This is a genomic window from Corynebacterium sp. HMSC074C11, from assembly GCF_001809455.1.
Classification (GTDB): Bacteria; Actinomycetota; Actinomycetes; order Mycobacteriales; family Mycobacteriaceae; genus Corynebacterium; species Corynebacterium amycolatum.
Window position 1 is genome coordinate 115,344 of sequence record NZ_KV797722.1, and the last position, 82,752, is coordinate 198,095.

Here is an 82,752-nt window from a genome sequence, read left to right on the forward strand (position 1 = left end):
CCGCGGTGCTCGACTGATTGTGCTGTCTGACCGTGAGTCCAACGAGCGCTTTGCGCCCATCCCATCACTGCTGCTGACCTCTGCGGTCCACCACCACCTGGTGGAGGAACGCACTCGCACGCGTGCCAGCCTCATCATTGAGGCTGGCGACGCCCGCGAGGTGCATCACATGGCCATGCTGTTGGGCTTCGGTGCCGATGCCATCAATCCGTACATGGCCTTCGAAACCATCGATGAGCTGCGCATGAAGGATCAGCTCGGTGATTTGACGCTGGATCAGGCCTGCTCAAATTACTGCAAGGCAGCCTCCAAGGGAGTGCTGAAGATCATGTCCAAGATGGGTATCGCCTCGCTGCAGTCCTACCGTGGTGCTCAGTTGGCTGACACCGTCGGTCTGTCGCAGGAGTTCTTGGACGAGTACTTCACCGGCGCTGTTTCTCCGCTGGAGGGCATTGGCCTCGACGAGGTCGCAGAAGATGTTGCCGCTCGCCACCGCAGCGCATTCCTGCCGCGTCCGGAAGAGCAAGCACACCGCGAGCTGGATCTCGGCGGCGAGTACAAGTGGCGCCGCGAAGGCGAGTACCACCTATTCAACCCGGAGACCATCTACACGCTGCAGCATGCGACCCGCACTGGTCAGTACGCGGTCTTCCGAGATTACACCAACAAGGTCGATGAGCAGACCAAGCAGCTGGCAACTCTGCGCGGCATGCTCGAGTTCGTCTCGGATCGCGAGCCGATCGACATTGGAGAGGTTGAACCGGTCTCCAGCATCGTCAAGCGTTTCTCCACCGGCGCGATGAGCTACGGTTCCATCTCCGCGGAGGCGCACGAGACGCTGGCTATTGCCATGAATCGCCTGGGTGGCATGTCCAACTCCGGCGAGGGCGGCGAGGACCCGGACCGCTTCGAGATGGAGGCCAACGGCGACTGGAAGCGCTCTGCCATCAAGCAGGTCGCATCGGGTCGCTTCGGCGTGACCAGCCACTACCTGTCCAACTGCACCGACATCCAGATTAAGATGGCCCAAGGCGCAAAGCCCGGCGAAGGTGGCCAGCTGCCACCGAACAAGGTCTACCCGTGGATTGCGGAAGTCCGCATCACCACCCCGGGCGTGGGCCTGATTTCGCCGCCGCCGCACCACGACATCTACTCGATCGAGGATTTGGCGCAGCTCATCTACGATCTCAAGAACGCCAATCCGCGCGCCCGCATTCACGTGAAGCTCGTCTCCGAGCAGGGCGTGGGTACCGTCGCCGCTGGTGTTTCGAAGGCGCATGCCGACGTCGTGTTGATCTCCGGCCACGATGGCGGCACTGGTGCCTCGCCGCTGACCAGCCTCAAGCACGCCGGTGGTCCGTGGGAGCTGGGGCTCGCTGAAACCCAGCAGACCCTGATGCTCAACGGGCTGCGCGACCGCATCCGCGTGCAGTGCGACGGTCAACTCAAGACCGGTCGCGATGTCGTGGTCGCGATGCTGTTGGGCGCTGAGGAGTTCGGTTTCGCCACCGCTCCGCTGGTGGTGGAGGGCTGCGTCATGATGCGCGTCTGCCACCTGGACACCTGCCCAGTCGGTATTGCCACCCAGAATCCGACGTTGCGGAGCAAGTTCACCGGCCGTGCCGAGCACGTGGTCAACTTCTTCACCTTTATCGCCCAGCAGGTCCGTGAATACCTCGCTGAACTGGGTTTCCGTACCATCGATGAGGCGGTCGGACATGCCGAGTGCCTGCGTCCGCGCAAGGATCTGGGCAACCTTCCGCGCGTCGCAAAGCTTGACCTGGAGCGAATCCTGCACGTTGCCGAAAGCCCCTTCTTTGCGGACCAGGATTCCTACTGCACGAAGACGCAGGATCATGGCCTCGAGGGTGCGCTGGACGAGCGTCTCATCGACGAAGCGCAGCCGGCCCTGCGCACGGCGCGCGCGAATGGGTTGGCGCCGACGCCAGTGGCGCTGCACCACGCCATCAGCAATGTGAACCGTTCCGTGGGCACGCGGCTCGGGTACGAAGTCACCAAAGTCGCAGGTAAGCATGGGCTTGCCGACGACTCCATCGTCGTCAACCTGCTCGGTTCCGCCGGTAACTCGCTGGGCGCGTTCCTGCCGGCCGGTGTGACTATCAAGCTGGAGGGCGATGCTAACGACTTCGTCGGCAAGGGACTGTGCGGCGGGAAGATTGTGGTCCGACCTTCACGTTCGGCTCCGCCGACCGCGGATCTGGCTACCGACACCATTGCCGGCAACGTCATTGGTTTCGGTGCCACCAGTGGTGAGATCTTCGTCCGCGGCACTGTCGGTGAGCGCTTCTGCGTGCGTAACTCCGGTGCTACGGCCGTGGTCGAGGGCATCGGTAACCACGGTTGTGAGTACATGACCGGTGGCCGCGTCGTAGTGGCGGGTCCGGTAGGTCACAACTTCGGCGCCGGTATGAGTGGCGGTATCGCCTATCTGCTGGATAACGAGGCGACGCGGGCGAACATCAACACCGAGCTGGTCGACATCGTGCCGCTGGGTGATGAGGACATCAGCTGGCTGGAGGCCACGCTGTCGAAGCACCGCAAGCTCACGGGTTCCAAGACTCGGTTCCCGGCTGCACAGTTCATCAAGATCATGCCGCGTGATTACGCCCGAATTCTCGACGTAGTCGCGAAGGCAAAGGACAACGACGCTGACATCAACGAGGCAATCATGGAGGCAGTAAGCAATGGCTGATCCGAAGGGTTTCATGAAATTCCAGCGCGAAGAGCCTGCTCATCGCCCGGTTCCGCTGCGTCTGATGGACTGGAAAGAGGTCTATGAGGAGGCTAGCAACGGGCAGGTGCAACAGCAGGCGACCCGCTGTATGGACTGTGGCGTGCCGTTTTGTCACTCGACCTGCCCGCTGGGCAACATCATTCCGGAGTGGAATGACCTGGTTCGTCAGAACCGCTGGCACGAGGCTTTCGAGCGCTTGCACGCCACCAATAACTTTCCCGAGTGGACCGGTCGCCTGTGTCCGGCTCCGTGCGAGGGCGGTTGTGTGCTCGGCATCAACGACGATGCGGTGACCATTAAGAGTATTGAGCTGGCCATCGTTGAACGCGGCTTCGATGAGGGCTGGGTGCAGCCGATTGTGCCGACTTTCGACACCGGTCAGCACATCGCTGTTATCGGCTCCGGTCCGGCGGGCCTTGCTGCAGCACAGCAGCTGACTCGCGCCGGGCATGATGTCACGGTCTTCGAGCGTGACGACAAGATCGGTGGTCTGATGCGCTACGGTGTACCGGACTACAAGATGGAGCAGCGCTTCCTCGACCGTCGCCTTGAGCAGATGGAGATTGAGGGCACCGAGTTCCGCACCAACGTCTCACCGACCGCCGCTGACCTGGCCGAATTCGACGCGGTTGTTCTAGCTACCGGTGCGTCACTTGCCCGTGACCTACCTGTCGATGGTCGTGACCTCGAGGGCATTCACCAGGCTATGGAGTACTTGCCGGGCGCCAACCGCGTTGCCGTAGGCGAGCTCGACACCCCGCCAATTGATGCCAAGGGCAAGAAGGTTGTCGTCATCGGTGGTGGCGACACCGGCATTGACTGCTTCGGTACCGCGCTGCGCCAGGGAGCGGTGTCCGTCACGCAGTTCGATATCCGTCCGCGGGCTCCGAAGTCCCGTGCGGCGTCGACTCCGTGGCCGATGTATCCGCTGGTCTGGCGCGTAGCTACTGCCCACGAAGAAGGTGAGTACACCATCACCGGTTCCGAGCCGCCAGAGGTTACCGAGGCGCTCGGCCTTAACGCTCGCGTCACCGGTGAGACGCTGGGCAAGCGCGTCTTCAACGTCAACACCGTCTCCTTCCACGGCGAGGACGGTCACGTGACCGGTCTGTCCGCCAACGAGGTCGAGGTCATCGATGGGAAGCGCGTGCCCATGGAGGACACGGATTTCGAGCTCGATGCCGACCTAGTTCTCATTGCTCTGGGCTTCTCCGGCCCGGAGCGCGGGGGCCTGCCGCATGAGCTGGGGATTCAGTTCAATGATCGCGGTGTGATGATGCGTGACGACGACTACCTCGCCGTGCGCAGCGACATCGAGCAGAACTTCGACGGTCCGGTGTTCGTGGCCGGTGACAATGGCCGTGGTGCCAGCCTAATCGTGTGGGCTATCGCCGAAGGCCGCGCCTGCGCCGAGGCCGTGGACCAGTACCTGATGGGCGAGTCCAACTTGCCTCGCGCGGTGGAGCCAGAAGACGCTCCAATTAAGTTGTAAACCCTGGTTTAGTTCACCACTATGTCGCCGCGTGCTCCCATTTCGGCATGCACCATCTGGTGGTCAACAAAGCGGTACGTGCCCGGCTCCGGGAATTCGGCCTCAACATAACCACCCTGCGCGGCACCGAGGTCAAGGGCTTGGGCGCCGCCCACGCCGTCGTCAAGCAAAAGCGTTCCCTCTTTGTACACGCGATGGAACTGCGTACCGACGATGTGGAAGCTCGTGCCCTTGTTGGGGCCTGCGGCCAGTAACCAGAAACGTACCGTCTCACCTGCGCGAATGCGGATGGGGTGGGTGAGATACTGGTCGGGGTAACCGTTGAACTTGTAGATATCCGGATCCTCGGCCATGACCTTGTCGGCATCGGGGCCGGCTTCGCCCCAGTAGCTTTCGGACTGCACCAGAAGAACTTCGTGGTCGACTTCTGCGAGGCTCGGCGGGTCAATGATGACCGCACCGTGCATGCCGGCAGCGATGTGCATGGACATGGGCATGGTTGCGCAGTGGTACATCCAGATGCCCGCCCGGTCGGCGCGGAAGCGGTACTCAAGCTTCTCGCCAGGGGCAATGTCTCGCATCGGCTCATCCGGCGAGACAATGCCCGCGTGGAAGTCGATGGAGTGACTCATCGTGCCATCGTTAATGAGCGTGACGACGAACTCGTCGCCCACCTTGCCGCGCAGGGTTGGCCCCAGCGGTTTGCCGTTGAATACCCAATGCTGCTGCTCGACGCCAGGGGCAGCGTAGCCGGTGAACTCGCTGGCTCTCAGGGTGACGTGGTGGACTGTAGTGTCCTCGGCGGGCGCCAATATTGGATTAATGGTAGGGGAGTCTGGGCCGGGTTGCTCGCCGACATTCCCGAGCGCACCGGGAGTGGCATGGTCAGCGTGGTTGCCACGTCTGGTGTGGTGTGAATGATCAGTGCTACCTGTATTGACCGTGAGCGTCATGCCCATCTGGCGGTGACCAGCAATGGTGCACCAGCCGTCAATGTCACCGGGAACAACCGGCACTTCAATGGTGGCGGAGTTGCCAGGGGCGACACGTCCGGTGTCCTCGCCGGTGGCCAAGCGCAGATCGTGGACCTGGGAATCAGCGTTGACCATGGTGATGACCAGGCGGTCACCGGGGTTGACCTCGATGATGTTTGGGGTGTACGTCATATCGTTGGCGGTAACCGTGACCTCGACGGTCTCGCCGGTGGGTGCGATATCGCCGGTGGTTTCAATGCTGCCCGTTCCGCCGCCACCGCTCAGCGCAACACCAATAGTCACTACCAGGCCCAATACAGCCAGAGCGGCGGTAGTTTGAGCACCGAGTCGACGTGCAGTTGCGTGCAGTTCGACCGGCTTCGGCGTTGCTTCTTTGTTGGCCCGTGCCTTCTGACTTTCTTTCAGCGCACCAATCTGAGCCTTCGCGGCACGACCGACAAGTGGCAGATAAGACACCAAGGCAAGGGAGACCATTGCGGAGACCGCCACTTTGGTCCAGGAAGGCAGCGGCATTAGCCACAGTGCCAGACCAATATTGATGATCGACCAGCGGAATGCGCCCGCGCGGTCAAGTTCCTTCATACCGGCAGAGACTGGACCAGCACCTCCGCCGATGGTGGCGGGCAAGAGTTGGCTCATCATGCCGATAAGCAATTGTGCGCCGAAACCGAATACCAGCGGCAGCGTAAGGGATGAGATTACGAAGCTGCCGTCAAGCGCCTTGACTGTGGCAACTGTGAGTGTGCCGATCAGCCAGACGGCCGCAGCCGCAACAGACAGCGCCGGGTAGCTGAGGCGGTCGCGGGGGTCTTTAGCGACAGTCATGACGTTGTGCGCCCACGGAATGGCGGCTATAACCCAGCCGATAGTGATGATGCCAAGGCCGACGGAGGCGAACCAGTTGAAGCTGGTCAGTGCACCGATTGTGGTAGTCGCGATACCTATGAGCTGTACTGCTAGTGCCAGCTTCGGGCGGGAATGCGGCGACATCTGGGTTCGCCACAGCGCTGGGAACATGGTGATGAGCGTGCCGCAGGCCGCGAGCCCGAGGAAGCCAATAAGGTTGATGGCTTCATGTGCCAGTAGGAGGTCGTCGTGAAGCGCTTCGCCCTTCGGAGATGCGAGGATGGCGCCGAGCGTGGCGCCGATCGGCAGTAGGCATGCCGACGCGACGTAGTACGCAACGGAGATGGCGAATGGTCGATCGCGCTTCGCTACCAGGTCGCGTCCGAGGGAAATCGCATGCCATGCGACGGCGACGCCGACGACCGCCGCGCCGGCCGTGGTCACTGGCCACCAATCGCCCAGCTTGCCGACGACCGTTGCGACAATGCCCGCGTTGAGCAGGTAAATGTTTGCTAACTGAATGTGCCGATTGCCATCGGGCACATCGATTTTCAGTAGTTTCTCGGTGAAGTGGCGGCCCCAGATAAGGATGGAGTTAGTGACGGCGCCGAGGGTAAAGAGGTGCACCAACAGCCAGCGCCCATCGGTGACAAATGGGTGGACTAATGCGGCCACAATGATGGCAGCGAACCACCAGCGCACCGGCATACCGGCCTTGCGATGCCAGGACATGCGGTGACTCTTGCCAGGTTTAGAAGGGGGTTTGGTTGTGGGGGCTTGGGGCTCTGGTGTGGCGGGCGACGACATATATCAATAATACGCATACCGGTTGCGCATTTAATAGGGGTGCATGTAAGAGTGCTTTTATTTGGGCAGGTCTTCGCCGTTTTTTTGTAGGCCTGTCAGAACTGTGTGGTCTGCTGTGTCTGACTCATCCGGTTTTGAATCAGCATCAGGGTAGCAAGCAATAGCGTCATCACCGTTAGAACTGAAACGGCAGTAATCAATGCAGCAAGGAAGGGCTTCCGGATGATGAAAGCGCGTGCCCGACGCGTTGATGATGTGCTCACGGGGGAAGTGTAACCCTTTTGTCAAAAACGATTGTTTGAGTATTCACGCAAATACTTCCGTGAATAAGCATCTCAATAAAGAGGTGATTTTGCATTAATTGGAATCGTCGGGAAGTGGTTACGTTAGAAGTTAGTTTGTATAGCTAGTTATATGAATGTAAACAGATTGAAGCTTCGGTAAATAGTTGGCGAAACATTGTTTTACCAGGGAGGATGACGGGTGGAAAGGGTGGCTTTTTGGCTACCCGAACGATGGGGTAGCCCTTTGGAGTAGAGGGCTGTAAATGTAGTTCATATCGCATAGTATGCCAAGCCTGTGGAACGCATTGTGCGTAGGAAAATTTAACCAGCAATAAAAGGCATAAGAATGTTTATCCGAGACTGGAAGCAGCTCGCCTGGTGTGTATTTGATGTACTCGCCTGGCTGGTTGCGCTGTCCGCCGCTAATGGAATCGTCCGCGGTGAATTGGTATCTTTCTCTGAAATATCAGGCACTAATTTTTTGGTTGTCGCTGTCGCCGTGGTAGTCATCGTCCTGCTTGGCCTGCTGCTCGGGGAGTACACCAACCCGCAACGCGTATGGCCCGGCAGTCGAACTGAAGATATTGTTCTGCTGAGCATCAGCATGGGCGGCGCTACCGCAGCCACTGGTTTGGCTCAAATTCTGAAGACCTTCCCGGAAATTGCGTGGTACGTTCCGTTCGCCGGTGGCTGTGTCGCAACTTTGGCAAGTATCTATACCCGAACTCTCGCTCGCTGGATTACCGATAACTTTGGCACCCGCCAGACGGATGATCGCTTGATTGTTCTCGGTGCAGGCCGTCGAGCCAAGTTTTTTATTAACAGCCTTACGGATTCCGGTATTTCCCGTGAGAACCGCTTCCACTTGGTTGGAATCGTCGATCCCGAAGAAAGCGGTGAGAACCATATTTCTCGTATCCATGGTCTCCGCGTGATTCGTGGCATTGATCAGTTGGGCGAAGTCGCATCGCGCACTTCGGCGCAGTCGGTCATCATTGCGACTAATGAGCCACTGTCCACTGAGTGCATCAATGTCCTCAACCACATTTGTGAGGAATCGTCCCTGCGCCTGCTTATTCTGCCGCCGGTGGAGGAGTACTCGCGCCACCGTGGTGCTGTCGCTACCTCGCAGGTGCGCGAAATTAACATCGCCGACCTCATCGGCCGCCAGCCGCTGCACCTGGATGAATCCAAGGTCGCTTCGATAATCCGCGGTAAGAAGGTGCTGGTCACAGGCGCTGGCGGTTCTATCGGTTCCGAGATCTGCCGACAGGTTCACCGCTTTGAGCCGGCAGAAATTATCATGCTGGATCGCGATGAGGGCGGCTTGCATGCCACTCAGCTGTCGCTGACGGGTTCGGCGCTTCTCGACGGCTCCGATACCGTCTTGGCTGATATCCGTGACGCGGAAATGCTGACGCAGATCTTCACCGAGCGCAAGCCCGATGTTGTCTACCATGCTGCAGCTCTCAAGCACCTGCCGCTGCTGGAGAGCTACCCTGCAGAAGCAGTGCAAACCAATGTCATCGGAACCCAGAACGTCCTGGATGCAGCCGCTGCGGCCAATGTTTCAACCGTTATTAATATTTCCACGGACAAGGCTGCGAACCCAGCCTCGATTCTGGGTGAATCCAAGCGCGCCGCAGAACGTCTGACTGCGCACATGGGGCAAACTCACGAAGGTGTCTGGGCATCTGTCCGCTTCGGTAACGTGTTTGGCTCGCGTGGCTCGGTCATTACGACTTTCCAGCGTCAGATTGAAGAGGGCGGCCCGGTTACGGTGACGCACCCTGACGTTCAGCGCTACTTCATGACCATTCCGGAGGCATCGCAGCTGGTGCTGCAGGCTACCGTTATTGCAGAGTCCGGTGAGACTCTGGTGCTGGAGATGGGTGAGCCGGTCAAGATTGCTGAGCTGGCGGAGAACCTTATCAGGCTCCATGACGCAGACGTAGAGATTGTCTACACGGGTCTTCGCGAAGGTGAGAAGATCTCCGAGGACTTGGTTGATGACCGCGAGGTTCCCAAGATTGGTGATCGTCATCCGCTGATTACTGAGGTACGTGTTGAGCCGGAACGGCTGAATTCGCGGATTCTCCCGTGCACACATAATCACGATGCTGCACGTCGTTGGCTTGCAGAGCACGGTGGGGCGCAAAGCAGTATTGCGGCGTATCCCGCTGGTGCACAATCACTTGCAACCGCTAGCTCGAAGGCAAAATAGTTAGGATGACTCCCCACCGTGACAATCACCAGCTCCTCTAACTCCGGGCAGCTGGCGCAAAGAGTTCGAACAGTTGCGACGATTTCGGCAGCTTCAGCGCTGGCCGCAATCGTCGCTTTTGTGGTCAGTATTCTTTCCGCGCGAGTGCTGGGGCCCGCCGGTCGAGGCGAGGTCGCTACCGTTTTGCAGTTCGCCTATATTGTGGCGCCCTTCGTCGGCTTTGGGGCCGATCGGCTTTTGCTGCGCCGCGATGATTACGACCACGGTCTCATTCCGAGTGGTTTCGCCATGACTGTGGTCGCTCTGATTGCCTGTGCCATCGCAGGTGTCGTCTACGGACCGTGGACGGCAATGGCCGGCGTTGTCGCCTTGGTTACCGTGTCATTTTCCATGGTTCGTGCGATGGCTATCAGCCGCCATCGAGTGTCTTTCTTTGTCGCAGTATTCGTCGGTTTCCAGGGCTCAGTACTGCTGATTAGCACTGCATTGTATTTTGCAGGAGTCGAGGACTGGCGCTGGTGGGCTGCGGCCTATATCTTCCCGGCGCTGCCCCTGGCAATCTGGTCGCTAGCGAAGTCACGCAAACACACCGATTCCCGTGTTGGCGGAGTGGTAGAGACGGCTCGAACAAATGCCCCATTCATCGCATCGGGCCTGGGACCGCTGACGACGACACGCTTGGGGCGCGTTTTACTGCCGGCGCTGGCCTCACCGGCGTCGTTAGGCCTTTTCGTGGTCGTGGCTACGGCGACAGAGCCGCTGTATTGGGTCGCGCAATCGGTCGCCGATCAGCGCACCAGCGACCAGAGGGGTCGCGAACTCACCCCGTCTCGTGTGCTCCGACACCTTGGCATAGTCACTGCAGCGTACGGCGCGCTTGGTGCGCTCGGTGGTGTGGCACTCTACTTCCTCATCGTGCCGGTATTCGGCCATGAGTTTGAGCCTGCCCGGGAGTTGGTGCTGCCACTGACTATCGCGGCCGTGGTGCTCGGCTGCTACCGACACCTGTGCGGTGAAATTCTCGGCAGCGACAATCCCCGTCGAATTGGCCGAGTGGAGCTCATTTCCGCCGTTATCGCTGTCATTTGTTACCCGATTGGCATTCTTCTCGGAGACGCCCTCGGCCTCGCGTGGACTAGCGCAGTTGTCTATTTTGCAGCAGCCGTGGTTGCGGCAGTGGCGCTAATGCGGCCAACCGGAGGCCAGAAGAATCCATCAACTACCACCGAAGAACTCCCCGTCGACGTAATCGAGGAAAGCTAAACAATGCGAATCACTTATATCCACCAGCACTTTGTTCTCCCCGGTGAGCCGGGTGGTTCCCGACCCTACGAGTTTGCCCGCCGAATGGCCGCTGTAGGCCACGAGGTGACAATGATCTGTGGTCGCGATGAGGCCATGGATAAAACTGTTGATGGCATCCACGTGCGTCGTCTAGCGATTCCGTACCGCAATGAAATGTCGAAGCGCGAGCGCATCGTCAGTTTCTTCAACTTCCTAGTGCGCGCCTCCGCGGTTGCTGCCCGTGTGCCTGCCGACGTGATTTACGCGTCCTCGACTCCGCTGACTGTGGCGGTTCCGGGAATTGTGGCGAAGTTTACTCAGCGTGCACCGTTGGTGGCGGAGATCCGTGACCTGTGGCCAGAGGTGCCGATCAAGTTGGGCTATCTCAATAATCCGGTCGCGATTTTCCTGGCTAAGCAGCTGGAGAAGGCATTCTATGCGGCATCGAGCGAGGTGGTGGCGCTGTCGCCGTCGATGGCCGATGGCGTCAAAGAGGTAGCTCCGAAGAAGCGCGTGACCGTCATTCCAAATGCGTCGGACTTTGAGCGCTTTGATATCCCGGCCGAGCAGCGTGCGGCTTTCCGCAAGGAGCAGGGCTGGGGCGATGATGTGGTGGCCGTCTACGCCGGTGGTTTTGGCATGTCCTACCAGCTGGAGTGGCTTGTGGATTTGGCGGCGCAGCTGCGTCGTGATGGCGTGGAGAATGTGCGCTTTGTCCTGCTGGGGCAGGGAAGCGACTCGGATGCGTTGTACCAGCGCGCTGAGAACGCTGGCCTCGATGCCGATGCGATGTTCCTCGGCCGTCAGCCGAAGGAAGATGTCGCCAAGTACGTGTCTGCCGCCGATATCGCGCTATCGCCGCTGCGTGATGACCCCTGCCTGGAGGGCAACTCCCTGAACAAGGTCTTCGATGCCATGGCCGCATCGCGTCCGGTGGTGTTCAACCACGGTGGCTGGCTGGAGGAAGCCGCAACCGAGCACGATGCCGGTTGGCGTCTCTCGCGCGATATTCCGACCGCGGCCAAGCGATTCGCTGAAATCATCTCCGACCGCGATGAGATGCGCGCAGCGGGACAGCGAAACCGCGAACTGGGTGAGAAGCGTTTTGCTCGTGACAGCCTGTACAACCAGCTCATCGAGGTACTCAACCGCGTCCGAAAGGTTCAGAAGTAATGACTAACGCCGACGCTAACAAGCCCAATGAGCGGATCTTTCTTTCGCTCGCGACAGTCACCGAAGCAGAAGAACAGGCCGTCGTTCGTGCACTCCACTCTGGTTGGGTGGCTCCGTTGGGCCCCGAGGTAGACGCGTTTGAAGCGGAGATTGCCAAGCGCTGCGGTGTTGAGCACGCGCTCGCACTGTCGTCTGGTACTGCTGGCCTGCACTTGGCGCTGCTCGCGCTGGGGATTGGTGAAGGTGACTACATCCCGGTTTCCACCATGACCTTCGCGGCCACGACCAACGCCATCGCTTACGTCGGCGCTACGCCGGTGTTTATCGATGCCGCAGAGGACGGCAACATCGACCCTGAGCTGCTGCTCTGCACCGTCGATGAACTGCTTGCCGAGGGCAAGAGCGTTCCCGCCGTGATGATTGTGGACCTCTTCGGCCGCTGCGCCGACTACCCGGCCTTCGCGCCACGCCTGGAAGAACTCGGCATCGCGCTCATCGAGGACGCCGCCGAGGCGCTCGGTGCTAGCGTCGATGGTCAGCCGGCCGGCAGCTTTGGCCGTGCCGCCGCGCTGTCGTTCAACGGCAACAAAATCATGACCACCTCCGGCGGTGGCATGCTGCTGTCCAACGATGCTGATCTCATCGCCCGCGCGCGCTACCTGTCCACGCAGGCGCGTCAGCCCGTCGCTTGGTACGAACACACCGAAATCGGCTACAACTACCGTCTTTCCAATCTGCTTGCCGCGCTGGGGCGGGCGCAGCACTCGCGTCTGGACGACATGATTGCTCGCCGTCGCCAGATTCGCGACGCGTACCTAGATTTGCTCGCCTCGCTTGACGACGATGCCCCTGGTAAAGGTGCCCGCTTGCTCTCTGACTCCGACGAGCGGTTCACCGAGAACTGCTGGCTGACCTCGATTGTGCTGCCACAGGATGCCGTCGATAAGGGCGTGCTGAGCCCGGACAGCGTGATTGCGGCGCTGGGTGAGTCCAACATCGAGGCTCGTCACCTGTGGAAGCCGATGCACCTGCAGCCGGTGTATGAGGGCGCGCGAGCGACCATCAACGGTACCGCTGAGAATCTTTTCTCCCGCGGCATTACTCTTCCTAGTGGTCCGGCGCTGGACGATGACGACGTCGCGCGGGTGATAGGTGTTTTGAAGGAAGTGCTGGGATGACTTCTACTGAGGTAGCTGGAGAAGCTGTAAAACAGCGAAAACCAATACTGCAGTCCCTATTTATTGTGGTGGCCGCAGGAATGTTTGCTGGTGTTCTCTACGTTGGCGACACGACGATGAAGGATGTCTCCGCAGCGCTTCCTGATTTATCTTTGGCATTGCCGATTTTGGTGATCGTTGCAATCCTTACCGCCGTTGGCACGCCTCAATCTCAGCGCCAGAGTTGGTTGAACGCGATGAAAGGCGCTGGCAATGTAAAACAGTGGCCGATTGCAGCGTGGGCATTAGTGGCGTTCTATGTCTGGCTGTTATGGATGATGCTGTCCGGACTATGGGCTCCTGAAGCTGCCGAAGTCGCTCCCGTCGTTACTGCGTTGATAACGCTCGGACTCATCGCCACGATGTCAGCGATACTGTTCTATTTGCATCCTCAGGCACTGGTGTGGCTGTGGTTAGCAATAGCCATTTGCTCGCTTATTTTTCTCTACGGCGGCATTACTGGTCCGAAATATGTCGGACGTATGACTGCGTTCGGCGGTGGCCCGAATGTCTTTGCCCGTTTCATGCTGTACGGCATCGCGGCAGCTGTGTTTTTTATGCTGTGGCGTAAGTTCATGTGGGCAGCTCTCTTGTTCGCTGCACCATTTGCTTACGGTCTCGTTGCGTCGGGAAGCCGCGGTGTACTGGTTGCTACCACCGTGGTAGTCCTCTTTACCGCAATAGCTGTGTTTTTTCACTGGGGTTGGAAGTGGGCGACTGTTTTTTACGTCGCTGTCGCCGCAGCGGTCGCGTATGGATACTCGCGATTCATCGCAGGTACCGAGATTGAAGAGTACTTTAAGACGCGCTTTATCCAGTTGACCTTCGAAAAAGAACATGATTCTGGGCGTAGTTATCTTCACGATGAAGCTTTCCGAATCATGGGTGAACACCGCATCTTTGGTGGTGGTCTGCACAGCTTCGTTGTGCTGTCGACACCGAGGTCTTCACGTCCACTGGAGCATCCGCACAATATCTTCTACACAGTCGGATCTGAAGCGGGTGTCATAGGAATCGGTCTGTTTGTGATTGTGCTGGTTGTGTTGGCAATCGCTTGTCGCCACCTATTCAAGTTTCTTCAAGCTGGTCTGACCGCAGCTGTGGCGTTAGCGGTTCTTGTGGCACAGGTTTTTTCCGGCTACTACTACGATTCCCGTTCGCTATGGCTATTTGGCTTTGCAGCAGCATTTGCAATGCTGAGCCTACGGTGCCGCGCGCAGGACACAGCATCGGTAGAACCAGAGCTGGAGCCGCAACCAGAACCCGCAGCCGAGCCCGAACCAGTCATGGTCACCGATACCGCGGAGCCGGTTGTGCCGGAGCTGGAGCCAGCGGTGGCCGTCGTCAAGCAAAGTGCGCCTGACAACAAGAATGACAACAAGAAACTGCGCGTTGCGGCAGCGTCGTTTGCTGCGGCTGGTGCAGCGGGTGCGATCGGTTGGTTGGTCAGAAACCGTTCAAATGCGGAAGTCGATGCGCGTGCCGAAAAGCTTCTGCGCGAAATGTTCAACGAAAAGTAGGAGATGACCAATGGATTCACTAAGCATCCGCGCGCAACGGGTAATTAAGCGTGGCATCGACGTCGCGGCGTCTGCAGCAGGCCTGATTGTGCTGTCGCCAGTTATGGGTGCTACGGCGCTGGCAGTACGGCTTTCCATGGGGAAGCCAGTCCTATTCCGCCAGGAACGCCCGGGCCAGGATGGTGAGCCGTTTAATATCCTCAAGTTCCGGACGATGCACCACGTCAATCCGGCAAAGGGGTTTGTCGACGATGCGTCCCGCCTCACGGAGGTAGGAAAATTCCTTCGGTCCACAAGCTTGGATGAGCTCCCGGAGCTCTTTAACGTTCTGCGTGGCGATATGAGCCTCGTTGGTCCGCGTCCGCTGCGCATGAAGTATCTAGAACGTTATTCGCCGCGCCAAGCACGCCGCCATGAGGTGCCACCGGGAATTACGGGGCTTGCCCAGGTCTCGGGCCGCAATGGCATCACCTGGGAAGAGCGTTTCGAGTACGACGTGCAGTACGTGGATAATTGGTCGCTACTGCTCGATGCAAAGATCCTGCTCGACACGATCTTGGTGGTGCTGAGGCGCGAAGGCATCTCAGAAGAGGGTCAAGCGACCATGACTGAGTTCACCGGTTCGTCGAACAATGGGTCGTCGGATAAGGACGTCTCCGCTAACGAAGATTCTTAATCACACTTGCGGGAACACCGGCGACAACGGAGTAGTCATCGACGTCTCTGGTAACTGCGGCTCCGGATCCGATGTACGCTCCCTCGCCGACGGTGAGGCCGGGGTTGATTACGGAGTTGGCGCCTAGGGTGCAGGCTTCGCCAAGCGTGACAAAGCCCGACACGGCATTGAGCGGGAAGATTGTGCAGTAGTCTCGCAGCACCGCATCGTGGCCGATCGTGACATTCATATTGATTTGGGCGTGCTTGCCTACCTCAATATTGCAGGTCAGACGTGTTCCGGGGCAGATGACCGTGCCCTCGCCGAGCGTGACCAGCGCACCAATGCTGGTGTCTGGGTGAACCAGAGTCGCGGGCACGAGTTCCGCGGCATCTGCGCGTTGCGCAATCGAGCGTCGAGCAGCACCGCTGCCGATTGCGACTGTGTAGTAGACCCCCTCGGGCAAGTCCGCGAAGATGTCGGTCTTACCTAAAAACTGCACGCCCATTTTGTGGAAAAATGTCATGTCCGGGGCGCCATCATCGATAATGCCTAGGATTTCCCACTGCGCTGGTAGGCCGTTGGCTGCTGCGTAGTCATTGATGTCCTTGATGAAGCTGACCACGTTGCGCCCAAAACCACCAGCGCCGACGATGACAATCTTTTCGGTCGTCGTGTTGTTAATCCACTGCTTTGGCATGAGTGTCATTATCCCACTGATAGCCGTATTTAGCCGGAGTGCGTGCCCCAGAATCCGCCTACCACCAGTACGTCGGATACCGAAGGCGGCGCAGCCGGTTGGCGAGAATCCCCAACGCCACAATCATGATTGAAGAGGCGAAAACGAAGCCAAGGAGACGGAAGTCGTTGCTGATGCCGGGGCCGTGTGGCATCAGCGCGGTGACAATCGCGGTAGCGGTCGCTGGGGAGTGAGCTGCCCGAGCAATGAGCATAAGTGCGAATGCGATACCGGCGGCGATTGCTGCGGTGATGATGGAGACACCAAAAAGTCGCGAGAGCAGGATGCCAGTGATGCAGCCGATCAGGTGTCCAACCACAACATTTCGCGGTTGTGCCAGGGGCAAGTTCGGTGCGCCGACGATAAGGGCCATGGCGGCCCCAATAGGGGGCAAAAACAGCAGGTCGGAAATGGAGTTTGAGATGAGCGCCAAGGTCATAAGCGGCAAACTCACAGCCACTGAAGCGGCGACAATATGACGCAGCGGCGGGCGGGGTGGCGCTTCGCTGGCGATCCGGGGCCACTTCGGAGACCGTGAATTAGACATGAGAACGATGTTAGGGTGCGCTGCCTCATCTCCGTAGCGGTTCGAGATTATTACCGGATATGACACACTTAAGGGCATGGAGCCTATCGATGTCGCAATCCGGGATGAGTCCATCCGTCTCGGGCAATTCCTGAAGTTGGCAAACCTGGTGGAAACGGGCGGTCTGGCCAAAGAACTCATTGCTGAGGGCCAGGTCAGCGTGAACGGTGAGGTCGACACTCGTCGTGGCAAGGTGCTGCGTCCAGGGGACGTCGTCTCTGTTGCTGGTATGTCGGCACGCGTGGCCACTGCCGATGAAGTCGATGATGACTACTTTGATGAGGCCACCGCCGATGATGACTTTGATCCTGAAAAGTGGAGGAACCTGTAACTCATGCCCGCATTTCCCGCCGAATTTGGCATGCCCCTGCGCGTAGATTTGCTCTCCGCCGCACCGCGTAAGACCGAGCGCTTCTACCGCGGCGTTCTCGGGTGGGCTTACCGCAACACTGCGCCAATCCATGAGGATGCTCGCGAGGCATCCGCTGGTCGCCGTGTTGCCATGCTGTCCGGAATGCCCGTGTCGGTACTGCTCGAGGCCGATAAGGACGCTGAGGATGCCTTCGTCAACCAGTGGCGTGTGAACTTCCATGTCGACTCCGCCGCTGGTGCCGTCGACAAGGCGCGCGAGCTCGGCGCCGAGGTCTTCCAGGAACCGACCCCGCTTGTCGACGGATCCACGATGGCCGTCGTTTCCGACCCCGCTGGTGGCCTCATTGGGCTGCTGGAACAGCCGGGTGAACAGGCCTTCATCGCAGCGGGCGAGCCCGGCACCCCGGTGTGGTTCGAACTGGTTGCAGGCCCGGAGGAGACCTTTGAGCAGGTCGCGGACTTCTACCACAACTTCTTTGGCTGGGAAATTGCAGTGCGCAACAAGAACGAGCACGGCACTTTCGCAGTCGCGATGGAAGACGGGGCGCCATTCGCTGGCTTGGTAGCCAGCTCGGTTGCCGCACAGACCGATGCTGCCGATAAGAGCTTCGTCGGCTGGCTGGCCTACCTCGGCGTGGAGAATATCGACACCGCTGTCGCCAAGGCTGAGGAACTGGGCGGTTCCGTGCTCGTTGCCCCGCAGGCCACCGAGTTTGGTCCGCTGGCAACCGTGCAGGACCCGTGTGGCGCGGCAGTTGTGCTCTGCGAGGTGCCGCTGCCACCGGAGGAAGACATCCGCGAGTCCGACCCGCTGGAAGGCATTGACCTCAGCCAGTTCCAGTAGGAGCTAGAGCTCTTCTTCGTCGTCCTCAGGGTCCTGTTTTCCGGTGTAGTTAACGTGTAAAGGATCGTCTTCGTTAGTGATTTCACGTAAAGGCACAGCCTGCGCAGCGTTATACCTGTTTTTACTCATACTTCTTGACCCTCCCCCTATGAGTAATCCCAGTCATCGGCGCTCTCCTTATTGGCGGAGGGTCAACGGCTGGGATTGATAGCGACCACTTTAATTGCGCTTCTTAATTGAGTCAATGCCTACAACCCCAGCTCCGCCCGCACCGCAGCCACAAAGTCGCTGGTAGTTGCGGTGCCGCCGAGATCCAGCGTCGGCGCGGTGCGAGTCGCGGCGTAGACGGCCTGGCGCAGCTTGGCGGCCGGTGCGAGCTCTGAGGTCGGATGCCCAAGATGTTCCGCGCACATTGCCGCTGAGAGCAAAAACGCAGCCGGGTTAGCAACGCCGCGACCCGCAATGTCAGGTGCCGAACCGTGCACCGGCTCGAAAACCGCGAAGTTATCGCCCACATTCGCCGACGCCGCCAGCCCCAGCCCGCCAATCAGCCCAGCGCCGATGTCACTGAGAATGTCGCCGATAAGGTTCTCCGCGATGATGACATCAAAGCGCGCCGGGTCGGTCACCAGCTGCATTGCCACGGCATCCGCATTGGCAAAATCGAATGCGACCTGCGGATACTCCTCCGCAACCTGCTCAACCGCCCCGCGAATCACACGCGCAGAGTCCCGCAGGATATTCGGCTTGTCCGCCACCGTCACCGTCGGCGTGGCCTCCGAATCGGGGTTTGCCGCCTGCCGCGCGAGAGCCAACTTAGCCGCCTGTCGCGCAAGGCGGTGCCACGCAAAGGACGTCGTCACGCGCAAAGAAACCGCAACTTCGCCATGCTTATCGACGGCGCGAGCCACCGTCGAGTCCTCCACCACCTCTGCCCACAGGTGGTGGTGCGAGGAGTCGGCCGGGGCGTCGTGAGGCGGAAGGAGATAGTCGTGACTGTAGAGGCCCTCGGTGTTTTCGCGGACGATGGTGAAGTCGGCAGCCGCGCCGGGCAGGGTGACCGGGCGGATGTTGGCGAAGAGATCGAGGCGCTGGCGCAGCTGGAGAACAGGGGAGCGGTAAGTCAGGCCGGTACCGCTCAGATGCGGTGCTAGTTCTTCCTCGGCCTCGCGAGCGGGCTTGGAGGTAATCGCCGCGAGGAGAGCGGCATCGCTGCGCTCTAGTGTTTCCCAGGTCTCCTGTGGGATGGGATTGCCGTGCGCGCACCATTGTGACCAGCCAATATGTGCCTCTTTCAGTTCCCAGTGGGGGAAGACGCCGGTGATGAGTCCTCGGCAGGCATCGGTGATTTCGGGGCCGATGCCGTCGCCGGGCAGGAGTGTGATGCGGCGCGGTGCCGCCTCTTTGGCAGTCGCAGGCTGGTCGGTTTCCATGGCTCTTAGCCTAGGTCTGCGACACCTGCGCGTGTGTGGTTTGGCTACTTTGCGAAAGTAACCGGGATTTCGGTGATGTCCTCGAAACCCTCGCTGTGGTCGCCGAAGAGCTTCAGCACGCACTCCTGCTGAGTACAGTCCACGGCCTCACCGGTGGGGACGACGCTGAGCTCGAAGTGCGCAGTGTTGTCGTCGGCGATGGTGGTGGTGCCACCGGACTTCTTGGTAATCCACTGCTGCGACTGGGTGCCGGCACTGCGGTCACCGGTGCAGTCCGGGACGGGGTTGCCTGGAGCCTTCTCTGCGGCGCAGAGTGCGGCGTAGTAGCCGTAGTCGGGGTCGAGGCCAGCGAGGTCGACGGTGATGACATCGCCCTCGGACAGGTCGTTGACCGGCTCGGCCTCCATGGTTACTTCACCGGCGGTGGCGTCGGTTTCTTGAGCCTCAGCCGAACTGGTGGTTTCCGAGGCGTTGGCAGCATCCTGCGCGGCACCGTCTGGGTCATCTGAGCCACAGGCGGCGAGAAGTGGAAGTGCGGCGACGGCCGGAATGGCCAGGAGAGCTGCGCGACGCTGGAGCGTACGGGTAGTCATAGGAGGTAACGTCCTTCCGAAAAACTGTTAGAAATTACTATCTTTTTTTAAGGATAGGCTAACCTAGAACCAAAAGATAGCCTAAGATTCTTTGGGTGAGTAGAGCAAAGTCCTTTCTAAGCTCTTTGTTACTAGTGTTAGTCGTTATTTAGTCATTCTTTTGTCGTCTATCTCCGTGCAGCGTCAGCTCACAGAGGGGGAATATGTTCACCGTGCCTGCCTGTCGCGTTCGCAGCCTTGCCGGGACACTGTTGAGTGTTGTCCTGGTCGCAGGACTAGTCGCCTGTGGTTCCGATGATGCCGCGCCGCAGGGGGCGTCGTCGTCAAGCGCTGGCGTGACGACGGTACCGCGCGCCGACAACATTTCCGCTCACGGTGGCGCGCATGCGAACCTGCCTTCGGAAAACCCCGAAGTGCTGCTAAAGGATCCGAAGCCGGCAGAAGGTAAGGACTACCAGCGTATTCTCACGCTTGACCGGGCGGGAGCACTCAGTCGTTCGGTCTACACACTTGGTCTTGGAGACCGTTTGGTGGGGCGCGACTCTGCCTCCGATTTCCCGGCGGTAAAGGATCTGCCAAACCTCACTATCGGCGGGCATGCGGTCAATGCTGAGTCGGTGATGAAGCTAAAGCCGGAGCTCATCATTACCGATGGCTCGATTGGCCCCAGCCGCGTGTTCGACACGTTTGAAAAAGCGGGGATCACCGTCGTCCATGTGTCGGACGAGCGCACTCCCGAGACCATCAACACGCTTATCGACGAAGTTGCGGCCGCAGTCGGCCTGGCTGACCAAGTTGGCCCAGTGAAGGAGCACCTGGACAAGGAGCTGGCGGCTGCGACCGAGTACGCGCACGCCAAGGCCGATGGCCGCAAGATGATGATCCTCTACGTGCGCGGAACCGGTGTGGCCATGATTGCAGGGCCGGACTCGGGTGGGCGTTCTCTGATTACTCGTCTGGGCGGTGTTGATGCCGGCGAGGGCGTTGGTATTCAGGGCGCGTTCACGCCGATTACTCCGGAGTCCCTGATCGCTGCGGCTCCCGACACCATCTTGGTGATGACCGGTGGCCTGGAGTCCGTCGGCGGGATTGAAGGTCTGAAGGAGATCCCGGGCATCGCGCAGACCCCGGCGGGCCAGAATGAGTCCGTTGTGGATGTGCCGGATTCGCAGCTGCTGTCCTTTGACTCGCAGTCGCCGCGTGCCATCCGCGCCATTGCGGATGCTCTCTACGGTGGCGGTGCTGGTTCTGGTTCTGGTGCAGGCTCTGATGCGAGTGCTGATGCGAGTGCAGACAAGACTGCGGGGAAGTGACTGGCTGAGCAATGCAGACAACCGCGAACAAAACTATTCCGTTCAGACAGGCGACCGTTTTCATCGGGCTCGCCCTAGCGCTGGTGCTGGCAATAGGCTGGTCGGCCTCCGTGGGGCAGTTCGGCGCCACCATCGGCGAATCACTGAGCTCAATGGTGAGGCTAGTGTTCAATGGCGGTCTCGGTGACGCGCCAGAGCCCATCGACACCGTGCTGTGGCAAGTGCGACTACCGCGCATCGCGCTGGCCTGCCTCGTAGGCGCGGGGCTAGCCCTCGCGGGTGTGGCGCTGCAAGCGGTGTTCGGCAACCCGCTCGCTGAACCCGGCCTCATCGGTGTTTCCTCCGGCGCTGCCGTCGGCGCTGCTACCGCCACAGTTTTGGGCACCGCCGCCGGGCTTTCCGGGGTGCTTGGCGGAGTGTTGAGTGTTTTCGCCAGCAGCTGGGCTATTGCGGTCTCAGCTTTTATTGGTGGTGCGGTGGCCACGGCTATTGTGGCCGCCAATGCGCACGGTGGCCGCGACATCGCCCGAATCATTCTGGTCGGTGTGGCTGTGAACTCCATCTGCGGTGGTCTGGTGTCGCTCCTGACATTCGTAGCCTCCACGGCGGCCCGCGACCGCATTGTGTTCTGGCAGATGGGCTCGTTTGCCAGCGCCACCTGGACGCAGGTTGTCATCATTACGCTGGTGACAGTTCCAGCCGTAATTGCCATGTGGGTCAGCTACCGCAAGCTGGACATTCTGAGTCTTGGTGAAGCGCAAGCCCGTCACCTGGGTATTAACGTCGTCACGCTGCGTCGCGCCATCATTTTTGGCACGTCCCTGGTCGTGGCGGCTGGAGTGGCATTTTCCGGCATCATCGTCTTCATCGGTCTGGTCGTGCCGCATGCTGCACGACTGCTGTTGGGACCAGCGCATCGCACGTTGATTCCCGCATGCATCCTCGGCGGCGCGCTGGCCACAACGCTGGCCGACCTCGCGGCTCGCACCATGATTACCGGTGCGGACTTGCCGCTGGGAATGCTCACCTCGATTGTCGGTGGCCCGCTGTTCTTCTGGCTGCTCCTGCGTTCGAAGAGGGCGGTGCACTAATGGAAATCCACTCTGGTCTGGGCATTTCTGCCGAAAATGTCAGCATCACCCTGGATGGTCACCGCATCCTCAACGATATTTCCGTGGTCGCCGAGCCCGGAAAAGTCACCGCGCTGGTCGGCCCGAATGGTGCCGGAAAGTCGACACTGCTCGCAGCGCTTTCCGGCGACCATGAGCTCAGCGGCGGCGACGTCCGGATCGGCGAGCACTCCATTGCCGAGCTCTCCATCGCTGACCTGGCCCGCTACCGCGCTGTCCTGGTGCAGAGCCAAGAGCTGTCCGTGCCATTCACCAGCCGCGAAGTCATCGACTTCGGACGCAACCCCTGGGGCTGCCCGAACGAGGAGCTGCTCGCGGAAGTCATCACTGAATGCGACGTCGCGCACCTCCTTGACCGGGAAGTCCCGACCCTCTCCGGAGGTGAGCGCGCCCGCGTCCACAGCGCGCGCGTGTTCTACCAGGACACTCCCGTCGTGCTTCTCGACGAACCAACCGCGGCCCTGGACCTCCACCACGCCGAAAAAATCATGGGAATGATGCGCGCCCGCGCGGAGGCGGGCAAAGCCGTGGTCGTGGTCCTGCACGATTTGTCCGCCGCAGCGGCGTATGCCGATCACGTTGTGGTGGTGGCGCAGGGGCGCGTCGTAAAGCAAGGCCCGCCTGCGGAAACCCTGGATGCACAGACCGTCAGCGAAGTCTACGGCATCGGTGTGGAAGTGCTTCAGGACTCCGCGGGCAACCCCGTACTGGTGCCTCAGCGCGGACAATACCTCTCACCCTAGTCTCCGAAAAGCCCACAGAGAAAGAAGAAAACCATGGTTGAAAACGCGATTAAAGAAGGTGACAAGCTGGCTGCTCAGCCCTTGGCAGAGCGGCTCAAAGTGGAGACTTCCGGTGTCCACAGTGAAGCGGAAAACTCCGACTTCATGTCGAGACTGCTCGCGGGTGAACTGGATGCGCAGGCGGCCATCGATTTAACCGGTCAGCTCTACTTTGTGTACGAAGCGTTGGAGCAGGCAGTGCGGTCCACTGCGGAGTCAGAGCAGGTCAGCGCGGTCTACGATGCGCAGCTGGAGCGCCTGGAAGCACTGGCAGCCGACCTTGAGCACTTGGTGGGGCCTGATTGGCGGGAAAAGATCTCGCCTGTGGAGGCGACAAAGAACTACGTGGCCGAGCTTCGTGAAATCGAAAGCAACGGCAACGCCAACGCCGCATTGGCGCACCATTATGTTCGCTACTTGGGTGATCTTTCTGGTGGTCAGGTGATTGCGTCCATGCTGGCCAAGCACTACGGCATCGGTGCGGAGGGAACCCGATTCTATGACTTCTCCGCGATCGGAAAAATTAAGCCCTACCGCGACGGCTACCGACGGAGTCTGTCTGAGCTGGGCATTTCGGATGCCGATAAAGATGCCGTGGTCGACGAGGCGAAGAAGGCATTTCGTCTCAACCGAGCGATCTTCCACGACCTAGCTGGTGGTCTGGACGACGTGGTGGCGTAGGTTGCGGCGTAGGGCGCGAACTGGAGTGTTGCGACTGTGGCTGCGGGTGGTGTGCGTTAGCCGATGTACACCACTGCGTTACGGCCGCCCGTGCACTTGATGTTGCCGCCAGCAGGACGGCACCACATGTTGTAGGTCAGGCCAGTCGTTGGGCTGTAGGCCGTGATGGTGCCGGATTCCGCACCAGTGGAATTGCGGTAGCGGACGTAGGCTCTGTGGACATTTCGAACGAACGGATCGCTCGTTGAGGACGTGCCCTTCCACGCACTGGAGAGGTTGCCGCCAGCCAGGCCACGTGACGAGCCCGAGGACCCAGCAGAGCCACCAGAGTTCGCGGAGTTTGGAACGACCACGGTCTCAGTCTGCGTGACCGGTGGGTTGGGCTGGCTCGAAGCATCGGCAGCGACCTGTGTAGTGGCAGCCGTCTGTGTGTCGGCCGCAGTCGCCGAGTCATCTTTGTCTAGGGTGACATAAAGTACCGCGCCAATCAGACCTAACAACACCACACACAGCACTGAGATGAGCGCAATCATGGCGCCGGAAGTGCGTGAGTTCTGCTGCGGATACGCCGGGGCTGCGTAGGCGAAAGTTGGTGCTGGTTGCGCAGCGAATTGGGGCTGCGGTTGAGGTTGGGGTTGGGGCGCCTGGTTTGGGTACACGGGACCGAACGAGCCGGTGGAAGGATTCGAACTGTAGTTGGGGTCTGAGCTGGGGAACTCGTTATACGACATGCTGGACGTACCAATCGCGAGGAGGAAGTGTTCCCCCTGTGATGGGCCTAACCCGCGTAGCGAATGGTGTTCCATCCCCCTGGGGACACGGTTAACGTCTTTTATTGTATTACTGGGAAAACTGTAAAGCATATTAGGAGACGCATGTCGTCCGCAAAATGCGGCAAGGGCGGGTTTAGCTAGACCCGAAATGAGGTGGTGAGCCTCAAATGAGGGCGCGGCCATCGAGAAACTGCTTAAGTTTATGGCAGTTTCGGCACTAATTTCTGCTTGTTTTTGTCATAAACCTAGTCAGTAACTCATGAGCCGGCCCAAGACTCCGGGCTGCACATGCGAAATTGGGGTGCGCATGAGACTTCACGGCCTTTTTGACCGTTTCGTTCATGCGCACCCCAGTTTGTTGCGAGGTGTAGCTAGTAGCTGCTCAGTGGCTACATCCCCAGGATTTCCTTGAGCTCGGCCTTGATCTGGTCGAGGCGTTCGGCAGCGGCGGCGTGTGGAATCGCAGCCGGCGCGGCCGGCAGCACGACCTCCAAGTAGCACTTCAGCTTCGGCTCCGTGCCGGAAGGCCGGGCAATGACGCGGTCGTTGGCCTCGGTGAGAATGAGAATGCCGTCGGTAGGCGGGATGTGATAGCTCTCGCCCTTGGCGTCGACCATGTCTAGGCCGTCATTCATGTCCGTGACCTGCGTGACCTCCGATCCGGCCAGCTGTGCAGGCGGGTTGGCGCGTAGAGTGTCCATGCCCTTGGTAATCAGCGAGCGGTCCTCGACTCGGAAGGTCAACGGGGCGGTCTTGTAGAGGCCGTGGGCGCAGGCGACCTCATCCAGCAGGTCCTGAATGCCCAGCCCCTGGCCCTTCAACCGCGCCACCGCGTCGGCGACACGCACCGCCGCAGATACGCCGTCCTTGTCTCGCACGACTGCCGGATCGGTGCAGTAGCCAATGGCCTCCTCGTAGCCGAAGATGAGCCCATCCACACCAGCAATCCACTTAAAGCCGGTCAGAGTAGCGCGATAATTCAGTCCGTGACCTGCGGCAATCTTACCCAGCAGGCGCGAAGACACAATCGAGTTAGCCATCGTGGCCGGAAACTCCGCGCCCTCATCATTGGTCACGGTCGCAGTCCCACGGGCCTCGGCGTCCGCACCGATGACTTCACCCAGAAACGCACCGATGTCATCGCCGGAGAGCTGTCGCCAGCCACCGTCGACGCTGCTATCCGGAATAGCCACCGAGCAACGGTCCGCATCCGGGTCAGCCGCGATGATGACATCCGCGTCTTCGGCACGAGCCAGCTCAAACGCAAGATCCAAAGCACCGGCTTCCTCCGGGTTCGGGAACGATACCGTCGGGAACTCCGGATCCGGCGCGAACTGCTTCTCGACCACGCTGACATTCGAGAAACCTGCCGCGTTCAGTGTGCGCACGATGGTCTCGCCGCCGACGCCATGCATCGGGGTGAGGACAATCTTCGCTGCCTGCTTCTCTTCGCTTGACGACGTCGTTGCGAGCGCAGCCGCCCGTTTCACATAGGCATCCAGCAGTTCAGGACCAACCTGCTCGACGGCATCGAAGTCGCGCGGGACCTCATTCGCCGGGGGAGTAGCGGCAATGGCTTCCGCAATTTGTTTGTCATGGGGCGCGATAATCTGGACGCCTCGGCGGGAATCCGACTCCACCGCGCGGCCACCGAGGTAAACCTTGTAGCCATTGTCCTTTGGTGGATTGTGGCTGGCCGTGACCATGATGCCGGCATCGGCATTGAGGTGGCGCACGGCAAAGGCAGTCACCGGTGTGGGCAGCTGCTGTGGCAGAGCCAGGGCCATGCCACCGGCTGCGGCGACAACCGCTGCGGCATCGCGGTGAAAGTCAGCGGAGCCGTGGCGGGCATCGCAACCAATGACCACGGTGAAGTCATCGCCCACAATGTTCTTCAGATGCGCAACCAAGCCAGCGGTGGCACGGATGACCGTGGCACGGTTCATGCGGGACTGGCCAGCTGCAACGACACCGCGAAGACCTGCAGTGCCGAATTCGAGTGGCCCGGCAAAACGGCTTTCCAGCTCGGCAATCGCATCGGGGTTGGCGGCCTTGGCTTCGTCGTAAAGCGAGGAGAGTTCGGCGGCGGTGGCCTTGTCCGGATCGTGGGCGATCCAATCGGTGATGGTGGCTTGTAGCTGTTCGGAGAGCATCGGTGTTCGCCTACTTCAGACCATCGAGGACAGCGGCGGAGGAGGAAAGGCCCAGGCGGGAGGCGCCCGCAGCAATCATTTCCTCGGCGGCAGCGGCATCGCGGATACCGCCAGAAGCCTTGACACCCAGGCGGTCGCCGACGGTTTCGCGCATGAGCTTCACAGCGTGAGCGGAAGCGCCGCCGGCCGGGTGGAAGCCTGTGGAGGTCTTGACGAAGTCTGCGCCTGCGGACTCGGAGGCCTTGCAGGCTGCGATGATTTCCTCATCGGTCAGGGCGGCCGACTCGATGATGACCTTCAAGATCTTGCCCGGAATGGCATCGCGAACAGTCTTGATTTCGGCCTCGAGGTCGTCGAAGCGGTGCTCCTTGGCGAAGGCGATGTTGATGACCATGTCGACTTCTTCAGCACCATCGGCCACAGCGCGAGCAGCTTCAGCAGCCTTGACCTCGGCCTTTACCGCGCCGGAGGGGAAACCGACGACAGTGGCGATATGCAGGCCCTCTGGCACCTCGACTGGGAGCTGCGAAGGGGAGATGCAGATGGAGTAGGTGCCGAGCTTGGCGGCCTCGGCGATAAGAGCCTTGACCTGGTCAGAGGTGGCTTCTGGCTTGAGTAGGGTGTGGTCAATCATCTTGGCAACATCAGCGCGGGAAGTCATGGGAGAAATCAAGTCCTTTCGGAAATTTGGGAGAGAGCTTAAAAGTAGGTGCTTAAAAGTAGGGAGGTGGCGGGCTAGGACACGCGATCGAGGATAATCTCGCGCTCGGCTGTCGGCGCGGTGTCGCCGATTTCAATGCCCGGCTCGATGGACTCGAGGGCGCGCTCGAACTTATCCGGAGTTTCAGTGTGCAGCGTGAGCAGCTTCTGGCCCTTGACCACCTTGTCTCCCGGCTTGGCAAAAATCTCAATACCGGCAGTGGCCTGCACCGGATCATCCTTACGAGCACGTCCCGCGCCCAAGCGCCAGGAACCAACGCCGAGAGCCAGTGCATCCAGCTTGGTCAGGTAACCGTCAGCCTGCGCAACCACATCGTGCGTGTGAGGTGCCACCGGCAAAGCGGCATCCGGATCGCCGCCCTGAGCGCGGATCATCTTCTTCCACGAATCCATTGCGCGGCCGTCCTTCAGTGCCTTCTCCACGTCGGCATCGTGTACGCCGGCCAGCTCCAGCATGTTTCGGGCCAGCTCACAGGTCAGCTCCACGACATCTGCGGGGCCACCACCTGCGAGAACTTCCACCGATTCGCGGACCTCGAGGGCATTGCCGATGGTCAGACCCAGCGGAGTGGACATGTCCGTCAGCAGTGCGCGGGTGTTCACACCCGCGTCGTTGCCCAGGTCAACCATGGTGCGAGCCAGCTCACGAGCCTGATCCAGGTCCTTCATGAAGGCGCCCGAACCGACCTTGACATCCAGCACCAAGTTGGAAGTGCCCTCCGCAATCTTCTTGGACATGATTGACGAGGCAATCAGCGGAATGCAGTCCACCGTCGAGGTGATGTCACGCAGCGCGTAAATCTTCTTGTCCGCAGGTGCCAGGCCCGCACCGGCTGCTGCGACGACCGCACCGGAATTCTCCAGAATCTGCATCAAGCGATCATTCGGAACATCCGCCTGCCAGCCTGGAATGGATTCCAGCTTGTCCAAGGTGCCGCCGGTGTGTCCGAGGCCGCGACCGGACAGCTGTGGGACGGCCACGCCGTAGGAGGACACCAGTGGGCCCAGCGGCAGCGTGATCTTGTCACCGACACCACCTGTGGAGTGCTTGTCCGTGGTGGGCTTGCTCAGCGATGCGAAGCTCATGGTCTCGCCCGAGTCAATCATCGCCTGAGTCCAATCCACAATCTCGCGGCGGTTCATGCCGCGGATGAAGATGGCCATGTTCAGCGCCGCCATCTGCTCATCGCCCACGACGCCGCGGGTGTAGGCGTCAATGACCCAGGAAATCTCCTCCGGATTGAGCTCACCGCCATCACGCTTTACCTTGATGACGTCAACTACATCGAACTTTTCAGCCATTGTTCGCTCCTTTTATAGGCGATTGTGCTTAGCGATATTGGTCTTGTGAACTCTGCTGATTCCGATTATCATCAGCACTAGAACAAATGTCAATAGGTAACTTTCCATTTGTACCCACATAAGTATGTTTGCATAAATACCTCGAACAGGTTCGGAGAGGGAGAGCACAATGTCCCACATCTCAGACGAAGAACTGCTGGCTAAGGCCTACGCAGCCACGGAAAACTCGTACGTCCCCTATTCAGGTTTTCCGGTCGGTGCCGCACTTCTGCTTGACGACGGCACGGTGGTCACAGGCTGCAACGTAGAAAATGCATCCTATGGGTTGACCAACTGCGCAGAGCGCACAGCCGTATTCCGCATGGTCGTGGAGCATGGCGGCAACCATAAGATTGCGGCCTGCGCCATCGTCGGGCGAAAGGCGGCACCGTGCCACCCCTGTGGCGCCTGTCGGCAAGTCCTGCACGAATTTGGGTGCAAGCGCGTCATAGTGGAGTCCGAGCGCCCGGAAAATGGTGGTTTGGGCGCTCCGTCCAGCATTGACTTCGAAAAAATTCTCCCTTACTCCTTTGGTCCCGAGGACCTGTAGGCATCATCACCACAGCCTCTTTTATCAAGAAAGAAGACCTTAGTCATGGATAGACTGCAAGGCTTACTGGGCATCATCCTCGTCATCGGATTTGCCATTGCTATCTCAAAGAACAGGAAAGCCATTAACTGGCGCACACTCGGCGTTGGCCTGCTGCTGCAAGCGGTATTCGCGCTGGTAGTGCTGAAGTGGGAACCTGGCTTCCAGGCGCTGAAGAGTGTGGCCGGTGCCATTGAGAAGATGATCGATTTTACAAATGAGGGCACCTCTTTTGTGTTCGGTAATCTTTTCGACGACACGGGTAAGAACTTCGTCTTCGTGCTTAACGTGTTGCCAGTGATCATCTTCCTGGGCGCAGTCCTCGGTGCCCTCTACTACCTGCGGGTAGTGCAGTACTTCGTCGAATATGTGGGCTCCGCACTGAAGTTCATTATGGGTACCTCGAAGGTGGAGTCCGTCTTCGCTTCCACGGTGATTTTCCTCGGGCAGTCGGAGGCTCCACTCGTCGTTAAGCCGTATATTCCGAAACTGACCAAGTCGGAGCTGTTCGCATGTATGTCGGGCGGTTTTGCGTCGGTGGCCGGATCGACCTTGATCGGGTACTCCCTGCTCGGTGCGCCGTTGGAATACCTGCTGGCGGCATCGGTAATGAACGCGCCGGGCTCGCTGCTGATTGCGAAAACTTTCTGGCCGGAGACAGAGGAATCTGATCTGGATGCGTCGGTGAAGGATGTCCGCGATACCGAGTCGAAGAACGTCATTGATGCGCTTGGATCGGGTGCGCTGGCCGGCGGTCGTATTGCTGTGGTTGTGGCATGTCTGTTGATTGCGTTCATCGCTGTGATTGCGATGCTGTCGGCGATGATCGGCGGCATTGGCGGCTGGTTCGGTCAGGATAACTGGTCTCTGGAAGGACTGTTCGGCCTAATCTTTGCGCCAATTGCATGGCTGATTGGTGTGCCGTGGGAGAACGCAGGGCTGGTCGGTAGCTTCATTGGTGAGAAGACGATTCTGAACGAGTTCGTCGGCTACACCTCGTTCTCTGAGCACGTCGACTCGCTGGATCCGAAGTCCATCATGCTGGCGACCTTCGCCCTGGCCGGCTTCGCTAACCTGTCGTCCATTGCGATTCAGATTGGTTCCTTCGGCGCGCTGTCGCCGGAGCGCCGCGGTGAGATTGCCAAGAACGGTCCACTGGCGCTAATCGCGGGTCTGTGCACCAACCTGCTCAACGCAGCAATCGTGGGTGTGATTGCGCTATAGCTCTTCCTCAGTTCGGAATTCGGCCGCCTGCTTTTCTAGATTCTGATGGATTTTCTGCTCGCCCTCGGCGGCAGCGGTAGCCCGAGGCGGAAGCTGGATGTATCGCTCTGAGGGCAGGCCAGCGCGCAGTTGGCGCATCCTCTCAACCTCGGCATCCAGCTTAAAGCCGAAGACCACGACCACATTAATGCTCCAGAGTGCGGTCATCAGCGCGATAACCGCACCCATGGCGCCATAGGGATTCGAAGCCGCAAAGTTGAATAAGTACAGCTGGAGCGCCTTGCCGATGATCAGCGAGCTAATAATTGCCAGTGCCGAACCTGTGCTGAGCCAGCGGAATTTGCGCATGCGCACGTTCGGCGTGAAGTAGTACAGCGAGCCAATCAGAATCATCGACATGACGATAATCACCGGCCAGCGCAGCCAACTCCAGACGGAGATGCAGAAGTCAATGACCTGTCGCGTGGTCGATTCAATACCCAATGGGCGGGCAACCGGTTCGACAATGGTGATAACTAGCTGGTCATTGACAATAATCGCAATAAGTAGCACCACAGTGCCGATTAACAGCTGCAGCGTAATGGCGACCATGAGCAGGTGGTAGCGAATCAGCGTGCGACCTTCGGAAACGCCGTAGATGGAGTTTGCCGTACGCGAAAAAGCGCGCGTGTAGGCCGAGGACGAAATCAGTGCAAAGACAATACCGATAGTCAGTGCGACAAGACCGCCCGTGGCGGAGCCGATAATCGTTGAAATGACATTGCGGATCGGTTCGGCATACTCAGCCGGAATGTAGCTGCGGATGAAATCCTCGGTCAGACGGTTGAGGTCTTCTGTATAGCCGGCCAGCATCAGCGTGGCAATTGAATAAATCGCAAGCAGTGCAGGCGCGAAGGTCAACACCGTGTAATAGGTCAACTTCGCGGCAGCGTCGAAACCGAGCTCCAAGAAAAACTCAATACCCGCACGCTTGAGAGCGTAGAGCGCTCCTTTCCACCCCACGGGTGGCAACTTCTTTGCGGACTGAGCAAAAGATGCGTCTGCCGACTCGTAGGCCTGGAGTGTGTGCCTGATTTGCTGTGCTGGTGACACCTAAACAATCGTCCTCTCCGACCGGACAGCGGCTGCAACATATATGCGGACATGTGCGCTCGCTTAAGTCTATCGGTCGAAGAGGACAAAGACGCTTCTCGGGCCCGGGTGTCAGTTCTTTGTACTGATGCGTTCCGGGACGGTTATTCCGTGGCAGGGGAAGGGGTGGAGCTATCAGGGGAGTCTGGCGAGCCCGGTGCAGCCGGTGCAGCCGGTGCAGCCGGTGAGTCCAGCGCAAGCAGGCGTTCAGCGGTGGCATCGTCGATGACCAGGTGAGTAGCCAAATTTGTTCGAAGGGCCACGTCGATGGCCGCGGCCTTGTGTGCGCCACCGGCCACAAGTACCCGAGTGGGGATCCGGCGCAGGTCAGAGAGGCTGATACCTACCGTGCGGGCATCGACCTCTGGCAGCGCAATGCCACCGTCAGCGCGATAGAAGCGTGAGCAGGCATCGCCCACTGCGCGCTCCACGAGCAAGTCTTTTTCGGTTGCCGACAGCTGTCCCAAGTTCAAGGCCAGCGAATCATGGTCGACGGCGCCGACGGTGAAAACTGCAATGTCCACCGTCCGGCCAAGAGCCAAAACGCTGGCAATGAACCGATCCTGTTCCACGATGCGCTTGGTCTCGACCGAATCGAAAATCACCGGCAGCGGCAGTGTGCGGGCATAGGCGTGGAAAGCGTGGCAGAAAGCGCCAATAGTGCGGATGTCGTTCGTGGACTTATCGGAGTGGCTCATTCCTCCCTTGAGCTGCACAATTTCCACGCCCGAGACATCCTTGGACTTCAGTTGCGTGGATACGGAGTACATGGTCTTACCCCACGAAACTCCGAGAAGGGTACCGTCGACCACCAGCTCGTCGAGAAGCTCGGCGCCCACGCGCCCCAACTCGCGGAGCAAGACTGCGTTGCCAGCGCGAGCCGGTTGCGCCAGCCGCACATCGTTCAACTTGTAGCGATCCCGCATCTGCGTAGCGGTCTCTGAGGCTTCCTCGCGCGGATCATGGATCTCAATGCGCACGTAACCGCGCTCACGGCCAAGGTTGAGCAGTTTAGAAACCGTTGGGCGGGAAACCCCGAGTTCGGTTGCAACCTGAGACTGTGTGAGCCCCTCGCCGTAATAGAGTTTGACGGCGGTGAGTGCCTGGATGTCGCGACTGTCCACAGCGGCCTCCTCCAACAAGAGCACTTAGCAAGCGCACTTGTAACAGGAACCTCGCTTGATTGTGGCCCTGCCCGACTTGATCATCGGGAAAGCGTGCGCCTCACCTGTGATTTTAGTTCCACGTTTGCAAAAACAAAAAGCGAGCTTTTGCATTTGTAGTAAATGGTGAGACGTTGGCTGTCCCCGGAGGCTGCGGAAGACCTCGGAGGGCCCCAGAAGACGTTGTAGGGTATCGCAGCGCAGGCTGGGGCCCGCAGAATTACCAGATATTCACGCGCTCATTCGGCTCACGCCACATGCCGTCGCCCGCTGAAGTGCCGAAGGCCTCATGGAACTCATCGATGTTGCTGGCAATGACGTTGCAGCGGAATTCCGCCGGCGAGTGCGGGTCGATGGCAAGCAGCTGGCGTGCAAACTCCGGACGAATCTTGGAACGCCAGACCAGTGCCCACTGCTTGAACAGGTCGCGGTAGGTCTCTGGGGTGTCCTCCAATCCGAGCTCCTCACCGCGGGCAGCGAGGAAACGTCGGAAAGCGACGACGGCAATACCAAGCCCGCCCAAGTCACCGATGTTCTCGCCCAGGGTGAAGCGACCATTGACGCCAGGCAGGTCAGAGCCCTCTTCTCCCTCCTCGGCCTGCTCGCGCAGGGCCTGCGGAACCAGGCCCTCGTACTGGTCCACCAGCGCGGCGGTCAGCTTCTCAAAAGCTGCGCGATCCTCATCGGTCCACCACTGGTGAAGGTTGCCGTGACCGTCATACTGCGAGCCCTGGTCATCAAAACCATGCCCAATCTCGTGACCAATAACCGCACCGATGCCACCGAAGTTCTCCGCCGGGGAAGCGTCTGGTGAGAAGAACGGCGACTGCAAAATCGCAGCCGGGAACGTGATGTCATTGACCACCGGATTGTAGAAGGCATTGACCGTCTGCGGAGTGCCATGCCACTCATCACGATTGGCCGGGGTGCCCAGCTTTGCCACCTCATAATCATGCGCAAAAGCGCTGGCAGCGCGAGCATTGTCCATCAGGGAATCCCCGAGCTCCATCGCCGAGTAATCACGCCAACGCTCCGGGTAACCAATCTTGGCCTTAAACAGCGACAGCTTCTCCAGTGCCCGCTGCTGCGTCGCCTTCGTCATCCACGGCAGCTCCGAAATGCGCTCCCGGTATGCCGCCAGCAGGTAGTCCACTAGTTCCAGGACCTGCTCTTTGTACTCCGGCGGGAAATGCTTTTCCACATACAGCTTGCCGACGTCGTGTCCAACCGCCCCGTCCGCAAAGGCAACACCACGCTTCCAGCGTGCACGCTGCTCGGTCGAACCCTGCAAGGTGCGGCCGTAGAAGTTAAAGCTCTCCGCAGAGAAGTCATCCGACAGGTAGGCGGCGCGCTGGTGGAGGACGCGCCACAGTGCCCACAGGCGCAGATCTGCCAGGTCAGTGTCCTGCCACAGCTTGCTCAAGTGCTCGAAGTACGACGGCATCATCACCACGATGGTGTCGATGGCAGTCTGGTTCGTCTCATTCACGCCGGTGGCCGCGAGCCACTCCGCGACCGGGAAGCCGGTGGGGAGGTCAGCAATGGCCGTCTTGTTATAGGTCTTCAGTGCATCGTGGGTATCGACCACATTCCAGTGACCAGCGGCAATTCGCTTTTCAAAAGCCACGATGCGCGCCGCCGCAGCGGCCGGGTTCACCAACTCGAATGCAGCAAGCGCGGTGGAGAGGTTCCCCGCGCCGTCGTCATGCGAGGAGAGGAGCTTCAACATAGCGGCAATATGCTGCTCATAGGCGACGAGGGTGTCGGCGTGACCAGGCTCGCGGTAGTAAGCCTCATCCGGGAGGCCGAGGCCCGACTGCAACAGATAAAGAGCATCCAGGTCCGAGCCGGAATCCTTCTCTACCCAGTACCCGAGCGCACCACCGACACCGAGGCGGTCGAGGCGGCCGAGCGCCAACGCCAGCTCATGCGCGTTCTCGGCGGAGGCGATCATTTCTAAATCCTGCGCGAGTGGGGCTGCGCCGGCGTTATTAATAGCGGCTTCGTCCATAAAAGAGTTGTACAAGCGAGCGACGCGGGAATTCGGATCCGCATCGGCGGCCGTGGTGATGAGCTCGCGGACGTTTTCCTCCGCCTCATCCCTCAGCTTGTAAAAGGCGCCATCGATGGGGCGGTCAGCCGGGATGACGTGATTGCTAATCCACTCGCCGTTGGTGGCCAAGTAGAGGTCATCCTGTGGGCGAGGAGTCGTTGAGAATTGGGACGTTGCGGACTGGGTCTCAGTATTAGTGCTATTCGTCATGCCGCCAGTCTAGGGGCAAGGGCGGATTGGGTCTGTGACTGGAGGGGTGAGATAAGTTTAGGCTTACGAATGGGGCTGAAGTGATTTAAGGGGTAAGGTGCAAACCATGAATTTTCTTCCACTCTCCGCGACCGCGGTGCTGAAGCGACGCCCGGGCCGCGCCACTTTGGCGGGTATCGTGGCCGTTGCGCCGCTGACCTTGGGCGTTATTGCACCGGCTGACGCGCAACCCCAGGATGCATCTGCACACTCCAACCCGTCCGCTGCTGATTCCAAGGGGTCGCTCGACTTTTTGACTGAATCACCGAGCATCACCGATGCGCCGCTTGCGTCGGATGTTCAGGAGTCGCAGGGCTCTGATGCCAACGGTTCGTCAACCGGTTCAGCCACCAGCGCATCGTCGAACTCGGCGCGCACCGGCTTCTACATGGGGCCGACTGGTGTGGACGTCTCCAAGTGGCAGCGCCCAGGTGGTGTCGCGCTGAAGTGGGACGAGGTCGCAGCCAGCGGCCAGAAGTTCGCTTTCATCAAGGCCACTGATGGTGTCGAAGGCGACCAGAAGTACTTCCTCGAGGACTCCATCGCCGCAGCTAAGGCCGGTCTGTACGTGGGCAGCTACCACAAGGCGCATCCGGATCGCTCCGCAACCGAGCAGGCCGATCAATATGTGGAAGCACTGCAGCAGCGCGATGAGCAAATCTCCACGGACAAGACATTGCCACCTGTGCTGGACATCGAGCTGGACAACGGCCTCAACCCGACCCAGCTGCAAAAGTGGACCAAGGACTTCCTCGAGCGCGTCGAGGAAAAGACCGGCGAAACCCCGATGATTTACACCTACCGTTGGTTCTGGCAGAACCCAATGGGTAACTCGACCGACTTCACCGACTACCCGTTGTGGCTCGCCGCCTACCAAGACAGCGCTCCGACCTCGCTGCCGGGCGGTTGGGAGAGCATGACCTTCTGGCAGCGTTCCTCCACCGGCCGCATCGATGGCATCCCGACCATCGTCGATGAGGATGTCTTCAACGGCACCGAAGCCGAGCTGCAGCAGCTGGCTGCTGCTCACTAGTGATGTGTTGTGGGGGGGGGGCTGGGAACAGGCTAAAACTTCGTCCGCCCCGCACGCCACGCAATCAACGCAGGCAGGAGTTTGTCGACGTCGTCGACGACGATAAGCGCATCGAGAAGCTCCGGCCGCACAAAGCCCGCATCCACAACATTGCGCAGTAGCACCAGCAGGGGCTCCCAGAAGCCCGAAGGTCCCAGCAACGCCACCGGCTTGGCATGAATCCCCAGGTGCTGCTGGGTCCACACCTCGAAGAACTCTTCCAGTGTGCCCGCACCGCCGGGGAGCGCAACAAAAGCATCGCCGAGCTCATACATGCGCGACTTTCGATCGGCCATAGTCGCAACAGTTTCCAGGTGAGTCAGCCGCGGATGGGCGATTTCCTTCTTGACCAGGACCTCGGGGATGACACCGGTGACACTGCCGCCGTCGTCAAGCGCTGCGTTAGCAACCGTGCCCATAAGACCAATCGCCGCGCCACCGTAGACGAGCTCCACTCGATTTTTCGCGAGTGTCTGGCCGAGGCGTTCGGCGGTGACGCGCCAGGCGGGATCGTTGCCGAAACCGGAGCCGCAGAAAACAGTCAGTGATGACAGTGCGCGCTGTGGCTGTTCACGGCCAGCGGCAAGCTGCGGCAGCTCTTCACGGAGCTTCGGCAGAGTGGTCTCGGCCAGCATAGGGGCGATTTTCCCGGTCGGCAGCCAGGGGTCGAGCCAGCGGACCTCTTCAATCTCGGCATGGGGCTGAACGTTCGCCAGTTCATCGGTGAACTCTCCGACATAGCGCACATGGTGGCCGACGACCTCGAAGCCCGCCTCGTTGGCGGCGGCTGCACGGGCGATATTCCACGGACGCAACAGCGAAAGGTCGATGTCCACGCCGAGTTCCTCGGAGACCTCGCGAGCGGCGGTGACCTCCGGGGCATCGACGGACTCACCCGGCTCGAACTTGCCGCCGGGCAGCATGAACGTATCCGTACCCCGCTTACGAACGCACAAAACCCGCCCCACCGGGTCAGTCACAACCATTGCGGCGACAACGATGGAACGGGTTTGTGCAGTCACGCGGGCTCCTTAGGTGAAGGAAGCGCCGAGGCTCTTTCGCCTAGGGATCCTTCACAATCATCTTCCCGGGCGAGTATAGACCCGAGCGAGTGATATCTTCATACTCAATTTCGGCGACATCCGGCTTGACCTTGTCCTTATTCGGACGCGGCGAGAGCTTCTCGACGGAACCCCAGTCGCGGCGCCAGTCGTTCTTGAGGTAAGTCGGTACAGACGTAGCCTCATTCACAGCGTCGGAGAATCCGAGCGGACCACCGCCATCGACCGACTGCCAGACATCTGCGCCGACGACCTTCAGACCACGGTCCGGAGTGATGCGGTACTCCGGAAGTTCCGCGACACCGGCGTAGTGGTCGAACGGACGCTGGCACGGGAACTGGAAGGCAACCGGCCAGTCCGGGATAGTCGCAGTTTCCGGTGAGATGACATCAGTCATCGACTGCAGTTCGGCCAGGCGAGGCGGGGTCAGCGCCAGCCACTGATCCTCGGAGACATCATTGTCCTCCGCGACCAGTCGCACAGCGGTGGCTCCCTCTGGGATCTCCTCGGTCAGGAAGCGCAGGTTACGCCAGGTCGGAGCAGGACCGATATCAATCGGCTCCGACTCGGAGAGGACCTCGAAGCCGCCCTCGTCGCCGCCCTTGCGACCGTACTGTGCCACCAGCTTGCGACCCGGCTGAGCCACACCGTTGATGTCGTGGTGGAAGATACGGCCGGCCGCCGATACGACGAGTAGCGGGTGGTCCTCGTCAATCTCAGGCAGCTGGAACCAGGAAGTTTCCAGGCTTGCCGGACGCTGAATGTCCTCGGAGTAGGAGCCAAGCACCGGCACCTTATCCGGATTCAAGCCAAATGGCAGCTCGACCTGCGAGCCGTTGACACCCTTGTCGGCGCGCTTACCGCCGTCGGTGCCCGACGCGGAACCGCCCTCAACTGTGGCTTCCGGATCAGAAGATTGATCATCAGTGTCGGCAGTACTTGCCTGGCTCTGGCTGGTGTCCACAGCTTCGGCCTTCATGTTTGACGGGACGCCGTTCGGGTCGAAGCCACGGCTCTTGCCGCCACCGCGCAGCGATTCCGCTAGCGGCTTGCCATCGACGGTATTTAGGAAGCCATCGTTCGGATCGGTTTCCATCAGCACATCGCTCGCTAGATTACATGTCTGACCAGTCAAGGAGCGGATATTACCCGCGGCGACAGAGTAGGCCGGGTACTGCGATACTGCGCCCTTGCCCAGCGAAGCCACCATGAACATCGTCACCAACAGTGTCGTCACCGCAATCGGGGACGATGCAACTGCATTGATGCGGCGCACGCGTGCCGACTTTTCCTGCGACTTCGACTTGGTACGGAACTCCTGGACGAAGTTCATTACTGCACCAGCCAGCAGCAGTAGCAAGGCCAGAGCCAATACTGCTGAACCCAGCTGGTGGCCGCGCAGCTGAATGGTCTTGTCGAACCACGGCACACCGTAGGACGACACATACCACCAGCCGTTAATACCCATCAGCGAGAAAGCGAGGATGAAGGTGAAACCACCGGCAAAGAACAGCTGGTTGCGCGGGTTACCTGCTACCCAATGGCTAATGGCCATGGCGGCAAGTGCTGCCAGGGAAGCCGCGATGCCCGCGTATACGCCGAAGTGGTGCGTCCACTTTGTCGGCGTGAAGGTCAGGAAGAACATGGTGCCGATGAACATGAACACCAGGCGTGCCGACGGACCGGCCAGAGCCCCCGGAACGGTGCGGTGACGAAGCAGCGCGGCAATCGTGATGCTCAAGCACGCCAGTGCAATCAGAACCGGGAAACGACGTGGGAAGGCGCCGTCGACCGACTGCAGCACCAGCCAGTAGTAGCGGACGTACTCGTTGTACCAAGGCTCCGACGGGCCGATGATGCTGCGGACGCGAATGGACTCGCGGACCGTGGCCAAAGTCTGGTCGCCGAAGACACCGACCAAGATGGCGGTGCCCGCGGCCAGGAATGGTGCAATCTGCATCAGTGGGGCCTGCCATCCACCACCGAGAGCCTTATGGCGCTCAACGACAATGCGCACCAGCATCGGGATGCCTGCGAGCAGGGCAGCAACTGCCATTAGGCCCGTTGGGCCCGAGCCTAGGGCCAGCGTGGCGATAACCACGGCAACTGCAGCCGGCAGTAGGCGTCGAGTCAGAATTGCGCGCTCGATGAAGACCCAGGTCAGCAAAGAACCCAGAGCAATGACCGGCTCCGGGCGCAGTCCGTTGTTGTACGGCAGCCAGAAGGCCAGCAGCACACCGGCAGCAGACCAGTAGGCCACCCGGCGCTGGGCAATCTGGTCGCCGAGGCGCGGGATAACCATGCGGGAGATAATGAACCACACCAGCAGTGCGGACAGCAGCGCAGGCAGGCGCATCCACAGAGATGAGGTGGACACCTTCACCATCAGCGACAGCAGGTCGTAGTAGGGGCTGCCGAACGGTGACTCAGGAGCGCCGAACCAACGGTAGTAGTTCGCCATGTAGCCCGACTCGTCGGAGACGCGCGCCATGGTGAAGATGTAACCGTCATCGGAAGTGTTGCCACCGATGAAGTGCCAAACAACCAAAATCGTGCCAACCAGGATGTCCAGCGGAGTCGGCTTCAACGCACCGCGCTTGAACAGCGGAGTGAAGGAGGAACCGTCGATACGGTCAATGCGAGCTAACGCGACCAGAGAAGCCAGCGTCAGAAGCAGACCCAAGTACATGACGATGTACTTCACCACTGTCGGGTGTGAGGTGTAGCGGGAGTCGATGTTCATGTGGACATCGAGTCCATCGGCTACGGCCTTGGCCGCGTCGCCGTCAGCGGGCAGGTCAGTGTAGATACCGGTGACCTGCGGACGGTAATCGCCGTGTACGACCGCGGTGAGCTTCTCGCCATCGGCATTCTTACCACCGTCGATGTTGACGGTGGTCTCATGCTCGTTTGAGCGGATCTCCAGGATCTTGCTCTTGTTGCTGGCAAGCTCCTTCTTATCCAGGCTCATCACCACGCTATCGCGCAGAATGACGTCGAGGCCGTCCTTGCCCGAACGCACCATCAAGCCCCGTTTGGTCGGCTTATCCGCGGTCGGCGGGATAGTCGACAATAGGGTTGTCCGCTTGTCGGAAAGCTCATCCGTCAGCGACAGAGGCAAATCGACGCTCAGGTCCAACGGTGCCTGCGCCATGAGTGGCGCATCCACTGAGTTCAGTGTGTCGCGCTGAGGCCAAGACACGGAGGACTGAGTATTCACGACCGGGAGGAACGGTGTGATGACAAAGCAAATGAAACCGACGATTCCAGCGATAATCGCTGTCCAACGAGTCAGTGTCGTAGGAGAGGGGCCGTCCATAGGCGGTCTCTCCACGCGGTCGATGGTCACTTCGGGTGAACCGTCGACACTTTCTTTGATTTCTTTAGTTTCGGCAGTCACAAGGAAAGATACTACGGTAATTGGCCTTTTTCTTTGAGTTTGCAACGCGAAAGTTACATCACAGTTTCCACATTAGTAACAGGAATCACGTTTGCGGCAGGGGATAGCCGCTCAATATCGACTTGCCAATACCTATTTGCGAACCGCCACTACAAACGGGCCGACCTGGTTTAGCTCCCAGTGCTTCTCAAATGCAGAGCGGGCAAAATTCAGGCTTCGGAAGACCACATTCGGATTGTTCGGATAGATATCATCCGCGATGTCCAACGTCAGCGGAGCGGCATCCTCGCCATCAGGCGTCTCAACCTCGCCCCGCAGCACAATGGCATCTGGTCCGCGCCACGGCGTTTCGTCCATTGCCTGCACGAGCTCATCGGGGTCGCGAATCTCCGACCATTCCTCCAACGCCTGATTACGGCGGTCAAACTCACCCAGAGGGTTAGCGTAGTGGCTGGTCAGTGCCTGGAATCCGTACCAGGGATAGAGTGCCTGGAAATTCTTCTCATCCGTCAGCACCACTGTCTGGGCCGGATCGAGCCCAGCCTCCTTCAGCGTTTGGTCCACCGCTGAGTACCACGCCCCGGCATTCGGTGGGAATCGGTCCGCGCGCTCGCCGTTACCGTCGGTGTCGGTATGCGCCAAGTCGATGGAGCCATGCAACTTATTCGGAATCGACTGTGCGTAGCCAATGCCCGCCAGCAACAAGACTGCCGCCATTACCGCGGAAACACGCTTGGCAATGTGAGCTGGTGCCGTCTGCGGCCAGTACTTCTCGATGCCGTTGAGACGGGCGTCGGCAAGCGCGACCACACCAGCCGCGATCAACATGAACGTAATCGGTGCGGTGAGGCGAAATCCCAGCAGCGTGCGTCCGAGCAGTGTCGCCACCATCGAGGCCACTACCCAGCCGTAGAGCACCAGCGTGCCCAGGCCGAGCGCGCGCGCATCCGGTTCTGTGGCGCTGACCAGCATGCGCACGACACCGATGAAACACAGCACACCGATCACGCTGGCAGCGAGCATCGGCAAAGGCAGCTGCGCGCCCTCTGGCGGCAGGTAATGCGTCGCTGTCGCGCCCGAGCGCGGTGCCCCCGCCGCAACCGCCAGCATGTACGGACCCCACACCGTCGCCGCAATCAGCATCGATCCCACGCCCATTATGATCAGGCGCACTACAGGCATCCACGAGCTTGACGACGTCCACGCGATCACGGCCAACACGACCACAATAAGCGCGCCTACGGCAGTGTAAAGAGTGTAGAAAGTCGCAGAAATACCCAGGAAGACGAGCACGCCAAACATGGCGGACCAAGCGCCGGTGAGACCGCGCCAGGCCATCACGGTCATCGCCGGAAGACCCATAGCAACGACTGCGGCGTAGGGCTCATCGGCGACAGTGGCCAGGGCGACGGCCGTGGTTGTCAGCGCAATGCCAGTGGCTACTGGCAGGGAGCCACTCAGGCGTTGCCACACCGGAACCAAAACACAGCCAGCAGCGGCGAGTGTCATCAACGCCCAGGGCTGGAAGACCTCCCAGCCGGCAATGCCCAGGATATTGGCCAGGCGTCCGCCCAGGAAGAACCAACCAGCGGGGTAGAAAGACGGGATGTCGATGTACGACATGTCATGCAGGCCAGGCTCCGCGGCCATCCTGGTGAGGTATTCAGTGCGGAACTCCTGGTCGACAGACAGACCGTCTAACCACAGCTTGGTCGAGCCCAGCGGCAGGCCGACGGCAGAGACCACCAGAATGGCCGGTGACATGTAAGCCATCAGGTACGTCAACCACGTTAGCCACCTGGGGCGATTGTCTTTGCCCTTGGTGGCGAAGAAATACAGCAGGACGGTGGTGAGCGTCAGCGTGATGACAATCAGCGCTGTTGCGACCGCTCTGGTCAGCTGCGAGCCGCCAAAGGCCGGCAGTGACAGGCGGTGGAACACAAACCAGGACGCTAGAGCGATAACCGAACCGCCCACAAGCGCTGCGACCAGGTAGAGGAGGGCAGCCTTGAGGGAGAGCTGGTCATCATTGAAGATCTCGTAGCGATCTTCGTCAACCAGCTCACTATAGGATCGTTCGCCCGTTGTGTTGGCGCTAGTGTTGTCGGCACCCGTGGTGTCAGCGCTCGAGGTTTCGGCCTGCTTGTCTACCATGCCCTCAAGTTTTGCACAGGAACCGGACTCCGACGAACGGCGGAGCTAAAGGTGGGTACGTCAGCCCGTCAAGCCCTGCCGAGTTCTATCGAGTCCCTCGAACCCCACTTTTAAATCGGCAGCTTCTTGAAGATCGGGCGCGGGATGTGCTTCAGCACCATCATCACTAGCTGGAATGCCGGCGGAGCCCAGACCAGGGTCTTACCGGCCTCGACGGATTTCACTGCGAGCTTGGCGACATCTTCCTTGTTCACGGTCAACGGAGCCTCGTCCACGTCAGCGGACATACGGGTACGGACCTGACCAGGGCGGATAACCAGGGTCTTGACACCGTACTCCTCCAGGGCCTCACCCAGGTTCAGGTAGAAACCATCCAGACCGGCCTTGGTGGAACCGTAGACAAAGTTGGAGCGACGCACGCGCTCACCAGCAACGGAGGACATGGCAATGAACTGGCCATGACCCTGTGCCTTGAACTTCTGACCAACCAGAACACCCATCGACACCGCGCCGGTGTAGTTGATGTTCGCAGCCAGGACAGCCTTGCGCTGGTTCTGCCAGAGCTCCTCGGCGTCGCCAAGCATGCCGAACGCGACGATGCAGATGTCCACGTCGCCGTCGGCAAATGCCTTATCGACGACCTCCGGGTGGGAGTCGAAGTCCGTTGCGTCGAAGTCGAGGGTGACCACCTCGGAAGCGCCGGCGGCCTTCATCTTCTCAGCGGAGGCCTCGCGCAGCGGATCGTTTGGCAGGGAAGCCAGGATGACCTTGGCCGGGCCCTTCTTCAGGAACTCGGCGGTGATCGCCAGACCGATTTCACTGGTGCCGCCGAGCAGCAGGATGGACTGGGCAGCGCCTACAGCATTAATCATTGGGGCTCAAATCCTCTCGGTTGTCTTAGTGCAGTTCCAGGCGACGAGACATGTCAGAGGCGAAGACACCGTGCGGGTCGATCTCATTGCGGGTGTCCAGCCAGCTCTGCATCTCGGGGTACATCTGGTGGAAGTTAGCGGCGGAAGTGCGCGACTCCTTGGCCAGGTAGAGGCGGCCACCGAACTCCATGACGCGACGGTCGAGGTCGTCCAGGAACTGGCCGAGACCCGGCTTGATTGGGAAGTCCACGCAGACGTTCCAACCCGGCATCGGGTAAGACAGCGGAGCGCGGTTACCCTCGCCGAACAGCTTGAACACATTCAGTGCCGAGTAGTGGCCGGAGCGCTGGATATCGCGGACAATCTCCTTGAACGGCTCGACGGCCTCGCGCGGAACAACGAACTGGTACTGCAGGAAGCCCTTGGAGCCATAGCCGCGGTTCCACTCACCGATGAGATCCAGTGGCTGGTAGAACTGCGTGAGGTTCTGCACCTGGTTCCGGTAGGTACCGGACTTCAGCCACCACAGCTCACCAATGCTGATCATGGTCAGCTTGTTCATGGTGAAGGACGGGAAGATATCCGGCACGGTCACCAGCTGCGGAGCGTTGAACTTCAGCGGGTCCTTGGCCAGCTTCGGGGCGTATTCCTCCAGCTGAGCCAGGGTTGCCAGCGAACCGCGGGAGATTGCGGCGCGTCCCAGCTTCGGCTCCGGCGAGATGGCATCGAACCACGCGGAGGAGTAAGTGAAGTTCTCCTCGGAGCCATCGGAGTGGAACTCGATGGTCTCGTCCAGAGTGTGGGTCATGTCGCCATCGGCGATGAAGTAGGCCGTCTCGGTCTTGGTCATCTTGATCCGAGCGCGGACAATAATGCCGGTCAGGCCCATGCCGCCGACAGTTGCCCAGAACAGCTTGCCGTCCGGATCATCTGCGGAGCCCTCCGGCTCGAGGTGCAGGATGCGGCCGTCAGCGACCAGCAGCTCCATCGACAGCACATGGTTGCCGAAAGAACCTGCGGAGTGGTGGTTCTTACCGTGAATATCCGGACCAATGGCACCACCGATGGTCACCTGGCGAGTACCCGGCAGTACCGGTACCCACAGGCCGTAGGGCAGTGCAGCCTTCATCAGCTGATCCAGCGTGACACCGCCGTCGACATCAACAATCGCCGACTCCTGATCAATGGAGTGAATCTTGTTGAGCTTCTGCATGTCGATGACAAGACCGCCCGAGTTCTGGGCGGGGTCGCCGTAGGAGCGGCCCATACCGCGGGCAATCACACCGCGGCGCAGGTGGGCAGGCTTGTCGGAGTTCTGGTCTGCGACAGCCTTGACGGCGTTAACGATTTCATCCAAGTCCGGCGTCGACAGCACCTGGGACTTAGCGGGGGCAGTACGACCCCAACCGGTTAGGGTCCTGGCTTCTGTGTGTACGGCTCCGTAGGCACCGTTCGAAGCATCGGTGCTGGACTTGCCGTTAGTGTTAGTGGACATCAAGGCTAGGCTACCCCCTTGCACCGGCTCCGTCGCCCGTGACGCTCCGAGGTGTTGGTCACGCTTGAGGCCGCGCACGGGCCGTCGGAAAGCGAGCGAAATGTACGGAGGGGCTATAGATCCATAATTTTTCGGATCTCTTCCGGCAGCATTTCCTGCGAGGTGATCTGCGGGCCGTCGTAGGCCTCGAGTGCGCGGTAGACCTGTGCGCGCTCTGTGCTGTCGAGGATGGGCAGTTCCTCGGCGAACAGCATGACCATCTGGTTCGACAGCGGGGTATTGGTGTACTCGGCGGCCATGTTGATGGTTTCGCGCGGCTTCTTCTTAAAAAAGTCGAACATGCGATACAGGCTACCCCGCTTCGAATCCGTCACTCGCGATACCATCAACCTCATGACGTCCACGCCCGCTGCTACTCCGCAGACCCTTGCCGTATGTAGTTCCACATCGCCCGTTGTCATTTGGCATGTGGAGCTCTCGCCGTCCTTTGCAGGCGAGAGGTTGTCGGGTGCATGGCTGGTGGATCCGCTTGACGACGGAGCCCTGGAGACCGCCACCAATCTGCTCACCGGTTGCTTTGTTGCAACTGTGACCGCGGGCGATGGTGACGGTGACGCTTCAGCTGAGAGTGCTGAGGGGGCTGAGGGGGCGGACCTGCTATCGCAGGCGATTGAGCAGGCGGGGGCCACGGTGGTGGACCTGCCAGCATCGGTGGCCGGTATTCGTGACCACATCGGACAGCTGCGCGCCGCCGCGAAGGAAGAGAAGGCCAAGCCCGGCAAGGGAAATCTGACGGAGCCGCGGTTTCCCAAGGTCAACGACGTGGAGGTCATTGATTTTCCGCATGTTGGCGAAAAAGTCGCAGGACCGGTGCTGGGGCTTGCCCGCGGGGTAGAAGAGCTGGTGGCGCAGTGGATGGCTGTGGAGTCGCAGCGCCTGCGTCGCAAGTACTTGGCAGAGCCGTGGGGCGCGGAGCCGCGCCAGATTCCGCTGGTAAAAACGCGCGCATTGTAGCGAGTTTTTGCTATCCAGGCCACCTTGTTTTTCCTGCGTACGCTGTGAAGTATGGCAGCACAGACCGATAACGTAGTCGCCTTCCCAGGCGTTCGCGTGGCCACGGAACCGGCCACGCTCATTATCGGTGCCTCTTTAGAGGAAGAACCGTGCAGTGCCCACCGCGTCTTCGGGGTCAATGACCAGATGGATCTGCGAAGCCTGTCCCGCGTGTTAGCGGTCATCTTTGGGTGGGGCGACGAAAGCGTGCCGACGAAGTTCCATTTGCCCGGCTCTGCGGTGGAGTCTGTGGCGCAGCTGGTGACTGGCGGCAGACCCGCAGCGGGCGAAGTCGTCGATGTTCCCTTATCCACCACAGTTGCCGAGGTGCTGCAAAGTCCCGGCGATACCCTTATCTGGCAGTGGGGCCTGTGGGAACATACCTTGCAGGTCAGAGAAGCTTTTGCCCGCGATGAGGCCACACCGGATGCCCTGTGCATCGGTGGCTCGGGTGCTATCCGCGCACTGGGGGATGTGGACGCGGAGGAGCCGGTAGATATTGCCGCAATCAATAGGGAATTGACCGGACGGGACTCTATTCAAAATACGTTGGCCACCGCTCGTGCCGATGTCGTGGACATCATCGAGAGGTCGGGGGTGTTTGAATTCGTGCCCCTGTTACAGGCTCTGGACCTGCAGAGGTCGGAATCAACCGCGCTGGAATTGACCGGGGAGGCGGGGGAGAGCGTCGTCAAGCGATTGCGTGCATTGCCTATAGAGGACGCCGAGAAAGACCCAGCCGGGCACGATGCGGCGTTGGTGGAGCTGCTGTGTTTGGCGGCGCTGACCTCGGATGAGCTGCGGCATGATGTGGCGGCGCATGTCATGGAGCGCCTCGGTTGGGAGAGCGACGAGGGCATCCCGCTATCCGGCGAGGATGTGGAGGAATTGGCGGCGGCTAGCTGGGCGGAGATGAGTGCGTTGGGCCTAGCTGGGGAGGATGCGCTCTCGCCAGTGGAGCGGCTGGATCTGCTGCGTGAGGCGCTGCGGCGTTAGTTCGTTTCTCCTCTTTATTGCCTCTTCATGTTCGCGCTGGCTGTTTGTTAGCTGGCCGGTGGCCTAGAATTTCTAGGCGTGTCAGCGAATGAAACAGCAAATGAAAACACGAACCGTGAAAACGGCAAGCTCGGAAACGGCTCCCACGAAAATGGCTTTGTCGTAGAGGACTCGGCCGCAGTGCCGATGGCGACGGAGACCAAGGACGAGCACGGACTGAAAGTGCAGATGATGCGCTTTATCATCTCCGGCGTCATCGCGGCGGTGGTGGACTTCGGCCTGACGTTCATCATGCTCAACGTCTTCGGGGCGACCAACTTCTGGGGCAAGACGGTCGGCTGGGTTTTCGGCACGATTACGGCGTACATCATTAACAGCCGCTGGACCTTCAAGGCGAAGTCCTCGGCGAAGAAGGTGCTGGCAGTTGCGGTGCTGTACCTGATCACTTACGCCACGCAGGTCGGTATTTTCAACGTGTTGCAGCCCTGGCTCGTCGAATCCTGGGGCTGGAACGCGCAGTGGGCACAGTTCGGCGCATTCGTTGTCGCGCAGGGCGTTGCGACGGTAATTAACTTCATCATTCAGCGTGTATTCATCTTCCGTGTGAAATAGCGCGATACGCTGGGGGACGTGACTTCGACTGCTTCTAATAAGGAATCCACTCAGCTGACCGCCGAAACCGATGTTGACATGCTGACTATTCAGCGCGTGCTGTTTGCTCCGCCCGCAGACTGGGTGGAGCCGGATTTGTACTACCGAGTCGAAGGCGTTGGCGCCTACGACAGCTCGGTGCAGGCCACCCGTAACTCGATCACGCTCGGTCGCCACACCGTAGTGCGCACTGACACCTACTTCGGTCGCTTCAGAGCCTCTTACTGGCAGCGCTGGACCTCAATTAAGCAGGTCGAAATCCGCGCGCGCGTGGTCGGTTCCGCGCGTGTGCTGGCCTACACCGAGGATATTGGGGGCCACCTCCGCTTGGAGGACTCCTGGGCAGCGGGCGGCTCGGATGCCGACGGCAACTGGACCGGTGAACACTCGCCGATGTCGGGTTCTGCCAATGAAGAGGTGCGCCTGACCGTCCCGCTGGACCGCTTCGCCGATGGCGGTGCCATTCACCTGCGCTTCGACACCGAGGACGCAGGCGCAAAGATTTCCGATGTCCGCTATGTTGTGCCCAAGTCGGCTATCAAGCGTGATATTCCGACTGACCTGGTCATTTGTTCTTACAACCGACCGGTTGACTGTGCTCGAACCGTCGCCACGCTGGCTGAGGACCTGCCAGCCCTTGAGCGCGTTCGCACCATCCGTGTCGTTGACCAGGGCGAACAGCACCCAGCCGACGAAGCTGACTTCATCTGGGCCAAGGAGATCCTCGGCGAGCGCCTGAACGTCGTCCACCAGCCGAACCTCGGCGGCGCCGGCGGTTTCTCCCGCGGCATGCGCGATGCCACCGCTGCGGGCGACTGCATGGTGCTGCTTACCGACGACGACATCCGGCCCGAACCCGAAACCACCCTGCGCCTATCCGCTCTGGCCGTGTGCGCGGAAAAGCCGATGCTGCTCGGCGCGCAGATGCTCTTCCTGTTCAACCCGACCAGTCTCTTCCGCACCGGCGAGACCTACAACTGGAAGGCGCTGACCGTCGAGGAGAACGACCCCAAGTTCGGTTACGCCGACGTGGACGTGCGCAAGTACCACCAGCTGCGTCGCCTGGGTGTTGACTACAACGCCTGGTGGACCTGCCTGGTGCCGTCCGAGGTCATTAAAAAGATTGGCCTGGCGCTGCCGCTGTTCTTCCAGTACGACGACATCGACTACGGTTTCCGTGCTGCCAAGGCCGGTTACCCGACCGACACCATTCCGGGCGCAGCCGTCTGGCACGCCGATTTCTATTGGAAGGACATCGAAAACGCCGCCCAGTACTTCGGCCTGCGCAACTCCCTCATCGCCGCCACCATGCACGGCGACGTCACCGCGAAGGACATGGTCAACGTCGCTTCACGACGAATCCTCTCGAACCTGGTCTCTATGCGCTACGGCCTGGCCTGGACGCAGATGGAAGCTGTTCGTGACCTGCTGCGTGGCCCGGAGGTGCTGAAGAACGCATCGCAGGGCGACTTCGCACGCATTTCTGCTGGTCGAAAGAACTTCCCGGAGACCGAGCTGCTGCCGATGCACGAGATGCCGGGTGGTCTGACTCCGGTTCGCCCACCGTCACACGAAATCTCCAGCGAAAACAAGACGATGGCAAAGCGGCTTGCGTACACCCAGATGGGCAAGAAGCGCCCGGGTCCGGTGGCTGTGGCCTTCGAGGACGCCTTCTGGTGGCACATTTCCACCTTCGACGATGTCTGGGTCACCGATGCTTCCCAGAACGGTGTGCGTCACCTGGTCCGCGACCTGGATAAGGAAAAGTCCATGCGTGCCGAGACCATCAGCCTCATGCGCGAACTGTCCTCCAAGTGGGACGACCTGGCGAAGCAGTGGCGTGCTGCCGTGCCATCTTTGACCAGCGAAGACAACTGGGAAAAGTTCTTCCAAGGCGAGTAGCTTTACGGTCATGACTATGCCTTCGCCCACGTCTAACCCAGGTGACAAGACGCGCAAACAGCTCATCGCCATATTGGTGTTGTTGGTCCTAATTGTCCTGGGGTTGGCGCTGTTCCTTTCCCTCCAGGTCTCCAGGGATCGAAATAGTGGTGCGGGGGTTGCCGAGGGCAGTGTGTCGTCGTCAAGCGAAAGCAATGCCGTGGCTGCTGATGACAACGGTGCTGGCGGCAGTGTTGGGGACGATGGTGGCCCGAATCCGACGTCGGGGCAGCAGGCCTCGGGGTCTGGGTCTGATTCGGGGTCTCATTCGCGAGCGTCCGGGACTTCGGACTCGGATTCTTCGGCGACAACGTCTGGAGCCAATTCGCTCACGGGAACCGTGAAAGTGTTTCAGACCAGAGCGGAGGTTCTTGCCTATGAGCAGCGACAGGACCCAAATCCTGGTGCGCAGGATAAAGGCCCCTATGCCATCTTGGTTTTGGATCAACCGACCGAGGTAACGGCGAAGCTATCTGGGCAAGGCGGGCCGGATACGCGCGAGATTAAGACAGCCGTGATTAATCCCGCTCTGCACAACGATGGTGAGCGCACAACAATTACCTTCGCCGATGACGAATACTACTGGCCATCTGACCCGGGAGTTCCTTCTGGAATCGTCCTCGAGAATGCGCCGCGGAATTAGCCTGAATTAGCTTCTACGCAGTTATCCACAGTCGCCAAATTGTCCACAGATAAGGGCAATTCGGCGGCTTTTCTGCTGCCAATTTTCACGGAGTCGGCCATAAATGAAGGCACTAATTCCAATGTGTGAATGCCTGTAGCCGACCTCGGGGAGTGTGTCCAAACCAATGCCTACCTGGACTTACGATTCCGATGGCCTTATTCAGGCCGCTGCGCAGAAGCAAATCAAGCATCCTTGTGAATATGTCAGTGCCAAGTCAGAGCTGGATAATCTGCACGGGCACGTCGAAAGCACAAATATTCGAGATAAATCCCTGCTCAGGCTGGCGTATGGCACCTACATTGATTGCTCTCGCTGGAATGCTTTGTCAGCATTCGAACGTTTTCAACTGCAGATAAAGGCACTGGTCAAACCGGGCTCCGGGACAGTTATCACAGGCGAAGCAGCCGCTGCGCTGCATGGCATCCCGTTGCTTGTTCGAAATGCCACAATCGCGCTTGCCAATTCCGGCCTGCGCCGACCCGGCGGCGGATTGCGCCATGTCGGTGGCAAGATTCTCGAACAAGACATCGTTCGCATTGGTGGGCGCTACGTTACCGATGTGCCGAAAACCGTCATCGATATCTGCCGCTCCGCCGAGTCCGAAAACGGGCCAATCATCGTTGACACCGCACTACGGCAGTGGTGTGAGCTCGAAGAATTGCATACGGTCCTCACAAATTACCCACGCTCGCCGGGAACCCGTCGTGCCCGTGAGCTACTCGGAACTGCCAGTGAACACAGCGAAACCATCGGTGAGTCAATCACAAAGAAATGCATAATCGACTCAGGAATTGCCACGCTTTACGACGAAAAATGCGTGCTCATGCAGCAAGTCGAGTTCTATGACAGTGAAGGATTCATTGGGCGCGTCGATTTCTATGTGCCTCATCTGAATTTGATCATTGAGTTCGATGGGCTGACTAAGTATTCCGGTGGTGGGGTAGCGGCTACGGAGACTGTACTTCTGGAGGAGCAAGCTCGTGAGAAGCGTCTGAGGAACCTCCACTTAGATGTACTCCGCTTCCAATGGTCACAGGTCATTAATGGGGACTGCGTGGAGGTCTTGCGACAGTTCGCTATTCGGCAGAGGCAGCGCATTCAGGCAGGTGGGTTGGTATTTTCGTCCGAAGTTGGGCGTTTTCGTCAAGCCACTGTCCCGTATAAAGATCGGCAGCTCCGTGAGTCCAGAATCCAGCAGCGTAAGCAGCGTTTGCAGCTTCTGGAAAATGCACCGACCTCTCGCGACTCCAGCTAGGTTCAGTTGCTGACCTGTCGCAATTGTGCTGACCGGACTTGGAACGATTTCGAGCGGGCTGGCTCGGATTTCCAGCGACTTATAGCCAGTTTCACTTCACTCATCGACGGTTTTCAAGACTCATCGACGCTTTTTGGCCGTCGTGCTCACTTATGGCCAACTTCCCGCCACTTGTCGATGACATTTCAGGACTTATGGCCACGCTGTTGTCCTGGCCCGCGCACTTATCGTAGGACTATTCACTTATGCGCAGGCTGTAGCGCATCGATGAGTGAATACCTCATCGATATGTCAGTGGAGTAGAAGGGAACCAGGGGTTAGGTAACGCTTTTGCGAGCTGAGCACTCGAAATGCGGACTAGATGACCCGGGCGAGGTCAAATATGCAGGCCAGCGCAACCTCGGCCCCACCAGCCCCAGCGCCGCAACGCCAGCCAGCCCCCCAGCCAGCCCCCCAGCAAGCAGCCCCAGCGCCCTCCCCAGCGCCCCAGCCCGAACTACTTCGACTTCGGATCGAAGCGCTCGAAGTTCTCTGCGCGCCCCTGCTTTAAAAGCTTGAACCAGCGGTAGAAGCCGCGGACATCGCGACGCTGGACCAGGAAGAACCAGCCGAAGCGCAGGAACTCCTGTGGCATGAGCTTGCGCATGCCGGGCTGGCTCATCAGGTAGCCGCGGTTGCGGTAGGTGAAGTAGCGCTTGAAGTCATTGGTCGGGTACTGCGTGTGCATCTTGCCGCCGAGAATGGGCACAAATTCACCCGAGCCGGAGGGGTGCAGGTAGGCCGTCGTCAAGCATGTGCCGAACCGGAGGCCGGAGCGGACCAGGCGGCGGTGGAATTCGACCTCGTCGCCGCGGATGAATAGGCGGTAGTCGGGAACGCCGAGCTGTTCCAGCGAGCGGGCGCTAAACAGCGCGCCGTTGAACAGGGATGCGATGCCGGGCAGGAGGTCGTGGTTGCCGTCGATGGTCTCGAGGTCGCTAGGCAGTTCGAGCCCGGTCGCAGCCTTCTGATCTGCGAAGTTGGTGAACCACTTCGTGCCCTCGGAGTCGCGTACTTCCGGGAGTTTGGGGTTGATGCCGCTTTCGAAAAGCTCTTCGCGATGACGGCGCCACACCAGCCCGCGGCGCAGGGGGAATGCCAGCTTGTTCGGGGCCTTAATGTCGCAGACCACCGGCGAGACAGCGTCGAGCTGGTGACGTCGCGCGCAGCTGTGCAGCGCCTTCAGCACGTAGGAGTCCTCCGGGCGCCCGTCATCATCGGCGCACCAAATCCACTCCGCGCCCAGCGACAGCGCAGTCAGCATGCCCAGTGCGAAACCACCAGCGCCGCCCAGGTTCGTCTTGGAGCCGAGGTAGTGAATTTCCGGCGCCGATCCGCTTTCCGACGACTGCTGCGCCGCCACCTGCTCAGCGAGCTCCTTGACCTTCGGGTCGTTGCCGTTGTCGACGATGATGAGCCATTTCGGCATGTGGGTCTGGCTGGCAACGATGGGAAGCGATTGACGCAGGTCCTCGATGCGGTTGTGAGTCACCACGATTGCGGCCGTTGCTGCCTCATCGTGCTTTGGGTGGTCAGCCGAGTTTTCGCTCACTTCGTTCTCCATCGGGGACGTACCGTTTATTACTGTTTTTATTGCTGTCTATCTTGCCATGTTGCTCCGGGTGAGCAATTCGCCAACCACCCGCTCCGCCCGCAATCTGCTCGCGAGCCGCCCGCTTGGCCACTATGGACCCGCGCCCAGCTCCCCGCGAAGCTGCTACCTGCGCTGCGCGAGCACGTTGCGCACCTGGTCGGCGGCCTCTTTACCTTCGTAGGCTTCGACCACTTCGTCGACAAGCCCTGCCTGTCGAACCGTACCGTGATCAATCCACAGTGCCGTGTCACACAGCTGCGCCAGGAATTCATTCGAGTGCGACGCAAACACCAGCAGACCGGAGCGGTCGACCAATTCGGTCAACTTCGTTCGGGCCTTCGCCATGAATGCGGCGTCGACGGCTCCGATGCCTTCGTCGAGAAGCAGAATCTCCGGCTCAATGGACGTGACCACACCGAGCGCCAGACGCACGCGCATACCGGTGGAGTAAGTGCGCAAGGGCATGTGCAGGTAATCGCCGAGTTCGGTGAATTCTGCGATTTCGTCGAGCTTGGATTTCATCTGCTTGCGCGTCTGCCCCAGGAACAGGCCACGGATGATGATGTTTTCCAGGCCGGAGATCTCCGGGTCCATGCCGACACCGAGGTCGAACACCGGAGCCACACGCCCGCGCACATCGGCGGCACCGCGCGTGGGCTCATAGATTCCCGACAGTAGTCGCAGCAGCGTGGACTTACCCGCTCCGTTGTGGCCTACCAAGCCGACGCGGTCGCCCTCACACAGATGGATGTTGATGTCCTTCAGCGCCTCAATGACCACGACATTGGAGTCATTGCGGCCAATCGCACCACCCGCGGCGCCGAGGAACGCCTTCTTCATCGACCGCGATTTGGCGTCGAAAATGGGGAAGTCAACGCACGCGTTGTAAGTATCAATGCTGACCATGCTTATCCCTTGCTAGTTCTATTCGCTTTACGACGGCCTTTGCGGCCTAAACCCAGTAGCTCACGCGGGAGCGCCACAGGCGCATGGCCCCGAGTGCCAGCAGCAGGCCAACTGCGGTGCAGGCAAGGACGACCCACCAGTGGTAGGTATCCACCGGCTGGCCGGTCAGTGGGGCGCGGATGATTTCCAGGTAGTGGAACAGGGGATTGATCTCTGCGATGCGTGCGCGTTCGGCGACGGCACCGCCCTGTTCCTCCAGTGTCTTGGTGGTCCACACAATCGGAGTCATGTAAAACACCAGCTGAATTAGGGAATCCAGCAGTGGTGCCACGTCGCGGTAGCGCGTAGCGATGATGCCGAAGAACATCGTCACCCACACACCGTTGACCACCAGCAGCGCCATCGCGGGGATGACCAGGAAGAAGTTCCAGCCCAAATCCGGACGGAAGACCAGCACGAGAATCAGCCAGATCACCATGTTGTGGGCCAGGAAAAGCAACTGACGCCACACCAGCCTGTAGACGTGAACACTCAGCGCACTGGGCAACTGTTTGATGAGGCCTTCATTTTCAATGAAGACGGTTGCGCCCTCGCGCACGCAGCCGGAGATGAAGCCCCAGATAATCAGACCAACGGTCACGTGCGGCAGGAAGAACGCCAGGTCCTGCTGGAACAGCAGCGAGTACAGCAGGCCGAGAGCCAGGGCCATTGCGCCGGTGGCAATGGTGATCCACAGCGGGCCAAGCGTGGAGCGACGGTACCGCTGCTTGATGTCCTGCCAGCCCAGTTGCAGCCACAGTTCGCGCTGGCCAAAGCCGGTAGCCAGATCCCGCCAGGCAGCGCCCATGGTACGGGAACGCGACTTGAAAGCCGGTGCCTCACCCGTTGCGTCAACCATTCGCGCAATGTCGCGGCGGAGGGTTTCCTCCGTGCGGAGAGCGGAGCCATTGCGCACAGTATCGGCAGACTGGTCGGCTGCGTCTGCGGATTGGCAATCATTTTCTGCGTTAGTCACGTCTCCAAACTACTAGCAAGGGCGGATTAGATTGAATACCGACAGCGCCGGGCGAGCCATTATTCCACGTCATGACGGCGAACGACGGTCGCGTGGGATGGTTGTCATTGGTGGTTACGTGGTGCTTCTGAGGCTGGTTTCACAACTGGTTATGTGATTGGTTATGTGACTCTGGAAAACTTACATACAATCGCCGCTGTAACTGCTTTATGGTCTGCGGCTGGTGCATATGATTCACGCATCGGGAGTGCTTGCGCATGGCTACAGGCAGGAAAAGTTCAGCCAATTTTAAGCAACTACTAAAAAGGGATAAAGATTATCCTATAGGGGGTTGCTTCGATAGAATTGGCTCCAACTAAGATGTGCAAGCGATACACGGTTCGAGGCATGGACACTCGATTCGTGGGTGATTGCACGGTTAATTCTGAAATAGATATCGCAGCTTGAATTCAAAACCGGGAAAGGGTTTTCATGGCCTTCGATGTGCCTACAACCAGGGGTGCTTACTCGTCGCTTTCCGACGGGTGGACATACCTCAATGCGGGTCAACGCACCCAGGTGCCCGAACGTGTTCAGGCTGCGATGATTTCTGCATTTCGCAATGCGCAGAAGTCCCTTCCAGGTGAGACTGGGGCGGGGGCTCATGGCCAGTCGCGCAGCTCGGGGGTGCCCGCTGCAGCGGAACTAACCGCCAGTGCGCGCCGGGCTTTTGCAGACCTCACTGGCGGTCCGGTCGCCGGTGTGGTGTTGGGTTCTTCGCGTGAGGTGCTCATGGAGCAGTTCACCTCCGCAATGAGTCGACGCTTGACGCTCGGCTCTAACCTGGTGATTTCTCGCATCGGTTCGCAGGTCGTACACGCACCACTACGCCGGGCAGCCAATCTCTACGGGGCTCAAGTCCGCATTGCTGAGGCTGACTTGTCCTCGGGTACGTTGCCCTCCTGGCAGTTCGACGAACTTGTAGACGAGGGCACTCGCCTTGTTGTCGTCCCGGCCGCGGATCCATTCGTTGGCACCATTGCGCCGGTAGCTGACATTTCTCGGCGGGTGCATGAGCACTCCAACGCCTGGGTGTTGGTCGATGTCTCGGATATTGTTGCCTACCGCGACGTGTCGATGAGCAAGCTGGGCGCCGACATCATGCTGGTTGACGCCTCCGTGCTGGGCGGGCCTGAGGTCGCAGCTTTGGTGTTCAAGGATCCCGAGATGTTCGAGCGCATGACGTCGTTAAGCTATGTGCCGAATGCGCGCGGCGTCGAGCGGATTGAGGTTTCCCCGGTGTCGCCGGCACTGCTCGGTGGGGTGTCGGAATCGGTGCTGCACCTGGCATCGCTGGATAGCACGGCGAGGGGGTCGCGTAGGCACCGCATTGAAACGGCGATGCCGCAGGTTTCTCGCTACTTGACGACGTTGTCGGAGCGCCTGATTGCGGCGCTGATGACCCTGCCGCGGGTGTACATCATCGGCATGGATACCGAAGATGATTCTTTCGCGAGTGTGTCGCGAGCACAGCACATTCCGCGCGTTAGCTTCCTCGTCGATGGGGTGTCGGCGAAGGTGGTCGTGGATAGGCTGCTGGATAATGGCCTGGTGACCAGCATTGTTGATGCATACGAATCGCCACTGCTGGAGGCCATGGGCATCGCTGAGGCTGGAGGTGCCGTGAGAGTCGGCCTCCAGCCGTTCAATACACCGCACGACATTGACCAGCTTGTGCGCGCAGTTGCCTCGCTCGGTTAACTAGGCGGTCAGCTAACTAGACGGTCAGCACAATCTTGCCGCTGACCGCGCCACTGTCGAGCAGTTCGTGGGCCTTGGCCGCGTCGCGCATATCCATGACCTCATGAATTTGAGGGGTGACGGTGCCGTCGGCAAGCATTGGCCAGATGGTGTCCTCTGTGGCGTTGACGATGCGAGCCTTGTCAGCTAGATCGCGGTAGCGCAGGCCGGTGGCGGTAATGGAGCCGCGCTTGCTCAGCAGGCGGCCGATGTTGAGCTCGCCCTTTACGCCGCCCTGCATGCCGATGATGACCAGGTGGCCGTCCTTCGCCAGGGCCTTGACGTTTCGGTCGAGGTACTTTGCGCCCATGATGTCCAGAATGACATTGGCACCGCCCTCAGCTGTGACGATTTCCTCGAAGTCCTCTTCTTTGTAATTGATGAGGATGTCGGCGCCGAGCTCTTTGCACTTAGCCAGCTTCTCCGCCGACCCGGCGGTGACTGCGACGCGAGCGCCCAGCTGCTTGGCCATCTGAATAGCGAAAGTGCCGATGCCACCCGCGCCACCGTGAACCAGTAGTAGATCGCCTTCCTTTAGGCCGGCAATCATCACGACATTCGAGAACACCGTGCAGGCAACCTCGACGATAGATGCGGCCTCGGTGAAGGAGTAGCCATGTGGCAGTGGGAGAATCTGGCCGGCCGGGACTGCGACCTTTTCGGCGTAAGCGCCACCGGAGAGAAGGCAGCAGACCTCGTCGCCGACTTTCCAGCCCTGAGAGTCGCCCTTGACCTCTTCAATGACACCCGCGCACTCCAGGCCGAGGGTGTCGGTCACGCCTTTCGGTGGCGGGTAGTGGCCAGCGGCCTGCAGCAGGTCAGCGCGGTTTACTCCAGCGGCCTTGACCTTGACCAGCACCTGCCCATCCTCGAGAGTCGGTTCCGGAGCATCGGCCCATTCCAGGGCGCGGGGGTTGGAAAGATCAGTCTGAATGATTGCCTTCATAGTCTTCAAAGGTAATGCAAAAACTGGTTATGCACGCGGTATTTCAAGCTCTTTTGCAATTAGCAAAAATAGTTATGTCTGTAGAGGTGGATGCTTGGGGTGTGGTTTGGGATGAGAAGACTAGCGAAAGGTGCTGGCAAGGGGTGTTATGAGGGCGTTTGCTGCCTCACGGCGGTATGCGGTTATGATGTTGTCGTTGGAAGTATGGCAGAGCGGCCGAATGCACTGGTCTTGAAAACCAGCGAGGGTCACACCTCCGGGGGTTCAAATCCCCCTGCTTCCGCAGATGGAAACCCTCGGTAGTTGTTCTACTGGGGGGTTTCTTCATTTGTCTTCAAAATTGGCGTATGTGGTGGGGTCAGCGACGGATAGTCGTACCGTACGTAACCGCGGTATTGCGCGCATTGCTGCATTCTCTCCGGCCGCAGGTATGACATGCGCGGACATGTGCGGGATTCGGCAGTATCGCACATGCTCAGGAACTGGTGGTCAATGACACCATCGCCAAGGGGGCGCCGACGCGATTGCCGACGGTTCGTTGAATACAGGAACTGAAATCCACTTCAACCCGGGGCACTCGGTGGAAAAGCTGCATGACATGGACCCGAAACCGTTGTGGCCTGAAACAATACGGGCAATTTGCCAAAACCGGTAAGCTCGGTCTTGCTGTAATACAAACCCAGCGTCAAACTGGCGGACGGTATTGAGGGAAAAGGTCGAACAATGGCAACGAATCGGAGCAACCACTCGGACGACTCGTTCGGTGAGTGGAGCATAAATCCGGACGCGTCAGATGATCAGCCCTCTGCAGATACGCCGGCAAATGCGTGGAGCGCTGTGGATGGGGCACAGTGGGAGCAGGCTGAGGGGCAAGCGCAGTATCTGCAGCAGTATCAACAGTCCCAGCAGCCTGAACCGTACCGCCCCGCCCCCTATGTCCCTGGCCCGCAAGCTGGGCCGGCTGCTGCACCGAGCAATGACAATAAGGGGCTGACCATCGCGGTTATTGTCCTGGCGCTCGTTGCGGTTTCCCTCCTCGCCGGCGCAATGGCCTTCTTCTACTTCTCCGATTCGAAGGGAGTGAATTCAGCCGGCAGCAACTCATCCCAGTCGGTTCAGTCCGCTAGAACTGAGGATTCCTCCACGTCGTCGACCGCTGAGAAGAAGCGTCGCGCTGAGGGATTCCAGCCGCCATCGAGTTGGCGCCACTGCTCCGGCTCGGGTGATTCGGGTGATTTGAACTTGGTATATGCAGAAAATGTCGGAGGTAACACGACAACCTGCCCGTTTGCCACCAACGTGCGCAATTCCTTCGTTGAGCAGTACCAACTTACGAAGAAGCTCAACGGTACTGTCACCGCTAGCAGCCCAACAACTGGCAAGACTTACACCATGACCTGCCGCGATAACGGTGAGGTTGTCACCTGCACCGGCGGTACGAATGCGACGGTGCACATTGTCTAAACGTCTCCGAGTAGCTCTGGCCGCAACCGCCGTCGTCACGCTCGGTCTTAGCGCCTGCACCATCGGCACCAACTCCGACTCGTCGATGCCCTCGCCGACGCTGTCCAATTCGCTTGACGACGGCCCCGGAGGCGCATCCTCCGGCGGGAAAGTTGTGCCCGGTGAGATGCCTCGCGAAGTTGTCGAGGCCGTGAAGTCCGCGCAAAAGGAATTCGGTGGTTTGGCCGGCGCCGCTCTGGCAACGCCGGATAAAGATTCCGAAGTGGTTTCCACGGGGGATTTCAAAACTGGTCCGGCCTGGTCTACCTCCAAGGTGCCAATCGCAGTGGCTTATGTGCGCCAATTGGGCGTGGACGCGCAGGTGGAATCTGCAATCACGGTTTCCGACAACGACGCGGCTGAGTCCATGTGGTACTCCCTGGGAGATGACGCGACCGCAGGCGAGACCACCAATAAAATCCTTCGAGAGGGCCACGACACCCGCACCGTCATGGGCACTGACCGCATCCGCGCGCAATACACCGTCTTCGGACAGACGCAGTGGGATTTGCGCGACCAAGCCGTTTTCGGCGCCAATTTGCAGTGCATCGAGGAGGGCCCAAAGGTTGCTGACCTCATGGGGCAGATTGCCGACGAGCAGTCCTACGGCCTCGGACGCATCCGCGGTGCCCACTTCAAGGGCGGTTGGGGCCCCGATGATGAAGGCGTCTACCTTGTGCGGCAGTTCGGCTATCTGCCGGGCAAGAAGCCGGGCACCTTCGTTGGTGTCGCTATCGCAGCCCAGCCTGACGACGGCACCTATGAGACCGGCCAGCAGATGCTCGACCGCATCGCAAAGGCGATTGAGCGCAGTGGTGGCGCAACCACTGGCCGCGCCGGCACCTGCTAGCTGAGCGATAGCTGCTAGTGCTCAATTCCTAGCGCAGCCAGCAGCTGCGAGGTCTCTTCCTCGGTAGTGATGGTGATGCGAGCACCTTCGCCGGCAAAGCAGCGGATGAGAATGTTGCGCTGCGCCAAGAAGTCACCGAGATCCGTGGTGGTGGCCACCGAGACGTCGTCAAGCAAAGAGAGATCGGCAATCCGATCCTCACCAATCCAAATGAAGTTGGCCTGCGAGTTCGGCAGCACCGTCTCGCGGCCGGTGGCGGCGTTGATGGCCTCGGTGACAGCGACGCGCTGTGCGCGGACCTCGGCGATGCGGGCGGTGAGCTCTTCCTGTGCGTCTAGCGAGGTGAGCGCGGCGATCTGCGCAAGAGTGTTTACGGAGAAGGGGATAGCGACCTTATTCACGGCCTCCACAAGCTTCTCCGGACCGAACATGTAGCCCACGCGGAGCCCGGCCAGGCCGTAGACCTTGGAGAATGTGCGCAAGCCAACCAGGTTGGGGTAGGTATCCAGCAGCTCATGAGCCAACGGGGTAGCGGCGTGAGTGGCCTCGTCCACCAACTCGATGTAGGCCTCGTCGAGAGCAACCACAACATCGCCCGGAACCTGCGCCATAAATTCCGCGAATGCCTCGCGAGTGACGGTCGTGCCCGTTGGGTTGTTGGGGTTACAGACGAAAACCAGACGTGTGCGGTCGGTGATAGCGGCGGCCATAGCTGAAAGATCATTGCGACCCTGCGCATCCAGCGGCACCGGCACCGGAGTAGCCCCGGCGACGCGAGCGAGAATGGGGTAGGCCTCGAAACTGCGCCACGGGAACACGACCTCATCCCCATCCGCACAGGTGGCCTGCACAAGCTGCAGGCACAGAGCGGAGGAGCCGCAGCCGACCGCGACCTGCTCCATGGGCAGGCGCAGGTGTTCGCCGAGCTTAATGCGCAGGTCAACCGCGCCCATGTCCGGGTAGCGGTTCGGACTGGTAGTTGGGTCAGAGATGGTCTGCGAGATGGCCTCCACCACCGAGGGCAGCGGCGGTTGGGTCATTTCATTGGATGCAATCTTCAGCGCGCCGGGCACAGTCTTGCCCGGAACATAGGCCGGAACCTGTTCGAGGTCGGCACGGGTTTTGGGCTGAACTGAAGATGCATCGTTGGTCATAGGCCTAACTGTAGAACATGGTCCGGATTGGGCAGTACAAAATCCCCGCAAAATCCCAAGGTGTGGTCGCTATTTGTGGTGCCGTATTCGGTGGCTTCGCGGGTGTTTTGCTTTTCAATTCTTGTGTTCTGTAGGATTGGCTGCGGTTATTTGGTCTTGTCAACGCAATGGCGAACAGCTTTGCTGAAGCGGGATCGATGCCAGTGGTTTTGGAGGCGTGCCAGAGCGGCCGAATGGGGCTCCCTGCTAAGGAGTTGCCTGTCTTGCGACGGGCCGGAGGTTCGAATCCTCTCGCCTCCGCCACACGCGCCCGTAGCTCAACGGATAGAGCATCTGACTACGGATCAGAAGGTTAGGGGTTCGAATCCCTTCGGGCGCACCATGTAGACCCGCACCTTGTAGGTGCGGGTCTTTTTGTTTTTATTACCTGGCAGTGCAGCGCGAGCCGAGGCATTGCGGGGCGGGGCAGCGCGATCCTTCACTTGTGGCCAGGGTTCGGTCACTTATCGATGGTTTCTCGTGACCTGTCGATGGTTTTGCGCCACTTATGCGCGCGCTGTGGGTGCTACGTGTGCACTTGTCGATGCGCTGTTCACTTGTGGCCAGGCTATAGCGAATCGATGGGTGAACTATGCATCGATAAGACAACGAACCAGCTCCCTTGCTTCAGCAACGCGCAGCAACAGGCACCAACCCGGACCTGCCGCCCGACTCACCACCTCCCTGAGCCGCCACGGCCGTACCTCCAACACCCCCGCGCAGCCTTTGCCTGGCCGAATCCGATTAGCCTGGCCTTGTACTTGGTCAATCGGGGCTTCCGCCCCGCGCCGCCTCGCACACCGGGGGACATTTTCCTATCCTGAACAGTTGCAATAGACTTAGACCCCGGTTGCCCTCCCCGTATTTCGATAGGAGCCTTGATGGACGCCCGTCTAGCCGTTCGCCGTAAGCCCGAGTTCCGCAATGAGGAAGCTACGCTGCTGTCCTCGATCGGCCAGGACGGTGAGGTGGCAATCTACTATCTCTACGATGCTTTCGATGCGACGGAGGAGGACCTCGTCGCGCTGCGTGAGTCGGTAGTTGCTGATTCGCGTGTCGACGAGCTGGTCGAGCTCCCGGCCCCCGCCGAGCTGGGGAACTACCTTGCTGTCGAGCCTCTTCCTGGCCAGTACGACCAGCGTGCCGATGCCGCCGAGCAGGCCCTGCGTCTACTCCGCCCGGAAACCCGCGCGCAGATCACCTCGGCAACGCTGTATGTTTTCGACTCTCCGGTGAATGACGCCGTACGCTCCTTCCTCATTAACCCGGTCGAGTCGGGGGAGAAGAACCTGAGCGTCCTGCGCCGTCCGAGCATGGGCGAGATTGAGCCGCTGAAGGAGTACCCGGGCTTCACAGAGCTGGATGACGAAGGCCTGGCCGAGCTGCTCGCAGCCGACGGCATGGCCATGTCGCTGGCCGATCTGAAGACCATCCAGGACTACTTCCGCTCCGAGGGCCGCACTCCGACCGAGGTGGAGCTATCCGCACTGGATACCTACTGGTCAGACCACTGCCGCCACACCACCTTCAACACCGAGCTGACCTCCATCGAGAACAACGAGCCGCGCTTTGCCGCGCAGTTGGATCGCGCGCTGCGTCGCTACGACGAGCTGCGTGAACTCAACGGCCGCACTCACAAGCCACGCACCCTGATGGATATGGGCACCATCATGGGCCGCGAACTGCGTCGCACGGGCGTTATGGATGACCAGGAAGTTTCCGAGGAAATCAACGCCTGCTCCGTCTATGTCGACGTCGAGGGCGATGACCGCAAGTGGCTCCTCATGTTCAAGAACGAGACCCACAACCACCCGACCGAGATCGAGCCGTTCGGTGGTGCCTCCACCTGTCTCGGCGGCGCGATCCGTGACCCGCTGTCAGGCCGTTCCTGGGTCTATCAGGCCATGCGTCTGTCCGGCGCAGGTGACATCAACACCCCGCGCGAGCAGACCCTCGAGGGCAAGCTGCCACAGCGCGATATTTCCTCTCGTGCCGCAGCCGGCTACTCCTCTTACGGCAACCAGATCGGTCTGGCCACCACTGGTGTGCGCGAGCTGGTCCACCCGGGATACGTCGCTAAGCGAATGGAACTCGGTGCCGTCGTCGCCGCTGCCCCGGCAGACAACGTCAAGCGCCTTGAGCCTGCGCCGGGCGATGTGGTGATCATGCTCGGTGGCCGCACCGGCCGTGACGGCGTCGGCGGTGCGACCGGCTCGTCGAAGGCCCACGATGAGGACTCGCTGGGCCGCTCCGGCGCCGAGGTGCAGAAGGGTAACCCGGTCAACGAGCGCAAGATTCAGCGCCTGTTCCGCCGCGAGGATGTCGCTACCAAGATTGTCCGCTGTAATGACTTCGGCGCTGGTGGCGTGTCCGTTGCGGTCGGTGAGCTGGCTGACTCCATTGACATTCACCTCGAGCGCGTGCCACTGAAGTACGCCGGTCTGAATGCTCGCGAGATTGCAATTTCCGAGTCCCAGGAGCGCATGGCGCTGGTCGTGCGCCCGGAGGACGCCGACTTCATCATCGCCGCCGCTGCCGAAGAGAACATCGAGGCAGTCGCGCTGGCAGATATCACCGACACCGGCCGTCTGCGCATGTTCATGGGCGACGAGGTTGTCTTCGACCTCTCCCGTGAGTTCATCGACACCAACGGCGCTGACCGCGCCCAGAACGTCGAGATGGTTGCTGCGGAGGGCGGCGTCGTAAAGCAGGCACCGGCGAGCGTGCTGGAGTCGCTGCGTGCGGCGACGGCGGGCTCCCAGGAGGGCATGATCGAGCAGTTCGACTCGACCGTCGGCCGCTCCACCGTGCTCATGCCATACGGTGGTGCGACGCAGAAAACCGACGAGCAGGCGTCGATCCAGACGCTGCCGGTCGATGGCGGCACGAGCACCGCGTCCGTCATGACTTGGGGTTACTCGCCATCGCTTGCCGACGAGTCCCCGTACCTCATGGGCTCCTACTCCGTCGTGGAGGCACTGGCTAAGCTCGCAGCGGCCGGTGGCGATCCGCGCGGCGCCTGGCTGAGTGTGCAGGAGTACTTCCAGCGCCTGGACCAGGATCCGCAGCGCTGGGGCGAAGTTGCGCAGGCTCTGCTCGGTCTGCTCGAGGCTCAGGATGGCTTCCAGGTTGCGGCCATTGGCGGTAAGGACTCCATGTCCGGCACCTACGGCGAGGACCTGCACGTGCCGGCGACACTGGTGACCTTTGCGGTCGCTGCAATGGACGAAACCGACGCTGTGTCCGCTGCAATCCCGGCCGGTAACTTCGACCTCTACCTGTTTGCGCACAAGCCGCTCGAGTCCGGGGAACCGAACTACGAGCAGCTCAATGAACTGTTTGCTGCTGTGCGTGAGCTGCGTCCGGCTGCGGCCTCGGCTGTTACCAACGCGGATCTGGCCGCGACTCTGGTCAACATGGCTGTGGGCAATGGCGTGGGCCTTGAGGTATCGCTGACGGAGGCTCCGCTGGGTTCCATCGTTGTGGCTGTTCCGGCTGGTCAGGCTGTTGAGGGTGCTGGTGCGGGGGCTGGTGCGGGGGCCGTGAAGATCGGTGCCACCGACGAGTCGGGCACGCTGCGCTTCGGTGCGGAGTCCTTCACTGTTTCGGAGGCCCTGGAGGCGATGGAGTCCGGTTACCGCGAGGTCTTCCCGCTCAATGAGTACGAGGGCGAGCCCCTGCCGGAGTTCGCCAACCAGGTCAACGAGACCGAGACCGACCTGCAGAGCCCGGGCAAGAAGGATGTCCACGTACTGCTGCCGGTCTTCCCGGGTACCAACTCCGAATACGACATGGCCGAGGCATTCGTCGCAGCTGGCGCTACCTACGAGTTCCACGTGATCCGCAACCTGACCCCGGCAATGCTGGCGGAGGACACGAAGGCGTTCATCGAGAAGCTCAAGGACGCTGACATCCTGGCGTTCTCCGGTGGCTTCTCCCTGGGTGATGAGCCGGACGGATCGGCTAAGTTCATCGCCGCGTTCCTGCGTTCCGACGATGTCGCAGCCGCCGTCAAGGAGTTCGTGGCCGGAAACGGTCTCGTGCTCGGTATTTGTAACGGTTTCCAGGCGCTGGTCAAGTCCGGTTTCCTGCCGTATGGTGACCCGGCGCAGCTCCGCGAGGACTCGCCGACCCTGGCCCACAACCGCCAGCTGCGCCACGTTTCCCGCATCGCCACCACCCGCGTGGCAACCGTGAATTCCCCGTGGCTGCGCGGTTTCGAGCCGGGCCAGACCCACCTCATGCCGGTTTCTCACGGTGAGGGCCGTTTCGTGGTTTCCGAGGACGAGGCTCGCCGACTGTTTGAGGCCGGTCAGGTCGCTTTCCAGTACGTCGATACTGATGGCGATGCCGACGGTGGTGCCGAGGGCGTGCCGACGATGGCAGCGCCAGCCAACCCGAACGGTTCTTCTTACGCCATTGAGGGCATTGTCAGTGCTGACGGCAGGATTCTGGGCAAGATGGGCCACCCGGAGCGTTTCCGCGAGGGCCTGATGCGCAACATTCCGGGCATCGGTGAGCAGGATATCTTCGGCAACGCTGTCCGCTGGGTCCGCGGCGAGTAGTTCCTCGGTTTCTCCGGTTCGCGCCGGTGCTGGCCTCCGGGGGCCGGTTAGACCGGGGTAACCGCAACGAAACCTGTTGTTAATGTGCAACGAATATGTACTTGAATAAGTGCCCAAAAAGGTTGCGTGAACAGGCGATTTTGTAAAACTTCGCAGGATGAGTAAAGTATCTATTCGTTGCAGGGGCCGAGGGAATTACCCCAGAGCCGCTGAATAACAACAAAATGCGCCCGTAGCTCAACGGATAGAGCATCTGACTACGGATCAGAAGGTTAGGGGTTCGAATCCCTTCGGGCGCACAAAGCAGACCCGCACCGATAAGGTGCGGGTCTTTTTGTCTGCCCGACTTGTCGATGGTTTTCGGGCACTTATGCGCGCGGTATTGGCTCTGCCTGCGCTCATGTCGATGAGCTATTCACTTGTGGCCAGGCTATAGCTCATCGATATGTGAATATCTCATCGACAGGTGAGGGGCGGAATTGACAGGTGAGGGGCGGAGCGGAGAATCAAGCAGGGAACTAGAATATTCGTGCCTTTTTCGTAAGTGAAGTCGACACGAAGTTCGCATTTCCGCCCACCTGCATCCGCAAACCGCACCCGCCACCCGCCATCCGCACCCGCACCCGCAAACTGCCACCGCCACCCGCCATCCGCACCCGCACCCATGTGCCCGCAAACCGCCACCGCCACCCGCACCCATGTGCCCGTCCACCCACGAGCCACCCCAAACCCCCAAACCCCCAAACCCCAGCGCCTCAGTATTCGAAACATCTCAAACTCGCAATATCTGCCTAACGGTCTAGACTGTGGAACCATGATTCGTACTGAGTCCATTCTTGACCTTGCTACCGTAGCCTCGGGGCAGTCCCACGCCGACGCCCTACAGGGCTCCATCGATTTGGCGCAGACAGCGGAAAAGGCCGGTTATCAGCGTATTTGGTACGCAGAGCACCACAATATGAACTCCATCGCATCCTCGTCGCCGGCCGTTCTTATCGCAGCCGTGGCTGCAAAAACTGAGAGCATCACCCTCGGCTCCGGCGGCGTCATGCTGCCGAATCATGCACCGCTGACGGTCGCGGAGCAGTTCGGCACGCTCGCGAACCTGTACCCGGATCGCATCGAGCTGGGGCTTGGCCGCGCGCCGGGCACTGACCAGGCCACTATGCGTGCGCTGCGTCGTGACCCGCGCTCTTCCGATTCCTTCCCGCAGGATGTGCAGGAGCTGCGCGGTTACCTTTCCGACGAGTCGCTGATCAAGGGCATCAACGCGATTCCGGGCCGCGGCACCCATGTGCCGCTGTACATCCTGGGCTCCTCGCTCTTTGGTGCTCAGCTCGCGGCGGCGCTCGGCTTGCCGTACGCATTTGCTTCGCACTTCGCGCCGGACGCGCTTCGCGATGCCATCGCGGTCTACCGCGAGCAGTTCCAGCCTTCTGAGCAGCTGGATAAGCCGTACGCTTTTGCGGCTATGAATGTGATTGCGTCGGAAAGCGAAGAGGATGCGCAGCAGCAGTACTTCGCTACCCGCAGGAACATGGTCAGGCGTTTCCTCAGCCGCGGTGGGCATCATCTCACTGACGATGAGGCGGAGATTCTGATGGATACTCCGCAGGGGCGCCAGGTGCAGAATATGTTCCGTCATATGGCAGTCGGCACGGTGGCGCAGGTGCGTGAGCAGATTGCGCAGTTCGGTGAGTACTCGACGGCGGATGAGCTAATCGTGGCTCATCAGTCGTTGAAGGTTCCTGACCGACTGCGTTCGGTAGAGCTCACCGCGGAGGCCGCGGGGTTGACCGCGTAAGGCTCCAGGCCCCGGCGCCTCGAGGCGCGGGGCTTTAGCTTTCCGCTTACTCCACCGCAGCCAGCGGTAGCGCTTTTTCGCTGGCAAACTGCATTATTTCGGCATTGGTGCGCTCGCTGAGGAAGGCTGCGAGTTCCTCGCGGTTGCTCGCGCCAGTGGCCTCGGTCAGGGCGGCGGCAAAGTGCGGCTCCAGCGCTGCCACGGCCGCGTAGCCATCGGCGCTGGGGTAGAGGCCGTACGTCCACAGGCCGCCACCGAGTAGTCCGCCGGGCGCCGTCATGCCGTACTTCAGCGGCGCGGTACCGGTCTCACCAGCCTGCTTCAGGCCGATGCGGCAGTGCAGTCCAGACTGCTTTACGACGTCCGCCCCAGCACCTGCCCGCTTAATCAACCCGGCAAGGGCAGCGGTGACCGCAAAGTGTGCGCCCAGAATGTCGCCCAACAGCACCGGGGGCATGGCCGGAGGCGTGAGGGTTCCGGCCTCCGCCTGGTAGGTCAGGTCATGGCCAGGCGTTTCTGGAGCTTCGGTATCACCGACAATGTCGATATGTACCGGCCCATTCGGGCGCTCGTGGAGGCCCGCCAGCCCCATGCGTTCCAGCGCGGAGGGGCGAACCGAGGTGATGACCACATCGGCCTCATCGATCAGCGAGCTCAGCTGTGCGCGACCCTCATCGCTCTTCAGATCCGCCTGGATAATCTCGTGACCTGCGGACATAGCTTCATACCAGGAGCGGCCGAAGGAACCGAGCGGGTCGCCTGTGGGTGGTTCGACCTTAATCACCCGGGCGCCTAGCTGGCCCAAGTGCTGAGCGGCCAGTGGTCCCGGTACGTTAATGGCGAAGTTGACGACAGTGATGCCTGCGAGGCTGGTGTGCAGCTCGGGGGAAAACATAGTTCCACACTAGAACACATCTATCTGCCCGCCGACGCTTTCGGCCAACTTCAACTGGTTGATCCAGCCGCCCTCGCCGACGCGCAGTCGGAAAATCGGGCGGTGAGCAGGGCGGGCCTCGTAGCGGACACGGGCAATCTGACCGGTTTTGGCCAGGTCCATAGCGGTTCCCTCGGTGGCCAACTGGGTGCGCGCGGCGGTGAGGCGCTCGATGACGTCGTCAAGCGCGGTGAGCACGGGTTCGGTGTTGTTCTCACACCAGGACATGACCATGTCAGGAGCAGCGGCGGCGACGCGGGTGCAGTCGCGGAAAGAGCCGGCTGCAAGCGAAATGGCCAGGGGGCCACCGGCTTCACCGGCGGCGGCAATTGCGTAGGCCGCTAGGTGTGGCATGTGGGAGATGCGGGCGACGCTGGCATCGTGGTGATCGCTCAGCGCTGGAATGAGTTGACTGCCAAGAGCTGCTCCCAAGTTGGCGACCTGCGAAAAGACTTCAATCCAGCGCTCCGGGACGGGCTCGCCCGCAGCATCGGTAGCAGCTGCCAGGTCGTAGGTGATGACCCAGGGGGCGCCGTCGAAAAGCCCTTCGAGCGTGGCGGACCAGCCCGCCTGCGCAGAACCCGCCATCGGGTGCGCGCCGACGAAGCGTTCCTCCATGCCACGCGCGGCGACCTCGGCGGCGACGGCGGCCTTCACGGAGACCACATCCGTGATGCCACAGCTGGGGGCGTGCTCGTTGATGGCATCCAGCATCGCGCCGACGACCGTCATGGGGGTGCCGATCACGATGAGTGCGCCGCTGGCCTCAGCGCGTTCGAGAGTGGCCTGAAAATCCGTGCTGGCATCGAATCCCTCCTTCGTGGCTTCCTCGACCGTTGCAGACGAGCGATTCCAACCGAAGCATTCGACGTTATGGGCCCGCAGATCGCGCATCATGGAGCCACCGATGAGGCCCAAACCGAGGATGCATACCGCGGGTAGTTGTGCAGCTGACAGGGAGGACGAAGCAGGGGAGGGGGACTCGAAATTGCTCACCTGACAAGCATGACATACAGCGACTAGCGTTGTGGGTTATGAGCACGACCTTTTCCGGAGGGTACACCTCCGATGACGACCGCTCCTTCGCGGTTGCCGTAACTATGGGGGAGCGCGGTTGGCGCGTCGTCGATCTTGGGGACGACGCCACCGATTCCCTCGCCGACGCTGCACAGGCGCTGCGCAATCTGCGTTCGGAACGCGCCGCTGTCGGAATGCTCAATATCGACGACGATTACTTTATTCTCGTGCGCCAGGGCGTTGGGTCGCTGCGCGTTGTGCTTTCCGACGCCACCGCCGCCGTCACCGACGACATTGCGGCAGATGTGTTCGACGAGCTGGATCTGGATATCCCCGACCTCGACGAGGACGAGCTCGACGATGTCGACGCCTGGGCCGAAGGAGATATGGATATCCTCGCTGACCTGGGCTGTTCGGAGGAAGCCCTGGAGTCCATCTGTGACGATCAGTCGCTGTGGGCGTCCGAGCAGATCTTGGCCATTGCCGAGGAACTGGGGTGTGCCGAGGAGCTCGCCGATGTCGCCGACCTGGATTATGACGGCGATGACGACGACTACGACCCCTATGACGACTAACTCTGAGAAAGGTCATCTGACCGAGCGACCAACCGACCTTGCGGCCGGCCAACCAGCTGGTCGGCCAAGTGCTCTTCCCCGCCGCGAACAGGACATTCTCGACGAGGAGTGGATGCGCCTGGCTATCGCTGAAGCTGCTCACACGGCACCCGGGGATGTACCTGTGGGAGCAGTGGTCGTGGATGCCGAGGGCAGGGTTGTGGGTCGGGGCTCGAACCGTCGGGAAGCGGATGGTGACCCGCTTGCCCACGCCGAAGTCATCGCACTGCGCGAGGCCACCCGTGCCGTCGGTGACGGCTGGCGTCTGGAGCAGTGCACGTTGGTCGTCACGCTCGAGCCGTGCGTGATGTGTGCCGGCGCGTGCGTCATGGGGCGCGTGGGGCGTGTGGTCTTCGGCGCGTGGTCGCCCAAAACCGGCGCGTGCGGCTCTATCGCCGATGTCATCCGCGATCCCGCCCACGCATTCACGCCACAGGTGCGCGGGGGTGTGCTTGCCGACGAATGCTCTGTTTACCTGCGGGAATTCTTCGAAAGGCAACGGCAGTTGGATGAGTGAACGGAATCACAGTTAGGTCACAATTCCCGCTGTGGCCGTGCCGGACCTTCATTTTCACGTACTGTCGAAACCAGTGGAGCTGCTAGACGGTGGCTCTATAGAAATAGATTAAGTCGTTTACATAGGAGGCTTACATTATGAGCGAGCTGCAGAACAAGGCCGACGAGTTGGGCGGCAAGGTTAAGGAAGCTGCTGGCGACGCCGTTGGCAACGAGGACCTGGAGAACCAGGGCAAGGGCGAGCAGACTGCTTCGAAGGTCAAGCAGGGTGCTGAGGACCTGAAGGACAAGGCTACTGAGGCCCTGGGCAAGCTGACCGACAAGTAAAGCTTTTAGCTCTCGGGAAGAGATAACCCCAACCATTTCCGCTTCTGATATGCGGAGATGGTTGGGGTTCTTTGTGTTTCGCTGGCCGGCTGTCAGCGTTGGGGCTGGCTACAGCTTCTGAGCTACCAGGTCATCCAGTGGTTCGGCGGACAGAAGGTACGGGGCAATCTCGAAGACGGTGCGGGCACCAGTCTCGCCAGCTTGCTTCAGGCGGTAGGCAGCGCGACCGTAGGCAACCTGGACGGCAGCGGTGAAGTCGGGGTTGCGCTCCAGTTCGAGACCGAACTCGATGACGTGACCGGAGGTACCGGCCTGGCCACGGGTAATGACCTGGCCGCCGTGCGGCATGCCCTGGTGGTCGCGGTCGAACTCCTCTTCAGAGATGAAGTCCACGATGGTCTCGTATGGGGCAAAGTAATCCGGCATGGTCACGATAGTTTCGCGAATCTGCTCCTTGAGCTTGGCATCCTCGTCGGCGTCGCCGGTTTCCTCAGCGACGACGAAGCAGTGGCGCAGGTGGCACTCGTTACCCTTCAGGTCTGCACCCTCGCCCTTCTTTACGGCCTCGATGGCTTCCGGGTTTGGCTTGGTGTACTGGACACCCTTTTTCACTCCCGGCACGCGACGCACGGCGTCGGAGTGGCCCTGTGACAGGCCCGGTCCCCAGAAGGTCATCTGGTCTGCTCCCGGCAGGATGGCAGCGCCCAGGACGCGGTTCAGGGAGAACAGGCCCGGGTCCCAACCAGTCGAAATCATCGCGATGTTGTCACCTTCGCGCGCGGCGGCGTCCATGGCCGCACGGTGCTTCGGAATCTCGTGGTGGTTGTCGTAAGTGTCGACCGTCGTAAAGCTCTTTGCCAGCTCAGGGGCCTGCTCCGGGACATCGGTGGCCGAGCCGAGGCACACGAACAGGACATCTACCTCGTCCTTGTACTTTTCGACATCCGCCGCCGGGAGTACGCGGGCCTCCGTGTCCAGCGAATCGCGGCGGGAGAAGACACCGACGAGCTCCATGTCCGGCTGATCAGCGATAACCTTTTCGACGCTACGGCCCAAGTTGCCGTAGCCGATGATGGCGGAACGAATCATGAGGGAGAACCCTTTCTGTGAGGCTGTACTTGTGTATTCAGTTTCTAGATTTCAAGCTACAGACTATTCCTTCATATCTCAGCCGGCTTTGGCTGCCCCGAATAGCGCGGTGATTTAAGTGGATAGTGCAGTAGATGGAGTGATTTGGGGTGGCGGGGGTTGTGGTTCTGTGTGAACGGCTTGGCGAAGGACCGGCGGTGTCGACTGTGCGGACAGCTGAGCCTTTTGACCTGGGGATTTGGTAGATAAAGGGGCTACCTGTAACGTTTTCTAGCGGTGACGTGTCCGAGCGGCCGAAGGTGAAGCACTCGAAATGCTTTGTGCGGTAACCCCGTACCGAGGGTTCAAATCCCTCCGTCACCGCCAATGAGACCCCCGGTGGTTCCTTTAAGTAGGAGCCCCGGGGGTTTTGCATTTAATCGGCCCAGATTGCCTGGGTGTGGCGGGGGTGCAGGAGGTGTCCGTCGTAAAGCGGTAAATGGCGAGGCGTCTGACCTGGAGCGCCGAAATCACAAAAATAACATCAGTAACACGCACCCCATTGTTCACGTTTATCCGGGAAGTCCGCTACTCTTAGCAAAAGTATTTCCGGTTTTTATGTCGTGCCCGCCCCCAGTGACTACGCCAGCGCCAGAGTTGACGTCGGTCAATCCGGGGTGGTCGCTAGCATCGGAGTAGCGAAGAGGCTTCGAACTGCAGGTGAAGTCCGAGGGAGTGCTTGGTTAGCGCGAACTCGGGGGAAGCGGCAGTTGGGGCGGTCCAGGCGAATATTAGACGTAAGGGAAACTTGACATGGCAAAGGCCTTGTTCAAACTCGGCAGGTTCTCCTACCTGCATAAATGGACTGTGATCATCGCGTGGTTGCTGATTTTGGCGGGGCTGGGCGGTGCAGTTGCCGCATTCCAGAAGGGGTTCATCGACCAGTTCTCGATCCCCGGCATGCCGTCGGCAACGGCTTCTCACGTGATTGAGGAAAAGTTCCCCGATGTTCCGAACCCAATTCGAGAGCAGCGTGTCTATGTCGCCTTCGAGGCTCCCGAGGGGCAGAGGCTCGATGACCCACAAAATAAAGAAGCTGTTGACCAGGTTATTAATGGCATTCGCGACAATGTCGGCCAAATCTCCGATGATTTGCAACTCCACAACCCGGTAGACCTCAATCCGAAGATGCAGGCGATGGTCAAGGAACAGGGCATGGCTGCCGGCCTGCCCAAGGATGTTGCCGAGGCCGACGCCAATGCCCTGCGTACCGTGTCCGAGGACGGTCGCTACGGCATTTCCACCTTCGTTTTCGACGCCAAGATGCCGCAGGACATCGAACCGGAGAATATGCAGGCGCTTCTCGACGCCATGCAGGCCGGTCGTGACGCCGGTATCAAGGTCGAGGCCTCTGGCCCGGGCATGCAGCCCCCGATTGAAGTAGCCCCGACCTCAGAGATCATCGGTGTGACCGTGGCGTTTATCGTGCTGGTTGTCACCTTCGGTTCTTTGGTGGCTTCGTTCCTGCCCATTGTGACGGCGGTAGTGGGCATCATCATCGGTGTCTTCAGCGTGACGCTGATGACCGCATTCACTGACGTCAACTCGATTACCCCGGTGCTGGCCGTGATGTTCGGACTGGCAGTCGGTATTGACTACGCGCTGTTCATCCTCTCTCGCTACAGAGCCGAAAGAGCCCGAGGGATGACCAACGAAGATGCCATCGGCATGGCTACCGGTACGGCGGGCTCCGCCGTGGTTTTCGCTGGCCTCACCGTGATTGTCGCGTTGGCAGCGCTGACGGTTGCCAAGGTGCCGTTCATGTCCCTTATGGGTATCTCGGCGGCAATCACGGTGGCCTTCACAGTGCTGGTCTCTCTGACCCTGCTGCCGGCAGTTATGTCTCTGCTGGGGGACAGGGTCTTCGCTGGTCGCGTGCCCGGTGTTGCTGGCAACCCCTCGCGTAATCCGCGCAAGGAACGCCGCTCTTCCTTCTTCGGTGAGATGACGATGGGGCGACGTTGGGTCACTTTCGTGCACAAGGCCCCAGGGTTGTTCTTGGTCGGCTGTATCGTCCTGTTGTTGGCATTGGCCTACCCGGCCATGCACTTGAAGCTGGCGCTGCCGTCCGACTCTACTGCGGCTAAGGACAGCACGAACCGCAAGGCCATCACCATGATTGAAGAGGGCTTCGGTGCGGGACGTAATTCTCAGCTCATCATTATTGCCAAGTCGGACGATGTGAAGCCCGATGCACCGGTGCTCAAACCACTTATCGAGTCCCTGAGGCAGACCAACCCGGAACTCTCTGACATCGAGGCTGCCCGCAAAGCTTCTTATAGTTACGCTGTCGACCAGTTCAAGTCCAACATCGGTGTCGAGCACATCCAGATGATTGGCATGAATCACGACGGCACTGCGGTCAAGATGATTATGACCCCGAAGTCGGGTCCGCTCGATCCCGCGACCAAGCAGCTGATGAACGCGGTGCGCGATCAGCAGAAGCAGATTGAGCAAACCACCGGCCTATTCACCGGTGTCACTGGCCTGGTTCCTATTGAAATTGACATCACCGACCGCCTCCAGGGCGCAATGCCTTTGTACCTGAGTGTTGTCGTGGGCCTCGCCGTGATTCTGCTGCTGATGATTTTCCGTTCCCTGATGGTGCCGGTAACTGCCGGTGTGGGCTTCTTGCTCTCTGTCGCTGCAGCATTCGGTGTCACCGTGACATTTTTCCAAGACGGCCTCTGGGGTGTGATTAGCACGCCGGGTCCGCTGGTCAGCTTCGTGCCGATCTTCCTCATCGGCGTGACATTCGGCCTGGCCATGGACTATCAGGTCTTCCTAGTCTCTCGAATGCGCGAGCACTACACCCACAACAAGGGTGAATCCTCACCAGAGTCGAAGTACAACGCGGTCGAAGAATCGGTCGTTGAGGGCTTTACTCTCGGCGCTCGTGTGGTCACTGCCGCTGCGATTATTATGATTTCCGTCTTCGCAGCTTTCGCCGGGCAGCCCCTGGCGATTATTAAGGTATTCGGCTTCGCGCTGGGTGCCGCAGTGCTTTTCGACGCCTTCGTTATTCGCATGACGTTCATCCCGGCATCTATGTTCCTGCTTGGCCGCGCTACTTGGTACATGCCGAAGTGGCTGGACAAGGTGTTGCCGTCTGTGGATGTCGAAGGTTCTGCCCTGGAAGAGATTTCCGAGGAGCTGGTGGAGAAGGGCCGCCGCGAGCGTATGGCTCGCGGTGAGTCCCTGTTGCCCGAAAGCGAAGGTGCTGGGCGTGGCTTTGGCGACACGGACGCTGACGAGGACGAAACAGACAGTGCCGATGGTGAAGTCGGTGCTGGTGCAGAGGGGGCAGCCGCTGCAGCTGGTACAGGGGGTACAGCGGGCGGCACTGCTGTGGCTGTCGCGACCAAGAAGCGTAACCGCTGGATTCCGAAGCGGAAGAAGGCAAAGCTGGAGGAAGTCGAGCAGGCTGACCAGGCTGAGCAGAGTGAACAGGCCGAACAACCTGAGCGCTCCGAGCAGGCCGAACCGTCCGCCCCGACGGCACCAGCTGAGCCGGAGCAGGCCGAACAGCCGGAGCCGACAGAGCAGCCGGAGCAGGCAGAGCCGACCGAACAGCTCATGCAGGCAGCGCCAGCTGAACCAACCGACGCCCAGCCGAACCCGGAAAATGCCAAGGATATCGAGGTCCGTCCGTACTACAGCCCGGCTCGTAAGCGAAAGAAGATTACGGTTGCGGAACTGATGAAGCGCGAAGGACTCGAAGAGGAAGCGCCACGTCGTAGCCGCGCCGTGTGGGACCCGGAAAACGCTATTCAGCCCGAGGAAAACGACAGCGCTGAGTAACTTGCGAATAGTACCCAGGTAACCTCAATGCATTAGCACTGGACCACAACCAAGGAGCTTCATGTCGCAGTCGAGGACGACGGGCTTTGACGTCGTAAAGCAAATCGAAGGCGCGCGCGGACGTGCTGGCACCATCCACACCCCGCATGGCGATATTGCTACGCCGGCGTTCATTCCGGTCGGCACGAAGGCGACCGTGAAGACACTCACGCCCGAGCAGGTGCGATCCACCGGCGCGCAGGCGATGCTGTCGAACGCGTACCACCTGTACCTGCAGCCCGGCGAGGAAATCGTCGACCAAGCCGGCGGATTGGCTAAGTTCTCCAACTGGAACGGTCCGACGTTCACCGACTCCGGTGGATTCCAGGTGCTCAGCCTCGGCGCGGGCTTTAAAAAGACCCTCGCGATGGACGTCACTGGCATGCAGAAAGACGACATCGTCGCCGAGGGCAAAGAGCGCAACGCGTTCGTCGATGAGGACGGCGTGACTTTCCGCTCGCACATCGATGGCTCCGAGCACCGTTTCACGCCGGAGGTGTCCATGCGTATTCAGCACGCGCTGGGCGCTGACATCATGATGGCATTTGACGAGCTCACCACGCTCATGAACACCCGCGGCTACCAGGAGGCGTCCGTCGCGCGCACGCACCGCTGGGCGCGCCGTTGCCTGGAGGCTCACAACGAGCTGACAGTTTCGCGCGGTCAGGTCGACGGGCACGTCCATTCGCTTGACGACGGCCAGTTGCCCATCCAGCAGTTATTCGGTGTCGTGCAGGGTGCGCAGTACGAAGACCTGCGCCGCAAGGCCGCTCGTGGGCTAGTCGAGCTCTCCCGCGAGTTCGAGGACGCGGGCCAGCTCGGTTTCCACGGCTATGGCATTGGTGGGGCGATTGAGAAGCAGAATCTGGGCCTGATCTGTGGTTGGGTCAATGACGAGCTTCCCGACGACCGCGCCCGCCACCTACTGGGAATCTCCGAGCCGGACGATATTTTCGCCGCTGTCGAGGCTGGTGCCGACACCTTTGACTGTGTGGCTCCGACCAGGCTTGCCCGCCGAGGTGGTGTGTACACGCTCGATGGCCGGATGACCTTGACCAATGCCCGCTTCAAGAACGACTTCCGCCCCGTGGACGCGGAGGTGCCCTCCTACACTTCGCTGAATTACTCCCGGGCCTACCTGCATCATTTGTTGAAGGCCAAGGAGTATCTGGCCGGCACGCTGTGCACGATTCACAACCTGTTTTTCATGGTCAAGCTGGTGGAGAACATCCGAGAGGCGATCCTGGAGGACCGGTTCTTCGAGTATCGCGATGAGTTTATGGGCCGCTACTACGCCAACGGTGGTCGTGCGGTGGGGAATTAGCGGCTGAGGACTGGGGTGGGGCTAGGCTTCTACCTTTTCGCACTTCACGACAGCCATGTCACCTCGTGCCAGCTATGGAGGTGGCATGAGGTGACACCCGTGGCGTCAAGTGGAACTTGGGCCCGGGGACCTCAAAACTAGACCTAGCTCTACTGCGCGAGGCAGTCTCAACCGGCATCATGGAGGGCATGATCACGGTTGAGCGACTCAGCAAGAAGTACGGCTCGAAATTAGCCGTCGATGACCTGTCCTTCACCGTTCCCGACGGTGTAGTGACAGGTTTTCTCGGCCCAAACGGCTCCGGCAAGTCCACCACCATGCGCTGCATGCTGGGCCTCGATGCCCCGACCACGGGCCAGGCCTTGTTCACCGGGACGGATTCACAGGGCAACACCTACAGCAACCAGCCCTTTTCCACGCTGAAGAATAAGCCCAGCGTCGCGGGCGCAATCCTGGATGCGACGTGGCACAACAAGGCTCGTTCGGGTCGTGCTCATCTGCGGGCCCTCGCCCGCGGCGCCGGCATCCCCGACACCCGTGTGGAGGAGTGCCTCGAGCAGGTCGGTATGACCGAGGCGGCGAAGGACAAGGTCGGCGGCTATTCGCTGGGTATGAAGCAGCGTCTGGGAGTGGCGGCGGCTCTGCTCGGCAAGCCGCAGCATCTGATCTTGGATGAGCCGGTCAACGGCTTGGACCCGGAAGGCGTCTCGTGGATGCGCCACACCATCAAGGCCCTGGCAGCACAGGGCTGCGCTGTTCTCGTGTCGTCGCACCTCCTTTCCGAGATGCAGCTCACCGCCGACCGCATTGTCGTCATCGGTCGCGGCCGCATGATCGGCGAGTACACCATGGACGAATTCCTCGCCGACGGCACGGTCGTCGAAGTTGAGGTCGATGATCCGGCTCGGCTGCTGCAGGCGTTGGGGCCGGTGGCGCGTGGGGTTGACGTCGATAAGCAATTGCGCATTCCGCTTTACGACGGCATCAGCGAGCAGCAACTCCGCCGCGACATCGCAGCCGCTGCCCTGCGTGAGGGGCTGCTGGTGACGCGGTTGAACACGAAGCGCGACAACCTAGAGGAAAAGTTCCTGGCTGCGACCCAGGAATCGCAGGAGTACCGCGCGCAGGCGATTGGGCAGTAGGGGAGTGACTGAGATGAGTTTTGGAAATGCTTTGCGGTCGGAATGGACGAAGCTAGCCAGCCTGCGCGGTACGTGGGTGTATGTGGTGCTGTTGGTCGGCTCGATAGCTGGGCCGATGGTGGCTTTCAGCATGGCGGCCGACGTTGGTGCGACAGCTGATTGGGAATTGCTGCTGTTGGGGACGGTGATCTTCAACATGATCGTGATTGCCTTTGGCGGCTCCACCCTGGCGGGTGAGTACAACGATCAGATGAATGCGCATGCGTTCTTGACGCAGGATCGAAGGAGTTTGTGGCTGGCCGCGCGGATGACGCTGACGCTTGTGTTGATTGCTGCCTGTTGGGTCATCGGTGTAGCTATTGCCTGGTTGGCAGTGACAGTTTCGCCGCGCGTGGAGTTCGAGGGCGGTGACGCTGCCACGGACATGCTCGCCGGAGTGCTTGGCTTTGTCGTGTTTGGGCTGATCGCGATGTCGCTGGGAGTGTTGACGCGCTCGCGTGTGGCCGCGGTCGCCATCCCGCTGGTGTGGATCCTGGTGGTGGAAAGCATGCTGGAGTTCGCGGCGCTCGCGTATGCGATTTTCCGGCCACTGTGGCTGGTCACGCCGGGGGCGCGCATTCAGCAGTTGTCAACGCAGCTGGGCGGTCTGATGGCAAACCCGGAGAATCCACGTACTGGCTTTGAAGCCGGGATGACGCAGCCGATGTGGTTCAACATCGTGGTGTTGGTGGCCTGGATTGTTGTGGCTGTTGGCGTTGCTCATTGGGCCAATGCCAAACGGGATGTGAAGTAGAAAAACAAAAAGTGCCGCGACTACTCGCATCTCAGGCGAGGTCGCGGCACTTTTTTCGTCGTTAAGCGGGAACGTGAGTGTCGTAGTAGCCTTCGCGGCGCTTGACCCACGCGATGACGGCGTAGGTGATTGGCATGACTACGATCTCGACGGCGGTCTTCCAAATGAAGCCGACGATGACGTAGTTGACGAAGGTGCCCCAGGTGTCGATGCCGATGGCGGTGGCGGCGATGGAGCAGAAGATGAGCGTATCGACGAACTCACCAACCACAGTCGAGCCCATCAGGCGCGCCCAGAGAGCCTTTTCCCCAGTGCGCTTCTTAATTGCGTTGAGCGACCAGGCGTTGAGCAGCTGACCGACGACATAACCGGCCAGACCTGCGAGGACAAGCTGCGGGACGGTGCCAAGGACGGTGGCGAATGCTTCCTGGTTTTCGTACCACGGTGCCGCCGGGAGCTTGATGGCGGCAAAGAAGCAGAGCATTGCGCCGGCGAGGATGGCAAACCCGGTCCACACGGTGCGGCGGGTGGCTTTGTAGCCGTAGCACTCGGAAAGCACGTCGCCGATGACGTAGCTCAAGGGGAAGAGGAAGAAGGCACCGTCGGTGGCCAGGCCGAAGATTTCCACGCCCTTGGTGGCGGTGATGTTGGAGACAATCAGCACGCCAATGAAAATGGCCGTGAACATCGGGTACAGCGATTTCGGTACCGGGATGTGGCGTGGCGTGGTTGCTGCGGATTCGGACTTGGTTGCGTTCTCGGGCGCGTGCGAGGTGCTCACAGCGGCAGCCTCGGCGTTGCCCGGCCCAGACTTGGGCAGGTTTTCGTTATTTGTCACGGGAGGGAATGTTACCTGCCGGCTAGGGCTCCAAGCGAGCGCCGATGAAGTCTTCGAGGCCGACTTTGCCTTCTGCCGTGAGTTCGAGTCCGCGGGAATTGGGGATTGGGGTCAACCAACCCTTTGAAATGAGGCCACGCAGGAGCGCGGCGCCGAGCGATCCGGCCAGGTGAGAGTCGGCGTGTGTCCAGTCCTTGCAGAGGAACGCTGTCTTCCTGCTTGCGTCGAGGCTGGATAGGCCAGTGCCGAGGTAGGCGAAGCATTTCTCGGCGTTGGGGCCAAAGGTGACGTCCCCGGCGTCGGTGATGAGTGCTTCTTTGGCGAAAAGGGCCCGAGTGAGTTGTACTCCGAGGGATCCTGCTAGGTGGTCGTAGCAAGACCGGGCGAAGGTAACTGCTGGTTGGTGCTCTGGGATGGGTGCGGCAGTGTCGGCGCCGGCAGCCTGGAAAAGATTGGCAATTACCTGGCGTATTGAGGGGTTAGCGATGGAGTAGGTCGCGCTCTTCCCTTGTCGCTCGACATCGACAATTTCGGCTTCGCGGAGGCGTCGAAGATTGTTGGACAGCGTCGATTCGGCGATGTTGGTGGACTCGGCGAGGCTGCGCACGCGAGTCGGACCATTTTTGAGGAGATACTCCAGGATTGCCAGGCGCACGGGAGACGAGCATTCCGCGGCGATTGCGGCTGCCTGCTCGAAGTACGTGCGCTGTTTCATGGTGTTAGCGAATCACTTTGCGGTGTTCGAAGCAAGTTACCGTACGCGGAAGAATGGACTGAAACGGAGTTTTAGTGCTGTTTCAAACGTGAGGCTAGATTGATTTCACCAAACCTCTAGCCGTACAACACATTCTGTGAAATCATACTTTTCATGAACAGAAAGTATGGACGGAGGTGGAAATGTCGGGTGAAGTTCAAGCTAATGTTCGAGATGGAGCAGCGCTAGCGCTTGGGCTGGTCATCGTAGTAATTGGAAGTACGATGCCCTCCGGTCTATATGCCTTATACCAGCATGATTGGGGTTTGAGCGCCAACAAAACGGTAGTTGTCTTTGCATGCTATGCGGTGGGTGTAGTGGTCACGCTCACATACGGACATTTGTCAGACTCGCTGGGGCGAAAGCCGATCGCACTAGTCAGTATGGCGCTGTCATTGGCATCAACCCTGATGTTTCTGGCGGCGGGGTTAGTCGATTCACATGAAATGGTTCTATATGCCGCTCGAGTGATTTCAGGATTCTCAGTCGGTCTCGCAACGGGATCATTTACTGCCTTGTTGCAGGAGAAATTGCTCACGCATATCGGCGCGCTCACAAGTACGGTGGCGGTCTCTGGGGCATTAGCTTTAGGTCCGTTGTACTCGGCTGTGGTAGCCAGGTTCTCATCGGCACCACTACAAATGCCGTATTGGATTTACGCAGCGCTCACCGTGGTGTCGATGGTTGGTGTCGCGCGCGTGCGGGAGCGTAGCTGCGAGAGAAATTCGGTGAGCTGGCGGCCGCAGTTTGGTGTGGCTCGGGATGTGATTCGAGTTTTCATTCCGGGAGCGTTAGCGATTGGCTGTGCGTATGGAGTCAACGGTCTCTTCCAGTCCGTAGTTCCGCTGGCTGCGAAGGATATGGGCTTCGATACGCAGCTAAAGATTGCGTCGATTACGGCCTTGATGCTCGGAGTATCGGCAGTGACTCAGGTGATGCTCGGGCGGAGGGCGCAGCGGGTCTCGTATCCGGTGGGGTTGGTGATTCTCGCGCTCGGGCTGGGTGGCGTAACACTGAGCTTGTTTAGCTCAACTGCTGTTTTGCTGGTTATTGCAACCGTTATCTGTGGTGTCGGCCAAGGACTCTCTTTCAAGTACTCTCTGCTGCGGGTTTCGGAAGCGGCACGTGGAAAAGATCTTGCTGCGACTGTTTCCAGCTACTACATCGTGGGCTACGTGGGAACGGCAGTTGGCCCGCTCGCAGCGGGGCTAAGCGGTGGAAGTAGAGCGATAGTCGGAATCGTGTGTATTGCATTCGCGGTCGTAGCTGTAGTGGTTGCGGTGATGGGTAGTCGAGAAGTCAGATTGGAGAAAAATGAAGTCGTATGAAATATTCCTTGAACGAGCAACCGAAGAATTCGGCAATATAAGCTGCAAAGAAAGCTCGATTGAATTTTCGAGAGAAGTATGTCGAATAGTAGGACGCATGGGGTGGGCTGGGCTTTCTATTCCTGTAGATTTTGGCGGTGCGGGTGCATCTCATGTAGAACGTCTATTTTCAATCCAGGCTTCGTCTCACTGTGATCCAAGTATCGGCGTTTTAGTGGCTCTTCCGTTTTTAGAGTGCGTTGATCTT

Annotated in this window: 66 protein-coding genes, 5 tRNA genes and 1 pseudogene (1 of these 72 cut by a window edge); 42 read left to right on the top strand and 30 right to left on the bottom strand. The window is 60.0% G+C overall.

Translation table 11 applies throughout. The features are described 5' to 3' along the window. Together gltB and HMPREF2614_RS01930 are read left to right on the top strand one after the other, a co-directional pair. A protein-coding gene (gene gltB, locus HMPREF2614_RS01925) for a glutamate synthase large subunit (RefSeq protein WP_070560015.1) crosses the window boundary here: on the top strand, positions 1–2,713 show its 3' portion. It extends 1,910 nt beyond the left edge of the window; only the last 2,713 of its 4,623 coding nucleotides appear in the window; its start codon lies off the left edge, out of view; its stop codon occupies positions 2,711–2,713. Continuing rightward, entirely contained in the window at positions 2,706–4,247 is a 1,542-nt protein-coding gene (locus tag HMPREF2614_RS01930; protein ID WP_049181232.1) for a glutamate synthase subunit beta, read from the top strand. The genes gltB and HMPREF2614_RS01930 overlap by 8 nt, the downstream gene beginning before the upstream one ends. An 8-nt stretch (positions 4,248–4,255) precedes the next feature. Here HMPREF2614_RS01930 and HMPREF2614_RS01935 read toward each other — a convergent pair whose 3' ends face one another. Next, a complete protein-coding gene (locus HMPREF2614_RS01935) occupies positions 4,256–6,820 on the bottom strand; it encodes a multicopper oxidase domain-containing protein (protein WP_070559967.1) in 2,565 nt (854 codons plus the stop codon). Positions 6,821–6,990: 170 nt separating this feature from the next. Next, positions 6,991–7,158, bottom strand: coding sequence for a hypothetical protein (locus HMPREF2614_RS11095; protein WP_168162088.1), 168 nt, complete (start codon positions 7,156–7,158; stop codon positions 6,991–6,993). A 367-nt stretch (positions 7,159–7,525) separates the two neighbouring features. Here HMPREF2614_RS11095 and HMPREF2614_RS01940 point away from each other — a divergent pair, with 367 nt between their 5' ends. The 6 genes from HMPREF2614_RS01940 to HMPREF2614_RS01965 are packed head-to-tail and all read left to right on the top strand — an operon-like array spanning position 7,526 to position 15,273. Continuing rightward, positions 7,526–9,403, top strand: a complete 1,878-nt coding sequence (locus HMPREF2614_RS01940; RefSeq protein ID WP_070559969.1) for a polysaccharide biosynthesis protein — start codon at positions 7,526–7,528, stop codon at positions 9,401–9,403. 18 nt (positions 9,404–9,421) lie between these two features. Next, complete coding sequence (locus HMPREF2614_RS01945) at positions 9,422–10,666, top strand: lipopolysaccharide biosynthesis protein (RefSeq protein ID WP_038627211.1); 1,245 nt, start codon at positions 9,422–9,424, stop codon at positions 10,664–10,666. Between the two features lie 3 nt (positions 10,667–10,669). Beyond that, the gene (locus tag HMPREF2614_RS01950; RefSeq protein ID WP_038627213.1) at positions 10,670–11,860 is read left to right on the top strand and encodes a glycosyltransferase family 4 protein; all 1,191 of its coding nucleotides are present in this window, start codon (positions 10,670–10,672) and stop codon (positions 11,858–11,860) included. Beyond that, positions 11,860–13,038: a DegT/DnrJ/EryC1/StrS family aminotransferase gene (locus tag HMPREF2614_RS01955; protein WP_070431863.1), complete on the top strand. Its 1,179-nt coding sequence runs from the start codon at positions 11,860–11,862 to the stop codon at positions 13,036–13,038. Before HMPREF2614_RS01950 ends, HMPREF2614_RS01955 begins: the two co-directional genes overlap by 1 nt. Then, positions 13,035–14,597: an O-antigen ligase family protein gene (locus HMPREF2614_RS01960; RefSeq protein ID WP_070559972.1), complete on the top strand. Its 1,563-nt coding sequence runs from the start codon at positions 13,035–13,037 to the stop codon at positions 14,595–14,597. Before HMPREF2614_RS01955 ends, HMPREF2614_RS01960 begins: the two co-directional genes overlap by 4 nt. Before the next feature lie 10 nt (positions 14,598–14,607). Then, a complete protein-coding gene (locus HMPREF2614_RS01965; RefSeq protein ID WP_070559974.1) occupies positions 14,608–15,273 on the top strand; it encodes a sugar transferase in 666 nt (221 codons plus the stop codon). On the opposite strand, the gene HMPREF2614_RS01970 is transcribed toward HMPREF2614_RS01965, so the two are convergent. Together HMPREF2614_RS01970 and HMPREF2614_RS01975 are read right to left on the bottom strand one after the other, a co-directional pair. Then, complete coding sequence (locus HMPREF2614_RS01970; protein WP_038627220.1) at positions 15,257–15,952, bottom strand: NeuD/PglB/VioB family sugar acetyltransferase; 696 nt, start codon at positions 15,950–15,952, stop codon at positions 15,257–15,259. The genes HMPREF2614_RS01965 and HMPREF2614_RS01970 overlap by 17 nt on opposite strands. A 58-nt stretch (positions 15,953–16,010) precedes the next feature. Further along, positions 16,011–16,538, bottom strand: a complete 528-nt coding sequence (locus tag HMPREF2614_RS01975; protein WP_038627222.1) for an HPP family protein — start codon at positions 16,536–16,538, stop codon at positions 16,011–16,013. A gap of 76 nt (positions 16,539–16,614) precedes the next feature. On the opposite strand from HMPREF2614_RS01975, the gene HMPREF2614_RS01980 reads away from it, so the two are divergent. Both HMPREF2614_RS01980 and HMPREF2614_RS01985 read left to right on the top strand, forming a co-directional pair. Then, positions 16,615–16,908 carry an RNA-binding S4 domain-containing protein gene (locus HMPREF2614_RS01980; protein WP_005510922.1) on the top strand — a complete coding sequence of 98 codons (294 nt, stop codon included), beginning with the start codon at positions 16,615–16,617 and terminating at the stop codon, positions 16,906–16,908. A 3-nt stretch (positions 16,909–16,911) separates the two neighbouring features. Further along, positions 16,912–17,793, top strand: a complete 882-nt coding sequence (locus HMPREF2614_RS01985) for a VOC family protein (protein ID WP_038627226.1) — start codon at positions 16,912–16,914, stop codon at positions 17,791–17,793. Between the two features lie 3 nt (positions 17,794–17,796). On the opposite strand, the gene HMPREF2614_RS11330 is transcribed toward HMPREF2614_RS01985, so the two are convergent. The 3 genes from HMPREF2614_RS11330 to HMPREF2614_RS01995 form a co-directional block, all read right to left on the bottom strand. After that, positions 17,797–17,922, bottom strand: a complete 126-nt coding sequence (locus HMPREF2614_RS11330) for a hypothetical protein (protein WP_255463551.1) — start codon at positions 17,920–17,922, stop codon at positions 17,797–17,799. A 119-nt stretch (positions 17,923–18,041) separates the two neighbouring features. Then, positions 18,042–19,226, bottom strand: coding sequence for an isocitrate/isopropylmalate family dehydrogenase (locus tag HMPREF2614_RS01990; RefSeq protein ID WP_049181253.1), 1,185 nt, complete (start codon positions 19,224–19,226; stop codon positions 18,042–18,044). A 44-nt stretch (positions 19,227–19,270) separates the two neighbouring features. Then, complete coding sequence (locus HMPREF2614_RS01995) at positions 19,271–19,819, bottom strand: neocarzinostatin apoprotein domain-containing protein (RefSeq protein WP_070431867.1); 549 nt, start codon at positions 19,817–19,819, stop codon at positions 19,271–19,273. A gap of 203 nt (positions 19,820–20,022) precedes the next feature. Here HMPREF2614_RS01995 and HMPREF2614_RS02000 point away from each other — a divergent pair, with 203 nt between their 5' ends. The 4 genes from HMPREF2614_RS02000 to HMPREF2614_RS02015 are packed head-to-tail and all read left to right on the top strand — an operon-like array spanning position 20,023 to position 23,725. Then, positions 20,023–21,132, top strand: coding sequence for a heme/hemin ABC transporter substrate-binding protein (locus tag HMPREF2614_RS02000; protein ID WP_070431868.1), 1,110 nt, complete (start codon positions 20,023–20,025; stop codon positions 21,130–21,132). A gap of 11 nt (positions 21,133–21,143) precedes the next feature. Further along, positions 21,144–22,223 (top strand): FecCD family ABC transporter permease, encoded by a 1,080-nt coding sequence (locus HMPREF2614_RS02005; protein ID WP_049181259.1) that lies wholly within the window; start codon positions 21,144–21,146, stop codon positions 22,221–22,223. Further along, entirely contained in the window at positions 22,223–23,005 is a 783-nt protein-coding gene (locus tag HMPREF2614_RS02010) for a heme ABC transporter ATP-binding protein (RefSeq protein ID WP_070559976.1), read from the top strand. Before HMPREF2614_RS02005 ends, HMPREF2614_RS02010 begins: the two co-directional genes overlap by 1 nt. 33 nt (positions 23,006–23,038) lie before the next feature. Further along, positions 23,039–23,725 (top strand): biliverdin-producing heme oxygenase, encoded by a 687-nt coding sequence (locus HMPREF2614_RS02015; protein ID WP_038627236.1) that lies wholly within the window; start codon positions 23,039–23,041, stop codon positions 23,723–23,725. A 56-nt stretch (positions 23,726–23,781) separates the two neighbouring features. On the opposite strand, the gene HMPREF2614_RS02020 is transcribed toward HMPREF2614_RS02015, so the two are convergent. The 4 genes from HMPREF2614_RS02020 to HMPREF2614_RS02035 form a co-directional block, all read right to left on the bottom strand. After that, positions 23,782–24,456, bottom strand: a complete 675-nt coding sequence (locus HMPREF2614_RS02020) for a hypothetical protein (protein ID WP_224786662.1) — start codon at positions 24,454–24,456, stop codon at positions 23,782–23,784. A 431-nt stretch (positions 24,457–24,887) separates the two neighbouring features. After that, positions 24,888–26,651, bottom strand: a complete 1,764-nt coding sequence (locus HMPREF2614_RS02025) for a phospho-sugar mutase (RefSeq protein WP_070559980.1) — start codon at positions 26,649–26,651, stop codon at positions 24,888–24,890. A 10-nt stretch (positions 26,652–26,661) separates the two neighbouring features. Next, positions 26,662–27,312, bottom strand: coding sequence for a deoxyribose-phosphate aldolase (deoC, locus tag HMPREF2614_RS02030; RefSeq protein WP_049172494.1), 651 nt, complete (start codon positions 27,310–27,312; stop codon positions 26,662–26,664). A gap of 74 nt (positions 27,313–27,386) precedes the next feature. Next, positions 27,387–28,673: a thymidine phosphorylase gene (locus tag HMPREF2614_RS02035; protein WP_038627245.1), complete on the bottom strand. Its 1,287-nt coding sequence runs from the start codon at positions 28,671–28,673 to the stop codon at positions 27,387–27,389. A 169-nt stretch (positions 28,674–28,842) separates the two neighbouring features. Here HMPREF2614_RS02035 and HMPREF2614_RS02040 point away from each other — a divergent pair, with 169 nt between their 5' ends. Continuing rightward, positions 28,843–29,262, top strand: a complete 420-nt coding sequence (locus tag HMPREF2614_RS02040) for a cytidine deaminase (protein WP_070559982.1) — start codon at positions 28,843–28,845, stop codon at positions 29,260–29,262. A gap of 45 nt (positions 29,263–29,307) precedes the next feature. Beyond that, complete coding sequence (locus HMPREF2614_RS02045; protein WP_038627249.1) at positions 29,308–30,525, top strand: NupC/NupG family nucleoside CNT transporter; 1,218 nt, start codon at positions 29,308–29,310, stop codon at positions 30,523–30,525. On the opposite strand, the gene HMPREF2614_RS02050 is transcribed toward HMPREF2614_RS02045, so the two are convergent. From HMPREF2614_RS02050 to HMPREF2614_RS02060, 3 genes are all read right to left on the bottom strand, one after another. Beyond that, on the bottom strand, positions 30,520–31,527 hold the full coding sequence (locus tag HMPREF2614_RS02050; RefSeq protein WP_224786663.1) for a YihY/virulence factor BrkB family protein: 1,008 nt from the start codon (positions 31,525–31,527) through the stop codon (positions 30,520–30,522). The two genes, HMPREF2614_RS02045 and HMPREF2614_RS02050, sit on opposite strands and share 6 nt — an antisense overlap. Before the next feature lie 233 nt (positions 31,528–31,760). Continuing rightward, positions 31,761–32,780: a sugar-binding transcriptional regulator gene (locus tag HMPREF2614_RS02055; protein WP_070559984.1), complete on the bottom strand. Its 1,020-nt coding sequence runs from the start codon at positions 32,778–32,780 to the stop codon at positions 31,761–31,763. A 259-nt stretch (positions 32,781–33,039) separates the two neighbouring features. Beyond that, positions 33,040–35,082 carry a M13 family metallopeptidase gene (locus HMPREF2614_RS02060; protein ID WP_070559986.1) on the bottom strand — a complete coding sequence of 681 codons (2,043 nt, stop codon included), beginning with the start codon at positions 35,080–35,082 and terminating at the stop codon, positions 33,040–33,042. Positions 35,083–35,188: 106 nt separating this feature from the next. Between HMPREF2614_RS02060 and HMPREF2614_RS02065 the strand changes: the two genes are divergently transcribed. Further along, complete coding sequence (locus tag HMPREF2614_RS02065; protein WP_070559988.1) at positions 35,189–36,154, top strand: glycoside hydrolase family 25 protein; 966 nt, start codon at positions 35,189–35,191, stop codon at positions 36,152–36,154. A 32-nt stretch (positions 36,155–36,186) separates the two neighbouring features. Here HMPREF2614_RS02065 and HMPREF2614_RS02070 read toward each other — a convergent pair whose 3' ends face one another. From HMPREF2614_RS02070 to HMPREF2614_RS02095, 6 genes are all read right to left on the bottom strand, one after another. Beyond that, entirely contained in the window at positions 36,187–37,215 is a 1,029-nt protein-coding gene (locus tag HMPREF2614_RS02070; RefSeq protein WP_070559991.1) for a TIGR00730 family Rossman fold protein, read from the bottom strand. A 40-nt stretch (positions 37,216–37,255) separates the two neighbouring features. Further along, positions 37,256–40,654, bottom strand: coding sequence for an arabinosyltransferase domain-containing protein (locus HMPREF2614_RS02075; protein WP_070559993.1), 3,399 nt, complete (start codon positions 40,652–40,654; stop codon positions 37,256–37,258). 132 nt (positions 40,655–40,786) lie between these two features. After that, positions 40,787–42,808: a galactan 5-O-arabinofuranosyltransferase gene (locus tag HMPREF2614_RS02080; protein ID WP_070559995.1), complete on the bottom strand. Its 2,022-nt coding sequence runs from the start codon at positions 42,806–42,808 to the stop codon at positions 40,787–40,789. A 110-nt stretch (positions 42,809–42,918) separates the two neighbouring features. Beyond that, a complete protein-coding gene (locus tag HMPREF2614_RS02085) occupies positions 42,919–43,680 on the bottom strand; it encodes a decaprenylphospho-beta-D-erythro-pentofuranosid-2-ulose 2-reductase (protein WP_005510898.1) in 762 nt (253 codons plus the stop codon). A gap of 25 nt (positions 43,681–43,705) precedes the next feature. After that, on the bottom strand, positions 43,706–45,175 hold the full coding sequence (locus HMPREF2614_RS02090; RefSeq protein ID WP_005510894.1) for a decaprenylphosphoryl-beta-D-ribose oxidase: 1,470 nt from the start codon (positions 45,173–45,175) through the stop codon (positions 43,706–43,708). Positions 45,176–45,288: 113 nt separating this feature from the next. Continuing rightward, complete coding sequence (locus tag HMPREF2614_RS02095; RefSeq protein ID WP_038627265.1) at positions 45,289–45,516, bottom strand: hypothetical protein; 228 nt, start codon at positions 45,514–45,516, stop codon at positions 45,289–45,291. Between the two features lie 52 nt (positions 45,517–45,568). Between HMPREF2614_RS02095 and HMPREF2614_RS02100 the strand changes: the two genes are divergently transcribed. The 6 genes from HMPREF2614_RS02100 (at position 45,569) to HMPREF2614_RS02125 (ending at position 51,756) form a co-directional block, all read left to right on the top strand. Then, on the top strand, positions 45,569–46,189 hold the full coding sequence (locus HMPREF2614_RS02100) for a hypothetical protein (RefSeq protein WP_235191222.1): 621 nt from the start codon (positions 45,569–45,571) through the stop codon (positions 46,187–46,189). Between the two features lie 51 nt (positions 46,190–46,240). Continuing rightward, positions 46,241–47,224 carry a plasmid pRiA4b ORF-3 family protein gene (locus HMPREF2614_RS02105; RefSeq protein ID WP_038627270.1) on the top strand — a complete coding sequence of 328 codons (984 nt, stop codon included), beginning with the start codon at positions 46,241–46,243 and terminating at the stop codon, positions 47,222–47,224. Between the two features lie 78 nt (positions 47,225–47,302). After that, complete coding sequence (locus HMPREF2614_RS02110) at positions 47,303–47,836, top strand: GtrA family protein (protein ID WP_038627272.1); 534 nt, start codon at positions 47,303–47,305, stop codon at positions 47,834–47,836. Between the two features lie 18 nt (positions 47,837–47,854). Then, positions 47,855–49,777 (top strand): glycosyltransferase, encoded by a 1,923-nt coding sequence (locus tag HMPREF2614_RS02115; protein ID WP_038627274.1) that lies wholly within the window; start codon positions 47,855–47,857, stop codon positions 49,775–49,777. A gap of 16 nt (positions 49,778–49,793) precedes the next feature. Beyond that, the gene (locus tag HMPREF2614_RS02120) at positions 49,794–50,459 is read left to right on the top strand and encodes a hypothetical protein (protein ID WP_141737462.1); all 666 of its coding nucleotides are present in this window, start codon (positions 49,794–49,796) and stop codon (positions 50,457–50,459) included. 166 nt (positions 50,460–50,625) lie between these two features. After that, complete coding sequence (locus HMPREF2614_RS02125) at positions 50,626–51,756, top strand: PDDEXK family nuclease (RefSeq protein ID WP_038627277.1); 1,131 nt, start codon at positions 50,626–50,628, stop codon at positions 51,754–51,756. 496 nt (positions 51,757–52,252) lie between these two features. Here the strand turns inward: HMPREF2614_RS02125 and HMPREF2614_RS02130 are convergent, their stop codons facing one another. The 3 genes from HMPREF2614_RS02130 to HMPREF2614_RS02140 all read right to left on the bottom strand — a co-directional run bounded on the left by HMPREF2614_RS02130 (position 52,253) and on the right by HMPREF2614_RS02140 (position 55,310). After that, positions 52,253–53,359 (bottom strand): glycosyltransferase, encoded by a 1,107-nt coding sequence (locus HMPREF2614_RS02130; protein ID WP_049181268.1) that lies wholly within the window; start codon positions 53,357–53,359, stop codon positions 52,253–52,255. A 153-nt stretch (positions 53,360–53,512) separates the two neighbouring features. After that, entirely contained in the window at positions 53,513–54,295 is a 783-nt protein-coding gene (locus HMPREF2614_RS02135) for a galactan export ABC transporter ATP-binding subunit Wzt/RfbE (protein ID WP_070559997.1), read from the bottom strand. A gap of 46 nt (positions 54,296–54,341) precedes the next feature. After that, a complete protein-coding gene (locus tag HMPREF2614_RS02140; RefSeq protein WP_038627281.1) occupies positions 54,342–55,310 on the bottom strand; it encodes a galactan export ABC transporter permease subunit Wzm/RfbD in 969 nt (322 codons plus the stop codon). Positions 55,311–55,781: 471 nt separating this feature from the next. Between HMPREF2614_RS02140 and HMPREF2614_RS02145 the strand changes: the two genes are divergently transcribed. Further along, the gene (locus tag HMPREF2614_RS02145) at positions 55,782–57,050 is read left to right on the top strand and encodes an aminotransferase class V-fold PLP-dependent enzyme (protein ID WP_038627283.1); all 1,269 of its coding nucleotides are present in this window, start codon (positions 55,782–55,784) and stop codon (positions 57,048–57,050) included. Between the two features lie 16 nt (positions 57,051–57,066). Here the strand turns inward: HMPREF2614_RS02145 and HMPREF2614_RS02150 are convergent, their stop codons facing one another. Further along, positions 57,067–58,035, bottom strand: a complete 969-nt coding sequence (locus tag HMPREF2614_RS02150) for an NAD(P)H-quinone oxidoreductase (RefSeq protein WP_038627285.1) — start codon at positions 58,033–58,035, stop codon at positions 57,067–57,069. A gap of 198 nt (positions 58,036–58,233) precedes the next feature. Between HMPREF2614_RS02150 and HMPREF2614_RS02155 the strand changes: the two genes are divergently transcribed. The 3 genes from HMPREF2614_RS02155 to HMPREF2614_RS02165 all read left to right on the top strand — a co-directional run bounded on the left by HMPREF2614_RS02155 (position 58,234) and on the right by HMPREF2614_RS02165 (position 60,388). Beyond that, positions 58,234–58,318, top strand: a tRNA-Ser gene (locus tag HMPREF2614_RS02155). A gap of 440 nt (positions 58,319–58,758) precedes the next feature. Continuing rightward, positions 58,759–59,499 carry a hypothetical protein gene (locus HMPREF2614_RS02160; protein ID WP_070559999.1) on the top strand — a complete coding sequence of 247 codons (741 nt, stop codon included), beginning with the start codon at positions 58,759–58,761 and terminating at the stop codon, positions 59,497–59,499. After that, the gene (locus HMPREF2614_RS02165; RefSeq protein ID WP_038627288.1) at positions 59,492–60,388 is read left to right on the top strand and encodes a hypothetical protein; all 897 of its coding nucleotides are present in this window, start codon (positions 59,492–59,494) and stop codon (positions 60,386–60,388) included. Before HMPREF2614_RS02160 ends, HMPREF2614_RS02165 begins: the two co-directional genes overlap by 8 nt. Positions 60,389–60,402: 14 nt before the next feature. Here the strand turns inward: HMPREF2614_RS02165 and HMPREF2614_RS02170 are convergent, their stop codons facing one another. After that, positions 60,403–61,542: a histidinol-phosphate transaminase gene (locus tag HMPREF2614_RS02170; RefSeq protein WP_038627297.1), complete on the bottom strand. Its 1,140-nt coding sequence runs from the start codon at positions 61,540–61,542 to the stop codon at positions 60,403–60,405. 211 nt (positions 61,543–61,753) lie between these two features. Here HMPREF2614_RS02170 and HMPREF2614_RS02175 point away from each other — a divergent pair. The 5 genes from HMPREF2614_RS02175 (at position 61,754) to HMPREF2614_RS02195 (ending at position 67,950) form a co-directional block, all read left to right on the top strand. Continuing rightward, positions 61,754–61,845 (top strand) — tRNA-Ser (locus HMPREF2614_RS02175). Positions 61,846–61,848: 3 nt separating this feature from the next. Further along, positions 61,849–61,924: transfer RNA gene (locus HMPREF2614_RS02180), tRNA-Arg, on the top strand. A 538-nt stretch (positions 61,925–62,462) separates the two neighbouring features. Next, the gene (locus HMPREF2614_RS02185) at positions 62,463–66,146 is read left to right on the top strand and encodes a phosphoribosylformylglycinamidine synthase (protein WP_070560001.1); all 3,684 of its coding nucleotides are present in this window, start codon (positions 62,463–62,465) and stop codon (positions 66,144–66,146) included. A 226-nt stretch (positions 66,147–66,372) separates the two neighbouring features. Next, positions 66,373–66,445, top strand: a tRNA-Arg gene (locus HMPREF2614_RS02190). A gap of 515 nt (positions 66,446–66,960) precedes the next feature. After that, on the top strand, positions 66,961–67,950 hold the full coding sequence (locus HMPREF2614_RS02195) for an LLM class flavin-dependent oxidoreductase (protein ID WP_070560003.1): 990 nt from the start codon (positions 66,961–66,963) through the stop codon (positions 67,948–67,950). A gap of 46 nt (positions 67,951–67,996) precedes the next feature. Here HMPREF2614_RS02195 and HMPREF2614_RS02200 read toward each other — a convergent pair whose 3' ends face one another. Together HMPREF2614_RS02200 and HMPREF2614_RS02205 are read right to left on the bottom strand one after the other, a co-directional pair. After that, positions 67,997–68,845, bottom strand: a complete 849-nt coding sequence (locus tag HMPREF2614_RS02200; protein ID WP_070560006.1) for a CoA transferase — start codon at positions 68,843–68,845, stop codon at positions 67,997–67,999. A gap of 9 nt (positions 68,846–68,854) precedes the next feature. Then, positions 68,855–69,880 carry a prephenate dehydrogenase gene (locus tag HMPREF2614_RS02205; RefSeq protein WP_038627304.1) on the bottom strand — a complete coding sequence of 342 codons (1,026 nt, stop codon included), beginning with the start codon at positions 69,878–69,880 and terminating at the stop codon, positions 68,855–68,857. Between the two features lie 38 nt (positions 69,881–69,918). Between HMPREF2614_RS02205 and HMPREF2614_RS02210 the strand changes: the two genes are divergently transcribed. The 3 genes from HMPREF2614_RS02210 to HMPREF2614_RS02220 all read left to right on the top strand — a co-directional run bounded on the left by HMPREF2614_RS02210 (position 69,919) and on the right by HMPREF2614_RS02220 (position 71,358). After that, entirely contained in the window at positions 69,919–70,476 is a 558-nt protein-coding gene (locus tag HMPREF2614_RS02210) for a tRNA adenosine deaminase-associated protein (protein ID WP_049172449.1), read from the top strand. Positions 70,477–70,588: 112 nt separating this feature from the next. Beyond that, positions 70,589–71,032: a nucleoside deaminase gene (locus HMPREF2614_RS02215; protein ID WP_048759248.1), complete on the top strand. Its 444-nt coding sequence runs from the start codon at positions 70,589–70,591 to the stop codon at positions 71,030–71,032. Positions 71,033–71,169: 137 nt separating this feature from the next. After that, complete coding sequence (locus HMPREF2614_RS02220; RefSeq protein WP_048759178.1) at positions 71,170–71,358, top strand: CsbD family protein; 189 nt, start codon at positions 71,170–71,172, stop codon at positions 71,356–71,358. Positions 71,359–71,466: 108 nt separating this feature from the next. On the opposite strand, the gene HMPREF2614_RS02225 is transcribed toward HMPREF2614_RS02220, so the two are convergent. Then, positions 71,467–72,447: a diaminopimelate dehydrogenase gene (locus HMPREF2614_RS02225; RefSeq protein WP_070429202.1), complete on the bottom strand. Its 981-nt coding sequence runs from the start codon at positions 72,445–72,447 to the stop codon at positions 71,467–71,469. A gap of 275 nt (positions 72,448–72,722) precedes the next feature. Here HMPREF2614_RS02225 and HMPREF2614_RS02230 point away from each other — a divergent pair. The 5 genes and pseudogenes from HMPREF2614_RS02230 (at position 72,723) to HMPREF2614_RS02250 (ending at position 79,585) form a co-directional block, all read left to right on the top strand. After that, positions 72,723–72,813 (top strand) — tRNA-Ser (locus HMPREF2614_RS02230). Between the two features lie 426 nt (positions 72,814–73,239). Continuing rightward, positions 73,240–75,663, top strand: a pseudogene (locus HMPREF2614_RS02235) (MMPL family transporter); the annotation flags it as partial. Positions 75,664–76,348: 685 nt separating this feature from the next. Then, the gene (tgt, locus tag HMPREF2614_RS02240) at positions 76,349–77,650 is read left to right on the top strand and encodes a tRNA guanosine(34) transglycosylase Tgt (RefSeq protein ID WP_070560009.1); all 1,302 of its coding nucleotides are present in this window, start codon (positions 76,349–76,351) and stop codon (positions 77,648–77,650) included. 179 nt (positions 77,651–77,829) lie between these two features. Then, a complete protein-coding gene (locus HMPREF2614_RS02245) occupies positions 77,830–78,792 on the top strand; it encodes an ABC transporter ATP-binding protein (RefSeq protein ID WP_187402556.1) in 963 nt (320 codons plus the stop codon). Positions 78,793–78,805: 13 nt separating this feature from the next. After that, complete coding sequence (locus HMPREF2614_RS02250; RefSeq protein ID WP_070560019.1) at positions 78,806–79,585, top strand: ABC transporter permease; 780 nt, start codon at positions 78,806–78,808, stop codon at positions 79,583–79,585. A gap of 61 nt (positions 79,586–79,646) precedes the next feature. On the opposite strand, the gene HMPREF2614_RS02255 is transcribed toward HMPREF2614_RS02250, so the two are convergent. Beyond that, positions 79,647–80,423 carry a queuosine precursor transporter gene (locus HMPREF2614_RS02255; RefSeq protein ID WP_048759186.1) on the bottom strand — a complete coding sequence of 259 codons (777 nt, stop codon included), beginning with the start codon at positions 80,421–80,423 and terminating at the stop codon, positions 79,647–79,649. A 22-nt stretch (positions 80,424–80,445) separates the two neighbouring features. Then, positions 80,446–81,138 (bottom strand): ArsR/SmtB family transcription factor, encoded by a 693-nt coding sequence (locus HMPREF2614_RS02260; RefSeq protein ID WP_070560010.1) that lies wholly within the window; start codon positions 81,136–81,138, stop codon positions 80,446–80,448. Positions 81,139–81,320: 182 nt separating this feature from the next. On the opposite strand from HMPREF2614_RS02260, the gene HMPREF2614_RS10805 reads away from it, so the two are divergent. Together HMPREF2614_RS10805 and HMPREF2614_RS10810 are read left to right on the top strand one after the other, a co-directional pair. Next, complete coding sequence (locus HMPREF2614_RS10805) at positions 81,321–82,505, top strand: MFS transporter (protein ID WP_083300190.1); 1,185 nt, start codon at positions 81,321–81,323, stop codon at positions 82,503–82,505. Continuing rightward, positions 82,492–82,752, top strand: a 261-nt coding sequence (locus tag HMPREF2614_RS10810) for an acyl-CoA dehydrogenase family protein (protein WP_141745463.1), incomplete at its 3' end; no start/stop codon positions are given. The genes HMPREF2614_RS10805 and HMPREF2614_RS10810, both read left to right, overlap by 14 nt.

Excerpts from the sequence above, each read along its gene's own strand:
- HMPREF2614_RS01930 (WP_049181232.1), top strand. The coding sequence starts at position 2,706 with ATGGCTGATCCGAAGGGTTTCATGAAATTCCAGCGCGAAGAGCCTGCT.
- HMPREF2614_RS01935 (WP_070559967.1), bottom strand. The coding sequence starts at position 6,820 with ATGTCCTGGCATCGCAAGGCCGGTATGCCGGTGCGCTGGTGGTTCGCT.
- HMPREF2614_RS01940 (WP_070559969.1), top strand. The coding sequence starts at position 7,526 with ATGTTTATCCGAGACTGGAAGCAGCTCGCCTGGTGTGTATTTGATGTA.
- HMPREF2614_RS01950 (WP_038627213.1), top strand. The coding sequence starts at position 10,670 with ATGCGAATCACTTATATCCACCAGCACTTTGTTCTCCCCGGTGAGCCG.
- HMPREF2614_RS01955 (WP_070431863.1), top strand. The coding sequence starts at position 11,860 with ATGACTAACGCCGACGCTAACAAGCCCAATGAGCGGATCTTTCTTTCG.
- HMPREF2614_RS01960 (WP_070559972.1), top strand. The coding sequence starts at position 13,035 with ATGACTTCTACTGAGGTAGCTGGAGAAGCTGTAAAACAGCGAAAACCA.
- HMPREF2614_RS01965 (WP_070559974.1), top strand. The coding sequence starts at position 14,608 with ATGGATTCACTAAGCATCCGCGCGCAACGGGTAATTAAGCGTGGCATC.
- HMPREF2614_RS01970 (WP_038627220.1), bottom strand. The coding sequence starts at position 15,952 with ATGCCAAAGCAGTGGATTAACAACACGACGACCGAAAAGATTGTCATC.
- HMPREF2614_RS01975 (WP_038627222.1), bottom strand. The coding sequence starts at position 16,538 with ATGTCTAATTCACGGTCTCCGAAGTGGCCCCGGATCGCCAGCGAAGCG.
- HMPREF2614_RS01980 (WP_005510922.1), top strand. The coding sequence starts at position 16,615 with ATGGAGCCTATCGATGTCGCAATCCGGGATGAGTCCATCCGTCTCGGG.
- HMPREF2614_RS01985 (WP_038627226.1), top strand. The coding sequence starts at position 16,912 with ATGCCCGCATTTCCCGCCGAATTTGGCATGCCCCTGCGCGTAGATTTG.
- HMPREF2614_RS11330 (WP_255463551.1), bottom strand. The coding sequence starts at position 17,922 with ATGAGTAAAAACAGGTATAACGCTGCGCAGGCTGTGCCTTTACGTGAA.
- HMPREF2614_RS01990 (WP_049181253.1), bottom strand. The coding sequence starts at position 19,226 with ATGGAAACCGACCAGCCTGCGACTGCCAAAGAGGCGGCACCGCGCCGC.
- HMPREF2614_RS01995 (WP_070431867.1), bottom strand. The coding sequence starts at position 19,819 with ATGACTACCCGTACGCTCCAGCGTCGCGCAGCTCTCCTGGCCATTCCG.
- HMPREF2614_RS02000 (WP_070431868.1), top strand. The coding sequence starts at position 20,023 with ATGTTCACCGTGCCTGCCTGTCGCGTTCGCAGCCTTGCCGGGACACTG.
- HMPREF2614_RS02005 (WP_049181259.1), top strand. The coding sequence starts at position 21,144 with ATGCAGACAACCGCGAACAAAACTATTCCGTTCAGACAGGCGACCGTT.
- HMPREF2614_RS02010 (WP_070559976.1), top strand. The coding sequence starts at position 22,223 with ATGGAAATCCACTCTGGTCTGGGCATTTCTGCCGAAAATGTCAGCATC.
- HMPREF2614_RS02015 (WP_038627236.1), top strand. The coding sequence starts at position 23,039 with ATGGTTGAAAACGCGATTAAAGAAGGTGACAAGCTGGCTGCTCAGCCC.
- HMPREF2614_RS02020 (WP_224786662.1), bottom strand. The coding sequence starts at position 24,456 with ATGTCGTATAACGAGTTCCCCAGCTCAGACCCCAACTACAGTTCGAAT.
- HMPREF2614_RS02025 (WP_070559980.1), bottom strand. The coding sequence starts at position 26,651 with ATGCTCTCCGAACAGCTACAAGCCACCATCACCGATTGGATCGCCCAC.
- deoC (WP_049172494.1), bottom strand. The coding sequence starts at position 27,312 with ATGACTTCCCGCGCTGATGTTGCCAAGATGATTGACCACACCCTACTC.
- HMPREF2614_RS02035 (WP_038627245.1), bottom strand. The coding sequence starts at position 28,673 with ATGGCTGAAAAGTTCGATGTAGTTGACGTCATCAAGGTAAAGCGTGAT.
- HMPREF2614_RS02040 (WP_070559982.1), top strand. The coding sequence starts at position 28,843 with ATGTCCCACATCTCAGACGAAGAACTGCTGGCTAAGGCCTACGCAGCC.
- HMPREF2614_RS02045 (WP_038627249.1), top strand. The coding sequence starts at position 29,308 with ATGGATAGACTGCAAGGCTTACTGGGCATCATCCTCGTCATCGGATTT.
- HMPREF2614_RS02060 (WP_070559986.1), bottom strand. The coding sequence starts at position 35,082 with ATGACGAATAGCACTAATACTGAGACCCAGTCCGCAACGTCCCAATTC.
- HMPREF2614_RS02065 (WP_070559988.1), top strand. The coding sequence starts at position 35,189 with ATGAATTTTCTTCCACTCTCCGCGACCGCGGTGCTGAAGCGACGCCCG.
- HMPREF2614_RS02080 (WP_070559995.1), bottom strand. The coding sequence starts at position 42,808 with ATGGTAGACAAGCAGGCCGAAACCTCGAGCGCTGACACCACGGGTGCC.
- HMPREF2614_RS02085 (WP_005510898.1), bottom strand. The coding sequence starts at position 43,680 with ATGATTAATGCTGTAGGCGCTGCCCAGTCCATCCTGCTGCTCGGCGGC.
- HMPREF2614_RS02090 (WP_005510894.1), bottom strand. The coding sequence starts at position 45,175 with ATGTCCACTAACACTAACGGCAAGTCCAGCACCGATGCTTCGAACGGT.
- HMPREF2614_RS02095 (WP_038627265.1), bottom strand. The coding sequence starts at position 45,516 with ATGTTCGACTTTTTTAAGAAGAAGCCGCGCGAAACCATCAACATGGCC.
- HMPREF2614_RS02100 (WP_235191222.1), top strand. The coding sequence starts at position 45,569 with ATGACGTCCACGCCCGCTGCTACTCCGCAGACCCTTGCCGTATGTAGT.
- HMPREF2614_RS02105 (WP_038627270.1), top strand. The coding sequence starts at position 46,241 with ATGGCAGCACAGACCGATAACGTAGTCGCCTTCCCAGGCGTTCGCGTG.
- HMPREF2614_RS02120 (WP_141737462.1), top strand. The coding sequence starts at position 49,794 with ATGCCTTCGCCCACGTCTAACCCAGGTGACAAGACGCGCAAACAGCTC.
- HMPREF2614_RS02125 (WP_038627277.1), top strand. The coding sequence starts at position 50,626 with ATGCCTACCTGGACTTACGATTCCGATGGCCTTATTCAGGCCGCTGCG.
- HMPREF2614_RS02130 (WP_049181268.1), bottom strand. The coding sequence starts at position 53,359 with ATGGAGAACGAAGTGAGCGAAAACTCGGCTGACCACCCAAAGCACGAT.
- HMPREF2614_RS02135 (WP_070559997.1), bottom strand. The coding sequence starts at position 54,295 with ATGGTCAGCATTGATACTTACAACGCGTGCGTTGACTTCCCCATTTTC.
- HMPREF2614_RS02145 (WP_038627283.1), top strand. The coding sequence starts at position 55,782 with ATGGCCTTCGATGTGCCTACAACCAGGGGTGCTTACTCGTCGCTTTCC.
- HMPREF2614_RS02150 (WP_038627285.1), bottom strand. The coding sequence starts at position 58,035 with ATGAAGGCAATCATTCAGACTGATCTTTCCAACCCCCGCGCCCTGGAA.
- HMPREF2614_RS02160 (WP_070559999.1), top strand. The coding sequence starts at position 58,759 with ATGGCAACGAATCGGAGCAACCACTCGGACGACTCGTTCGGTGAGTGG.
- HMPREF2614_RS02170 (WP_038627297.1), bottom strand. The coding sequence starts at position 61,542 with ATGACCAACGATGCATCTTCAGTTCAGCCCAAAACCCGTGCCGACCTC.
- HMPREF2614_RS02185 (WP_070560001.1), top strand. The coding sequence starts at position 62,463 with ATGGACGCCCGTCTAGCCGTTCGCCGTAAGCCCGAGTTCCGCAATGAG.
- HMPREF2614_RS02195 (WP_070560003.1), top strand. The coding sequence starts at position 66,961 with ATGATTCGTACTGAGTCCATTCTTGACCTTGCTACCGTAGCCTCGGGG.
- HMPREF2614_RS02200 (WP_070560006.1), bottom strand. The coding sequence starts at position 68,845 with ATGTTTTCCCCCGAGCTGCACACCAGCCTCGCAGGCATCACTGTCGTC.
- HMPREF2614_RS02210 (WP_049172449.1), top strand. The coding sequence starts at position 69,919 with ATGAGCACGACCTTTTCCGGAGGGTACACCTCCGATGACGACCGCTCC.
- HMPREF2614_RS02215 (WP_048759248.1), top strand. The coding sequence starts at position 70,589 with ATGCGCCTGGCTATCGCTGAAGCTGCTCACACGGCACCCGGGGATGTA.
- HMPREF2614_RS02220 (WP_048759178.1), top strand. The coding sequence starts at position 71,170 with ATGAGCGAGCTGCAGAACAAGGCCGACGAGTTGGGCGGCAAGGTTAAG.
- HMPREF2614_RS02225 (WP_070429202.1), bottom strand. The coding sequence starts at position 72,447 with ATGATTCGTTCCGCCATCATCGGCTACGGCAACTTGGGCCGTAGCGTC.
- tgt (WP_070560009.1), top strand. The coding sequence starts at position 76,349 with ATGTCGCAGTCGAGGACGACGGGCTTTGACGTCGTAAAGCAAATCGAA.
- HMPREF2614_RS02245 (WP_187402556.1), top strand. The coding sequence starts at position 77,830 with ATGGAGGGCATGATCACGGTTGAGCGACTCAGCAAGAAGTACGGCTCG.
- HMPREF2614_RS02250 (WP_070560019.1), top strand. The coding sequence starts at position 78,806 with ATGAGTTTTGGAAATGCTTTGCGGTCGGAATGGACGAAGCTAGCCAGC.
- HMPREF2614_RS02260 (WP_070560010.1), bottom strand. The coding sequence starts at position 81,138 with ATGAAACAGCGCACGTACTTCGAGCAGGCAGCCGCAATCGCCGCGGAA.
- HMPREF2614_RS10805 (WP_083300190.1), top strand. The coding sequence starts at position 81,321 with ATGTCGGGTGAAGTTCAAGCTAATGTTCGAGATGGAGCAGCGCTAGCG.